The following is a 109191-nucleotide window of genomic DNA, read 5'->3' as shown; positions in this document are numbered from 1 at the left end:
GTCCTCGTTGGCGTAGATCAGCCGGCCGCGCACCGTGCCCGCGGCGTTCAGCGGACCCGCGACGTCGGCCTCCAGGCGATAGTCCTCCCACGAGCCGTATTGCAGGGCCCCGGCGGCCTGGAAGCCGTCGGTCGGGCGCTTGCGCACGTAGTTGACCGTGGCCGAGGGATTGCCGGCGCCGGTCATCATGCTGTTGGCGCCGCGCACCACCTCGACGCGGTCGAACAGCACGGTGTCCAGGTCGCCGAACTGGATGCCCCAGATCAGCGGCAGGCCGATCCCGTCGACCTGGAAGTTGGTGATGTCGAAGCCGCGCGAGTTGTAATAGGTGCGGTCGGTCTCGACCTTCTCGACATTGACGCCGGTCACCTGGGCCAGCAGGTCGTGGACGCTGGTCAGGCCGAAGTCGCGGATGCGCGCCTGGTCGAGGATCGTCACCGATTGCGGCGTCTCGCGCAGGCTCATGTCCAGGCCGGTCACGGCCGAGGTGCGGGTGCGCGCGCCCGTGACGACCAAGCCGTCCACCTGGTTTTCCAAGATGTCGGCGTCGGCGGAGGCGGTGTCGTCGGCCAGGGCGGAGCCGCCCCATGACACGGCCGCGACGGAAGCGCCGGCCAGAAGCAGGGCGCGCAGGATCGTGGTCATGAAGTCCCCTCTTGCAATCGATAATGATTCGCAAGAGCAAGTAACGACGGCGGCGAGCGGTGTCAAATCCGGAGCGCGGTCTGGCGGCTCCGGATCGCGTGTCGCGCGGTCGAGACTGAAAGGTTTGCTAGCCGCCCGCCTTCACGGCGGTCCACGAGCGTGTCGTGCTTTCCTGGCCGATGGCGGCGCGCAGCCAGGCCAGGTTGTTGTCGACCGACTCCGGCGGCAGGTCCTGACGGGCCAGCTTCTCGGCCTCGTCCAGGCGGCCTTGCAGGCCGACCACCAGGGCCAGGTTCTGGCGCACCTGGATGGTGGCGGTGGGCAGGGCGGCGGCCTGGCGCAGGGCGGCCTCGGCCCCCTTCAGGTCGCCGGCCGAGGCCAGGTGCATGGCCAGGTTGGTCAGGGGGACCGCCTCGCTCGGGGCCAGGGCCACGGCCTGCCGGTGGGCGGCCAGGGCCTCGTCGTCGCGCTTGGCCTGCTCGTAGGCCACGCCCAGCAGCGACAGCGGCCGCCAGTCGCGCGGCTGCAGGGCCGCGGCCTTGCGGCCCGGCTCGATGGCGTAGAAGCCCTGGCCGCGCGCCACGTTGGCCCGCGCCGATTCCATCAGGGCGTCATAGTTGTCGGGAACGACGATCAGCAGGCGGGCCGCCGCGTCGGCGGCCTCGTCATAGCGGCCCAGGGCGCGCAGGGCCTGGGCCAGGCCCACGCCCGCCTCGACGTCGCGGCCGTCGCGCTCGGCTTCGGTCGACCAGAAGGCCATGCGGGTCAGGGGATCGGCGCGGCGCATCTCGGCCCGTTCGGCCGGGCTGGCCTTGCGCGGCGCCCCAGCCGCGGCGAAGGCGGGCGCGGCGACGGACGCGGCCTCGGGCGCGGGCTTGGCCCGTTTGTCGGCGGCGTGAGCCGACACGCCGATCAGCAAGATCGGGGCGAGAACGGTTGCGAGGAGCGCGCGCTTGCGACACATGAAGAGGGATCTCCCGACGGTCCCGCATCCTCGCGCGCGGCCCTCAAGGAATCGTTAAGCATAATTTCCACCCCCCTGCAGGGCGCGTCCATGTCGGAACCGATCATCGCCTCCTCGTCCCGCGCTTCGGAGGACGGCGCGCCGACGCCCATCCACTGCCTGTACGAGTCCGAGCTGGCCGCCTTCGTCGAGGCGCGGCCCAGCTTCGTGAAGGGCTTCGTGGCCCTGGAGGACTTCAAGGCCAAGGCCGGCCAGGTGCTGGTTCTGCCGACGCCGCAAGGGGCCGTGGATCGCGTGCTGCTGGGCCTGGGGACCCGCGACAAGGCCGAGGCCATGCTGTTCCGGGCACTGCCGAGCCGGCTGCCGGCCGGCGACTACCGCCTGGCGGCGGTCCCCGACGGCTTCGACGCCGGCCAGATCGCCCTGGCCTTCGCGCTGGGGGCCTACAAGTTCGACCGCTATCGGCCCCGGACCGGAGATGAGCCGCGACGACTGGTCGCGGACGAGAATGTCGATCTGCACGAGGTCCACGCCGTCGCCCACGCCTGCGCCCTGGCCCGCGACATGGTCAACACCCCGGCCAACGACATGGGCCCGCTGCAGATCGAGACCATCGCCCGCGAGATCGCCGAGCGCCACGGCGCGACCCTGGAGGTGATCACGGGCGACGACCTGCTGGACCAGAACTATCCCGCCGTCCACGCCGTCGGCCGCGCCGCCGTCCCGGCCCGCGCCCCGCGCATGCTGGAGCTGACCTGGGGCGATGGAGCCCACCCTCGCGTAGCGATCATCGGAAAAGGCGTGGTGTTCGACACCGGCGGCCTGGACATCAAGCCGTCCGGCGGCATGCGGCTGATGAAGAAGGACATGGGCGGCGCCGCCCACGCCCTGGCCCTGGGGCGGATGGTGATGGCCGCCGGCCTGCCCGTGGCCCTGACCGTGCTGGTCCCGGCCGTCGAAAACGCCATCGCCGGCGACGCCATGCGGCCCGGCGACGTGCTGGCCACCCGCTCGGGCCTGACGGTCGAGGTCGGCAACACCGACGCCGAGGGCCGGCTGATCCTGGCCGACGCCCTGACCCGGGCGGCCGAGCTGAAGCCGGTGCTGACCCTCGACCTGGCCACCCTGACCGGCGCGGCCCGCGTGGCGCTGGGCCCGCAGGTCATCCCGTTCTACACCCCCGACGACGACCTGGCCCTGGAGATCGAGGAGGGCGCGCGCGAGGCCTGCGACCCGGTTTGGCGCATGCCCTTGTGGGATGGGTACCGGGAGGCGATCGAGGGCGACATCGCCGACCTCAAGAACGATCCCGACGGCTGGGCCCAGGCCGGCTCGGTGACCGCGGCCCTGTTCCTGCAGCGCTTCGCGCCCGCCACCGGCGTCTGGGCGCATTTCGACATCTTCGCCTGGAATCCCAAGGCCCGGCCGGGCTTCGCGTCGGGCGGCGAGGCCCAGGTGATCCGGGGGCTCTACGGCATGCTGAAGTCGCGCTTCCCGAAGGCTCAGGCATGAACGATCCGCGCCCAAGAGATCCAAGACTGACCCTGGCCCGCCCCGACCTGGCGGATCTCGATCTGCAAGGCCTGGTCGCCGCCGGACGCTACGAGGCTCCGACCCCGCGCCAGGTCGCGGTTCCGACCGCCGCCCTGCGCAAGGCCGCCGACCCGATGGCCGAGCAATGGGACCAGCTGCTGTTCGGCGAGCTGTTCCGGGTGCTGGACGTCCAGGACGGCTTCGCCTGGGGCCAGGCGGCGCGCGACGGCTATGTCGGCTTCGTCGCCGAGGCCGACCTGGCCGCCCCGGGCGCGCCGGCCACCCACCAGGTGGCGGTCCCGCGCACCTACGCCTTCGCCGAACCGAACATCAAATCGCGGCCCGTGGGCCTCTATTCGCTGAACGCCCTGACCGCGATCGAGGCGACCGAGGGCCGGTTCGCCAAGGGCGAGGGCACGGGCTGGTTCGTCGCCGCCCACCTGTCGCCGGTCGGCGTGGCCCTGACCGACCATGTGGCCGTGGCCGAGGGCTATCTCGGCGCGCCCTACCAGTGGGGCGGGCGCGAATCGCTGGGCCTGGACTGCTCGGGCCTGGTGCAGCAGGCCCTGGCGGCCTGCGGCAAGGCGGTCCCGCGCGACACCGACCTGCAGCTGGCCTTCTTCGCGCCGATCGCGGCCGAGGCGCGCCGGCGCGGCGACCTGGTGTTCTGGAAGGGCCACGTGGCGATCCTGCTGGACGCCGAGACCATCCTGCACGCCAACGCCCACCACATGGCCGTCGCGGTCGAACCCCTGGCCGAGGCGATCGCCCGCGTCGAGGCGGCGGGCGGAGGTCCGGTCACGGGGTGGCGACGGCCTTAGTCAGCAAAAACGCTTGTCATCCCGGAAACGGCGAAGCCGTTATCCGGGACCGCCGGAAACGCTGGCGCTCAGGCGTCGGTCCCGGATCTTCGCGCCGCGCGCTCGTCCGGGATGACAATCACTTCGGCCACCGGGCCAGCCAGTCGGCCAGCGACTGGGGCGTCATGTGGCGGGCGTCGGTCAGGGCGAACAGGGCGTCGGGATTGACCAGCTTGCCCTTGGTGTCGACCACCAGGAAGGTCGGCACGCCGTTCAGCCTGTCGATCCCGTAGCGGGCGGGAATCTGCATGTTGTGGTCGTAGCGGCCGACATTGACGGTCACGACCTCGTAGTGCTTGTCGACGAAGGCCTTGAGGTCGGGCTGCTCGATCATGCCGGCGAACACCCGGCAGTCGCCGCACCAATTGCCGCCCAGGTCGATCAGCACCAGCTTGTGACGGGCCTTGGCCTTCTTGATCGCGGCGGCGACGTCGGCCTCGGCGTCGGCCTTTTCGTCATAGGGATAGGGCAGGGGCGTCGGCAGTTCGGCCAGCGACTTCAGGGCCACGGTCGGCGCCTTGGCGGCGAACGCCGAGACGGGAGCGGCGATCAGCAGCGCGGCGAGGACGCCAAGACGTCCAAGTTGGGCCAGCGGGCGAGACGTCATGATCGAACGGTTCCGGTGAAGCGGTGCGGTTCGATACCCTACTCACGGAATGGGAAAAGGCGGCAAGCCAGCTTTGCTGCGGGCGGTTTCACAAGGCCTGGGGCGCCTGGAAAGACGGCAAAGAAAAAGGCCGCGAAGCGAACTTCGCGGCCTATTGATCTTGGTCGGACCTGAAGGCGATCAGGACTTGGCGGCGGCCGGGGCCGGCGTGGTCGGCTGGCCGGCGGCCGGAGCCCCAGCGCCGGCCGGAGCCGGAGCGGTCGCGCCCGCCGGGGTGGAGCCCGTGGCGGCGGCGGCCGGCGTCGCGCCGGCCGGCTTCGGCGCCGGGATCGGCAGGGTCGAGCCCAGGCTGTGCAGGTAGGCGATCATGGCGATCCGGTCTTCCTGCTTCTTCAGGCCGACGAACGTCATCTTGGTGCCCGAGACGTCCTTGCCCGGCGCCTTCAGGAAGGTGTCGAGGTGGTCGTAGTCCCAGACGGGGTTCTTGCCGCCGAAATCGGTCATGGCCGGCGAATAGGCGAAGCCCGGGTGGCTGCCGGGCTTGCGGCCCACCACGCCGAACAGGCCGGGGCCCGTGTGATTCTCGGCGGTGAAGTTGTGGCACGAGGCGCACTTGGCGCTGACGGCCTTGCCCAGCTCGACATTGGCCGGGGTCAGAACGCTGCCCCAGTCGGGCGCGACCTCGGCCGCGGCGCCGCCGGCGCCGGCCTCTTCGGCCACGGCGATTTCGTAGCCCGGCTTTTCCAGCTCGTGCTTGGCGAAAACGATGTCCGACGCTTCCTTGAGGCCGAAAATGATCAGGCCCGTCATTAGGACGCCGCCGAAGATCTTGTTGAACGTCAGGTCGCTCATCTAAAGCCTTACCAGCCTCTTGGGGGCCGTCTGAAGACAGGCCCGAAATCCGCGCCCGGAGGTTTCCCCCGCGCGCTCCATGTTGCGCTCGCGTCTCTTACACGCTACCGCCCGGGGCGCAACTGGGCAGCAACGGTTTTGACCCGCATCGGCCTTTCATGAACCCCATCGTCGTCATTCCGGCCCGCATGGCGGCCACTCGGCTCCCCGACAAGCCCCTGGCCGACATCGGCGGGGCGCCGATGATCGTGCGCGTGCTGCGTCAGGCCCAGGCGGCGGGAATCGGTCCGGTGGCGGTGGCGGCGGGCGACATCGCCATCGTCCACGCGGTCAAGCAGGCCGGCGGCCAGGCGGTGCTGACCGATCCGGGCCTGCCCTCGGGCTCGGACCGCATCCTGGCGGCCCTCGAGGTGCTGGATCCCGAACGCCGCCACGACGTGGTCATCAACCTGCAGGGCGACATGCCGTTCGTGCAGCCCTCGGTGCTGAGCGCCTGCGCCGACCTCCTGAGCGCCCATCCCGACTGCGACATCGCCACCGTCGTCGCGCCGGAGGCCTCGCCGGCCGACCGGTCCAATCCCGACGTGGTCAAGGCCGTGCTGGCCATGGCGCAGGACGGCCTGTCGGGCCGGGCGCTCTATTTCACCCGCTCCACCCTGTACGGCGACGCGCCGATCTGGCGGCACATCGGCATCTACGGCTATCGCCGCGCCGCCCTGGAGGCCTTCAACGCCGCCCCGCCCTCGCCGCTGGAGAAGCGCGAGAAGCTGGAGCAGCTGCGGGCCATGGAGCTGGGCCTGTCCCTGCGCGCCGCCGTGGCCGCCGAGGCCCCGATCTCCGTCGACAATCCTTCCGACCTCGAGGCGGCGCGAGCCTACGCCGCCGGGAATAGAGCATGAGCATCCTCAAGAAGATCGCCTTCCAGGGCGAACCCGGCGCCAACAGCCACGAGGCCTGCCGCACCTATTTTCCCGACTACGAGGCCGTGCCCTGCGCCACCTTCGAGGAAGCGTTCGAGGCCATCAAGACCGGCGCCTGCCAGCTGGGCATGATCCCGATCGAGAACTCGATCGCCGGTCGCGTGGCCGACGTGCACCACCTGCTGCCGGCCTCGGGCCTGAAGATCGTCGGCGAGCGCTTCAAGCCGATCCGCTTCCAGCTGATGGCCAACAAGGGCGTCAAGCTGGATCAGGTGAAGATCGCCACCTCGATGCCGATCGCGCTTAGCCAGTGCCGGCATAACCTGAAAAAGCTGGGCCTGGCCCACGAAAGCGCCGGCGACACGGCGGGCGCCGCCAAGGCCCTGGCCCTGAAGCCCGACCCGACCCGCGCCGCCGTGGCCCCGGCCCTGGCCGCCGAGATCTACGGCCTGGACATCCTGGCCCGCGACATCGAGGACGAGCGCAACAACACCACGCGGTTCTTGGTCATGACGGCTGACGCCAAGCCGGAGGCGCCGCCGTTCACCCATCGCTGCGTGACCAGCTTCGTGTTCAAGGTCCGCAACCTGCCGGCCGCCCTCTACAAGGCGCTGGGCGGCTTCGCGACCAACGGCGTCAACATGACCAAGCTGGAAAGCTACATGGAGGGCGGGGCCTTCACGGCCACCTTCTTCTACGCCGAGGTCGACGGCCGCCCCGAGGACCGCCCCCTGGCCCTGGCCTTCGACGAGCTGAAGTTCTTCTCCGAGAAGTTCGAGGTCCTGGGCGTCTATCCGGCCGATCCGTTCCGGGATCGGGTGTAGGCGCCCCGCGTCCTTCGAGGCCCGCTTCGCGGGCGCCTCAGGATGAGGAATGCCGTTGCTGATTTCCTCATCCTGAGGTGCGAGGCGCAGCCGAGCCTCGAGGGACGCAAGGCCTTCCCGAACGGCAAGCTTCGCTAATTTCGCGTTCGGCGCCTAACCTCCCCGCCAAGGTCCCAGCAAGGGGCCGGGGAGGGAATGACGATGAACACGATGATCGCGCCGGTGATGGCGCTGGTGGCCTGGTCGCTGGTGATCTGGCTGTGGATGTACGTCCGCCGCATTCCGGCGATGAGCAAGGCCGGGATCAAGCCGCAGGACGCGGCCTTTCCGGGCAGCCTGAACGTCCTGCCCGCCGGGGTTCGCGCCGCGGCCGACAACTACAACCACCTGATGGAGCAGCCGACCATCTTCTACGCCGCCGCCCTGGCCATCCAGGTGGCCGGCCACGCGGACGGCTGGGCGCTGCACCTGGCCTGGCTCTATGTGGCGCTGCGGGTGGTCCACAGCCTGGTGCAGGTCAGCGTCAACGCCGTGACCCTGCGGTTCCTGGTGTTCGCGCTGTCGACGATCGCCCTGGCGGTGATGGTCGCGCGGGAGCTGATGGTGCTGTTCGGGTAGGCGAAGCCGGAACCCAGGTCCTCCCCCCGTGGGGGAGGTGTCGGCGAAGCCGACGGAGGGGGGAGTGTTCGGCGACTGGCCGGTTCCAGGATCCGACGCCCTGAAACTCCCCCCACCGGTCGCTTCGCGACCGCCTCCCCCACAGGGGGAGGGCCGTTATTCCCCCTCCGCCCAGGCCTTGATCAGCTGATGGGCGATGGCCAGGGGCGGGGGGGCGAAGAAGCCTTCCAGCTCGCCCTTGATCAGCAGTTTGGCCTCGTCCTTGGTGAACCACTTCACCGCTTCCAGTTCGGTCTGGTCCGGGGCGGCGGCGTCGCTGTCGACATCGGCCATAAGGCCCATCATCAGCGACGATGGCCACGGCCAGGGCTGGCTGGAGTGGTAGCGGACGGCGGTGGCGGTCAGGCCCGCCTCTTCCTTCAGCTCGCGGGCGCAGGCCTCCTCGATGGTCTCGCCGGGCTCCAGGAAGCCGGCCAGCGCCGAGTACATCCCCGGCGGCCAGCCGGCCTGGCGGCCCAGCAGGCATTTGCCGTCGTGCAGGGCCAGCATGATCGCCACCGGGTCGGTGCGCGGGAAGTGCTCGGCCTGGCAGGCCGGACAGTGCCGCTTCCAGCCGCCGTCGCTGACCGCCGTCTCCTGGCCGCAGTTGCTGCACCACTTGTGCTTGCGCCGCCATTCGAACATCGACTTGGCGGTGGCCAGGATGCCGGCGTCGGGCGGCGGCAGGGTCAGGGCGACGCCGCGCAGCTCCTCGAACCGGCCCAGGCCCTGCAACGGCCCCTCGGCCGGATCGGCCCCGCCCTCCAGGTCGACGGCGAACACCGCGATGTCCTTCCATAGGCCCAGGAACAGCAGCCGCTCGGGCGTGGCGGCCAGGTCCTTGGCCATGTCGGCCCGCAGATAGGCGATCTGGGCGCCGGTCACCTTGCCCTCGTCCCCGACGACGTCCTCGACCAGGGCCTTGCCGTTCCAGATGGCGACCGCCAGCGAGTGCGGGTCGTCGGCCTTCTCGGCCAGCCAGGCTTCGTCGCCCCGGCGCTCGCTGGCGCGGTCGAGCGGATTGCCGGCGAAGATGTTGGTGATGATCGAAAGGGCCATGGGGATTCTGTAGCATCCGCGACGAAGAGTCGTCACGAGCCCGCGCATCGTGTCTTGCATCCGTCACGATGAGTCGCGATATAGGCCTTGGAGATCGGCGACGGGCGGAGTCCTCGCCAACCTGGTCAGGGCCGAGAGGCAGCAGCCACAACGAGTTTCGCTCCGGGTCGTCTGCCGGTCTCCACCTTTCCCTAAAATCTGTCAGCTTCTGCGCGCCAACCGTGGCGTCAGCCTTTTGCTGCGCCCTTCCGCACACTACACTCCCGCCATGGCCGACCACGACGACCTCACCACCGATTCCGCGCCGCCGTGGGATGAAGACGCTCCCGAGCGCGACGAGAACACCGCCGACATCTTCGGCGCGCCGCCGGCCCCTGAAGGGTCCGAGGCGTCGCCGCCCGTCGTCGCGGCTCCGGCCGCGCCCGTCGTCGTCGCCGAACCGTCGGCCGGCGCGTCCCAGGAAGAGTCCGGCGCCGCCTACACCGTGCTGGCGCGCAAGTACCGGCCGCGCACCTTCGAGGACCTGATCGGCCAGGAGGCCATGGTCCGCACCCTGGCCAACGCCTTCTCCACGGGCCGGATCGCCCACGCCTTCATGCTGACCGGCGTGCGGGGCGTCGGCAAGACCACGACCGCCCGCCTGCTGGCCCGGGCGCTGAACTACGAGACCGACACCGTCCACCAGCCGTCGGTCGACCTGACCGTCGACGGCCGCCACTGCAAGGCCATCGTCGAGGGCCGGCACATGGACGTGCTGGAGCTGGACGCCGCCAGCCGCACCAAGGTCGACGAGATGCGCGAGCTGCTGGACGGGGTGCGCTACGCCCCGGTCGAGGCGCGCTACAAGGTCTACATCATCGACGAAGTGCACATGCTGTCGACGGCGGCGTTCAACGCCCTGCTGAAGACGCTGGAAGAGCCGCCGCCGCACGCCAAGTTCATCTTCGCCACCACCGAGATCCGCAAGGTTCCGGTGACGATCCTGTCGCGCACCCAGCGCTTCGACCTGCGCCGGGTCGAGCCCGACGTGCTGGTCAAGCACTTCGCCAAGATCGCCGCCAAGGAAGGGGCCAAGGTCGAGGAAGACGGCCTGGCCCTGATCGCCCGCGCCGCCGAGGGCTCGGTGCGCGACGGCCTGTCCCTGCTGGACCAGGCCATCGTCCAGGGCGAGCGCGGTTCGGCCGTCACCGCCGCCGTGATCCGCGACATGCTGGGCCTGGCCGACCGCGGCCAGACGATCGCCCTGTTCGAGAACGTCATGAGCGGCAAGCCGGGCGAGTCGCTGAAGGGCTTCCGCGCCCTGTGGGGCTTCGGGGCCGACCCGGCGGTGATCATGCTCGACCTGCTGGACCACTGCCACGCCGCCTCGGTGGCCAAGGCCCTGGGGCCGGACGTCCTGTCGATGCCCAAGGAGCAGGCCGCGCGCCTGACCGCGATCGGGGCCCAGACCTCGGCCGGCACCCTGTCGCGCCTGTGGCAGATGCTGCTGAAGGCCCATGAGGAGGTGCGCCGCGCGCCCGACGCCATGGCCGCGGCCGAGATGGCGATCATCCGCCTGTGCTACGCCGCCGACCTGCCCGGTCCCGAGGAAGCCCTGAAGGCCCTGCGCGACGGCCAACCGGTGGGTGGTGGTCCCAGCGGCGGTGGCGGCGGTTCGTTCAGCGGCGGCGCTCAGGGCGGGGCCGTCAACGCCCAGGCCCGGGTGATGGCCGCCCCGGCCGCCCAGGCCGCGCCGACCCTGGCGTCGTTCGAAGACGTCGTGAAGCTGATCGCCGAGAAGCGCGACATCGGCCTGCGCCTGGACGTCGAGCAATATGTCCGCCCGATCAGCTTCCGGCCCGGGGCGATCACCTTCGAACCGGCCCCCGGCGCGCCCGGCAACCTGGCCGGCCGGCTGGTCCGCGCGCTGAAGGAATGGACCGGCCAGCCCTGGCTGGTGGCGGCCGAGGGCGGCGGCGGGGCCGAGAGCCTGTTGGAACGCCAGAAGCGCGAGGACCGCGAGGAGATGGCCTCGATCAAGGCCGACCCGTTCGTCGCCTCGGTGCTGGACGCCTTCCCAGGCGCGGAAATCATCGAGGTCCGCAAGATCATGACGCCCGAGGCGCCGCCGATCGAGCCGGACGAGTTGGAAGAGACTTAAACGGTGTCATCCCGGACAAGGCCCGCAGGGCCGCCGATCCGGGACCGACGCGTGAACGCCGGCGCTTCCGGCGGTCCCGGATAACGGCTTCGCCGTTTCCGGGATGACAGGGAAAATGGAGCTAGTCAGATGAAAGACCTCAGCGGCCTGATGAAGCAGGCCCAGGCCATGCAGCAGAAGCTGGCCGAAGCCCAGGCCAGGACCCTGGAACTGACGGCCGAGGGAACCGCCGGCGGCGGCATGGTCACCGTCACGCTCAAGGGCTCGGGCGAGCTGGTGAAGGTGGTGCTGGACGAGAGCCTGGTCGAGCCGGGCGAGGGCGAGGTGATCGCCGACCTGGTCGTCGCCGCCCACGCCGTCGCCAAGTCCAAGCTCGACGCCCAGCGCGACCAACTTCTGCAGGAAGCCGCCGGTCCGATGGCCGGCATGATGGGCGGCCTGCCCGGCATGAAGTTCTAGGCTCGCGCCCAGTCCGCACGGAGACCCCGATGCTCCACCTTCGCACCGCCCTGTTCGCCCTCGCGCTGACTGCTCCGGGGGCTGGGTTCGCCGCGCCCCTGCCGGCCGACCTGGCCGCCGCCGCCCATGCCTATGACGCGGCCCAGGTGAACGGCGACCGCGCGGGGCTGGAGCGGCTGGTCGCCGACGACTACGTGCTGGTCAACGGCGCGGGCCAGGTCCAGGACAAGGCGCGGCTGATCGCCGACTATGTGGCTCCGGGGTTCAAGCTGGACCCGTTCACGATCGAAGAGCCGGTCGAGAAGGTGTTCGGCGACACCGCCCTGCTGGGCGGCCGGGTCAACATGACGGGCGCGGACGGCGGCCAGCGCTTCGCCCTGGTCGTGCGCTTCGTCGACACCTGGGCCAAACGCGATGGTCAGTGGCGGGTGGTCTATTCGCAGGTCACCCGGGTCGCGAAGCCCTGATGGCCGCCTCCGCCGGACCCGAGATCGAGCGCCTGATCGCTCTGCTATCCAAGCTGCCGGGCCTGGGTCCGCGCTCGGGCCGGCGGGCGGCCCTGGCCCTGCTGAAGAAGCGCGACACCTTGCTGGCCCCGCTGACGGCGGCCCTGGTCGACGCCCAGGCCAAGGTGCGCACCTGCTCGGTGTGCGGCTCGCTCGACACCTCCGACCCGTGCGCCATCTGCGCCGACGGCTCGCGCGACCCGCGCCTGATCTGCGTGGTCGAGGAGGTCGGCTCGCTGTGGGCCATGGAGCGCGGCCAGTCGTTCAAGGGCCGCTACCACGTGCTGGGCGGGCTGCTGTCGGCCCTGGACGGCGTGGGCCCCGAGGCGCTGCGGGTGAGCGAGCTGCTGGCCCGCGCCGGCGGCGGCGAGATCGCCGAGGTGATCCTGGCCCTGCCGGCCACGGTCGACGGCCAGACCACGGCCCACTACCTGGCCGACCGCCTGGCGCCGACCGGCGTCTCGGTGACCATGCTGGCGCGCGGCGTGCCGGTCGGCGGAGACCTGGACTGGCTGGACGACGGGACCATCGCCCAGGCGTTGCGGGCGCGTAGGCCGGCTTAGTGGCTCACCCACTTGCCCCCACCTGACCGCTTCGCGGTCTGTCCGCCCCCATAGGGGGCGGAGGACGCGCGTTTCGCCACGGCTCCTCTTCCCCCTAATGGGGGAAGACGGTCGCGAAGCGACCCGTAGGGGGCAAGTGCGCGGCTTCCTTGCGAACGCGACTCCGGCTAAGAACGGAGCATGAACTTCTCCGATCCGTTCCTGATCCTCGCCCTGGTCCTGCTGGTCGTGGCCATCGCCGCCGCCGCGGTCGCCGTTTGGGCCATGCGCCGCGCCGGCGCCGCCGAGGCCAGGGCCTGGGAGCTGAACGCCAAGCTGGTCCAGGCCGACGAGCGGGCCCGGCTGCTGGAGGACCAGACGGCCACCCAGGGCGAGCTGATCCGCGCCCAGGCCGCCCAGCAGGCGACCATGACCGCCAACACCGTGGCCGAGGCGCTGATCAAGCGCACCGAGGAGAACTTCAAGAGCCGCGAACTGCTGAGCCAGCAGCGGCTGGAAGCCCAGCTCAAGCCCGTGGCCGAGACCCTGGCCAAGTTCGAGGCCCAGGTCACCGCCGTCGAGAAGGCCCGCGCCGAGGAGACCGGCGGGCTCAAGGCCCAGATCGCCGCCCTGATGGAGGCCTCGACCGCCACCCAGTTCGAGGCCCGCAAGCTGTCGGCCGCCCTGCGCCGCGGGGCCGGCGTCCAGGGCCGGTGGGGCGAGCAGACTTTGCGTAATGTCCTGGAGGCCGCCGGCCTCAACAACCGCTTCGATTTCGAGGAGCAGTTCAGCGTCGAGAGCGACGAGGGCCGTCGTCGCCCCGACGTGAAGGTGAAAATGCCCGGCGGCGGGGTGTTCGTGATCGACGCCAAGTGCTCGCTGAACGCCTTCCTCGAGGCCCAGGAGGCCACCGAGGAGCCTCTGCGCGAAGCCGCCATGGTTCGCCACGCCGCGAGCGTCCGCGCCCACATGCAGGGGCTTTCCGCGAAAGCCTATTGGGACCAGTTCGCCGGCGAGGGCTCGCCCGACTTCGTGGCCATGTTCGTGCCCGGCGACGGTTTCCTGGCCGCGGCCCTGGACCGCCTGCCCGACCTGATGACCGAGGCCATGGACCGCCGCGTCCTGCTGGTCACCCCGACCACCCTGTTCGCCCTCTGCAAAGCTGTTGCGTACGGCTGGCGGGCCGAGGACCAGGCCAAGAACGCCGCCGCCATCGTCGCGGTGGGCCGCGAGCTCTACAAGCGCATCGCCGTGATGGGGGCCCACGCCGGCTCGGTGGGCAAGGCGCTGGAGGCGGCGGTCGGCCGCTACAACCAGTTCGTCGGCTCGCTGGAAAGCCAGGTCCTGACCCAGGCCCGCCGCTTCGAGGACCTGTCGGTCGATCACGAGGGCAAGGATATCGACGAGTTGACGCCGGTCGAGGGGTCGGTGCGGCCGCTGATCAAGCTGGCGGTCAGCGAGGCGCCGGAAGCCTCACCCGAAGCCTTGGGCGAACCCGCGGTTGCGCGGCTGCAAGCTAAGCCGTAGCCTGACGGCATGATCTTCCTCGCCTGCGCCGGCGCCATCATCGCGTCGCTCTACATGCTGCTGACCCAGGGCCTGACCGTGCTGAACGCGCGGCGCACGGGCGTGCTGGTCAGTAAGTCCTACGGCAAGGCCAAGATCGAGCGGGCCGTCGAGACCGAGCGGTTCGAAAAGCTGCTCCAGGGCCGGGTGAAGGCCCTGGGCATGCCGGCCTTGATCCTGGTCAGCGCCATCTGCGTGCTGGCTTGGCAGATCTTCGCGATGATGATCGCGCTCAGAGCTCCGTAGTCCCGCGCCCTTCCGTCGCCTTGACGCTGAACCGCGCGGACCTTACCTGACTGTCGTCATGGCCATCCGTCGCATCCTCACCGTCGATAACGCCGCCGATCTGGCGATCCTGAAGCAAGTCTCCAAGGACGTGCCCGCCGTCGATGACGCCCTGCGCGCGCTGATGGACGACATGCTGGAGACCATGTACGACGCCCCCGGCATCGGCCTGGCGGCCGTGCAGGTCGGCGAGCTGGTCAATGTGATCGTCATGGACCTGGCCCGCGAGGGCGAGGAACCGGCCCCCCGCTACTTCGTCAATCCCAAGATCACCTGGGCGTCCGAAGAGCTGTTCGAATACGAGGAAGGCTGCCTGTCGGTGCCCGAGGTCTACGACGCCGTCGAGCGGCCGGCCAAGGTCAAGATCAGCTACCTGAACTACAAGGGCGAAGCCGTCGAGGAAGAGGCCGAGGAACTGTTCGCGGTCTGCATCCAGCACGAGATGGACCACCTCAAGGGCGTGCTGTTCATCGACCACCTGTCGCGCCTGAAGCGCGACCGGGCGATTTCCAAGGTCAAGAAGGCGCGCCGGGCGGCCTAAGGCTCAGCGGACGACGCGGGGGACACACACTCACCCCACGTTCGAGGACGTATGGTCACGGTCCTTGCCGTGAGTGTGCGTCCCCATCTCCACCCCGAGACCTACTTCGTCGCCTCGTGGACGTCCTTCTTGACGTTCGAGCCGGCCTTCTTGGCGTCGGCGTTGATGTCGGCCGCCGCTTCCTTGGTTTCCTGACCGGCCTTGGCGCCGGCTTCCTTGGCCTTGTCGACCGCCTCGCCGGCCGCGACCTTGGCGTCGGCGGCGGCTTCCTCGGTGCTTTCCTTCAGGGCCGTGCCGGCTTCCTTGACGTCGGGATCGTTCTTGATGTCGGTGGCGGCCTGCTTGATCTCGCTGCCGGCGGCCTTGGCGCCTTCCTTGATCTGGGTGGCGTGCTCGTCCGAGCAGGCGGCCAGCGACAGGGCGGCCAAGCCGGCGACGGCGAAGAGGGTGATGGAGCGCATGGCGTTTCCTCCTTGGAAAGGTCGCTCATAGAACGGCGGTCCATGGTGAAGGTTCCGACTCTCAAGCTTTCCCCAGGAGGGCTGGGCGGCTAAACGACGCTCATGCGCCTCGCCTTTCTCGGAACCCCCGAATTCTCCGTCGCCTGCCTGGCCGAGCTCGTCGCCGCCGGCCACGAGATCGCCTGCGTCTATTCCCAGCCGCCCGCCCCGCGCGGCCGCGGCCAGGACCTGAAGCCCTCGCCGGTCCACGCTTTCGCGCAAATCCTGGGCCTGCCGGTGCGCACCCCGGCGTCGATGAAGACCCCGGAGGAGATCGAGGCCTTCCGCGCGCTCGACCTCGACGCCGCCGTGGTCGTGGCCTTCGGCCAGATCCTGGTCCGCGACGTGCTGGAGGCCCCGCGCCTGGGCTGCTTCAACCTGCACGCCAGCCTGCTGCCCCGCTGGCGCGGCGCGGCGCCGATCCAGCGCGCGATCATGGCCGGCGACGCGGTGACCGGCGTCCAGGTGATGCGGATGAGCGAGGGCCTGGACGAAGGCCCGGTGCTGATGGGCGAACAGGTGCGGATCGACGCCCTGGAGACCGCCGGAACCCTGCACGACAAGCTGGCCGCCGTCGGCTCGCGCCTGCTGCCGATCGCCCTGGCCGCCATCGAACGCGGCGGGGCCCGCGAGGTCGCGCAGGCGGAAGAGGGCGTGACCTACGCCAAGAAGATCAAGGCCGCCGAGGCCCGCATCGACTGGACCCGCCCGGCCGCCGAGGTCGACCGCCACATCCGCGGCCTGTCGCCGTTCCCCGGCGCCTGGTTCGAGGCGCCGTCGGACAAGGGCCCGGTCCGCGTGAAGGCCTTGCTGTCGCGGGTCGAGGACGGCGCCGATATCGAAGAGGGGGGCGTTCCCGGCCACGCCCTCGACGACGCCCTGCTGATCGCCTGCGGCGACGGCGCGGTGCGCCTGCTCAAGGCCCAGCGCGAGGGCAAGGGGGCCCAGGACGCCGAGGTCTTCGTGCGCGGCTTCCCGCTGACGGCCGGAACGGTCCTGGCCTGATGCCCCGCTACCGCCTGACGATCGAATATGACGGCCGGCCCTATAACGGCTTCCAGGCCCAGGCCTCGCAGCCGTCGGTGCAGGGCGCGATCGAGGCGGCGGTGAAGGCCTTCAGCGGTCAGGCGATCCGCATCGCCGCCGCCGGCCGCACCGACACCGGCGTCCATGCGACGGGCCAGGTGGTGCAGGTCGATCTGGAGCGCGACTGGCCGGCCGAGACGGTGATGAACGCGCTGAACGCCCACCTGGTGCGCGAGGCGGTCAGCGTGCTGGACTGCGCCGTCGCGCCCGAGGGCTGGCACGCCCGGTTCTCGGCCAATGAGCGACGCTACCTGTACCGCATCCTCAACCGCCGCGCCCCGCCGGCCCTGGACAAGGGCAAGGTCTGGCACGTCAAGAAGCCCATCGACGCCGACGCCATGCACGCCGCCGCCCAGGCCCTGGTGGGCCCGCACGACTTCACGACGTTCCGCGACATGGCCTGCCAGTCGAAGTCGCCGCTGAAGACCCTGGACGTAGCCCGGGTGTTCCGCGTCGGCGACGAGGTCCATTTGGTGTTCGAGGCCCGCTCGTTCCTGCACCGCCAGGTGCGGTCGATGACCGGCACCCTGGTCGAGGTCGGGGTCGGGCGGTGGAGCGCCGACGACGTGCGCGCGGCGCTGGAGGCCAGGGACCGCACGGCCTGCGGACCGGTGGCGCCGTCCGACGGGCTGTACCTGACGGGCGTCGGGTACGAGGGCGAGGGCTAGGAAGCCTTCAGCACGAGACCTCGTCCTTCGACAGGCTCGGGATGAGATTTTTCTACAGCCCGGACTTGTGAAGGGTCCTCATCCTGAGCCTGTCGAAGGACGAGGACCACGCACCGCACCGGACGTGAATGTCGATATGCCCTAGCGCTTCCTGGCCCGCTCGGCCCGCGCCGTCTGGATCTGGCCGACGGCCAGGGCCAGCATGAAGGCGCCGAAGGCGGCGAGCACGAGGGCGAGAAAAGGTGTCATGGAAGCTCTCCGTTGCATGAACGGTGAAGCTTCGCGCGGTCGACGGCGGTTGGCCTTGATCTGACTCAATGACCCCAGTGCCACCCGATCTAGCCGCCCAGCTTGCCCAGGCGCCGCATCTTGGCCAGCCAGCGCAGTCGCGCCTTGGGACCGATCGCCTCGACCCCGCCGATCACCGATTTCCGGACGGGCGACAGGCCGGCCAGCCTCAGCACGCCCGTGTCCAGCGCCAGCAGGCCGTGCGACCCGAACACCAGCCGGAAGACGAAGGCGGGCATGCCCATGGTGACGACCAGGCGCGCCGACCGTCCCTTCAGCTTGGAGCTCCAGCCCTTGGGACCGACCGTGAAGCCGAAGCCGGCGCGGAACACCTGCTCGAGCAGGGCCTTCAGCCTGGCCGGGGTCGCGCCGAGCCACAGCGGAAACAGCAGCACGATGTGTTCGGCCCACAGGATGTCTTCCTGCACGGCGACGATGTGCGGCGGCGGCGGGCTCTCGAACTCCCACTGCCCCTCGACAAAGGGCGTATCGACATCGGCCAGGTTGATGCGCCGGACCATGTGGCCGGCGGCCGTCGCGGCCTCGGCGTAGGCGGTCGCCAGGGCGTTGCCGAACCGTTCGGGGCGGCCGTCCGGATGGCCCAGAAGAACGAGGATGCGTTTGGTCATGCGGAGCTCCTGCGCCGCCTATGACAGACCCTGGCCGCCGGGCCCTTGATCCGTCGCAACTCGGGAAGCTTCGCCCCTACAGCACCGAGCAGTTGGTCAGCTGGCTGAACCGCTCCAGCGCCGCCGTGCCCACCACCGAGGTGCCAAAGCGGTCCAGCTCCGGCGACCACACCGCGATCGCCGCCTTGCCGGGCGCGATGGCCACGATGCCGCCGCCGACCCCGCTCTTGGCCGGCAGGCCGACGCGGTAGGCGAAGCTGCCGACGCTGTCATAGATGCCGCAGGTCAGCAGCAGGGCGTTCAGGCGACGCGACAGGCGCTCGGGGAAGATCGTCTCCTCGACGATCGGCGAGAAGCCGCCGGCCGCCAGGGGCAGCATGGCGCGGGCCAGCTGTCGGCAGCTCATGGTCAGGGCGCACTGGCGGCAATAGGCGGCGACCACGGCCTCGGGATCGTGGGTGATCGTGCCCTTGCCGCGCATCAGGTTGGCGATGGCCCGGTTCTGGTGGGCGTTGGCCAGCTCGGAGGCCGCCACGGTCTCGTCGATCTCGACCTTCTCGCCGGCCAGGAAGCCCGCGAAGCCGCGCACCAGGGCGGCCGGATCCGGGACCACGTCCATCAGCTGGTCGCAGATCGCCAGGGCCCCGGCGTTGATGAACGGGTTGCGCGGCACGCCCGCCTCGGCCTCCAGCTGGGAGAGGTGGTTGAACGGCGTGCCCGACGGCTCCTTGCCGACCCGGGTCCAGACCTCGTCGCCGAAGCGGTTCAGGGCCAGCCCGAGCGAGAACACCTTGGTGATGCTCTGGACCGAGAAGCCCTCGTCGGCGTCGCCGATCACCGCCTCCTCGCCCGAGACCAGCCGCACGGCCATGCCGAACTTGCCGGGCGGCACGCAGGCCAGCTCCGGAATGTAGTCGGCGGGCCGGCCCCGGCCGAAGTACGGCTTCACCAGCACGGCCACCTCGGCCAGGACGTCGGCGATCGAAAGCTCGTCCATGCCTAGATCCGCCCCCTCAAAATCTTAGGGCCACCAGCACCGCCCCGGCCGCGATCAGGGCCACGCCCAGCCAGTTCAGGGCCGACAGCTTCTCGCCCAGGAACACGGCGGCGATGATCGCCACGAACACGACGGAAAGCTTGTCGACCGGCGCGACCTTGGCCGCCTCGCCCAGCTTCAGGGCCCGGAAATAGCAGAGCCACGAGGCCCCGGTGGCCAGGCCCGACAGCACCAGGAACAGCCACGAGCGCGGCGCGATCGAGCCCGGCGCGCGCCATTCGCCGGCGACCGTCAGGATCAGGGCCGCGAAGGCCAGGATCACCACGGTGCGGATGAAGGTGGCCAGGTTGGAGCCGACGCCGTCGATCCCGACCTTGGCTAGGATGGCGGTCAGGGCCGCGAACACCGCCGAGGCGAGCGCCCAGAAGGGCCAGCTCGTCAGGGCGGCGCGGCCCATCAGGCGAAGGCCGCGAAATAGCGGCCGATCAGGGCTTGGTAGATGTTGGCCAGGTCCTGGACCTCCTGAACCGGAACGCGCTCGTCGACCGCGTGCATGGTAGCCCCGACCAGGCCGAACTCGACCACGGGGCACAGGCTGCGGATGAACCGCGCGTCGCTGGTGCCGCCCGTGGTCGACAGCTCGGGCGCCCGGCCCGTGGCGTCGCCGACGGCGGCGACGATCACGTCGGTGAAGGCGCCCGGCTCGGTCAGGAAGGCCTCGCCGCTGATCTTGCACAGCGCCTCGACCCGGCCCGAGAAGCCCTCGGCGGCCTCGCGGCACTCGTGCTCGATCCAGGCCTGCAGGTCCTTGCCCTTGTGGGCCGGGTTGAAGCGGATGTTGATCCGGGCCTTGGCCGAGGCGGGAATGACGTTGGTGGCGGTGTTGCCGACATCGACCGTGGTGACTTCCAGGTTCGACGGCTGGAAGCCCGCATAGCCGTCGTCCAGCGCCCGGCTCTGCAGGCGCGAGAGGATGTCGACCATCACCGGGATCGGGTTGGCGGCGCGGTGTGGATAGGCCACGTGGCCCTGCCGGCCGTCCACGGCGATCCAGGCGTTGATGCTGCCGCGCCGGCCGATCTTGACCATGTCGCCCAGCAGGTTGGCGCTGGTCGGCTCGCCGACGATGCAGTGGTCGATGACCTCGCCCTCGGCGGCCAGGGCCTGGACGACGCGGACGGTGCCGTCCTCGGCCACGCCCTCCTCGTCGCCGGTGATCAGGAAGCTCAGCGAGCCCGGCAGGTCCTGGGGCAGGCGTGACACGGCGGCGACGAAGGCGGCGATGGCGCTCTTCATGTCCACCGCCCCGCGGCCGTAGAGCACGCCGTCCTTGATCTCGGCCTCGAAGGGCCCCGCGGTCCAGGCCGCGCTGTCGCCGACCGGCACCACGTCGGTGTGGCCCGCGAAGCAGAGGTTGGGCCGCGCCGTTCCGCGCCGGGCGTAGAGGTTCTCGATCTCGCCGAACTTCATGCGCCGGCAATTGAAGCCCATGGCCTCCAGCTGCCGCTGCAGCACGTCCATCGCCCCTTCGTCGGCCGGGGTCACGGACGGGCGGCGGATCAGGGCCTGGGCCAAGGCCACTGGATCAAGCGCGACGGGGTCGAGGGAGAGGCTGTTGTCAGTCATTGTCCTGGCTTTAGGCTCCCCTGGCGCCCGACGCAAACACGAGAACGCCGCCATGCCCAAGATCGACATCCCCGCCGCCCCCACGCGCGTTGGGACCGACTATCCGCCGCCCCACGACGCGAAGTGCCGGGACCGGCAGCGCTGGGCCCTTGGCGACCTCGCGGGCCTCGACCAGTTCGGCGTCAACCTGATGCGCCTGCCGCCGGGCCAATGGAGCAGCCAGCGCCACTGGCATTCGGCCGAGGACGAGTTCGTCTGGGTGGTCGAAGGCGAGGTCGTGCTGGTCGAGGATGGCGGCGAGACGGTGCTGCGGCCGGGCGACTGCGCGGGCTTCAAGGCCGGGATCGAGAGCGGCCACCACCTGGAGAATCGCTCGGACCGCGAGGCGGTGCTGCTGGAGATGGGTTCGCGGCGACCCGATCAGGACACCTGCACCTACAGCGACATCGACATGGTCGCGCGGGCGGGGGAGGACTTCTACCGGCGCAAGGACGGGACGCCGTACTAGAGCGAGGACACGCCGCGAGGGCATGTCCCCGGCCGCTGTTCCTAGTCCCGCAGCAGGTCGTTGATGCTGGTCTTCGACCGCGTCTTGGCGTCGACGGTCTTGACGATCACGGCGCAGGACAGGCTGGGGCCGCCCTTGGGGTCGGGCAGGCTGCCGGGCACGACGACGCTGTAGGGCGGCACCTTGCCCATGTGGATCTGGCCGGTGGCGCGGTCGACGATCTTGGTCGAGGCCGAGATGAACACGCCCATCGACAGGACCGAGCCCTCGCCGACCACGACGCCCTCGACCACTTCCGAACGGGCGCCGATGAAGCAGTCGTCCTCGATGATGGTCGGGTTGGCCTGCAGGGGCTCCAGCACGCCGCCGATGCCGACGCCGCCCGACAGGTGGACGCGCTTGCCGATCTGGGCGCACGAGCCGACCGTCACCCAGGTGTCGACCATGGTGCTGTCGTCGACATAGGCGCCGATGTTCACGAACGACGGCATCAGGATGACGTTCTTGCCGACATAGGCGCCGCGGCGGACGATCGAGCCGGGCACGGCGCGGAAGCCGGCGGCCTCGAACCGCGGGGCGTCCCAGCCGTCGAACTTGTTGGGGACCTTGTCCCACCACGGACCGACCGCGCCGCCCATGGTCCCGGCGTGCATCACCTTGTTGGGGTTCAGGCGGAACGACAGCAGCACGGCCTTCTTCAGCCACTGGTGGGTGGTCCATTCGCCGTCGATCTTCTCGGACACCCGCGCCTTGCCGGCGTCGATCAGCAGCAGGGTCTCCTCGACCGCCGTGCGCACCGGGCCGGTGGTGGCGGTGGAGACGCCGTCGCGGGCCTCCCAGGCGGCTTCGACTTCGGCTTGCAGGTCGGCAAGGGTCAATCCAGAGGGATTCTGGGCGGTCATGTCAGGCTTCCTTCAGGCGCGCCGAGGTCAGGAACCCGGCGAGGTCGTGCGTGCGGTGATGGACGAAGTCGGCGGTCGAGGCGGCCGCGTGGGCGCCGACCAGGACGGTGGTCATGCCCAGCAGGGCGGCGGGGGCGAGGTTCTTCTCGCTGTCCTCGAAGAAGGCCGTGGCCTTGGGGCCGAACGCGTGGCGGGCCACCACCTTCTCGAACGTCGCCATGGCCGGCTTGGGCAGGTAGTCGGCCGTCTCGATCGCGAAGACGTCCTCGAACAGGTGGTCCAGGCCCAGATGGCTCAGCACCCGGTCGGCATGGCCCAGCGAGCCGTTGGTGAAGATCAGGCGGCGGCCGGGCAGGGCGTCGATCGCCGCCCGCAGCGCCGGATCGGGCGTCAGGCGGTCCATCGACACGTCGTGCACCTCGTCCAGGAACGTCTTGGGCTCGACGCCATGGTGGGCCATCAGCCCGGCCAGGGTGGTGCCGTGCTCGTGGTAGTAGCGCTTCTGGATGGCCCGGGCCTCGTCACGGGGCAGGCCGGTGGCCTTCTCCATGAAGTCGGTCATCTTGCCCTCGATCAGGGCCATGAATTCGCATTCGGCCGGATAGAGGGTGTTGTCCAGGTCGAACAGCCAGGTCTCGACGTGGGTGAGATCAGCGGTCATCAGCTCCTCCCTCGCGAAGCGGGGGAGGTGGCGCGATGCGAATACGCATCGTGACGGAGGGGGCGTCGGGTGGTGGCGGTGGACGCCCCCTCCGTCGGCTTCGCCGCCACCTCCCCCGTTGCACGGGGGAGGAGAAGAGCGGTCATGCTCATTTCGAAATCAGCGTACCCGCGCCGTGCTCGCTGAACAGTTCGACCAGCATGGCGTGGGGACGGCGTCCGTCCAGGATGACCACGGCCTCGACGCCGTTTTCCACCGCGTGGATGGCGTTCTCCAGCTTGGGGATCATGCCGCCGCTGGCCACGCCGCTGGCGATCAGGCCGCGGGCCTCGGCGACGGTCATCTGGCGGATCAGCTGGCCGTCGGCGTCCAGCACGCCGGCGATGTCGGTCAGCATCAGCATCCGCTTGGCCTTCAGCGCCCCCGCCAGCGCGCCGGCCACGGTGTCGGCGTTGATGTTGAAGGTCTGGCCGGCCTCGGAGACGCCGATCGGGGCGATCACCGGGATGTAGTCGGTTTCCGAGGTCAGCAGGGCCTGGATGATGTGCGGGTCGATCTTGGTCGGCTCGCCCACGAAGCCCAGGTCGACGGCCTGTTCGATGTTGCTGTCCGGGTCCTTGCGGGTGCGGGTCACCTTCTCGGCGGTGATCATCCGGGCGTCCTTGCCCGACAGGCCCACGCCGCGCACGTCGGCTTCCGCCCCGGCCAGGGTGATCCAGTTGGCGATTTCCTTGTTGATGGCGCCCGACAGCACCATCTCGGCCACTTCCATCGTCGCCTCGTCGGTGACGCGCAGCCCGTCGACGAAGGTCGACTTGACGCCGGCCTTGTCGAGCATGCGGCTGATCTGCGGGCCGCCGCCGTGCACCACGACGGGGTGGACGCCCAGCAGCTTGAGCAGCACGGCGTCGGCCGCGAACAGCTTGGCCACCTGCTCCTGGCCCATGGCGTGGCCGCCATATTTGATCACCACCGTCTCGCGGTCGTAGATCTGGATGTAGGGCAGGGCTTCGGCCAGGGTCTTGGCGGTGGCCCAGCCCGCTTCCTCGGCGGCGTCGGTCAAGGCGGCGGTCCTGTAAGGCGAAAGGCGCGCCTCGATAGCGGACCCCGGGACCCCTGTCACGCGTCGCCTGAAGTTTTGAGGGGGGCTCGGACAGGCCCTAGGGTTTCGCGTCTCTAACCAGCGTTGTCATCCCGGAAGCCTCGCAGAGGCTGTCCGGGACCCAGAGGACTGGGCCGATGCGGCGCTGTTCACCTGGGTCTCGGGTCTACGCTTCGCTTCGCCCGGGATGACAACATCAGAAGGCTCAATGGCCCTCCCGGCCGAACCGCCACTTGAGCGCCAGCACCGCGCCCGACATCAGCAGGCAGGCGGTGTTGGAGGCGATCACCGGCCAGGCCTTGATCATCACCCCATAGGCGATCCAGCAGGAAAAGCCGGTGACGGTGACCACATAGGTGCGCAGCGACACCGACGAGGCGTCCTTCTCGCGCCAGATCTTGATGATCTGCGGGGCGAAGCTGGTGATCGACAGCAGGGCGGCGGCCGTGCCCACGACCGAGGCGGCGAGGTTGGCGCTCACACCCTAGACAGCGTGCGGGACAGCGCGGAGCAGGGCGGTCACGCCCCAGCGCTCGGCATAGGCCGGCGACAGCTCCAGGCCGATCGGCGGCGGGCTCGGGGCCCGGCCTTCGCGCAGGCAGATGGTCAGATAGGCCAGGGCGGTCTTCACGCCGTGCTCGGAATAGGGCTTGCCGATCACCCCGCAGGCGCCGGCGAAGTCGTCGGGCAGGCGTTTGACGTTGGCGGTCATGAACAGGGCCACGCCGCCGCAATCGTCATGAATCTTGCGCACCACCTCGACGCCGGTCGGGCCGTCGCGCAGGTGGACGTCGACCAGGGCCAGGTCGGGACGCAGGTCGTTGGCCATGGCCACCGCCTCGTCCGAGCTCATGGCCAGGCCGACGGCGTTGCAGCCGACTTCCCCGACCAGGAACTCCAGCTCGGTGGCCAGCAGAACCTCGTCCTCCACGATCAAGACATCGAGCGGGCGCTCGTCCATCACAAAATCCAACCTATCTCAGTGATGAACGCCATTGACCGGCAGATACACCACGACGCGGGTTCCAGGATCGGCGGGCGTGGTCTGGGGACGCGCCTTCAGCTGCTGGCAGAGCAGCTGGACGATGGTCAGACCGAATCCGCCCGACGATGCGGAATTCTCCACCCCAACGCCGTTATCGGTGATTTCGATCCGGAAATCCGCATCTTGCCGCGTGATTCCGACAAACACCTCGCCGGTCCGCCCCGCCATCGCTTCCGGCGGGAAGGCGTGGCGAAGGGCGTTGGAGAACAGTTCGCTGATCACCAGGGCCAGGGGCGCGGCCTTGGAGGCGGCGATGTCGACGCGCTCCAGGTCCAGGCGGACCTTGATGTCGTCGCGCCGCGCCCCGCCCATCATGTCGCTGACCAGATCGCGCACGAAGGCCGCGACGTCGAAGCGCTCGACGTCCTCGCTCTGGAACAGGCGGCGGTGCACCGTGGCGATGGCGCTGACCCGCTCCAGCATGCCGCGCAGGTGGCTCTTGACCGCCGGGTCGGTGACGCGGCGGTTCTGCAGCAGCAGCAGGGAGGAGATGAGCTGGAGGTTGTTCTTGACCCGGTGATCGACCTCGTGGAGCAGGGCGGTCTTCTGCTGCAGCGCCTGGGTCAGGTCGGCGGTGCGGGCCTCGACGGCCGCCTCCAGCCGCTCGCGGGTGTCGCCCAGCTCCAATTCGGCGCGCTTCCTGTCGCTGATGTTCAATTGCGAGCCGAAGAAATAGACGATCTCGCCGGCCTTGCTGCGCACGGGCGACAGATAGAGGGCGTTCCAGAAGGTGGTGCCGTCCTTGCGGTAGTTGAGGATGTCGATCGCCATGTCCTGGCCGTCGGCGACGGCGCGCCGCATCGCCTCGATGCTGGCCGGGTCGGTGTCGGGTCCCTGCAGGAAGCGGCAGTTGCGGCCGATCACCTCGTCGCGGCGGTAGCCGGTCAGGGCCAGGAAGGCGTCGTTGGCGAAGATGATCGGATTGTCGGCCTGGCTCGCGTCGGTGACGACCATCGCCATGCGGGTGGCGCGGATCGCCGCCGCGAACGGATCGCCGACCCCATGCTCGGCGGCCAATTCCTCGGCCGCGCGTTCCGACCGCAATGTGTCCGTCATTCGTTGGACGCCCGACTTGTTGACATGCCCCGTGGTTCCCCGAAACGCCGACGTCGGAGTCGGGTTCCAGACATTGGCCTAAAATGCGTGACGGCGGAAACTCTCGGAGTTTCCGCCGTCACGGCCCTTGGGGTCCGAAGGACCTGAAGGCGCGTCCTATTTCGGCCGGTAGATCTTGTCGAACAGGCCGCCGTCGGCGAAGTGGGCGGCCTGGGCCTTCTTCCACCCGCCGAAGGTGTCGTCGATGGTGACCAGCGGAAGGGACTTGAACTTGCCGGCGTACTTGGCCGCCGCCTGGGCGTTGCGCGGGCGGTAGTGGTTCTTGCCGATCAGGTCCTGGGCGATGGGGCTGTAGAGGAAGTTCAGATAGCCCTCGGCCGCCAGCCGGGTCTTGTGGCGGTCGACGTTCTTGTCGATCAGAGCCACTGGCGGCTCGGCCAGGATCGAGATCGACGGATAGACGATGTCGAACTTGCCCGGCAGCTCCTCCTGGGCGAGGTAGGCCTCGTTCTCCCACGACAGCAGCACGTCGCCCAGGCCGCGCTGGGTGAAGCTGGTCGTCGCGCCGCGCGCCCCGGTGTCGAGAACCGGCACGTGGCGGAACAGCTCGCCGACGAAGGCCTCGGCCTTGGCGGGGTTGCCGCCCGGCTGCTTCAGGGCCCAGGCCCAGGCGGCCAGGTAGTTCCAGCGCGCCCCGCCCGAGGTCTTGGGGTTGGGGGTGATCACGTCGATGCCCGGCTTGATCAGGTCGCCCCAGTCCTTGATCCTCCAGGGATTGCCCTTGCGGACCAGGAACACGATCGTCGAGGTGTAGGGGGTGGAGTTGTTGGGCAGGCGCGACTGCCAGTTGGCCGGCAGAAGCCTGGCCCTGGCGGCGATCTCGTCGATGTCGTAGGCCAGCGCCAGGGTGACGACGTCGGCCTGCAGGCCGTCGATCACCGACCGGGCCTGCTTGCCCGAACCGCCATGGCTCTGGTTGATGGTCAGGTCCTGGCCGACCTTTTGCTTCCAGTACTTGGCGTAGGCGGCGTTGACGTCCTTGTAGAGCTCGCGGGTCGGGTCGTAGCTGACATTGAGCAGGGTCAGCGGCTTGACGCCCTGGGCGCGGGCCGGACCGGCCAGGGCGGCGGGGACCGCCAGGGCCGCGGCCCTGGCCGTGGCCGAACCCAGAAGACCGCGTCGCGTGGGGGTCTTGAGATCTTTGATCATGGCGATGTCGCTCGCTTGAGAAGGTGGATCTTGTACGCTTGCGACCAACCCGGCCCTGGCTGGCGGCGCCGCCGCGGCGCCGATCCACGTCCCCGCCGGGCGGGAACGTGGCTCCGTTCATGCCTAGAACGCGTATTGGCTGCGCAGGTTGACGGCCTTGTAGCTCTGCCCGATCTGAACGCCCGCCGCGTCGCGACGGTCGATGTCGACGTCCAGATAGTCCAGCGAGAACTTGGTCACCGAGTTGGGGAACCAGTTCAGGCCGACGGTGGCGATCTCCTGCAGGCCGCCGCGCACCCGGTCGGCCGCCACGGTCGCGTATTCGTGGTGGTTCAGGTCGAGCACCGAATAGCGGGCCGCCAGCTCCCAGGCGCCCCACTGGCCGGTCTTGGGATCGAACGGATTGGCGACGGGCGGGGCGTCGAAGGCGAAGTTGGCGGGGTTGTACTTGCGCTGCTCGCCGGTCAGCACCCAGCCGCCCTCGACGTACCAGCCCGAGAACTTCGGGTCGGTGAGGTTGGCGGGCTTGTTGCGGCGGTCCAGGGCGATGTCGAAATACTCGCCCTGGATCAGGAAGTTCTTCTTCTGGGCGGCCAGTTCGAAGCCGTAGTGGCGGGCGCCCGACGAGTCGATCGCGCCGGAGCTGACCAGGCGCGTGCCGTCGGTGCGCAGCTCGGGGCGGTCTTCCACGGTGATCGGATAGGCGCCGGCCGCGGCGATCTGGGCGGGCTGGACGATCCGGCTGGTGTTGACGCCGACATGGGTCAGCCAGTCATGGCCCTTGAACGGGATGAAGGCGACGCGGCCGACATAGCCCAGCTGCTCGTCGAAGGTGGCGCCGTCGCCGGTCTTGGCGCCGGTCACCGCGCCCGAGACGATCCAGCGCTCGCCGACGGCCTGGCCCTGCAGGGCGATGCGGCGGTCGGCGCCGGCCAGGCCGCGGGCCGCTTCCGCGCCCGAAGCCCGCTCGGGGAACAGCGAGCCGTTGGTCGAGGCCGCGTCCTCCAGGCCCAGGTTCGGCGCGAAGGCCCCGACCCGAACCTTGAAGGGGGCGTAGTTGTACTGCAGGTAGATCTCCTGCAGCGCGCCGGGGCCGTCGACGCCCGAGCCGCCGAAGTCCAGCAGGACCCCGTATTCGAAGTTCTTGAACGCCTTGCCGTCGACGCCCAGGCGGGCCCGGCGGAAGTTCGTGCCGCTGTTCAGGTCGCGGCCGACCGTCGAGGCGGGCAGGCCGCTGTCCTGATTGTACCAGGTGGCGTCCAGCTGCATCACCGCGTGAATGTTGGCGCTGAAGGCGCCGTCGCCCGAGGCGATGGTCGGCTTGCCGTTGGCGACGCTGACGGTGGTGGCCGCCTGGGCGGTGCGCACGTCCTTCAGGCTGGCGGCGGTGGCGGCCTTCAGGTCGGCGATCTGGCTGGACAGCGCCTCGAGCTGGGCCTCCAGGGCTTCGATGCGGGCCTGTTGCTGCTCGGGGGTCTGGACGGCCGCCCCCCCCTGGCCGGCTTGGGCGTGCGCCGCGCCGGCGAGGGCCAGAAGCGAGGCTCCGGCGATCAGGGCCGTGCGGAGGACGGTCTGGGTCTTGGTCATGCTGTTCCCCTCTCGACGCCTTGGCCGGCGCCGGGTTCGATTGGACAAAAGACGATTATTCCTACGTGTTAAATAGAGATAAGCCCGCGAGGCTTTGAGTTTTCCTTCAGGCCCTTGCTCGGCGCATGGTCAAGCTACTGGAATCCAGAACGAAAAAGGGCCCGCGCCGAAGCGCGGGCCCTGTTCATCAGTGTTCGTCATATTCGCCCCCGAAGTCCAGGGGGAGCGGCGAGGCCTAGAACATCGCCCGGCCGGTGAGCTTGAGATTGTAGCGCTTCTGCTTCTTGGCCGCCTCGGCGTTGGCCTCGAGCGCCAGATAGGACATCGGCGTGCCGGCCCGCAGGGCGAAGCCCAGGGTCACCGCGCCGTCCTTGTCGGTGCCGGAGGCCAGGGTGAAGGGCGCGCCGCCGTTGGTGTACTGGGCCACGGTGTTGCCGATCTCGCCGGCCAGCAGCTGGCGATAGCCGATCCGCACTTCCGGGCGCCACCACAGGTCGCGGCCATAGTCGGCGCCGAACACGATCCCCGCGTCGGCGATCAGGCTGTCGGAGTTGCGCTTGTGGACGATCTGGTCGAAGCCGTCGCCGCCGCCGGATTCCTTGCGCTCGCCTTCGCTCAGATAGAGGTAGTCGAGCGAGGCTTCGGGACGGGTGAAGTAGCGTCCGAACTTGGCCTCGTAGGCCATGCCGGCGAAGGCGTTGAACGTGGAGCCGTTCCACTTGGCGCTGTTGTGGCGCTGGACGTCGGCGGCGCCGTCGCCGTTCAGGTCGCCGGTGTTGAACGTCCGGTCGCCGTCGTACCAGCCGTAGCCGCCGCCGCCGCCGAGATTGAAGCGCCAGCCGCCGACCGCCCGGCGCCAGTAGGCGCCCAGCTCGACGAAGTTGCCGGTGGTCTGCTCGCCGACCTTGGCGGCGATGTCGTGCTCTTCGATGCTGACATAGGCCAGGGTCAGGCCCAGGGCCCCGCCGGCGTCGCCCATGGCTTCGTAGCCGCCGACGAAGCCGAAGGCCTGGGTGTCCGAACCCATGGTCTCGTCGGTGTCGCGCCGCACCAGGGTGTTGATCTCCTGGATCCACAGGCTGTCGGGCCCGTAGCGATCGCCCGGATCGGGGCGGAAGCGCGTGGCGACCGAGATCGCGTGGCTGACGTCCTGCATGGCGGCGAAGAAGCCTTCGCCCTGGTCGGGCATCATCTGGTCGTAGAGACCCAGGAGCCCGTCCTTGGTCGTTTGGGCCAGATAGGCCTTGGCGATGTCCGCGTCCTTGCTCAGCGCCGCGAAGGTGGCGTCGTAGGCCGAGGCCTGGGACTGGTTCATGCCGATCTCGGTCGCGGTGCGGCGACGCACGTCGAGATAGACGTTGTTGGTGTCGACTCGGCTGCCGGCCACGTACAGGTACGGCGTGTCGCCCAGCAGGTCCTGGTTGATCGCGCCGGCCGTCAGCGTGCCGCCGGTGATGACCGTGTAGCTGGTCGGGGTCGTCAGCAGGCTGGTCAGCCGCAGGCCCAGCTGGGCGCCTGCGGCGATGTTGACCGGGCCGGAGACCACCAGCTGGGTGTGCGTGCCGGCCGCCGGATCGGCGGTGAACGCCATCTTGGCGTCCGCGCCCAGGGTCAGGCTGGTGGCGTTGATGGTCTCGGCGTTGGTCAGGCCCAGCGAGCCCTTGCCGATATTGATCGCCAGCTGGCCGTCCGAGTCGCGCACGGCCCCGAGCATGGCGGCGCCGCCGCTGATGTTCAGCGCGTCGGCGCCGGCCCCGAAGGCGACATCGCTGACCACCAGGCCGTTCTGGAGGTTGAAGGTGTCGGCGCCCGAGCCGAAGTTGATCGCGCCGATCAGGGTCGGCTCGTCCGCGTTGTCCACGCCGTCGCCGTCGGCGTCCGCGTCGGCGATGCCGTCCTTCAGGTCGTCGCCGTCATTGACGCCGAACTGGGTCAGGGTGACGCCGGTGGTGTTCTTGCTGACGTCGATGGCGATCGCCTTGCCGGTGACCACTTCGTTGCTGGCCAGCAGATCGGCGTCGTCGGTGTCGTCCTTGTCGTCGGTCGGCACGATCGTGGCCGAGATCCGGCCGGTGTTCTCGATGGTGGTCAGGGCGCCCGAGTTGTCGATCACGCCATAGGCGTTGCCCTTTTCGCCGCCCAGGGTGGACGAGATCGAACCGGCGTTGCGCAGGGTGGTGACGCTGGCGCCGGCGTCGATGGCGACGGCGCGGGAGTCGAACTGGCCTTCGGAGACGCTGAAGGCGGTGATCCCGCCCCGGTTCCACAGGGTGGGCGCGGTCGCGCCGGCCTTGACCAGGACGCCGGTCGAGTTGGCTTCATAGGCGGTGGCGGTGATCGCGCTGTCGAGCCGCGCGCCGCCGGCGATGGTCGTGGTCTGGCCGGCGTTTCCGCCGATCTGGATCCCGGTGGCGGTGACGCCGTCGTACACGCCGTTGGCGGTGACGCCGCCCCGGGCGATCAGGCCGTAGGCGTTGTCGCCCGTGCCGACCGCGCCGATGGCGACCGACTGGGTGTCCGAGCCGATCAACAGGGCCGGGGCCGCGCCGTAGGTGGTCAGCGACGCGGTGCCTTCGCTGGCGTCGGCGACGCCGTCGCCGTCCTCGTCGGTGTTGGCCGTGTCGGTGTCGAGAGGCGGCGCGTCGAGCAAAATCCCGCCCCCGACATTGGCGGTCACCCGCACCGCCGAACCGCCTTGCAGCAGGTCGTCGGCGTCGAGAATCGCGCGCAATTCCTTGGTCGCCGGACGCGTGGTGTAGCGATAGCCGGTGGTGGTGACGCCGCCCTGGACGATGACGGCGCCGCTGACGGCGCCGTCGATCGCCACGCCGGTGGCGTTCAGGCCGGTCACGGTCGTGCCGCCGTTGATCGAAACCCTGCCGGTCACCGGGGCGGCGACGCGGACGCCGTAGGTGTTGTCGCCGATGACGTTGATCGTGCCGCCGGTGGTCAGGTTGCCGACCTGGCCGGTCTCAAGCCAGATGCCGGCCGAATTGTTTCCCTCGATCGTGATCGAGCCGCCCGCGCTCTGGGTGATGTCGCCGGTGAAGACGCCGGGCCCGACCAGATGGATGCCGTAGCGGTTGGAGCCCTTGGCGAACGGACCGTCGAGATCGCCGTCCGGCTTGGCCGCGCCGGACGCGTCCTTGTCGTCGTCGGTCGGGGTGTAGTCCTCGGTCAGGCTGATGGCCGCGTTGTTGATCACCGAGCCCGTCATGCCGCCCTGGATCAGGACGCCGGTGGAGTCGTTCACGCCGACGCTCGTCAGGCCGTTGCCGCCGATCGAGACCTTGTTGTTGCTGTTCAGGGTGATCAGCGGCCCGGCCGTGGTCAGGGTGATGCCCCCGCCGGTGTCGACCTTCACGTCGTCGGGCCCGGCGGCGGCCGTCGCCGTCGCCGTGGCGATCGGCGTCGTACGGGCCGTGTTGATGACGGTCTCAGCATAAGCGCCGAACGCCATGGCCAGGAGAGGAGCGGTTGCGACTGTCGCGACCAGGACCTTGCGCTGCATTACGAACGACACCTCGGAGATAAACCCAGACCCCAGATTGCGGCACGTTGCGGCGAAATTGCGGTGCTTTCCGCCGCTGTCGTGCTTCTAGGCGTTTGACGGTCTATCGCAAGCGTTCCCGGGGCGCCATATCTGGTTCACCGAATCCTCCCTTCGTGAAAAATCGAGACTGCCGCATGCCGATGGCCTCGCCGTCCTCGTCAGCCCGTTCCGATGGGTCCATCAGCACGCCGCTGGGCGTCTGGGGGGCCGTGCTGGCCGGACCCGCGGCCCTTCTGGCGCTGGCGGCGGCGGGCGGGGCCAACACCACGGCGGCGGTTCCCCTGGCCCTGATCAGCGGCGTGACCGGCTATGTCCTGGCCCGCCGGGTGTTGACCCGGTCCGTCGACTCGGTCGCCCCGGCGCCCGCCCCGGCCCTGGTCGACCAGCCGCCGCCCTTCGGCCTGATTCTCGAAACCCTGCCCGATCCGCTGATGGTCATCGCCGCCGAGGAGGCCGACGACCTGACCGGCCGGCGATTCGTGTTCGCCAACGCCGCGGCGCGGGACCTGTTCAAGCTGCAGCCGCGCGGCGGGCTGCTGGTCTCGGCCCTGCGCAGCCCTCAGGTGCTGGAGGCGGTGGACGAAAGCCTGTTCGGCGGCGTGCGGCGTTCGGTCGACTATGTCGGCGGCGGGGCCCAGGGGCGCGAGTGGGCGGCGCACTGCGCGCCGCTGGGCGTCGACGAGCGCGGTTCGCGCCTGGCCCTGCTGATCCTCAGCGACGAGACCGACGCCCGCCGCAGCGAGCGCACCCGCGCCGACTTCCTGGCCAACGCCAGCCACGAGCTGCGCACGCCCCTGGCCTCGCTGTCGGGCTTCATCGAGACCCTGCGCGGCCACGCCAAGGACGACGTCGGCGCGCGCGACAAGTTCCTGGGCATCATGCAGGCCCAGGCCGAGCGGATGGCGCGGCTGATCGACGATCTGATGAGCCTGTCGCGAATCGAGCTGAACGAGCACATCGCGCCGCTGGGCCAGGTCGACCTGGCGATGGCGACGATCGACGTGCTGGACGCCCTGACGCCCCAGGCCAAGGACAAGGCCGTGACCTTCGATCCCGTCCTGCCGCCGCGCGGCGCGGCCGTGGTCGAGGGCGATCGCGACCAGATCGTCCAGGTCATCCAGAACCTGGTCGACAACGCCATCAAATACACGCCGCGCGACGGCGTCGTGCGGGTGGAGATCTTCTCGGGGCTGACCGCCGACATGGCCGCCGCGCCGCGCGACCCCGCCGCGGCGCGCATGTCGCTGCTGACCCCCGACCACGCCGTCGAGGAGCGCTACGCGTCGCTCTGGGTCAGCGACCGGGGCCCGGGCCTGGCCCGCGAGCACCTGCCGCGCCTGACCGAGCGATTCTATCGGGTCGAGGGCCAGAAGAGCGGCGAGCGTTCGGGCACGGGCCTTGGCCTGGCCATCGTCAAGCACATCATGAACCGCCACCGGGGCGGCATGACGGTGGAGAGCGTGCAGGGCGAGGGGGCGACGTTCGGGGTGTATTTCCCGATGGCGAAGGGGACGGAGAGCCAGGGTCAGGTCGCGGACAGCGTAGCCTTGTAGAGGCGACCGTCCTTCATGATGATCCGGAAATTCTTCGCCGCATCCGCCACCAGGTTGATGTCTCGCGTCGGGTCACCCTCGACCAGCAGCAGGTCCGCATAGGCCCCGGCCTCGACCACGCCGATCGCCGCCGGATAGGGGTTGCGCGGCCCGGACATCGCCAGCAGTTGGGCGTTGACGCCCGTGGCGGTGTGAAGGACCTCGCCCGGCGTATACCAGCGGATCATCTTGGCCAGTTGCGCGCCCTGGCGGGTCGCCAGCTTGGCGTCGAACAGGGTGTCGGTGCCCCAGGCGGTCTTGAGCTTGTACTTTTTGGCCAGGCCGTAGGCGGTGTCGGTGCCGGCGGTCATCTGGATCTGCTTGGCGCGGTTGGGCGAATTGGCCGGGAACGGCGTGACGTCCTCGTCGTCGAGGAACGGCTGCAGGCTGGCCCAGACGCCCTGCTCCGCCATGATCTTCGCCGTCGCCTCGTCCATCAGCTGGCCGTGCTCGATACAGCGCACGCCGCCCCGGATCGCCGTCTGGATGGCGCGCGGCGTGTAGGCGTGAACGGCGACATAGGTGCCCCAGTTCTCGGCCGCATCGACGGCGGCCCGAAACTCGGCCTCGGTATATTGCGCCACGTCGATCGGGTCATAGTTGGAGGAGACGCCGCCGCCCGCCGCCAGCTTGATCTGGCTGGCTCCCAGCATCAGTTGCTCCCGCGTCCGCTTGAGCAACTCGCTCGGGCCGTCGGCGATCGCGCCGCCGCCGATCGCGTCGCCCCGGCTGAGCGGCGCGCCCGGCGCGGCGGGAATCTCGTAGGGAAAGCGATAGTCGCCATGGCCGGAGGTCTGCGAGATCATCGCCCCTGACGGCCAGATGCGTGGTCCGGCCACGGTCCCCTCGTCGATGGCCCGCTTGAGGCTGAAGCTGGGCCCGGCCATGTCGCGGATGCTGGTGAAGCCCCGCATCAAGGTCCGCTCGGCCTCGCCGGCCGCCAACAGGTTCAGATAGCCGACATCCGCCGTCAGCAGGGCGGTGATCGGCACGGTGGCCATGATGATGTGATAGTGGGCGTCGATCAGGCCGGGCATCAGGGTGCGTCCGCCGCCGTCGATCACCCGCGCGCCGGTCGGCGGCGGCGCGTTGTCCGGCTCCACCGCCGCGATCTTCCCGCCCTCGACGATCACCCGTTGTCCCGTGCGGGTCGTTTCAGATTTGCCATCGAACAGGCGAATGTTGGTGAAGGCGATCGGCGCCTTGGGCGCCTCGGGAACGGCGGCGCGGGCCTGCCCAAACGACAGTGCTCCGGCTGTCGCGGTGACGCCGGCCAGGAAAGCCCGACGTGAGAACCGCGCGTCCAGTTGCTGGTTGAACCTCGCGAAGGCTGATGTGTGGCAGAGACAGGACGCGCGCTCGTCTTCAACGGCATTGCACTTAAACATCGCCAGCCCCTCAAATGCCTTTTCAGAACAGAGCTCGGCCTCATAGCGTTGCACAAATTCCTACCTTGCAGTTCGCAAGGCGGCCTTGAGCGGCCAAGTTGAGGGTGACGAAGACTTCCATGCGGAAGCCAGATTCCGAAGGCCGCCCCGCCCCCTTCCGACGCTGTCGCAAAACTGTCGTCAAAACGTCGCATAAGGTCGGCGCCCGCCCGGCATAGATCGGCTGGGCGGTACGGCGCGCTGTGCGCCGTCATCGCATCCCTTCGCGCAAGACCCCGCCGCACGCATGCTGACCTGGCTCTCGCTCCTGTTTCTCGCCCTGTTCTCCGGCGCGGCTTTCATGGCCGGCCGAGGCCGCGCGCTGAAGGCCTCCGGCGGCTCCGCGGCCAAGCTCCACTCGCTGCCGAACTATTACGGTCTGTACGCGGCCCTGTGGGCCGGCGCCCCGGCGGCGCTGCTGCTGCTACTGGGCGCCATGTTCGGCGGCCGGGTCGAGGACGCCATGCTGCAGGCCCAGCGCCCGGCCGTGGTGCAGGCCCTGACGGCGGATCGCCAGGACGTGTTCTTCAGCGACGTCAACGCCGTCGCCACCGGCCAGGCCGCCAGCGAGGTGGCCTATGACGGCGCCCTGAAGACCGCGTTCGACGCCAAGGTCGTCGAGGCCAAGCGCATCGACGGCATCGTCAGCTATTCGGTCCTGGGCCTGGCCGGCCTGCTGGCCCTGGCCGGCTTCATGCTGGCCACCCCGCGCATCAACACCGAATTCCGGGCCCGCAACCGGGTCGAGGGCTGGATCGCCGGCGTGCTGATCGCCTGCTCGGTCGCCGCCGTGCTGACCACGCTCGGCATCGTCATGTCGCTGATCTACGAAAGCTGGCGCTTCTTCGAGACCGTGCCGATCCTCGGTTTCCTGTTCGGCACCGAATGGGCGCCGCAGATCGCCATGCGCGCCGACCAGGTGGCCTCGGCGGGCGCATTCGGCGCGGTGCCGCTGTTCGCCGGCACCTTCCTGGTGATGATGATCGCCATGCTGGTGGCCGCCCCGATCGGCCTCTACTCGGCGATCTACCTGTCGGAATACGCCGGTCGCGGCCTGCGCTCGACGATCAAGCCGCTGCTCGAGATCCTGGCCGGCGTGCCGACCGTGGTCTACGGCTTCTTCGCCGCCCTGACCGTGGGGCCCTTGTTTAGAGCCTTCTTCAACGGCGTCGGCGAGCAGCTGGTCGGCGGGCCGCTGGACGGGATCGGCCAGTACCTGATGCAGGTCCAGAACCAGATGGCCCTGGTGGCCGGGGTGGTGATGGGGATCATGCTGATCCCGTTCGTCTCCTCGCTGTCGGACGACATCATCAACGCCGTGCCCCAGAGCCTGCGCGACGGCAGCTACGCCATGGGCGCGACCAAGTCCGAGACCGTCAAGAAGGTGGTCCTGCCCGCCGCCCTGCCGGGGATCATGGCCGCCATGCTGCTGGCCGTGTCCCGCGCGGTGGGCGAGACCATGATCGTCACCATGGCCGCCGGCCTGCAGGCCAAGCTGACCGCCAACCCGCTGGACACCGTCACCACGGTGACCGTCCAGATCGTCACCCTGCTGACCGGCGACCAGGAATTCGACAGCCCCAAGACCCTGTCGGCCTTCGGCCTGGGCCTGACCCTGTTCGTGGTCACCCTGGGCCTCAACATCATCGCCCTGCGCATCGTCCAGAAGTACCGGGAACAATATGACTGACGCCGCCCTAAAACCCGGCGCGCCGGCCGCCCGCCCGACCCTGTCGGCCCGCGAGGCCCTGCTCAGGAAGCGCCACCGCTCCGAGAAGCTGTTCCGCGCCCAGGGCATGGCGGCGATCATCGTCGCCATGATCTTCCTGGTGGTGCTGGTCGGCCGCATCGTCGCCCAGGGCTATTCGACCTTCGAGACCCACACCCTGACGGTGCCGGTCTATCTGAACCCCGAGCGCATCGACACCAACGCGCTGGAAGGGGTCAATTACGACTACATCGTCGCCGAGGCGATGATGAAGAAGCTGGGCGTCCAGGACGACGACCTGGGCACGGTGTCGAGCAAGGTCCAGGATCTGGTCTCGCGCGACTTCGGCAACCAGCTGCTGCAGATGATCAAGAAGGACCGGTCGCTGATCGGCAAGACCGTCGACGTCACCGGCTCGGTCAAGGCCGACGCCGACCTCTACTACAAGGGCGAGATCCAGCGGGCGACCGCCGAGGAAGACCGCAAGCTCGACAACCAGCAGCTGGACTGGCTGGACCGCCTGAAGAAGGAAGGCACGGTCAAGGCCGGCTTCAACACCAAGTTCTTCACCAACTCCGACTCCACCGAACCCGAACAGGCCGGCGTCTGGGGCGCGGTGATCGGGTCGGCCATGATGCTGATCATCACCGCCATGATCGCCATTCCGGTGGGCGTGATGGCCGCGGTCTATCTGGAGGAGTTCGCCCCGAAGAACCGCTGGACCGACGTCATCGAGGTCAACATCAACAACCTGGCCGCCGTGCCGTCGATCGTCTACGGCCTGCTGGGCCTGGCCCTGTTCATCAACTGGCTGCACGTGCCGCGCGGTTCGCCGCTGGTCGGCGGGCTGGTGCTGGCCCTGATGGCCCTGCCGACCGTGATCATCGCCACCCGCAGCTCGCTGAAGGCGGTGCCGCCCTCGATCCGCGAAGCCGCCCTGGGCGTCGGCGCCTCCAAGGCCCAGACGGTGTTCCACCACGTGCTGCCGCTGGCCATGCCCGGCGTGATGACCGGCGCCATCCTGTCGCTGGCCCACGCCCTGGGCGAGACCGCGCCGCTGCTGATGATCGGCATGGTCGCCTTCGTGCCCGGCGCGCCGGAGACCTTCACCAGCTCGGCCACCGTGCTGCCGGTCCAGGTGTTCATCTGGGAGAACGCCTCGGAGCGCGCCTTCCACGAACGCACCGCCGCGGCCATCATCGTGCTGCTGGTCTTCATGATCGTCATGAACGCCGCCGCCGTGATCCTGCGCCGCCGCTTCGAACGCCGGTGGTAGACCAATGACCGTCCTCAATCCCCTCGCTTCTCCGCTTTCGCTGGGACACGCCATGCCGACCGAAAACCGCGACGACACGATCGCCGCCTCCCAACGCCAGAGCGGGGCTCCGACCCTGGCGTCGGCCATCCCCGCCGGCCACGGCCACGTGACCACCAGCGAGTTCAAGATCCGGGCCCGCGACGTCAACGTCTTCTACGGCGAGAAACAGGCGCTGTTCGACGTCAGCCTGGACGTGCCGGCCAAGTCGGTCACCGCCTTCATCGGCCCGTCGGGCTGCGGCAAGTCGACCTTCCTGCGCTGCATCAACCGGATGAACGACACCATCCCCTCGGCCAAGGTCACCGGCTCGATCGAGATCGACGGCGCCGACGTCAACGCCAAGAGCGTCGACCCGGTGGTGCTGCGCTCGCGGGTCGGCATGGTGTTCCAGAAGCCCAACCCCTTCCCCAAGACGATCTTCGAGAACGTCGCCTACGGCCCCAAGATCCACGGCCTGGCGACCGGCAAGGCCGAGCTCGAGGCCATCGTCGAGGCCAGCCTGAAGAAGGCCGGCCTGTGGAACGAGGTCGCCGACCGTCTGCACCAGGCCGGCACCGGCCTGTCGGGCGGTCAGCAGCAGCGCCTGGTCATCGCCCGCGCCATCGCCGTCAGCCCCGAGGTGATCCTGATGGACGAGCCCTGCTCGGCCCTCGACCCGATCGCCACCGCCAAGATCGAGGAGCTGATCGACGAGCTGCGCAACCAGTACTGCATCGTCATCGTCACCCACTCGATGGCCCAGGCCGCCCGGGTTTCGCAGAAGACCGCCTTCTTCCACCTGGGCAAGCTGGTCGAGAGCGGTCCTACCGAGGAGATGTTCACCAATCCTCGCGACACCCGCACGCAAGATTACATCACCGGCCGCTTCGGCTGACCGGCAGGACGCACAAGAGATGACCGAACACACCGTCAAGTCCTACGGCGAAGAGCTGAACCACCTCACGGCCGAGGTCACCCGCATGGGCGGCCTGGCCGAGGCCCAGGTCGCCGACGCCATCGACTGCATCGCCCGCCGCGACGCGCCCCTGGCCCAGCAGGTCGTGGCCCGCGACGAGCGGCTCGACACCCTGCAGGCCGAGATCGAGCGCAAGGCGTTCCGCCTGATCGCCCTGCGCCAGCCGATGGCCGTGGATCTGCGCCACGCCGTGGCCGCCCTGAAGATCTCGATGAGCCTGGAACGCTGCGGCGACATGGCCAAGAACATCGGCAAGCGGGCCCTGATCCTGACCGAGGCCGATCCGATGAGCGCCCTGACCCGCTCGATCGAACGCATGGGCCGCCTGGTCCAGGGCCGGCTGAAGGACGTGCTGGACGCCTACACCGCCTCGGACCTGCAGCGCGCCATCGGCGTGTGGGGCCGCGACGAGGAGGTGGACGAGCACTACAACGCCATCTTCCGCGAACTGCTGACCTACATGATGGGCGATCCCCGGACGATCAATCCGTGCGCCCATCTGCTGTTCGTCGCCAAGAACCTCGAGCGGATCGGCGACCACGCCACCAACATCGCCGAGATCATCCATTTCGAGCTGACCGGCGAGGAGATCATCTCCCAGCGGCCCAAGCTCGACACCCTGTCGAACTAAGCAAGAGGGCCGGCGCAAGTGACTCCGTACGTTCTGGTGGTCGAAGACGAAGACGCCCTGGCCACGCTGCTGCACTACAATCTCGACAAGGAAGGCTATGTCGTCGGCGTGGCCGGCGACGGCGAGGAAGCCCTGACCATGGCCTCCGAGCGCGCGCCCGACCTGGTGATCCTCGACTGGATGCTGCCCAAGGTCTCGGGCATCGAGGTCTGCCGCCGCCTGCGCGGCCGCTCCGAAACCCGTAACGTGCCGATCATCATGCTGACGGCGCGCGGCGAGGAGAGCGACCGGATCCGCGGCCTCGACACCGGGGCCGACGACTATGTGGTCAAGCCGTTCTCGATGATCGAGCTGACCGCCCGCGTCCGCGCCGTGCTGCGCCGCATCCGCCCGGGCCTGGCCGACGACCGCATCACGGTCGGCGACATCGTCATCGACCGCGTCGCCCACCGCGTGAAGCGCCAGGGCAAGGAAGTCCACCTGGGCCCGACCGAGTTCCGCCTGCTGGACTACCTGATGCAGCACCCGGGCCGGGTGTTCAGCCGCGAACAGCTGCTGGACGCGGTCTGGGGCTCGGACGTCTATGTCGAGGCGCGGACGGTCGACGTGCACATCGGGCGGCTGCGCAAGGCGCTGAACGGGGACGTGGACGGGGATCCGATCCGCACGGTGAGGTCGGCGGGGTATTCGCTGGATCTGGACGCGGCGTAAGGCGCCGCGCCGACCCTACAGGATCAGGTCGCCGTTGCCGGGATTGAAGTCGAACCAGCCGTTGTTCAGCTTGACCGCCATGTCCCCCAGGCCGTTGCCGTCGACGTCCACGAAGATCTCGGTGTAGGCGCTCATGCCTTCGCCATAGTGGCGGATGATCATCTCGCCGGGGCGGCCCGTGAAATCGCCCTGGCCCAGCCAGCGGAAGGCCTGGTTGCCGTCACGGTTCCAGTTTGCGTCGATGTCGCTGAAATCGAGAATGTCGCCGATCTGGTAGACCGTGACGGTCTCCAAGGTCGAGCCCGAAGCGGGGACGTCGGTGAAGACGAAGCGGTCCGCGCCGTCGCCGCCGATATAGGTGTCGTTGCCGGGGCCGCCCTGCAGCCGGTCCGCGCCGTCGCCGCCGTGCAGAACATCATCGCCCGTTCCGCCATAGAGTTGATCCTTGCCGCCCTTGCCCCAAAGGACGTCATCGCCGCCGTTGCCGTAGATGACGTCGCCTTGCGCGCCGCCTTCGAGAGTGTCCGCCCGGTTGGTTCCATCAATGCGAGCCATGATCTGGGCTCCTGTTACGCGCCCCGGAGGCGCCGGAATTCGAACCAACGCGCCGAAGAACCTCGTGTTTCCCAAATTCGCGCCGACACCACAGCGCGAACTCACCTCCGCCGCCCGTTCTTGCCCCTCCCCCGACCGAGGCCGAAAACCGCGTGTTTCAGGTCCTCCCCCACGGCAGAAGGCCTGGATGACGCGGCCGCGCTGTTCCTGCTAATCACCGCCCATGCTTCACCCCGCCGACTCCTACGACCCCCTGACGCCCGTGCCGCCCGAGCGCCGGGCGTTCGGCGCGTTCGACGCCTTTTCGCTGTGGTTCAGCCTGGGGATCGGCCTTTTGGTGCTGCAGGCCGGCGCCTTCCTGGTGCCCGGCCTGAGCCTGGGCGCGGCGCTGGCGGCGATCGTCGCCGGCTCGGTGCTGGGCGCGCTGCTGCTGGCCGCCGCCGGCGTGGTCGGCGCCGACACCGGGCTTTCGGCCATGGGGTCGCTGCGGCTGGCCCTGGGCGCGCGCGGGGCGGCGATCCCGGCGGTGCTCAACGCCGTCCAGCTGACCGGCTGGGGCGCGTTCGAGATCATCGCCATGCGCGACTCGGCCGACGCCCTGGCCCGGCAGACCTTCGGAGTCTCCAATCCCCTGCTATGGACGCTGCTGTTCGGCGGCCTGGCCACCGGCCTGGCGGTGATGGGGCCGGTGTCGTTCGTGCGGCGGTTCCTGCGCGCCTGGGGCTTGTGGCTGCTACTGGCCGGGGCGGGCTGGCTGACCTGGCGGCTGCTGGCCGAGCACGACCTGGCGGCCCTGCTGGCCAAGGCGGGCACCGGCGAGATGAGCTTCGGGGCCGGGGTCGACCTGGTGGTGGCCATGCCGTTGTCGTGGCTGCCGCTGATCGCCGACTACACCCGCTTCGGCCGCTCGCCGCGCGGCATGTTCCAGGGCAGCGCCGTCGGATACCTGCTGGCCAATGTCTGGTTCATGGGCCTGGGCGCGGCCTACGCCCTGGCGGCCGGGGGCGGGCAGGGGATGCTGCTGTCGGCCCTGGCGGCCAGCGGCGGCGGGATCGCCTTGCTGCTGATCGTCATCGACGAGACCGACAACACCTTCGCCGACATCCATTCGGCGGCGGTCTCGACCGCGACCCTGGCGCCGATCCGCCCGACCCGCCTGGCCCTGGGCTTCGGCGTGGTCTGCACGGCCGTCGCCCTGCTGGCGCCGATGGCGCGCTACGAGACTTTCCTGCTGCTGATCGGCTCGGTGTTCGCGCCGCTGTTCGGCGTGCTGCTGGCCGACCACTTCATCGTGCGCCGCCGCCGCGTCGAGGCCGCCGACGCCCAGACCCTGGGGCTGAACCTCCCGGGCCTGGCCGCCTGGGCGATCGGCGTCGGCGCCTATCAGGCGCTCGGCAGGACAGCGCCCGAGGTGGGCGCCACCCTGCCGGCCTTCGCGGCGGCCGCGGTGGTCTATCTGGCGCTCCAGGCCGTACGGAAGCGCTCGACCTAGACCCCGACCGGGCCCGGCTCGATTGTCCAGTAGTCGCCGTCCTTCCGGGTGGTCACCCACTGGGACATCCCGATCCGGTTGTCTTGCGACAGCCGCTGATCGCGGAAGTGCAGGTTGTGGATGATGACCTTCCCGCCGTAGAGGAGCGGCTGGCCGGGATGGTCGATGTTGCTGACCACCCAGGTCTGCTTCTTGAGATTGATCCCCTCGAGATACTCGTCGTGATAGTAGCACGAGCGGGAATCGTCCCAGGCCCCCAGGACGTTGCGGGCCCCGGGCCCGGGCTCGCGCGAGACCAGCAGAACCAGGGAATGGTCGGGGATCTGGGCGGTCGGATCGGGCAGGGTCGTGACGAACGACACCGGCGCCTTGGTCTTGTCCATCTTCGGAAAATAGGCGGCGACGTCGAACGCCACCAAGAGGTCCATGATCGCCTTGGAGAACACCGAGTTGGTCACCTTCAGCGCGCAGACGGCGGGGGCCAGGTACACGCCGTGCTGGTTCTTCAGATGGAAGGTCTGGCCGTACAGCACCGGGTCGCCGTTCCGGCGCGGCATATCGACGAACGGCAGGATAGGATCGGTGCGCGGCGTGGTCAGCGTCACCGCGTGGCTGAAGCTGGGCGCGTTCTTGGCCCGCTCGCCGAACTGGGCCACCAGGTCGGGACGCCCGACCTTCTCCAGCATGGTGGTGATCACCGAGGCGTGGTCGAAGGGCGTGTCGGTCTTCGAGCGGAACACCGATCCCTTCTGGACATAGGGCGAGACCACGATGGTCGGCACCCGCGCGCCCAGGCGGTCGAACTTGAATCCGGCGCTGTTCTGATAGGGCGGCTTGCCGGCGCCCCACGGCGGCTTGACCTTGCCGGGCTTCAGGTCGGCGGTCTGGTGGTCGAACGAACCGACGAACTCGTCGAAGGTGATCAGCAGCAGGGTCTTTTCCCAGGCGGCCTTGTTGGCGATCAGGCTGGAATAGACCTCCTTCACCAACTGCTCGCCGGCCAGGACGCTGCCGGGCGGGTGGTAGTCGTTGCCCAGGGCCGAGAACAGGTTCTCGTAGCCCTTGTTGTCGACGGTGCTGTGGGAAATCGACCAGAAGGGCTCGATATAGCTGAACATCGGCAGCTTGCCCGCGCGCGCCCTGCGGTGGAACTCCTCGGTCTTGCGGAAGCGGTTTTCCGCGCCCGGAATCTTGGCCTTGATCTGTGGGAACAGCCGCCAAGTGTAGCAGGACTCCAGGGCGCCCGAGGTCAGGCCCACCAGGTAGTCGGTGTAGGGCTTCAGCGCCAGGTAGACCTCGCGGAGCAAGGGGACAAAGGGCGCGATGATCCCGATCTCCTTCAGCAGGGTCGAGATCTTCTGCGGCAGGTAGCTGGTCTCGTAGAAGACGTTCCAGTCGGCCCCCGCCGTTTCCAGGGCGTTGAAGATCGTCGGCGCGTCGACGCGGTCGTCGCCGATCGCCATGCCGACAATTCTCTGGATCTCCTTGGCGCGCGGATCGGTCTCCAGGTCGCCGTTGTTGATCATGCCGTTCGAGGTGCCGCACATCAGGAACGCGCGGTTGGGATTGGTCTGCGACGGCACCGAGGCGTGCCAGGCGTCGCTGACGGCGTAGTGGCGGGCGAGCTGGTTCAGCACCGGGGCCTGGGCCGGGGTGAAGCTCTGCATCACCATCGGTCCCAGGCGACGGATGTCGGCGTCGCTCAGCTTGCGCGCTTTGAGGACCTCGACGAAGTCGGCCAGCACCCCCTTCATCGTGACGGGGTCGTCGGGCTTGGGCGTGCGGGTGTTGTAGAACTGGGTCAGGACCTGCTGGAACGACTCCCCGGGCGCGAAGTCGGGGACCGTGAAGCCGGTCACGCCGCGCGTGGGCTTGGCGGCGAGCGTGCCGTTCAGCGCCGTGTTGAGGAAGTCGTTGGGATTGACCGCCTGCAGCCCGCGATACGGCCCGGTGGCCGGCGGGATGAAGGTCGGCGAGTCCTTTTCGTAGGTCCAGCCCAGCATGCTGTCGAACGTGCGGTTCTCCAGCATGAGCACGACGACGTGTTCGATGTTCTTGAGTGTCATGGCGCTTCCCCCCGGCCCGGCGTTCGAAGTCGCTCGGAGCATGGGTGGGAAGATGCTACTTTTGAGAGAGTTATGTCAATGTGCCGCCAATGAGGGTGCTCCCCGCGCGCCGCATTCGTCTTGACCCCGCGCGCTGGCCACGCGACACCCCGGCCTCATGGAAAAGCTGAACATCCTGCTCGTCGGGTCCGGCGGGCGCGAGCACGCCCTGGCCTGGAAGATCGCCCAGTCGCCGCTGTGCGGCCGGCTGGTGGCCGCGCCGGGCAATCCCGGTATTGCCCAGGTGGCCGAGCTGCGCGCCGTGAAGGTGACCGACGTCGCGGGCCTGGTGGCCCTGGCCCGGGAGATCGCCGCCGACCTGGTGGTCGTCGGTCCGGAATCGGCGCTGGAGGTCGGACTGGCCGACGAACTGGCCAAGGCCGGGATCCCCTGTTTCGGCGGCAGCGCCCAGGCCGCCCGGCTGGAGACCTCCAAGGCCTTCACCAAGGACTTCTGCGCCCGCCACGGCCTGCCGACGGCGGCCTATGGCGTGTTCACCGACGCGGCTGCGGCCGGAACCTTCCTCGACACCCTGACCGCGCCGTTCGTGATCAAGGCCGACGGCCTGGCGGCCGGCAAGGGCGTGGTGATCGCCGCCGATCGGGCGCAGGCCGACGCCGCCGTGCTGGACATGCTGGGCGGCCGCTTCGGCTCGGCCGGGGCGCGGGTGGTGATCGAGGAGTTCATGCACGGCGAGGAAGCCTCGCTGTTCGCGATCTGCGACGGCAAGACCGCGGTGCTGTTCGGCGCGGCGCAGGACCACAAGCGGGCCTATGACGGCGACGAGGGCCCCAACACCGGCGGCATGGGCACCTATTCGCCGCCGCCGGTCCTGACCGACGCCCTGGTCGAGCAGGCCTGGCGCGAACTGGTGGTCCCGACCGTCGAGGGCATGGCCGCCGAGGGCTGCCCCTATGTCGGCGTGCTCTATGCCGGCCTGATGCTGACGCCGCAGGGGCCCAAGCTGGTCGAGTACAACGCCCGCTTCGGCGACCCCGAATGCCAGACCCTGATGCTGCGGCTGGAAAGCGACCTGGTCCCGCTGCTGCTGGCCGCCGCGCGAGGTCAGCTGGCCTCGGCCGACAAGCCGGTCTGGCGCGACCAGGCGGCGATCTGCGTGGTGCTGGCCGCCGAGGGCTATCCCGACGCCCCCAAGACCGGCGGCCTGATCCAGGGCGCCGACAGCGAGTTCGGCGGCGAGGCGGTGATCTTCCACGCCGGCACGACCCGCGACGCCGAGGGCCGGCTGGTGGCCTCGGGCGGCCGGGTGCTCAATGTCTGCGCCCTGGGCGCGACCCTCCACGAAGCCCGCGACGTGGCCTACGCGGCCCTGGGCGCCGTGTCGCTGGAGGGCGGGTTCTATCGCTCGGACATCGGCTGGCGAGCGCTGAGCCAGCACGGCTGAGAGCGGCTCCACGGCTGGGGACAGGCGCATACGCCTGTCCCCGTTTCGCGCGGTGTTTAGGCGCGGTGCGCCACCTCCAGCAGGATGTCGCCCGGCGCGGTCAGATAGAAGCCGAACGCACCGTGCTGCATGGTCGGCGGGGCGACGTGGAGGCCGCCGGCCGCCAGGCGAGCATGGAGCGCCGACACCGCCTCCTGGCTCTCCAGGTGGAAGCCGATGTGGAACGGGATCGGCCAGGTCTGGGCCCCGTCGCGGCGCAGCCGACTGAGCACCAGCACTAGGCCGGCGTCGTCGCGCAGGATGGACAGGCCGTCCTGGCCCAGGGTGCGCTCGTGGGTGAAGCCCAGCCAGGTTTCAAAGAAGCCCCGCGTCGCGGCGACGTCGGGCACGGGCAAGTCGATGTGGTTCAGGCGCATCAGCGCACTCCTTCAGGTGAGGCGCGGCGCACGGGTGGCTCTATCGGTATCGACATCGGGACCTCGCACGCCGAGCCGGCGGCGCACGATGCGCCGTCGTCTCGTCGTGGGTCCCAGCCGTGAGGCGAGGGTACAGGTTCTCCGAAAGTCGGAGCGACCGGGCTTACCTCGTCCGGTCCATGGCCCTTTTTCGACTTGGCGATTGTAGCCGGCTTTCGAGGGACGGCTCAAGCTGCCGCGGGGCCGTCGAGAGGGTTGCGTCGGCGTCCCCACGCTCTAATGTCGCTTTCAAACAAGTGTTGGGGAGTGAAGCGCATGGCCGTGGCCGAACAGTCCGCCCAGGATCTGAATTCCGGTACCAAGCCCGTCGACCCGCGCCACGCCATCGACGAGGCCAGGCTGGCGACCTGGCTGGAGGCCCATGTCGAGGGCTATGCCGGTCCCCTGGAGGTCCGTCAGTTCAAGGGCGGCCAGTCGAACCCGACCTACCAGCTGGTCACCCCGACCAAGAAGTACGTCCTGCGCCGCAAGCCGCCGGGCAAGCTGCTGCCCAGCGCCCACGCCGTCGACCGCGAGTTCAAGGTGATCTCGGGCCTGAACAAGGCCAACTTCCCCGTCGCCAAGGCCTACGCCCTGTGCATGGACGAGGACGTGATCGGCACGATCTTCTACGTGATGGACAATGTCGAAGGCCGGATCCTGTGGGACGGCACCTTGCCCGACTACCAGCCGGCCGAGCGCCGGGCGATCTACGAGGCCGAGATCGCCACCCTGGCGGCCCTGCACAATGTCGACTACGCCGCCGTCGGCCTGGCCGACTACGGCAAGCCGGGCAACTACTTCGCCCGCCAGATCGACCGCTGGACCAAGCAGTACAAGGCGTCCGAGACGAAGGTGATCGAGGACATGGACCGGCTGATCGCGTGGTTGCCGACCACGTGCCCCGCCGACGACGTGACGTCGATCGTCCACGGCGACTACCGCTTGGACAACATGATCCTGCACGCCACCGAGCCGAAGGTGGTGGCGGTGCTGGACTGGGAGCTGTCGACCCTGGGCAACCCGCTGGCCGACTTCAGCTACTTCCTGATGAACTGGGTGATGCCGTCCGACCAGCGCGGCGGCCTGGCCGAGATCAAGGACCTGACCGCCTATGGCGTGCCGACCATTCCGGAGGCGGTGGCCCGGTACTGCAAGCTGACCGGCCGCGACGGCCTGCCGAACCTTGACTGGTACTTCAGCTACAACCTCTTCCGCCTGGCGGGGATCTGCCAGGGGATCGTGGGCCGGGTGCGCGACGGCACGGCGGCCAGCGCCCATGCCGAGATCATGGAGGCGCGGGTGCCGGTGCTGGCGCGGGGGGCGTGGGAGTTCGCGAAGAAGGCGGGCGCTTAGGCGGCTAGCACCTGCCCCCTACGGATCGCTTCGCGATCGTCTTCCCCCACAGGGGGAAGAGGAGCCGCGTCCTCCGCCCCCTATGGGGGCGGACAGGCGGCGAAGCCGCCAGGTGGGGGCAAGTGGGTGAGCTACAGCCCTGCTGACTCCAGCAGTTTCGCCAGCGCCCCTTCATCCTCGAACCGCGCCCGCACCGGCCAGGCCGTGACCTTGTCCCGCCAGGCCTGCGGCAGCCGCACCCAGTCCTTCTCGGTGGTGACCAGGCCCGCGCTGTAGGTCTGGGCCCGCTCCCAAAGGAAGTTCAGCGTCGCCTCGTCATAGTCGCCGTGGTCCGGATAGGGCGCGAAGTCGACCAGGTGGCAGCCGGCGGCCTGCAGGGCGCGCTCGACCTTCCAGGGCTTGCCGATGCCGGCGAAGCCGACCTGGCGGCCCTTGGGCGGCGGCGCGGCGGGCTCCAGGCGGGCGATCAGCACCGGGGTGTCGCCGAACAGCGCCAAGAGCGCGGGATCGGCCTGCGGCAGGTCGTCGGGCAGCAGCACGATCACCGCGTCGGTGCGGGCGAGACTCACCGCCAGCGGCTCGCGCATCGGGCCGGCCGGGAACACCTTGCCGTCGCCGAACGGCCACTCGTCGTCGCGGGTTTCGCCGTCGACCACCACCAGCGACAGGGTCTTGCGCAGGTCGGGGTTCTGGTGGCCGTCGTCCATGACCACCATCTCGGCTCCGTTGGCGGCGGCCTTGCGCGCCCCCAGCACCCGGTCGCGCGACACCCACATCGGGAAGTCCTGGGCCAGCATCAGCGGCTCGTCGCCGACGTCCTTGGCGGTGTGGCGGGCCGCGTCGACCCGCACGGGACCGTGCAGCTTGCCGCCGTAGCCGCGCGACAGGCCGTGGGCCCGGCGGCCGCGCTGGGTCAGGGTCAGCAGCAGTTCGCGGACGATCGGCGTCTTGCCCACCCCGCCCACCGTGAAGTTGCCGACGCAGATCACCGCGCAGTCGGCGCCGCGCGGCTGGGTGCGGGCGATGCGCCGGGCGGTCTGGGCCGCCCAGATCCACGACAGCGGCGTCAGCAGGGCGCGGGTGACGGGGCTGGGCGCGCCCTCACGGCGATACCACCAGCGCGGGGTGGCCAGCTTCATGCCTCCGCCTCCGCGTCCAGCAGCGCGAGGATGCGGTCCAGGCCCGCCCGGGCCTCGGCGTCGCGCCGGGCGACGAAGGCCTGGGCGCGGGCCGCCTGCAGCTTCAGGATTTCCGGCCCAGCCAGCAGATCGGCCAGCCGCGCGCCCAGCACCGAGGCGTCGGCGAAGGCCACGCCGTCGGCGGCCCGCAGATCGGCATAGGCGGTCAGCCAGTTCTCGACATGCGGGCCCGAGACGATCGGGCAGTCCAGACGCGCCGGCTCCAGCGGATTGTGGCCGCCGATCCCCGTCACCAGGCTGCCGGCCACCAGGGCCAGATCCGCCAGCCGGTACCACAGGCCGAGCTCCCCCAGGGTGTCGGCGACGATGATCTCGGCCGAGCTGTCGGGCTCCCGGCTGCGCAGGCTGACCGTGGCGCCGGTCGCCAGGGCCAGGTCCGCGACGGCCGGGCCGCGTTCGGGATGGCGCGGGACGATCACCAGACGCGGCCGCCCGTAGTCTTTGTTGGCGGCCAGGGCGCGCCAGGCGTCCAGCACGATCTCGTCCTCGTCCGGATGGGTGCTGGCGGCCAGCAGCATCGGCCGCTCGCCCAGCCGCGCGCGCAGGCCGGCCAGGGCCGCCTCGTCGACGGGCAGCGGGGCCGAGCCGAACTTCAGGTCGGCCTCGCCAGCCACCATTCCGCCCAGGGCGGTGAGCCGGTCGGCGGCGCGGCCGTCCTGGGCCAGGATCAGGTCGAAGCCGCTGAACAGCTCATGGGCCGCGAACGGACGGGCCTGCCAGCCGGCATAGCTCTTGTCCGACAGCTTGGCCGAGACCAGGGCCAGCTTCACCCCGCGCGCCTTGGCGGTCAGCAGCAGGTTGGGCCACAGCTCGCTCTCGACGAACACCGCCAGGTCCGGTCGCCAGTGATCGAGGAACCGCCGGGCGCCGCCGGGGGTGTCGACCGGCAGGAACTGGTGGATCGCCCCGGCCGGCAGGCGGCGGGCCAGCAGTTCGGCGGAGGTGACCGTGCCGGAGCTCACCAACACCGCGGCGTCCGGCCGCTCGGCTCGGAGGCGTTCAACCAAGGGCAGGATCGACAGGCTCTCGCCGACGCTGGCGCCGTGCAGCCAGACCAGCCGACCGTCGGGGCGCGGGATGGTCGGCCGGGCCAGGCGCTCGTGCAGCCGCGCGCGGTCCTCCTTGCCGGCCTTGGCGCGGCGTTCCAGCAGCAGGGGCGCGAACGGCTCCAGCGCGGTGGTCGCCGCGCGATAGAGCGCCAGGGACAGGGGAAGGCTCACACCACGTCCGCGGGGGCCAGTCGGCAGGACGCCGCGCCGCCGTGCTCGACCTGCAGCGTGACGTGACCGATGTTGAACCGGCTGTTCAGTTCGGCGCAGGCGTCGTGCAGGAAGGCGTCGAGGTCCTCGCCGACCATGCCGGCCCCGAGGGGGCGCACCAGGTGGGCGGTCATGGCGGTCTCGGTGGTGCTCATCGCCCAGATGTGCAGGTCATGCACCTCGGTGACGCCGGGGCGGGCGGTCAGCCAGTCCTTGACCGCCTTGGGGTCGATGCCGCGCGGGGCGGCGTCCAGGGCCAGGTCCAGCGAGTCGCGCAGCAGACTCCAAGTGCCCAGCACGATCACCGCCACGATGCCCAGGCTGACCACCGGGTCCAGCCACAGCCAGCCGGTGAACCACATCACGGCGGCGGCCACCACCACCCCGGCCGAGATGGCCGCGTCGGCGGCCATGTGCAGGAAGGCCCCGCGGATGTTCAGGTCGTCCTTGGAGCCCCTCATGAACATCAGCGCCGTGGCGGTGTTGATGACGATGCCGATCCCCGCGACGATCATCACCGGCCCGGCCTGGATCGGTTGCGGATCGGCGAAGCGGCGCACGGCCTCCCAGGCGATGGCCCCGATCGCCACCAGCAGCACCACGGCGTTGGTCAGCGAGGCCAGGATCGTGCCCTTGCGCAGGCCGTAGGTGTGGCGTCCGCCCGGAGCCCTCTTGGCCAGGATCACCGCGCCCCAGGCCATGAACAGGCCCAGCACGTCGGACAGATTGTGGCCGGCGTCGGCCAGCAGGGCCAGCGAATGGGTCATCAGGCCGGCGGCGGTCTCGGCCATGACGAAGCCGATGTTCAGCGCCGCGCCGATCGCGAAGGCCCGGCCGAAATCCTTGGGCGCATGGCTGTGGCCGCCGGGGCCGTGGTGGTGGTGGCCGTGGTCGTGACCGTGGGAATGGTCGTGACCATGATCGTGATCATGGTGGTCGTGAGCGTGGTCGGCGTGGTCGTGCGGCATGGGGTCTACATCCCACCAAGCCCTCACCCTTTCAACCGTCATCCCTGGAGGTTCACACGCTTGCCCCCTACGGACCGCTTCGCGGTCGTCTTCCCCCATAGGGGAAAAGAGGCTTCGTGCGCGCGTCCTCCGCCCCCCATGGGGGCGGACAGACCGCGAAGCGGTCAGGTGGGGGCAAGGGAGTGAGCCTCGGTCCTCGGACCTAGTCCCTGACCGCCGTCTCCCCCACCAGCGCCTCCGCCCGCCGGTTCACGGCCGACAGCCGCGCCGCCCAGGTTCCCACCAGTACGTCGGGGTCGTCGTCGCGGCCCATGGTCACCGGTCCGTCCCAGACCATGGCGGCCTTGGCGAAGGGCAGGGGGATGATGGTGCGGTCCCAGGTGTCGAGGCGGATGCACGGCTTCATGGCCAGGCCGACGAACAGCACCGGCGCGCCGGTCATCCTGGCCAGGGCCAGGGCGCCCTTCTGCATCTCCTCGACCGGACCGCGCGGGCCGTCCGGCGTGATGGCCATGGCCCCGCCGTCGCGCACCCATTTGACCATGTCGCGGAAAGCCTGCTCGCCGCCTTTGTTTTTTGCGGTGTCGGTCTTCTTGACCGACGAGCCGCGGATCGAGGGGAAGCCCAGCTTGCTGATCGTGCGGGCGATGAACTCGCCGTCGCGCGATTGCGAGACCAGCACGCGGATCCGCGGCTTGTCGGCCCCCTGCGGCCAGGTCGACGGCCCCACCGGCACGCGCGAATGCCACAGGGCCAGGATCGCCCCGCTCTTGTCGCGCAGGCTTTGCGCCCACACCGCCTGGGCGTGCTCCTGGCCTTCGCGGGTCCAGCGCAGGGTGGCGTAGACCAGCCGCAGATAGCCGGCCATCAGGTTGGCCAGCAGGATCATCACCCAGGGCGAACGCAGCGGCCTCAAGCGGAAGTCTCCGGCAGTTGATCCAGGTCCTGGGCCTTGGCCAGGCGGGCGTAGAGGCCATTGTGACGGACCAGCGAGCCGTGGGTTCCGGTTTCCACGACCCGACCCTTGTCGATCACATAGATGCGGTCGGCGTCCTTCACGGTCGACAGGCGGTGGGCGATCACGATGGTGGTGCGGCCGGCCATCAACCGCTCCAGCGCCGCCTGGACCTGGGCCTCGCTCTCGGTGTCCAGGGCGCTGGTCGCCTCGTCCAGCAGCAGGATCGGGGCGTCCTTCAGGAAGGCGCGGGCGATGGCGATGCGCTGTCGCTGGCCGCCCGACAGCCGCGCGCCCGCCTCGCCGACGATGGTGTCGTAGCCCAGCGGCAGCTCGCTGACGAAGTCATGGGCCGCCGCCTGGCGGGCCGCGGCCTCGATCTCGTCCTCGGCGGCGCTGGGCCGGGCGTAGGCGATGTTGGCGCGGATCGTGTCGTCGAACAGGAACGGCTCCTGGGTGACCAGGGCGATCCGGTCGCGCAGGGACGCCAGGGTCACGCCGCGCACGTCGTGGCCGTCGATGGTCACCGCCCCGGCGGTGACGTCGTAGAAGCGCGGGATCAGGTTGAGGATCGAACTCTTGCCGCCGCCCGAGGGGCCGACCAGGGCGACGGTCTCGCCCCGGCTGGCGGTCAGGCTGACGTCGGACAGGGCCGGGGCGTTGTCGCCATAGGCGAAGCTGACATGGTCGAAGGCGATGGCCGCCTCGCCGGCCGGCAGCGCCTTGGCGTTGGCGGGATCGACGATGGCGGCCTCGACGTCCAGCGCCTCGAACAGGCGGCGAGCGCCGGTGAAGCCCTCGCTGAACACCGTCTGCAGGTTGGCGACCTGCCGCAGCGATTGCAGGGACGCCCCCAGCGCGAACAGGAAGCCGGTGAACGCGCCGGCCGTCATGCCGCCGGTGCTGGCCCGCCAGCCGGCATAGACGAAGACGGCGGCGGTGATCAGGGCTCCGAAGGTCTCGGTGGCCGGCGCGGCCATCGCCTTGGCGTTGGAGCCCTTGATCAGATGGCGCTGGCGGCGCTCGATCACCGCGGCCACGCGGCCTTCCTCATAGGCCTCGCGGTTCTCCATCTTGACGATCTTCACCCCGTCCAGGCTCTCCATGATCGCGGTCGACAGGTTGGAGGTCTCGCCCATGGCCCCCTTGGCGGCCTTGGTCGTCTTCTTGGAGAACCGCCGGATGAACAGGCTGGCGACGGGGGCGACGACGAGCACGCCGGTCGCCAGGATCCAGTCCAGCTGGAACATCACCACCAGCATGCCGCCCACGGTCAGGATCTCGCGGGTGTAATTGACCACGCCGCTGGTCGCCGCCTCGCGGATCAGGGTGGCGTCGTAGAGCATCGACGAGACGTACGAGCCCGAATGGGCGCCGCGCAGGCGGGCCAGGTCCGAGCGCACCAGCTTGCCGAACAATCGCACCTGCATGTCGCCGACCACGCCGTTGCCGATCTGGTTGATCGACCGGGTCTGCAGCACCTGGAACAGGCCGCGCGAGATGGCGATCACGGCGATCAGCAGCGGGATGCGCCACAGGGCGCCGGGCTGCGGATGCGTGATCAGCTGGTCCACCGCCGGCTCCAGCACCTTGGCCAGGCCCGCGCTCAGGGCGGCGACGATCGCGGCGCTGATCATCGCGATCGCGAGGGTTCCGCGGCGCGGCCGGAGGTAGTCGCGCCAGATCCGCGCGGCGAGGGCGCGGTTGGTCGTCTGCGGCGCGGCGGGTTCGGTCATGGGGCCAGGGGTCGGATTTCGGGGCCGTACTGTCAAGCTGGGCAATGGCCAATCATTGCGGCGGGGGTGCGGCGCTGTGGCTTTTGCATTACAGGGCTGTGGCGCCTATTTAGCCCGCATTCACGAAGGATCGCCCGTTTGCCCAGCTACGACACCACAACCCGCTGGGGGCGCTTTCGCACCTATCTCTCCTATCTGTGGAACGACCACGCCTATCTGCGCCTGGGTTTCAAGAACGACCACTGGATCAGCCCGGAGCTGGTCCGGACCAACCAGCCGTGGCCGCACCAGCTGGCCGAGTGGAAGAAGAAGGGCGTCAAGACCGTCATCAACCTGCGCGGCGGGTTCGACGGCAGCTTCTACGCGCTGGAGAAATACGCCTGCGAGAAGGTCGGCCTGAAGATGGTCGACTTCGTGATCACCTCGCGCGAGGTCCCGATCAAGGAGCGGGTGCTGGGCGCCCGCGACCTGTTCGAGTCGATCGAATATCCGGCCCTGATGCACTGCAAGTCCGGCGCGGACCGGGCCGGCATCATGAGCGTGCTCTACGCCCACTACCGCCTGGGCCTGCCGATCGAGGAAGCCATCGAGCAGCTGTCGCTGAAGTACCTGCACATCAAGCAGGGCAAGACCGGGGTGCTGGACTACACCTTCGAGCGCTACCTGAAGGACGCCGCCCCCAAGGGCCTGACCTTCACCCAGTGGGTGGAGAGCCCCGACTACGATCCGGTGAAGATCAAGGCCGACTTCCGGGCCGGGATGATCGGCGGGATCGTGACGGAAGGGCTTTTGCGGCGGGAGTAGCTTTAGGTCCTCCCCCTGTGGGGGAGGCGATCGCGCAGCGATCGGTGGGGGGAGTTTTAGGATCGAGCGTCGAGACGCAACCGCCTGCCGAATATTCCCCCCTCCGTCGGCTGCGCCGACACCTCCCCCACAGGGGGAGGACCTTTCAGGTAGATCCTAATCCAGGCTCGGATCCAGCAGCTTGTGCGCGTGGATGATGAAGTACCGGGCGTGGGCGTTGTCGACCGTGGCCTGGGCCTTGGCCTTCCAGGCCTTGTGGGCCTCGGCGTAGTTGGCGTAGGCGCCGACGAACTCGACCTGGCTCAGGTCGCGAAACTCGATATCGGAAACGTTCTTCAGTTCACCGCCGATCACGAGGTGAAGAAGCTGCTTGTCGCTCATGGCGTGGAATTTCCTGCGCGGAAGTTATCGTTGCGGCAGGTCGATATGCCCGACGCGTGACAGGATCAACGGGTGAAGCGCCCGATTGGCGCAAACCACGCTCGGAAGCAGCGGATTCGCCCGATTATAGCGGAAGGCGGCGCCCTTGTGGTCGGTCAGCACCGCCCCGGCCTCGGCGCAGATCAGGTCGGCGGCGGCCAGGTCCCACTCGTTCTTGGGCGACAGGGCGACCGCCGCGTCGAAGGCCCCGCCGGCCACCAGGCACAGGCGATAGGCGATCGAGTTGCGGCTCTCGACCCGCATCGGCGGCCAGGGGTTGGCCCAGGCCGGATGGATGAACATCTTGGCGTCGCCCAGCATGGCGGCGTCCTCGAGGTCTTCGGTGTCGCTGGGGCTGATCGCCGCGCCGTTCAGCGACACGCCGCCGCCCAGGGTGGCGACATAGGTCTCGTCCAGGGCCGGAGCGTGGACCACGCCGGCCACAGGGCGGCCGTTCTCGACCACGGCGATCGACACCGCGAACCAGGGCTTGCCCTTCATGAAGGCCTGGGTGCCGTCGATCGGATCGACGACGAACTGGCGCGCGGTGACCAGCCGGGCCGGATCGTCGACCGTCTCCTCCGACAGCCAGCCATAGGCCGGCCGGGCCGCGCCCAGGCGGTCCTTCAGCAGCGCGTCCACCGCCAGGTCGGCGTCGGTGACCGGCGAGCCGCCGTCCTTGGACCAGATCTTCAGCCCAGCCTCGCGGGCCGAGAGCGCCAGGGCTCCGGCTTCGCGCGCCGCGGCGAGGATCAGGTCCAGGTCGGTCATTTTCCGGCGATCGCCAGGGCGTCGACCAGCAGGGACGGGCTGTTGCTGGCCCCCCGGATCTCCAGGTCCGAGCCGGGGACCAGACGGGCGTAGATGTCGATCAGGTTGCCGGCCACGGTGATCTCGGTGACCGGACCGGTCGAGACGCCGTTCTCGAACCAGAAGCCCGAGCAGCCCACCGACCAGTCGCCGGTGTTGCCGTTCAACGAGGGGCCGAACATCGAGGTCACCAGCAGGCCGGTCCCCGCGTCGGCCATCAGGCCCGCCAGATCCTTGTCGCCGGGCTGCAGCGTCAGATTATGGGTCGAGACGCCGGACGGGCCGGCCAGGCCGCGCGAGGCGTGGCCGGTGCTTTCCAGGCCCAGCTGCTTGGCCGAGCTGATGTTCATCAGCCAGGTGGTCAGCACGCCGTCGTCGATCAGGGCGCGGGCCTCGCAGGCCACGCCCTCGTCGTCGAACGGCGCCGAGCCCAGGCCGCGCGGCCGGAACGGGTCGTCCAGCAGGTTCACGCCCTTGGCGAAGATCTGCTGGCCCAGCCTGTCCTTCAGGAACGAGGTGCCGCGGGCGATCGACGGGCCCGAGATCGCGCCGATCAGCGGGCTGAGCAGCGAGATGGCCAGGCGGTTCTCGAAGATTACCGGGGCGGTGGTCGAGTCCAGCTTGCGGGGGTTCAGCTTGGCGACGGCCAGTTCGCCGGCCTTGGCGCCGATGCTTCGCGGGCTGGGCAGGTCGCTGGCGTGGCGGGCCGAGCGGCCCTCGCCGCCGCGCTCCATGCCCGCCCCTTCGCCGGCGATGGCCGAGGCCGAGACGCCGAAGCCGCTGGCCTGGTGCAGGCCGGAAAAGCCTTCGCTGGTGACCAGCCGCCAGGTCGAGGCGCTCCACGACGACGAGCCGCCGTCGGAATTGGTCACGCCCGGGGTGGCGCGGGCGGCGGCTTCGGCCTCGCGAGCCTGGGCCTCCAGGGCCTCGGCCGAAGGCTCGGTCGGGTCATAGAGGTCCAGCTCCCGGAACGGCGCGCGCGCCAGACGCTCGGCCGGGGCCAGGGCGGCGTAGGGGTCCTCGGGGGCCAGGCGGGCCATGGCCACGGCCCGGTCGATCAGCTTGGCGCGGCCCTCGGCCGAGATGTCCGAGCCCGACACCGTGGCGCTCTGCTTGCCGACGAACACTCGCAGGCCGATGTCGCGGGACTCCTCGCGCTCGACCTCCTCCAGCTCGCCCAGGCGAACGCTGACGGAGAGGGATTGGCGTTGCGCGAACACGGCTTCGGCGGCGTCGGCGCCAGCGGTTCGCGCGGCGGCGAGCACGTCGTTCAACAGGTTTTCGTCCATGCGGTCTTATGGACGAGGACGAGCGCGCAGCGCGAAGATCCGGGACCGACGCGTGAACGCAGGCGCTTCCGGCGGTCCCGGATCGGCGGCCCTTCGGGCCTTGTCCGGGATGACAGCGGTTGGAAGTGCGAAAGACCTAGCCGGCCCGCCGGGTGAAGCCATCCGCGCTCCACCTTTCGCTGCCGACGCCGTGGTGGACCACGAACAGGCCGTCGGGGTCGTGGCGCTGCTTGATCGCCGCCAGCCGCGTCCAGTGGCCGCCCCAGCTGGACGCTTGCCAGTCGCGGGTGAAGAAGTCGCATTCCGACAGGTAGCCGCCGGCGTCCGGGGCGGCGGTCTTCAGGGCGTCCATGGCCTTGTGGACGCGGACGGCGTGGTCGCGGGCCTCGGCCAGATCGGGACCGGGCATGCCGGGATAGGCCGGGTCGCCGGACCCGGCGATGATCGCCAGGGCGAAGGCGTCCAGCACCTGCGGGTTCATCGCCGTGTCGCGCGAGGCGGCCAGGGTCGCGGGCGAGGCGCCGGCCAAGCCCTTGTTGAAATGGAACGACACCGTCCAGTGGCGGCTGGCGGCGAACCAGGCGTCGACCAGCTTGCCCTGATCCTGAGGTTTCAGCAGCGAGGCCGGCAGCCAGGCCGAGGTGTAGGCGTGCCAGAAGGCTCCGACCTGCTCGCCGTCGCCGGCCCACCAGTAGTCGCCCGGCCGCGCGCCGGGACGATCGCTGACCTTGATCGCCTCGGGGGCGTACTTGCCCAGGACGGCCGGGTTCCAGAAGTGGCGGGCGGGCAGGGCCAGCACCACGGGATCGGGGGCCTGATAGGCCTTCGGGCGCGCCTTCACGAACTCGGCCAAGTCTTTCCAGGCGGCTCGGGCGGTCTCGACGTCCAGGCCCTGGAAGACCATCTGGACCTCCAGCCTGTTGTCGGTGTGGGTGCGGACCTGCTCGCCCCAGTGCGGGTTCAGCAGGTGATCGGCGTAGTGGGCGATGAAGGCGGCGATCAGGTCGCGGAACGCGGTGTCGGACGAGGCCTTGATCGTCCAGCTCACGACGCCGAAGCTCTCGGGCAGGTCGTGGGTCTTCAGGGTCAGGCGGGTGACGACCCCGAACGTGCCGCCGCCGCCGCCCTTCAGGGCCCAGAACAGGTCGGGCTCCTGGCTGGCGTTGACGACGCGGACCGCGCCGTCGGCGGTGACGATCTCGGCCTCCAGCAGGCTGGCGGCGGCCAGGCCGAAACCCTTGGAGAAGCTGCCGAAGCCGCCGCCCTGGACCAGGCCGGCGACGCCCACGGTGGTGCAGCCCCCGCCCTGGACGTAGCGGCCGGCCTTGGTGGTCACCGCGTCGTAGACGTCGACCCACAGGCAGCCGGCGCCGACCGAGACGGCGGGCGTTGGCGCGGCGCTCGAGCCCTGGGGCGTGAAGGCCTCGTGCAGGGCGATGTCGCGCAGGCCCTGGGTCCAGACCAGCAGGGAGTCGGGGGCGTTGGAGCCGCCCATGTAGCTGTGGGCCCCGCCGCGCACGACCAGGCGCAGCTGGTGCTCGGCGGCGAAGCGCACGGCCTGGGCGACGTCCGAGGCCTGCTCGGCGCGGACGACACAGGCGCTGGGCGACGAGGTCCAGCCGTCCAGCCAGCCCGAGCTCTGGGTCAGGCCCGGCTGGTCGCTGACATAGAAGGGATCGGCCAGCCATTTGGCGGCCTCGGGGCCGTCGAGCCGGGGCGGTACCACCGGCTTCAGCCGCCCGCCGACCGCGGCGTTCAGCGACGCCCACTGCTGGTCCGTCGGCCAGGCGGCCGTTCCGGGACGGGCCCGGCGCATCACGGCGGCCACGGCGCGGTCGATCTTCAGGGTCGCCGCCGCCGGCAGGGCCAGCAGGGCCGCCAGCAGGGTTCTGCGTGTCGTGTTCGAACCGATGGTCATGACGTCTTTCCTCGCTGGTCGGTGAGGAAGACATCGGCCAGGGCCTGGCCGCGATCCAGGGGCGTGGGACGAGCGGCGGCCCTTTCGGGACGGCCGGAAACGCCCTGGTCCGGGCGGCTTGGAAAGCGGGATCAGCCGATCGCGTAGAACAGCAGGGCGACCGCGCCGAAGATGTAGGCCAGCCAGGTGCAGATCATGCCGACGGCGCGCGGGATCGAGGCGCCGCCGCTGTTGGACAGGCCCACGGCGTGGATCAGCCGGCCGGCGAACAGCACCAGACCCACCACGTGAATGGCCAGCGGCGGAGCGCCGACCAGGGCCAGGACGATGACCGCCGCCAGACCCACGGGGATGTACTCGCTGGCGTTGCCGAAGGCGCGGATGGCGCGGGCCAGTTCGGGAATGCCTTCATCGCCCAGGGCGACCTTGTGTTTCTGCCGCAGGCGCACGACCAGCAGCGACAGGGTCAGCAGGAGCAGGACGTGCAGCCCCACCCACAGGGCGGCGGCGTGTCCGGAGGCGATGGTGTCCATCGATCGTCACTCATGAAACTAGTCGAACGTGAGCGGCATAAGGTTCAGCGTTCGCGGAAGCTGGCAAGCCGGATCGTCGGGGAGGCGACTAAGGCCGGTCACGATCGGGGACATGCCCTTGCGGCGTGTCCCCTTCGCGCGCGGGGGTCCTGGTTGGGGACACGCCGCGAGGGCATGTCCCCGCCCCTACAGCTCGCGCCCGACCGGATAGAGCTTGTAATGGTCGTCGTAATACGGCGTCCGCGCGTAGAACCACCCCAGCCGCGCATCGGGATCGGCGGCGAACTTCGGGTCCGCCGCCAGCTTGGCCTCGAACTCGGCTTTCAGCTTGGGATCGGCGGCCAGCATCTTCTCGGCCAGCGGGGCGATCGCGTAGCCCTCGATATATTCGACGCGCTGCAACACCTCGGGGAACATGCCCCAGGCGAAGAAGCTCTCGTCGCTTTCCGGCTCCAGCAGCAGGGTCACCATCTCGCCCAGCGGCTGGTCGGTCGAGATCCGCACCGAGCCGGCGGGGAAGGTGACGGTGCGCGTCTCGTGGGTGACCGGGCCGGCGTCGATCTCGACATGGCCTTCGCTGGCGCGTGTCGCGAGCTTGGGCGCGGTGAGGCGGATCATGTCGACCGACACCGCCCTGGGCGCGGCCAGGGTCTCCATCTGGACGCCGTGGATGCGCAGACGTTCGATGATGTCGGGCTTGGCCGACGAGACCCAGTAGGCCTTGGCCGGAGTCAGGTCGAGCGACGGCTCGCTGGTGTAGAGCGGCAGCGACCAGGGCTTGGGATCGGGCTTGCCCAGCCAGCGCACCTCCTTGCCGCCCGAGGCGGGGGAGTCGTAGGTCTCGTACAGCACGCCCAGGAAGCTCACGGTGTGCAGCGGCTTGCCGGCGCCTCCGAAGCTGGTCCCGAAATTGGCCTTGATCACGGCGGGCCGCTGGGCGCGGTCCTGCCGCTCGGCGGCCCGCAGGGCGGCGCCGTCCTTGGCCAGGACCTTCAGGGTCTCCTCCAGCAGGACGTAGGTCCCGAGCACCCGCTGCCGGTAGGGCTTCAGCGAATGGTTCTCGACCAGCACCGTGGCGATCCGCGCGGCGTCGCCGTAGCCGTTGGAATAGCGCAAGGACGCCGGCGAGGCGCCCAGGCCCTTCTTGGGGTCGCGGTTGTCCAGGCCGAAGACCAGCTGGCCGGGGATGTGGCCCGCCGCCTTCAGGCCCGCCTCGGTGGCCGGCAGGAAGGCCTTGTCCAGCCAGGCGCTGGTGGCCTTGGAGCGCGCGAAGTCGCCCTGGTAGCCGGCCCAGCCATAGGTGACGTCGTACTGGTAGTCCTCGCCGTCGGTGACGTGGATGTCCATGTAGAGGTCGGGCTTCACCCGATCGATCAGCGTGATCATCGCCCGCATCTCCGGCGCGTCGAGCTTGCCGTAGTCGCGGTTCAGATTGAGGTTCTGGGCCGTGTGCCGCCAGCCCTGAATGAGCGGGCCGCGCTGGTTGGGACGGCTGTAGGGGCTGGCGCGCTCGTGACCGTCGACGCTGAGGATCGGCACGAAGACCAGGTTCACGCTGTTCAGCGGATTGTCCTTGCCGTGGAAGGCCCCCCTTTCGAAAGCAATGTCGCGCAGCAGCATCATGCCGGCGTCCTTGCCGTCGATCTCGCCCGGATGGATGCCGGCCTGGGCCAGCAGCACGGGCTTGTTTGGATCGAACTTTTCGCCGTCCTTGGAGACGTAGAGCACCAGCAGGTCGCGGCCCTCGGGCGACTTGCCGAACACCTCCATGCGGATCAGCGGCGAGGCGGCGTCCAGCTTTTCCAGCCAGGCGCGGGTCTCGGCATAGTTCGGCGAGCCGGTCAGGCCCGTCAGCTCCGACGGCGTGATCCAGGGATCGGACGGTTTGGCGATCAGCGTCTCGCTGGCGCCATGCCAGGCCAGGGCCGGGGGAAGGATTTCCGATTCCCAGGGAGCTTTCGGGGTCTGCGCCATGGTCATGCCCGCCGTCATCGCGACGGCCAGAGCCGCCAGCCACGTCTTCAACATCTTACGCCCCCACGGAAACGCCGTGCGTCCTTCGAGGCTCGCCTTATGGCTCGCTCCTCAGGATGAGGAAAGCAGTACAGACTTCCTCATCCTGAGGCGCCGCGAAGCGGCCTCGAAGGACGCAGGGACTTTCAACCTACTTCCGCGTCACCAGGTCCATGAAGCGCTGCTGCAGGACCTTGTCGGTCTTGAACGCGCCGCGGAACTGGGTGGTGATCGTCGAGACGTCGTGGTGATGCACGCCGCGGGTCGACATGCACTGGTGCTCGGCGTCGATCAGCACGGCCACGCCGGCGGCGCTGAGGTGGTCCTCGATGGCGTCGGCGATCTGCATGGTCATGGTCTCCTGGGTCTGGAGACGCTTGGCGAAGATCTCGACCAGGCGCGCCAGCTTGGACAGGCCCACGACCTTGCCGGTCGGCATGTAGGCCACCCAGGCCTTGCCCAGGAACGGCGCCATGTGGTGCTCGCAATGGCTCTGCACGTCGATGCCGCGCAGCATGACCATGTCGTCATAGCCCTGCACGTCCTCGAAGGTGCGACTGAGCTCCTGCGCGGGATCGCCGCGATAGCCGGCGAACCACTCGCCATAGGCGTCGACCACGCGCTGCGGCGTATCGAGCAGGCCTTCGCGGTCGGGGTTGTCGCCGGCCCAGGCCAGCAGGGTCCGGACGGCGGCCATGGCCTCGTCTCGGGTGGGGCGCTGGGCGGGTTCAAGATCAAGACCGATGTCGTTCTCGAGATCGGTCAGGGTTCGCTCGCAGGTCCGTGCGTCCATGTGTGGGGAAGGTCTTTCCACGGGCTGAGTTGCGCCAGGACGCCTTTCGTCCTGGAATTACGCGTGCCACCCGTCGCGCATTGGGACCAATAAGCATGGTCGTGCGCGCGTGCTCTCGTTATATGGGGCCAATCCGTATCCCCGCAACACTCCCGCGACGTCAGGCCGCTCCCTTCCCATGACCATCAAGCTCTACGACACCATGGCGCGCGAGAAGCGCGACTTCGTTCCCGCCGATCCGAGCCGGGTGACGATGTATGTCTGCGGGCCGACGGTCTACAACCACGCCCACATCGGCAACTTCCGGCCGGTGGTGGTGTTCGACGTCCTGTTCCGCCTGCTGCGCCACGTCTATGGCGAGGACGCGGTGGTCTATGCCCGCAACGTCACCGACGTGGACGACAAGATCAACGCCAAGGCCGCGACCGAGGGCGTGGCGATCAAGGTCATCACCGACCGCTACCTGGCCGCCTACCATCAGGACGCCGCGGCCCTGCTGACCCTGTCGCCCAGCCTGGAGCCCAAGGCCACCGAGCACATGGGCCCGATCGTCGAGATGATCGCCGCCCTGATCGCCAACGGCAGCGCCTACGCCGCCGAGGGCCACGTGCTGTTCGACACCCAGGCCTTCCCCGACTACGGCGCGCTGTCGGGCCGCGACCTGGACGACATGATCGCCGGCGCCCGGGTCGAGGTCGCGCCCTACAAGCGCCACCCCGCCGACTTCGTGCTGTGGAAGCCGTCCAAGGAGAACGAGCCCGAGTGGGACAGCCCCTGGGGCGCGGGCCGTCCGGGCTGGCACATCGAGTGCTCGGCCATGATCGACAAGGCGCTGGGCCAGACGATCGACATCCACGGTGGCGGCATCGACCTGGCCTTCCCGCACCATGAGAACGAACTGGCCCAGAGCCGCTGCGCCCACGGCGCGCCGGTGCTGGCGAACTATTGGCTGCACAACGGCTTCCTCGACATGTCCGGCGAGAAGATGTCCAAGAGCCTGGGCAATGTGATCATCCCGCACGAGCTGCTGAAGACCACGCCGGGCGAGGTGATCCGCTGGGCGCTGCTGTCGGGCCACTACCGCCAGCCGCTAGACTGGACGCCTGAGCTGGTCGAGCAGAGCCGGAAGGCGCTGGACCGCCTGTACGGCGCCCTGCGCCGCGCCAAGAGCATCGAGGCCGCGACCGACGTCGACGGCCCGGTCGACGTGCTGGCCGCCCTGTCGGACGACCTCAACACGCCGCTGGCGGTGTCGGGCTTCTTCGAGATCTCCAGCGCCATCGAGCGGGCCGTGACGGCCGGCGACGAGGCCGCGATCGCCGCCAACAAGGCCCGCCTGCTGTCGGCCGGCGCCCTGCTGGGCCTGCTGCAGGCCGATCCGGACGCCTGGTTCGAGGGCGACGCCGACGACGACCTGAAGGCCAAGGTGGAAGATCTGCTCAAGCGCCGGGTCGAGGCCCGCGCCGCCAAGGACTGGACCGCCGCCGACGCCATCCGCGCCGAGCTGGACGGCCTGGGCGTGGTGGTCATGGACGGTCCCGCCGGCGCCACGTGGCGAATGAAGGACTAAATACACACCCGAGGAACCCAGGAGCCCGAGATGCGCGCCTATTTCCAGATGTTCGCCGGATACAACGCCTGGGCCAATCATCGCCTCCACGCGGCCTGCGCCATGCTGGACGAGGCGGACTACAAGGCCGAGCGCGGGGCGTTCTTCGGCTCGATCCACGGGACGTTGAACCACCTGCTGGTCACCGACCGGATGTGGCTGGCGCGGCTGCGGGGCGAAACCTTGCCGCCGCACGGACTGGACGCGGTGATCTTCCACGACCTGGCGACCCTGCGCGAGGCGCGGAGCCACGAGGACGCGGCGCTGTCGAGCCACGTCGCCGCCCTGACCGACGAGCAGCTGGCCGGCGTGTTCCGCTGGACGCGGATCGCCGACGGATCGGTGGTGACCCAGCCGATGTGGGCCACCCTGACCCACCTCTTCAACCACCAGACCCACCATCGTGGTCAGGTTCACGGCCTGCTCAGCCAGGCCGGGATCGACCCGCCGTCCCTCGACCTACCGGTCTTCCAGAAGGCCAGCGGCTTGGGTTTCATCGCTTGAGAGTGCTAGACGGACGACCATGCAACGCGCTGTAGAACACCGTACCGGGGTGCTGGCCCCCGCCGAGATCGTCTGGGAAGTGATCTCCGACTTCGCGACCTGGAAGGACTGGAATCCGGTCCATCCCCGCATGGAGGGCGAGATGCGCATCGGCACTTCGCTGCGCTTCGATCTGGTGGTCGACGACGGCCAGGCCCGGCTGGTCGAGGCCGTGGTCCAGGACTGGGTGCCCTACGAACAGCTGCATTGGCGCACCAAGCGGCTGAACGGCTTCGTGACGGCGATCCGCTATCTGGAGATCGAGAAGATGAGCGACGTCGGCTCCACCTTCTCGAACGGCGAGCTGTTCATGGGCCCGCTGGTCCGTTTCGTCAGCCGCGACGAACGCCGCCAGCTGAAGGCCGCCTTCACCCGGATGGGCGAGGCGGTGAAGGCGCGGGCCGAACACCTCTGGTCGCAGCGCCAGAACAGCCCCACATAAGCGGCATGATCGACGACCTTTATTCGGCCCGGATCCTGAGCCTGGTGGCCAACATGCCCCGGGCCGGACGCCTGGCCGCGCCCGACGCCAGCGCCGAGAAGACGGCCAAGCTGTGCGGCAGCCGGATCGTGGTCGACGTCACGGTCCGGGACGGCAAGGTCGCCGACTTCGCTCAGGACGTGGCCGCCTGCGCCCTGGGCCAGGCCTCGGCCGCGATCCTCGGCGCCCAGGTGGTCGGAGCGGATCTTTCCGAGATCGAGTTGGCCCGGGACGCCTTGCAGGCTATGCTGAAATCAGGCGGCCCACCTCCCCAGGGCCGATTTTCGGAGCTCGCCGTGCTGGAGCCGGTCAAGGACTATCCCGCCCGTCATGCCTCGACGCTGTTGGCGTTCGAGGCCGCGGTGGAGGCTGTCCGCAAGGCCACAGGCGAGACCCAAACCCGAACTAGCCGCGTCGGCGCCGCTTGATCGAGACTTTTCGCTAGTCGATAAGTCCTCGACTCCGTTCGCGAAAGCGCCGGCATGACACTCTACGAACGCACCGTCGACCTGGGCCTGAAGGCCTACAAGACGACGCTTTCGCCCTTCATCGGGCGTCAGTGCCGGTATCTGCCGACCTGCTCGGAATACGCGGCCCAGGCGCTCAAGGATCATGGACCCCTGAAAGGGTCCTGGCTCGCGGTGGGACGGATCTGCCGATGCAATCCGTTAGGCGGTTCAGGGTACGACCCGCCGCCTCCGCCCCGCGCGCCGCGCAAGTGGAAATGTGAAGAATGATCGACCTGATTTTCCCCGACGGCTCGGCCCGCCAGTACCCTGACGGTGCGACGGGCCGCGACGTGGCCGCCTCGATCTCCAAGTCGTTGGAGAAGAAGGCCCTGCTGATCAAGCTGGACGGCCAGCTGCTGGACCTGGACCGTCCGTTGACGGCCGATCTGCTGGGCCGCGGCAACCGCTTCGAGATCATCACGCGCGAGGCCCCCGAGGCCTTGGAGGTGATCCGCCACGACACCGCCCACATCCTGGCCGAGGCCGTACAGGAGCTGTTCCCCGGCACCCAGGTGACGATCGGTCCGAACGTCGAGGACGGTTTCTATTACGACTTCGCCCGCGACGAGCCGTTCAGCCTCGACGACCTGCCGAAGATCGAGGAGCGCATGCGCCAGATCGTCGATCGCGACGAGAAGATCCGCCGCGAGGAAGTCGAGCGCGACGCCGCCATCGCCGACTTCGAGGCCATGGGCGAAAGCTACAAGGCCCAGATCATCCGTGACCTGCCGGTCAGCGACACGATCACGGTCTATCACCAGGGCGAGAAGTGGAAGGATCTGTGCCGCGGTCCCCACCTTCCGTCGACCAAGGCGGTGGGCAAGGCCTTCAAGCTGACCAAGCTGGCCGGCGCCTATTGGCGCGGCGACCAGAACAACGCCCAGCTGCAGCGCATCTACGGCACGTCGTGGGCCAGCGAGGCCGATCTCGAGGCGCACCTGAAGCGTATCGAGGAGGCCGAGCGGCGCGATCACCGCAAGCTGGGCCGGACCATGGACCTCTTCCACATCCAGGAAGAGGGCAAGGGCATGGTGTTCTGGCACCCCAAGGGCTGGACGCTGTACCTGGCGCTGGAGGCCTATATGCGCCGCCGTCTGGACGCGGCCGGCTATCGCGAGGTCAAGACGCCCCAGATCCTCGACAAGAGCCTGTGGGAGAAGTCGGGCCACGCCGAGAAGTTCGGCCACGCCATGTTCATGTGCGAGAGCGCCGAGGGCGAGGTTCTGGCGGTCAAGCCGATGAACTGCCCCGGCCATATCCAGATCTTCAATGTCGGCCAGAAGAGCTATCGCGAGCTGCCGCTGCGCATGGCCGAGTTCGGCGCCTGCCACCGCTACGAGCCGTCGGGCGCCATGCACGGCATCATGCGCGTGCGGGCCTTCACCCAGGACGACGCCCACATCTTCTGCCGCGAAGAGCAGGTCACGGAGGAAAGCGCGCGCTTCATCGAACTGTTGCGCAGCGTCTATAACGACCTGGGCATGGAGCTGGCGGACGTGAAGTTCTCGACGCGTCCGGACTTGCGCGCCGGCACGGACGAGACCTGGGACAAGGCGGAGCACGCCCTGGCCACGGCCGCCGAGGCGGCGGGCGAGCGTCTGGTCGACCAGCCCGGCGAAGGCGCCTTCTATGGTCCCAAGCTGGAGTTCTCGCTGAAGGACGCCATCGGCCGGGTCTGGCAGTGCGGCACGCTGCAGCTGGACTTCGTCCTGCCCGAGCGCCTCGACGCCGAATACGTGGCCGAGGACGGCTCCAAGAAGCGGCCGGTCATGCTGCACCGGGCGATCCTGGGTTCGTTCGAGCGATTCATCGGCATTCTGCTGGAGAACTACGCCGGCCACCTGCCTTTGTGGCTGGCCCCGGTCCAGGTCGTGGTGGCCACGATCACGTCCGACGCCGACGATTACGCACAACGTGTGGCTGAGCGATTGACTTCCATGGGCATTCGCGCAGAGGTCGATTTCAGGAATGAAAAGATCAACTACAAGATTCGCGAACACAGTCTCGCGAAGGTGCCGGTGATTGCAGTGGTCGGGCGTAAGGAAGCTGAAAACGGAGAAGTCGCCCTGCGTCGCCTCGGCGGCGAAGGACAGAAGGTGTTGTCGCTGGAGGACGCCGTGCGCGCGTTGACCACGGAAGCGACCCCGCCGGACCTCGCCCGTGATCGCGCCGTGGCGGCGCCCGCGGAGTTGGCGCAGGCCTGATGAACAGCATTCTTCCTTCTCATTCGACCTTCGTCTCGGGTGTGCGGCCGGTTCGGCCGCGCGTCTCCGTCGTCATGGTCGTCTATCAGACGGGAGACGCGCTGATCGAAAGCATCCAGCACGTGCTGGCCGAGCCGCTGGTCGACGAGTTCGTCATCATCGACAACGGTTCGCCGGCGGACTGGGCCGAACGGCTGCGGGCCCTGAGCCAGGCCGAGCCGCGCGTCGTGCTGCGGCAGGGCCACGGCAATGTCGGCTTCGCGCGCGGCGCCAACATGGGCGCCGAGACCGCGCGCGGCGAATACATCGTCTTCCTCAATCCGGACGCCAACCTGCAGGCCAATTGCGTCGAGGCCCTGGTCGCGGCTTTCGAGAACCAGCCGGTCCCCACAGTGGTCGGGGCGCGGGTGATGAACACCGACGGCACCGAACAGCGCGGCGGCCGGCGCGGCGAGGTCACGCCGGTCACCACCCTGCTCAGCTTCGGCCATCTGACCGCCCGGTTCAAAGGCCTGTCGAAATTCGAGATCCACCGCGAGCGCGAACCGACGCCGGACGCGGCCGTGCCGATGCCGACCATCTCCGGCGCGTGCTTCGCCCTGCGCCGCGAGGACTTCGACCTGCTGAGCGGCTTCGACGAAGGCTATTTCCTGCACGTCGAGGACATCGACCTGTGCTGGCGCGCCCGCCAGGCCGGCGGTCAGGTGCTGTTCCAGCCCAAGGCCGAGGTCATCCATCTGGGCCACACCAGCCTGGAGCATCCGCTGAAGGTCGAGTTCCACAAGGGCGTGGGCCTGTCGCGCTACTTCATCAAGCGGGCCGACTCGGTCCAGCGCTACATCCTCGCCGTCCTGCTGGCCCCGCTCATCCTGCTGATGAGCGTCTCCCGGCCGCTGATCTGGAAGATCACCGGGCGGCCGATCTGACGTCGCTCCCCGGCCTCGACCGGGGAGAGCGCCGTCGCCTAGTCGGCGAACACGAAGTTGTCGAACGCCACGAAGCCCAGCACGATCGTCAGCGAGGCCAGGCCGCCGAACCCGGCGGGGGCGAACGTCTGAGGCGAGGTGTTGTTGGGCGGCGTCGAGAAGACGGCGCTGATCGTGGAGCCGTCCGGCCGCGTTCCCGTGAACTCGATGGCCTGGGCGGTGATGGCGGGATTGGGGTTGCACATCTGCAGCGAGCGGAAGTCGAACTTATGGCCCGCGGCCGGCTTGACGGTCATCGTGGACGGCGAGCCGAAGGTGCCGACGAAGCCGTTGATGAAGCCGCTGCACCACTTGTTGCCGACGGAATTGGTGAAGGTCAGGCCTTGGGAGGTGTAGGCGGTGGCTATCGACGGGCAGCCGGGCGGGAAGTCCTGATTGAACGTCACCGTCTTGGCCGCCACCCCCTCGAACACGAAGTTGTCGAAGGCCACGAAGCCCAGACTGACCACCAGGCTGGTCAGGTCGTCGAAACCGGCGGGGGCGAAGGTCTGCGGCGCGGTGCTGGCGTTGGGGGTGCTGAACTGGGCGCTGACCGAAGTGCCGTCGGCGCGGGTCCCGGTGAAGGTCGTGGTCTGGGGCGGGATCGCCGTGTTGGGATTGCACACCTGCAGCGACCCGAAGTCGAACACGCCGCCGTCGTCGCGGCTCACGAACAGCTGGCTGGGCGAGCCATAGGTGCCGACGAAGCCGTTGATGAACGGGCTGCACCAGGCGTTGCCGACCGAGTTGGTGAACACCAGGCCCCCGCTGCGGTAAGGTCCCGGCGCCGACGGGCAGCCGGACGGAATGTCTTGGAACGTGATCGTGTTCGCCATCGCTGTCCCCCTGTCTGACGCCTGAGCGCGTCGGCCGCGCGGCCGTGGAACCGGGCGACGAGATCTATCTTGAGTCGCGCAGACTAAAGATGCTCGTTATGGGGTAGTCAAGGACGGCTAGGCGGGGAATGTCCCCGCCCGCGCCAGCGAAGACGCCGGTGACGCCTTGCCCAGGCGTTCGCTGATGTCGCGGCCGATCTCGATCAGGGCGCCCAGGTCGTAGCCGGTTTCGAAGCCGGCCCGTTCCAGCATGTAGACCAGGTCCTCGGTGCCGATGTTGCCGGTGGCGTTCGGCGCGAACGGGCAGCCGCCCAGGCCGCCGACCGAGGCGTCCAGCACGTCGATCCCGGCCTCGACGCTGGCATAGGCGTTGGCCAGGCCGGTGTTGCGGGTGTCGTGGAAGTGCATGCGCAGGCGGACGTCCGGTGCGGCCACGCGCACGGCTTCGATCCGTCGGCGGACGGTCCAGGGATCGGCGACCCCGATGGTGTCGGCGATGGCGAGCTCGGTCACGCCCATGGACGCGGCGTCGCGGGCGATGGCCGCCACCTGGTCCTCGGAGACCTCGCCGTCGAACGGACAGCCGAAGGCCACCGAGATCGTGGCGGTGATCGGAGGGCCGCCCTCGACCGCCTGGCGCTCGACGATGGCGGCCAGGGCGTCGACCTGCTGGGCGGCCGTGGCGCCCTGGTTGGCCAGGCCGAAGCCGTCGGTGGCGCAGACCACGACATTGGCCTCGTCGCACTGGGCGGCCACGCAGCGCTCCCAGCCGCGCATGTTCAGCACCAGGCCGATTCGCGAATGCTCCAGATCGGGCGTCAGCGCCGCCTGGATTTCCTCGGCCCCGGCCATCTGGGGCACGCGGTTGGGATTGACGAACGAGACGGTCTCGATGCGCTTGGCGCCGGCGGCCTCCAGCCGGCGGATCAGCTCCAGCTTCTCGCCGACCGGCAGGGACAGTTTCTCGTTCTGCAGGCCGTCGCGCGGACCGACCTCGACGATCTGGATGAAGCGGCTCATGGGCGGGCCTCCGCTTGGGTTTCCGCGGTCTCGTCGCCGGTCTCGTCCTCAGGGCGGATCGGCGCGCCGCGATAGAGCGTCAGGCGCTCTTCGTCGCCGTCGGAATAGTCGAAGCCCGCGACCACGCCGGCCGGACGGGCGGTCTGGCCCAGGGCGGCGAGGGCGGCCTGGAAGGCCTTTTCCTGGCGGCCCTCGACCACGGCGGGACGGCCCTGGGCGACGGCCTTGGCCGCGCCGACCGGGTCGGTCAGTTCGGTGGTGGTGCCCAGCAGGAAGATCATGCTGGGCTCGGCGTAGCCGGTGACGGCCACGGGGCCCGGCGCGCCGCCCCGGGGCGCCAGGTCGGCCTGTTCCAGGGCCTTTTCCAGGCGCGGCGCCAGCAGCAGCGGCTCCAGGCGGGGAACGAGAAGGCCGACCAGGGCGGCGTGGGCGGCGATGCCGATCGCCCCGGCCGCGACCAGGGCCGTGGCGGCGGTCTTGCGCATGATCAGCACGGCCCCGACGCCGCCCGAGGCCAGGAACAGCAGGGCGGTCAGCGCCGTCCAGGGAATGTCGCCGGAATCGCCGTGCTCGCGCTGCAGATAGATCGCCACGACCGCGAACAGCAGGCCCGCCAGGGCCGACAAGACCGCGCCGATCACCCGCGAGATCGGGCCGAGCGGGGCGCGCAGGGCGGCGGCCATCAGCATGCACAGGGCCGGCACGGCGGGCAGGGTGTAGTGCACCAGCTTGGTCGGCAGGATCTCGAACACCAGCCAGGTCGGGATCAGCCAGCACAGGGCGAAGCGGATCCCGGCCTCCTTGCGCCCGGTCCAGCCCTGGACCAGGCCGGCGGGCAGCAACAGCGTGGTCGGGAACACCAGCAGGAACGCCGCCAGGGCGTAGCTGCCGAACGGCGCGCCGTGGCTTTCCTGGCCGCCGGCCAGCTTGGGGGCCAGGTCGCCGGCCACGGCCGTCGACCAGAAGGCGCCGTCGGTGGCCACGGTGATCATCATCGCCCAGGGCAGGACGATGGCCGCCAGCACGGTCACGCCCCAGCCCCAGCCCAGGTCCTTGATCCAGACCGCCTTGCGGTCCCAGATCCACAGGGCGATCACGCTGAGCGCCACGACCATCAGCCCGACCGGGCCCTTGATCAGCACGCCCATGGCCAGGCCGACCCAGAAGGCCAGCTTGGTCCAACGATGAACCTTCTCGCCCGCGAGATGCGCGGCGTAGATCCGCATCAGGGCGGCCATGGCCAGGGTGGTGAAGCCGCACAGGGCCGCGTCGGTCTTGGCGATGAAGGCCTCGGTCGACAGCAGGATGGTCGCCCCCAATATGCCGCCGGCCAGCAGGCCGGTCTTGGGTCCCAGCAGCGCCGCCGCGCCCCAGGCGCAGGCCGCCGCCGCCAGCATGGCGCCCAGCAGCGAGGGGAGGCGATAGGCCCAGATGCCGCGGTCCTCGGCGGCCGAGAACGCGGTGACGCTGGCCGCCTGCAGCCAGTGGATGCCGACCGGCTTCTTGAAGCGCGGCTGGTCCTGGAACTTGATGACGACCATGTCGTCGGTTTCCAGCATCTGGGCGGTCGCCTGGGCGAAGCGGGATTCGTCGCGGTCGAGCGGCGGCATGGCGAACAGGCCGGGCAGGCCGGCGATCAGCGCCACCAGCGCGGCGAACAGCGGACCGCGCCAGCCGCGGCTCCAATCATCCAGGCGTGATTCAAGCGTCATTGTAGTGGAATAGCACGATCCTTCTTTCTGGCTATTTTTGCGCTATGAGAGGGCGATGACCGCTTCCGCTTCCGCTATTCCCGACTATTCCGTCGTCGTGCCCGTCTTCGACGAGGGCGGGGCGGCGCCTGCCCTGGCGCGCGAGATCGCCGCCGCCTTCGCGGGCGAAAACCACGAGATCATCTTCATCGACGACGCCAGCCGCGACGACACCAAGGCCCTGCTGGTGGCCCTGAAGGCCGAGATCCCGCAGCTGCGGGTGCTGAGCCATCGCAAGAATTCGGGCCAGAGCCGCGCCGTGCGCAGCGGCGTGCTGGCCGCCCGCGCCCCGATCGTCATCACCCTGGACGGCGACGGCCAGAACGACCCGGCCGACGCGCCTCGTCTCGCGAAGGCTTTGAAGGCTGCGCCGCCCGAGCTGGCCCTGGTCGGCGGCGAGCGGGTCAAGCGCCAGGACAGCTCGGCCAAGCGCTTCGCCTCCAAGTTCGGCAACGGCGTGCGCAAGCGCATGCTGAAGGACACGGCCAACGACACCGGCTGCGGGCTCAAGGCCTTCCGCCGCGAGGCCTTCCTGCGGCTGCCCTATTTCGATCACATCCACCGCTACATCCCGGCCCTGATGCTGCGGGAGGGCTACCAGGTCGAGTTCCAGCCGGTGAACCACCGTCACCGCGAGAGCGGGGTGTCGAAATACACCAATTTCGGCCGGCTCAAGGCCTCGGTGTCCGACCTGCTGGGCGTGATGTGGCTGCAGACCCGGGCCCGCAATCCGCAAGGCGTGGACGAGGTTTGAGGGGTTAGCCCTTCTTTGCCTCCACCATCCCCCTCCGTCATCCTCGGACTTGTTCCGAGGACCCCTAGGTCCGCCGCGTTGTCGCTTGCAGCAAGGCCGCGACCTCACCGCCCCATGGATCATCCTTCTTCGCGGTTGAAGCAGGGGTCCTCGGAACAAGTCCGAGGATGACGGGCATTTGAGCGGAGCTCGCCCGCTGGGCGGCGCCGCCTTTCCGGAATCCGCAAAACCGGTTAACCCTGTCGTCCGTCGTCGCGCGCCTATGGGGCGCGCCTCTCGGGGGAGAGCCGGAACATGTTCGCCGCGTTTCCGCTGCTGGCCCTGCCAGTGCTGGTCTACAACCTGATCGTCCTGACCCTGGCGGGCGGCTTCCACGCCAACGGCGCCCAGGCCCGGCTGGCCGAGCAGCTGTTCACGATCCACATGACCTCCAAGGCGGACTGGACCGTCAGCCTGGGCGACCTGTTGCTGGCCGCCTCGCTGGTGGTGCTGTTCGTCGAGCTCTTGAAGTCGACGACCAGCCGCAAGATCGCGATCATCAACCACTCGCTGTCGATGGTGCTGTTCATCCTCTGCCTGGTCGAGTTCCTGCTGGCCCCGGCCTTCGGCACCTCGGTGTTCTTCCTGCTGACCGTGATGGTGCTGCTGGACGTGCTGGCCGGCTTCATCGTGACCATCGTCTCGGCCCGCCGCGACGTGGACTTCGGCGACGCGCACTAGTTTACGGCCGGGGACATGCCCTCGCGGCGTGTCCCCAGTCGAGATCGGTGCGTCGGAAGGGGACACGCCGCAACGGCATGTCCCCGGTTAGCGCCGATTTAGACAAGACCCTTGCGGCGAAGCCGGGCCATGCTGACATCCTGTCTTTCGCGGGATCACGATCATGGCGTCCAAACCCGACATCTGGCTGGCGGCCGGCCTGCGCACTCCCTTCGCCAAGGTCGACGGGCCGCTGAAGACCCATGACGCCATCGCCCTGTCGGTCCCCGTGGTCCAGGCCATGCTCGCACAGGGGGCGCGGCCGGACTTCGCGATCTGGGGCACGGTGATCCCCAACCTGACCTGGAGCAACATCGCCCGCGAGGTGCTGCTGGACGCCGGGGCCGATCCGACCATCCCGGCCTTCTCGACGATCATGGCCTGCTCGACCAGCATGATCGGGGTTATCGAGGCCGCCGGCATGATCGACGGGCGCGGCCGCGACCTGGCCCTGGTCGGCGGGGTCGAGAGCATGAGCAAGGTCCAGATCGGGGCCAGCATCGCCTTCTCCGACTGGCTCAAGGGCTTCCAGGCCGCCAAGACTCCCGGCCAGAAGCTGGCGCACCTGACCAGGCTGAAGGCCGGCGACCTGAAGCTGTGGATTCCCAAGGTGGCCAATCGCACCACCGGCCTGTCGATGGGCGAGCACACCGAGATCACCGCCAAGGCGTGGAAGCTGGCCCGGGCCGACCAGGACCAGATCGCCTTCGAAAGCCACCAGCACGCGGTCGCGGCCTGGGAGGCCGGCTTCTTCGACGACCTGGTGATTCCGATCGGCGAGCTGAAGCGCGACACCATCCCGCGCAAGGATTCGACGCTGGAGAAGCTGGCCAAGCTGGCGCCGGCTTTCGACCGGACCAGCGGCCAGGGCACGCTGACGGCCGGCAATTCCTCGCCCCTGACCGATGGGGCCGCCGCGATCTGGGTGGCGTCCGAGGCGGGCCTGGCGCGCCTGCCGGCCAGGACGCCGCGGGTGAAGGTGGTCGACTACGAGGTCACCTCGATCGACCTGCGAAACGAGGGCCTGCTGATGGCCCCCGCCTACGGCGTGCCGCGCCTGCTGGCCCGCAACGGTCTGAACTACGCCGATGTCGGCCTGTGGGAGATCCACGAGGCCTTCGCCGCCCAGGTGCTGTCGCACATCGCCGCCTGGGAGGACGAGGCGTTCCGCAGGACCAAGGCGGGCGTCGATGTCGATCTGGGCAAGTTCCCGCGCGAGCGGATGAACCCGACGGGCGGCAGCCTGGCGGTCGGCCATCCGTTCGGGGCGACCGGGGCGCGGATCCTCAGCCAGGCTGTCAAGGAACTGGCCACCCGGCCCAAGGGCGAGAAGGCCATCGTCAGCATCTGCGCCGACGGCGGCCAGGGCACGATGATGCTGCTGGAAAGCGCCTAGGTCAGGGCCGTGAAGATCAGGGTCACCACGGCGATGTCGAAGAAGCGGGTCACGGCGGTGAGCAGCATGATGGATCTCGTCGGCTGAATTCACCGACAACCAAGCAAGACTGGCGCCAACGCCGCCTCCTGCGTTAGCCTCGCGTCATGGCGTTGTTCTTCGACCAGCTCTGGTACGACGCGCGGCTCGCCGAGCGGGGGCTGACGCGGGCGGTGCTGGCCGCCGTGGCCGGCATGACCGGCGAGGAGCTGGTCCTGGCCTACAAGGACCAGCGAGAGCTGACCGCCGCCCAGATCGCCGCTTTCGCCGAGCTCCTGGGCGTTCCGCTGGCCGAGGCCGCGCGCCGGGCGGGCGTGGGCGCGCACGCCGCGGCCCTGCCGGGCGAGGCGCTGACGCTGGAGCAGAAGGTGGCGATGCTGGAGGCCAGGGTCGCCGCGCTCGAAGCGGAACTGGCCCGCCTGAAGGGCTAGATTTCGGTCTTCTTGATCAGGCCCGCCCTGGGACGGCGGTCGGCCGGGCCGGAATATTCCGTGCCGAGATAGGTCGAACGCGCCGCGTCGAGCACTTCCTGCCCACCGCGCAGACCGCGCTTCTGGCCGCTCTGACCCATCAGATGGGCGGCGAAGGCGGCGAAGGCGCCCCCCCGGCGCGTGTTGGGTCGCGGATCGCGCGGCGGCGGGGCCGGCTGCTCGTCGCGCACGAAGGTCACGTCCTCTTCGCCGTCCGCCTCGGGACGGTCGGCGTCGCGCGGCGCGGGCAGCGCGCGGCGGGCGGGCTGGGCGCGCCGGATGGGGTCGATCGGACCGTTCATGGTGAAGAGTTGTGATCCATGACGGTTAAGGACCGGTCAGCCGGCGTGGTTAAGGGGTCGTGGAAGCGCGGTGCGTCCTTCGAGGCCCGCTACGCGGGCGCCTCAGGATGAGGAGCTTTGTTGCTCCGCATTCCTCATCCTGAGGTGTGAGGCGCAGCCGAGCCTCGAAGGACGCACGGCCCTAAGGCTTGGTCGCCAGCTTCTCGATCTGCTGCTGCATGGCCTCCAGCTGGCGCTTGAGGTCGGCCAGGGAGTCCTCGCTGGGCGCGGACGGCGCCGCCGCGGCGGGCGGCGGTGGTTCGGCCGGAGCGGCGGGCGCGTCCTCGGGCCGGGCGTAGGCGAACGGCGAGAACATCTTCATGGCCCGGTCGAACAGCGCCATGTTCTGGCGGATCTGCTCTTCGTAGACGCCCATGCCCGGCATGCCCTTGGCGCCGCCGATTCCCGGGGTCAGGCCCGCGAACTGGGTGCGCATGCGCTCCTGCTGCTTGGTGAAGCTCTCCAGCGACATTTCCAGATAGCTGGGCAGGAACGCCTGCATCGAATTGCCGTAGAACCCGATCAGCTGGCGCAGGAACTGGATCGGCAGCAGGTTCTGGCCGCCGCCCCGGTTTTCCTCTTCGAAGATGATCTGGGTCAGGACCGACCGGGTGATGTCGTCGTTGGTCTTGGCGTCGTACACCACGAAGTCGACTCCCTCCTTCACCATGTCCGACAGGTGCTCGAGGGTGACGTAAGAGGAAGAGGCTGTGTTGTAGAGGCGACGGTTGGCGTATTTCTTGATGACGACCTTCTGGCCGCCGTTCTTTTCGCCGGGGGCGCGGGCCGAACCCGTTTCGCCGTTTTCGTTGTTCTCGGACATTTCGTTCCCTAGGACAGCGTTGTCTCCGCCTTTTCGCATCGCACTATCGCGGAAGCAAAGGCATGGCGCCAGTACCGGCGGCGCTTGGAGTTCGCAACATCCCGTGAAAATGTGCGCGTGACGAACCCCGCAGGTTTATGCAAGGTGATGGTGCACCGCAAAATCATGGGCGCCGCAACTGCGAGAAGCGCCTGGAAACACGTCACGGGAGTTCCTTCGCCATGAGCGACATCGTCATCGTCTCCGCCGCCCGCACGCCGGTCGGATCGTTCCTCGGCGCCCTCTCCAGCCTGCCGGCTCACGAGCTGGGCAAGCTGGCCATCCAGGCCGCCGTCGAGCGGGCGGGCATCACGCCGGCCGACGTCGACGAGGTGATCCTGGGCCAGGTGCTGCAGGCCGCCGCCGGCCAGGGTCCGGCCCGCCAAGCCTCGGTCAACGCCGGCATCCCGGTCGAAAGCCCGGCCTGGAGTCTGAACCAGCTGTGCGGCTCGGGCCTGCGCGCGGTGGCCCTGGGCGCCCAGCAGATCGCCGCCGGCGACGCCGACATCGTGGTGGTGGGCGGCCAGGAGAGCATGAGCCAGGCCCCGCACGCCCAGGCCCTGCGCAACGGCCAGAAGATGGGCGACCTTTCCTTCGTCGACACCATGATCAAGGACGGCCTGTGGGACGCCTTCCACGGTTATCACATGGGCCAGACCGCCGAGAACATCGCCTCGCGCTGGCAGATCACCCGCGAGGCCCAGGATAAGTTCGCCGTCGCCAGCCAGAACAAGGCCGAAGCCGCCCAGAAGGCCGGCAGGTTCGACGCCGAGATCGCGCCGGTCACCATCAAGGGCCGCAAGGGCGACACGGTCGTCGACAAGGACGAATTCATCCGTCACGGCGTCACCCTGGACGGCATTTCGGGCCTCAAGCCGGCCTTCACCAAGGACGGCACGGTCACCGCCGCCAACGCCTCGGGCCTCAATGACGGGGCCGCCGCCCTGGTGCTGATGACCGCCGAGAACGCCAAGGCGCGCGGCCTGACGCCCCTGGCCCGCATCGCCTCGTGGGCCAATGCCGGCGTCGATCCCGAGATCATGGGCACCGGCCCGATCCCGGCCTCGAAGAAGGCGCTGGAAAAGGCTGGCTGGAAGGTCTCGGACCTGGACCTGGTCGAAAGCAACGAGGCCTTCGCCGCCCAGTCCCTGTGCGTGGTCAGCGAGCTGGGCCTCGACCCGGCCAAGGTCAATGTCAACGGCGGCGCCATCGCCATCGGCCACCCCATCGGCGCCTCGGGCGCGCGCATCCTGACCACCCTGGTCCACGAGATGAAGCGCTCGGGAGCCAAGAAGGGCCTGGCCACGTTGTGCATCGGCGGCGGCATGGGCGTGGCCATGTGCGTCGAGGCGGTCTGACCCCCAAGGCCTCGACGGGCGCTGTGATCAGACGCCTGTTTTGATTGGGTGTTTTGATTGGGCGTTTCGGCAAATTTTTCATGACGGGCGGCGTGGGGGCTTGTTCCCCCGCGCCACCCACGTGCAACCATAAGAAACTGGCGGGAGAAGATCATGGCGAGAGTTGCATTCGTGACCGGCGGCACCCGGGGCATCGGTCGGGCGATCTGCGAGCGGCTCGTGGCCGACGGAATGAAGGTAGCGGCCGGCTATTCCGGCAACGAGGAGGCCGCCGCGGCCTGCGCCAAGCAATTGGGCGTGATGGTGGTCAAGGGCAATGTCGGCGCGTTCGACGACTGCGCCGCCGCCGTCAAGAAGGTCGAGGCCGAGCTGGGCCCGATCGAGGTGCTGGTCAACAACGCCGGCATCACCCGCGACGGCATGCTGCACAAGATGACCTACGAGCAGTGGTCCGAAGTCATCCGGGTGAACTTGGACTCGGCCTTCAACATGACCCGTCCGGTCATCGAGGGCATGCGCGAGCGCGGCTGGGGCCGGATCATCAACATCAGCTCGATCAATGGCCAGAAGGGCCAGATGGGCCAGACCAACTATTCGGCCGCCAAGGCCGGGCTGATCGGCTTCACCAAGGCCCTGGCCCTGGAGAACGCCAAGAAGGGCGTGACCGCCAACGTCATCTGTCCGGGCTATATCGACACCGAGATGGTCGCGGCCGTGCCCGAGAACGTCCTGGCCGGCATCATCGCCGGCATCCCGGTCGGCCGCCTGGGCAAGGGCGAGGAGATCGCCGACATGGTCGCGTTCCTGGCCGGCGAGCGGGCCGGCTTCGTGACCGGCGCCACCCTGACGATCAACGGCGGCCAGTACATGGCCGCTTAACCGGGCCGCAAGGCGCGGCCTAAAGGCCACAGGGTGCGGCAAAAAGACATGACGGCTTGACGAAGACTCCCCGCCGGTTCGAAGATTCCGGCCGGCGGGGAAATTCTTCCAAGCATTTCATAGCGTCCTCCGGAAAATTGCGTGGCGGCAACAAGGTCTTCGGCGTCCAAGATTCGCCCCAGTCGCGGGGCATGACCCTGGGTATGAAGAGTCAATCGGCGGTGACGACGGGGCCAGGGCGCTGGGCGATCCTGCTGGCGGTCGCCCTCGCGGCCAACGCCGGCGCGGCGAACGCGCGGCAATCGTCCGTGAGCCTGCGCGACGTATTCTCCGGCAACCGCGGCGAAGTGCGCAAGACGCCGGCCCCGCCGATCGCCCGCTACGTGTCCGAAACCGGCGACGCCTTCATCCTGGACCGGGCCGCGCCCCAGCCGCTGATGAAGTTCGAGAACAGTTCCGAGGTCTGGGTGCTGTCGTCCCAGCCGGCGCCGCGCGGCGACACCATCTACAAGAACGAGATGGGCGAGCCGGTGCTGCGGGCCAGCAAGCTGGGCGGCATGACTCTGTTCACCCGCGAACGGCCGGGCGGCGACGCCGCCGCCCTGATGGGCAAGGCCAATTCGATCCAGCCGCCGCTGTACATCTCGGTCAACGTCCTGTTCCAGCGCCTGGTCCAGGCCAGCGCCCGCGCCAGCCGCGCGGCCCAGCACCGGGTGGCGTTCGAGACGATCGACGACGCCACGCCGGGCACCTCGGTCCTGGTCGCCGACACCGCCACCGTCACCGCCGAGGCCTTCGAGCGCATGGCCCGTGACGGCGACCGAAGCCTGCTGGCCCGCGTGACCCGTGTCCTGCTGGCCGAGGGCCACAAGCCCGGCGCCAGCCTGAAGGGCGGCGACCTGACGGTCACCTACGCTTCCGGCAAGGGCCTGTCGGGCCGGCCCTCGTCCAAGCGGATCATCAAGATCGTCAGCAAGTAGGGGCCGCCCCCACGCGCTAGCCCAGCCGCTTGCGGACCTGGATGAACAGGTAGGGCTCGAACGGCAGCGAGCGGTACTCGATCTTGTCGACCACGTTGTCGGCGCGCGAGCCCTTGTAGATCGTCCGCTCGCGGGTGACGTTGCGCGAGCTCCAGTTCGACAGGGTGGTGCGCACCGTCAGGTCCGAGCTGGGCTTCCATTCGACGAAGCCCTCGAAATATTGCTCCTGGCGGTTGGTGCGAACCTCGTTGAAGCGGAAGCGGCTGTTCTCGGTCGGACAGAAGGTGACGACGCCCCAGCTCCACTTGCCGCCGGGCATGTCGCGGGTGAAACGCAGGTCGCAGACGAACGGCGTCGCGCCGGTGATGCGGCGCTTCTCGAGGGTGACCGGGTCGGTGACCTCGCTGTCGAACCAGCTGAGGCGGCCTTTGATCTGGCCGCCGGAGATCCCCAGCTTCTGGGTCGGCACGGTCATGGCGATCACGAACTGGTCGGACCGGCCGTCGCCGATGTTGCTGGGCGCGTCGCCGCCGGTCGGCAGCGGCTTATAGTCGACGACGTCGGAAATCTCCGAGTGGGTCAGGGTGGCCGAGATCGAGCCCGCCCCCCAGAACCGCCGCTCCCACGCGACTTCGCCGACCCAGGAGCGCTGGGGCTCCAGATTGGCGTCGGCGCTGTCCTGGCTGCCGGCGGTCAGGTCGGCCGAGGCGATGAAGTCGCCGAAGTCCAGCTGCCCGACCTCGCGTTCGACCCGCACCCGCAGTTGGTCGGCGCCGGTGGGGTTCCAGGTCACCAGCACCCGGGGCTTGGGGTAGAAGAAGCTGCGCTCCAGGTCCACGCCGCCGCTCTGGGTGATGCGCGAGACCTCCATCCGCGCGCCGGCCTCGACGGTCAGTTTCGGATTGGCCCGCCAGACCGCCTTGCCGGCCGCCTCTCCCCGCAGCTCCTCGACCTTCACGTGCGGCGGGCCGATGTCGACCGGCGCGCCGTTGACGGTGTAGCCGATATTGCCGTCCAGGAAGTTGTAGGCGCCCTCGAGGCTGCCCTCCAGCGACAGGGTCTGCGAGCGGCGCTGCTTCAGCTCGCCCCGCAGGATGCTCTCGCCGGTCTTGTCGCGCTCGCGATAGACCTCGGCGCGCCCGGCGGCGGAGAAGGTCGAGCCGTAGGTCTCGTCGCCCAGGTTTTGCAGGAACACCAGCTGCAGGTCGGTGCGCGGGCCGATCTTGCGGTCGTAGCGGGCGCCGAACTCGCCGGTCCAGTTTTCGTCGGTCTCGCCGCTGTCCTGGCGGCCGGGGCCGGGCTCGTACTGGGTGTAGGTCACGTCGCGGTCGAACGAGAAGTACTCGATCTTGCCGTTGACCCGGATCTTGCCGCCCGGCGCGGCGCGCTGGACGGCGCCGCGGGCCACGTAGTTCTGGATCTGGTCGTAGCCCTTGAGGGCTTCCTTGATCGTCGGACGCCCGTCGGGAAAGCTGGTCACCCGCGACCCGCCGTCGAAGGTCTGGTCGGTGCGGTCGATCGTGCCCTTCACCGAGCCCTCGATCTCGTTGACCCCGTCCCGGCGCGAGGCCTGGAACTCCAGCAGCGGTCCGAACAGGCCGTCCGGATAGAGATAGGTCTGGAGATTGGCGACCTTCTCGACCTGGACGGTCGACTTGATCACCACGTTGGCCAGGATCGTCTGGCCTTGCATGTCGATGCCCGGAGCGCCGCCGCGGATCAACTCGACGCGCTCGACGGCCGAGGCCGAGATGCGCTTGAGGATGTCCTCGAGGTTCTCGCTCTTGGTGGTCGGGCGCTCGCCGTTGACCAGCACGTTGCCGGCCGTGCCGGCGAAGCCGCGGGCGCTGTCGCCGCCGTCCAGCCGGAAGCCGGGCAGACGGGCGATCATGTCCAGGGCGGTGCTGGGGCGCTGTTCGGCGAAGAAGCTGGGCGGATAGCTGATCACCCCGCGCTGGGCCTCGGCGGCCGGCGCGGCCGCCTCGGGGGTGGCGTCTTGCGGGGTCGCGGCCTGGGACTCCGGCGAGGCAAGTCCCAGAGCGAAGATGACGGAAGCCAGACTCATTACGCGATCCCCCAAAGCGCCCCCGCTTTGTGGCCGCGAACCTGTCGGTCCAGCTGCGCCAGAACCAGTTACAAAACCGAAAGGTAGGTTACATTTGTGAAATGTTTCCGCCGATCACCTTGACCGTGAGTGGAAACATCAGGTTTCACAAAGGGTTGTGGCTAGACCGCCGTGCCGCCGACGGTCAGGCCGGTGATCTTCAGCGAGGGCTGGCCCACGCCGACCGGCACGCCCTGGCCCGACTTGCCGCAGACGCCGATGCCGGGATCGAAGTCGAAGTCGTGGCCGATCATCGTCACCTTGGTCAGGGCGCTGGGGCCGTCGCCGATCAGGGTCGCGCCCTTGACCGGGGCGGTGATCTTGCCGTCCTCGACCAGATAGGCCTCGGTGCACTGGAAGACGAACTTGCCGTTGGTGATGTCGACCTGGCCGCCGCCGAAATTGGCGCAGTAGAGGCCGCGCTTCATCGAGGCGATCATCTCGGCCGGGTCGTCCTTGCCCGCCAGCATGCCGGTGTTGGTCATGCGCGGCATGGGCATGTGGGCGTAGGACTGGCGGCGGCCGTTGCCGGTCGGGGCCATGCCCATCAGCCGGGCGCTCATCCGGTCGTGCATGTAGCCGACCAGGACGCCGTCCTCGATCAGCACGGTGCGCTCGGTGGGGGTGCCCTCGTCGTCGATGGTCAGCGAACCGCGGCGGCCGAGGATCGCCCCGTCGTCGAACACGGTCACGCCCTTGGCGGCCACCCGCTCGCCGATGCGGCCCGAGAAGGCGCTGATGCCCTTGCGGTTGAAGTCGCCCTCCAGGCCGTGGCCGACGGCTTCGTGCAGCAGCACGCCGTTCCAGCCCGGGCCCAGCACCACGTCCATCTCGCCGGCCGGACAGGCCACGGCGTCCAGATTGACCAGCGCCATGCGCAGGGCCTCGTCGACCTGGGCCTGCCACTTGTCGGGGCTGATCCAGGCCGAGAACCCGGCGCGGCCGCCGGCCCCCGATGATCCGGCCTCGCGCTTGCCGTCCTTCTCGACCGTGACCTGGACATTGATCCGCACCAGCGGCCGCACGTCGCGCAGCAGCCGGCCGTCGGCGCGCAGGATCTCGACCACGCGGCGCTCGCCGGCCATCGAGGCCATCACCTGGACGACGCGCGGATCGCGGGCCCGGGCGAAGGCGTCGATCTCCTGGAGCAGGCTGACCTTGTCGGAGAAGGCGGGGGACGAGACGGGGTCGTCCTCGCCGTAGTGCTTTTCGTTGGTGGCGCGCGGGGCCTCGGCGCTGACGCCGGCGTAGCCGCGGCGGGCCAGCTTGGCCGAATCGGCGGCGCGGCCGATGGCGGCTTCCGAGATCTCGGCGGAATGGGCGTAGCCGGCCGTCTCGCCGGCCACCACGCGCAGGCCGAAGCCCTCGCCCGAATCATAGGAGGCGCTCTTGAGGCGGCCGTCGTCGAACACGAAGGCCTCGCTCTCGGAGCGTTCGACGAACAGCTCCCCGTCGTCGGCTCCGGCCAGGGCCTCGCCCAGGATGGCGCGGGCGCGCTCGGGATCGACATTGGCCGAGGCGAGCAGGGAAGGGGCGTTCATGAGAGCGGTCATGGGCTCACAGGTAAGCGTTTCATCCGCCTTCGTCATCACCCCGGCGACGATTCGGCGCGGTATCCAGCTTTCCCTCCCCTTTATGGGGAGGGTGGACGCGAAGCGGACGGGTGGGGCCTGCTGACTCATCAAACCCCACCCGACCCTGGCTCCGCCAGGGCCACCCTCCCCACAAGGGGGAGGGACGGGCGAAGGATCACCAGTCCTGGTGCACCTCGCCGGAGCCGGCGACGTTCGAGCTGAGGACGGTCGGCTTGCTGGTCAGATAGACGTCGCCGCTGCCGGCCACGTCGACCTCGGTCGCGCCGCGCGGGGCGACGTGCGCCTCGCCGCTGCCGGCCAGGGCGATCTTGGCGTCGCCGGTGTCCAGGCCCCGCAGGTCGGCCTCGCCCGAGCCGGAGACCCGCAGGTCGACCTTCCCGGCCTTGCCCTGGGCGTCGACGCCGCCGCTGCCGTTGATCTCCAGGACGAGGTCCGGCTGGTCATAGGCCTTCAGATAGAGGTCGCCGCTGCCGTTCAGGGTGAAGGACCGCACGCTGGGGGCGACGATCTCGATCGACAGTTCGTCGCTGTCGTTGCGGACGCGGATCCCGTGGCCGTAGACGGTGGCCGAGCCCTGGCCGTCGCGCAGGGCGATGCGGCCGTTCTCCAGGGTCACCCGGTCGACCAGCTCCTTGGGCCCGGTCACCTTGACGCTGGCCCCGGCCCCGGCGGCGGCCTGGGTGAAGATCACCTCGGCCGGCACGTCGATCTGCAGGGCGTCCGAGCCGCTCCAGGCGATCTGCCGGGTCGTGGTCTCGTCGTCCTGGTCATGGTGGAAGCCGGGCCCGATATGGACGTGGTCGTTGTCGTCGTTGACCTCGATGTTCCAGTCGGCCGGGAAGTTCCAGCCGTGCTGGGCGATGTCGCGACCGCCGATCATGAAGGCCGCGGTGAAGCAGCCGACGCAGAGCACGAAACTGGCGACGGCGACGATGGTCAGGTTGCGGATCATGACGGTCCCCTCAGACCTGGGTTTCGATGGCCGGCTTCAACAGCCGGTAGTGAAGGCGCCCGAACCAGACCAGGCCGTTGACCAGCCAGATGGTCAGCAGGGTGGTGACGGCGGCCATGGCGGTGGCGCCGGCCATCAGGCCGATGCCCGTCAGGAAGGCCACGACCGGACCGCCGGGCAATCCGGCGAACGGCCCCGCGGTCGTCACCGCGCCGCCGGCCACGAACATGACGATGGCGGCCATGAACAGGGCGAACAGCGTTCCCAGCACGCCCATCAGCAGGGGCAGCAGGAAGATGATGTCGATCGCCCCCAGGCCGACGATGGCGAAGATCGCGCCGGCGGCGGCCGAGGGGTTCTTGGTCTCCTCCCAGCGCTTGACCCCCTGCTCGGCGCGCTGTTCGCGGGCCAGGCGTTCGGGGTCGCCCAGGGCGGCGGCCACTTCACTCTCGCTGCGCCCGGCCTCCTGGGCGTCGTTGAAGTGGGCCTCGTAGTCGGCGACGATGTCGGCGATCTGGGCGGCGGGCATGCCGGCCAGGCCGCGCTTGAGGCGGATGAGGAATTCGGCGCGCGTCATGCGGCGGCTCCCAGGATGTTTTCGACGGCCGAGCTGAAGGCCGCCCATTCGGCCTTCTGGGCCGTGAAGCTGGCCCGACCGGCCTCGGTCAGGCGGTAATATTTACGCGGCGGGCCGCTCTGGGACTCCACCAGATAGGTTTCGACCTGGCCGTCCGACTGCATGCGGCGCATGAGCGGGTAGATCGTCCCTTCCCCCATATCGATATCCTTGGCGAGCTTGCTGGCGATTTCGTAGGCGTAGCTGTCGGCCTTCGACAGCAGGGCCAGCACGCACAGCGCCAGCACGCCTTTCTTCAGTTGAACTTCAATGGCTTCTGTCACGGCGTTGCGTTCTCCGAGCTGGGCCCGTTGCTGAGCACCCTTGTGACGCAAGGTAGTGCCCAATGCAAGGTAGCTGTCATTACATGTTAGTAATGGTACGTAGGCCGCGATAAGTGCTCAGTTAAGAGTGGTTCGCAGTTAGCCGAGGCAGGGCGTCGCGGGGGTGTTTCCCACAAGGTTTCTGGTGCTTGGCAACTTGGATCGGAGCGCGTATGCACGCCAGCGACCGGCCAGAGACGCCGGGATTGGTCGTTCGATTCCACGTCCCATGACGAAGTCGATTGCCAGGTCCCGTTTCGCTGGTCGTATTGTGCAATTCGGCGCGGCGTGGCGTTGACCTACGTCAACATCGCCGCCGAAACGGGCCGTGAGGGATATGAAGGCGCAAATTCAGGGGATGCGGCGGAAGTTGACGGGCGTAGCCGCCGTCGCCGCCACGACGATGGCCCTTTCGGGCGTGTTCGCGGGGCAAGCCCTCGCCAAGGGCGCCGAACTGCTGGGTCAGCCGACCCCCGGCGCCTACGACCTTCAGCGCGCGGCCTCGCCGCTGAAGTACGAGGCGATCGCCTTCCACGACCACATCCTGATGCCGATCATCACGGCCATCACCCTGCTGGTGCTGGGCCTGCTGATCTGGATCGTCATCCGCTACAACGCCAAGGCCAACCCGGTCCCGGCCAAGTTCAGCCATAACACCACCGTCGAGATCATCTGGACGATCGGCCCGGTGCTGATCCTGATGGTCATCGCCATCTTCTCGTTCCGGCTGCTGTTCGCCTACAACGACATGCCCAAGCCGTACCTGACGGTGAAGGCCACCGGCTACCAGTGGTACTGGGGCTACGAGTATCCCGACCAGAAGATCAGCGAGATCACCTCGGTGCCGCTGAAGCAGGAAGAGGCCGTCGCCAAGGGCGTGCCGTACCTGCTGGCCGCCGACAAGCCGATGGTTGTTCCGGTAAACCAGGTGATCCGCGTGCAGGTCACCGGCGCCGACGTGATCCACGCCTTCGCCCTGCCGGCCTTCGGCCTGAAGACCGACGCGATTCCCGGCCGTCTGAACGAAACCTGGTTCAAGGCCGACAAGATCGGCGTCTATTACGGCCAGTGCTCGGAACTCTGCGGCGTCGACCACTCGAACATGCCGATCGAGATTCACGTCGTCAGCCAGGCCGACTTCGACGCCTGGGTGAAGTCCAAGACCGCGCCCGCCGCGCCGGCCGCGACGCCCGCCGCTGCTCCCGCAGCCGCCGGCGCCCCGGCCACGGTGACCCCGGCCGCGACCGCCCCCGCTTCCGCTCCGGCCGCGGCTCCCGCCGCGCCGGCGGCCTAAGATACGATTGCAGGATTAAGTCCGATGGCTCACGCCGCTGACATCGATCATCACGACGCTTCGCACGACGACGCCGACCACAAGCCGCCGTTCTTCGCGCGCTGGTTCGGCTCCACCAACCACAAGGACATCGGCACGCTCTACATCCTGTTCGCCATCATGGCGGGCCTGGTGGGCGGCGTGCTGTCGGGCCTGATCCGCTGGGAACTGGCCGAGCCGGGCATCCAGATCTTCGGTCCCAACTCGTCGATCAGCCTGATGGGCCTGATCGAACAGTCCAAGCACGGCTATAACGCCGTCGTCACCGCCCACGCCCTGATCATGATCTTCTTCATGGTCATGCCGGCGATGATCGGCGGCTTCGGCAACTGGTTCGTGCCGATCATGATCGGCGCGCCGGACATGGCCTTCCCGCGGATGAACAACATCTCGTTCTGGCTGCTGGTCGCCGCCTGGGTGCTGCTGCTGACCTCGATGTTCGTCGACGGCGGCCCGGGCAAGGGCTTCGGCGGCGGCTGGACGATCTATCCGCCCCTGTCGACCACCGGCCACACCGGCCCGTCGATGGACCTGGCGATCCTGGCCCTCCACCTGGCCGGCGCCTCGTCGATCCTCGGCGCGATCAACTTCATCACCACGATCTTCAACATGCGCGCGCCGGGCATGACCCTGCACCGCATGCCGCTGTTCGCCTGGTCGGTGCTGGTCACCGCCTTCCTGCTGCTGCTGTCGCTGCCCGTCCTGGCCGGCGCCATCACCATGCTGCTGACCGACCGCAACTTCGGCACCCACTTCTTCGACCCGGCCGCCGGCGGCGACCCCGTCATGTTCCAGCACCTGTTCTGGTTCTTCGGTCACCCGGAAGTCTACATTCTGATCCTGCCGGGCTTCGGCATCGTCAGCCACATCGTCTCGACCTTCTCCAAGAAGCCGATCTTCGGCTACCTGGCGATGGCCTACGCCATGGTCGCCATCGGCTTCGTCGGCTTCATCGTGTGGGCCCACCACATGTACACCGTCGGCATGAGCATCAACCTGCGCGCCTATTTCGTGGCCGCCACGATGGTCATCGCGGTTCCCACCGGCGTGAAGATCTTCTCGTGGATCGCCACGATGTGGGGCGGGTCGATCAGCTTCAAGACGCCCATGCTGTGGGCGATCGGCTTCATCTTCCTGTTCACCGTCGGCGGCGTGACCGGCGTGGTCCTGTCGAACGCCGGCATCGACTACAGCCTGCACGACACCTACTACGTCGTCGCCCACTTCCACTACGTGCTCAGCCTGGGCGCGGTGTTCGCCATCTTCGCCGGCTTCTTCTACTGGTTCGAGAAGATGTGGGGCGTGAAGTACAACGAGTTCCTGGGCTGCCTGCAGTTCTGGATCATGTTCGTCGGCGTGAACCTGGTGTTCTTCCCGCAGCACTTCCTGGGCCTGCAGGGCATGCCGCGCCGCTACGTGGATTATCCGGCCGCCTTCGCGCACTGGAACTACATCTCGTCGGTCGGCTACGCGATCACGGCCGTGGGCGTGGTGGTGTTCCTGGTGATCCTGCTGGAAGCCGCCATCCGTCGCCGCAAGGCCGAGGCCAATCCGTGGGGCGAAGGCGCCACCACCCTGGAATGGACCCTGTCCTCGCCGCCGCCGTTCCACCAGTTCAGCGACCCGCCGGTCATCAAGGCCGACAGCCACTGATCCTGGTAAGCTAGACACCCAAAGCGCGGGGGCGCGGGCCGGATGAGAATCCAGCCCGCGCCCTTCGCCCATCAAGACCGCAAGACCCTTAAGTAAAATGGCCCGTTCCCCCGTCCTGACTGGACATGTCCTGACACCCGAAGCCGAGGCGGCCCCAGCGGTCCGCCACGCCCGTTGGCAGGACTATTTCCAGCTGATGAAGCCGCGGGTGATGTCGCTGGTGGTGTTCACCGCCCTGACGGGGCTGCTGGCCGCCCGCGCGCCGATCCACCCGCTGCTGGGCGCGGTGGCGGTATTCTGCATCGCGGTCGGGGCCGGGGCCTCGGGCGCGCTGAACATGTGGTACGACGCCGACATCGACGCCAAGATGCGCCGCACGCGCGGCCGTCCGGTGCCCGCCGGCCTGGTCAAGGGCGAGGAAGCCGCCACCCTGGGCGTGGTGCTGAGCCTGCTGTCGGTGCTGCTGATGGGCATGGCGATCAACTGGCTGGCCGCCGGCCTGCTGGCCTTCACCATCGTGTTCTACGCGGTGGTCTACACCATGTGGCTCAAGCGCTGGACCGCCCAGAACATCGTCATCGGCGGCCTGGCCGGCGCCCTGCCTCCGGCCATCGGCTGGGCCGCGGCCACCGGCCACGCGCCGCTGAACGCCTGGCTGATGGTGCTGGTGATCTTCCTGTGGACCCCGCCGCACTTCTGGGCCCTGTCGCTGTACATCAGCACCGACTACGCCAAGGCCGGCGTGCCGATGCTGCCGGTGGTCAAGGGCGCCAAGGAGACCCGCAGGCAGATCCTGCTCTACAGCCTGGTCCTGATCCCGGTCTGCATCGCGCCGGTGTTCACTGGCCTGGGCGGCTGGCTCTATCTGGCGGTCTCGGGCCTGGGCGGCCTGGTGTTCCTGACCCTGGCCTGGCGGGTGTTCGCCAGCACGGCCGGCGACGCCGCCGACCCGCGTCCCGCCGACCGCGACCTCTACGAGGTGGGCGAAACGGAGGCCAAGCGCGGCAAGCCCGTCGGTGATGCGCGCCACGCCCGCAACCTGTTCGCCTTCTCGATCCTCTATCTGTTCGCCCTGTTCGCCGCCCTGCTGGCCGAGGCGGTGCTGGGCCTGCCCGTCCTGGGCCTGAAAGTGCTGGAGTTGCCGCTATGACCTCGCGCAAGGATCTGGATCCCGCCGCCAAGGCGCGCAGCGGCCGCAACATCGCCCTGGGCCTGGGCCTGGCGGCGTTCGTCATCCTGGTGTTCGTGGTCACCGTCGTGAAGCTGGGAGGCAATGTTGGCCCCCACTTCTAAGGACGACCTGTCGCCGGAAGATCTGCGCAAGATCGAGGCCGACAACCTGGTCGGCGTCGGGCCCCGGCCGAAGGGGCGCGGTCACCTGAAGGTCGCGGCGATCTGCGGGGTGGCCTTCTTCGGCATGGTCGGCGCGGCCTATGCGGCGGTGCCGCTGTACAAGCTGTTCTGCCAGGCCACCGGCTTCGACGGCACGGTGCGCAAGGCCGTGGCCAAGCCGACCCAGGTGCTGGACCGCAAGATCGAGATCCGATTCGACGCCAATGTCCGCAACCTGCCCTGGGACTTCCAGGCCATGCAGGTCAGCCAGGACATCCGCATCGGCGAAACGGGCCTGGCCTTCTTCAAGGTGACCAACACCAGCGACAAGCCGCTGACCGGACGGGCGATGTACAACGTCGTCCCCGAGCAGGCCGGACCCTATTTCCAGAAGCTGGAATGCTTCTGCTTCTCCAGCCAGACGATCGAGCCCGGCCAGACGGTCGAGTTCCCGGTCGTCTATTTCGTCGACCCCGGCTTCGTGACGGATCCGGACACCAAGGGGAAGTCGGAGATCACGCTCTCCTACACCTTCTTCCCGGCGGTTCCGGACGCGGCCGGGACGAAACAGGCGGCGACGACGCCGCGCATCGTCGAACCCCTTGGCGGCAAGCCGCCGAGGGCGCTATAGCGTTTCAAACATGGCGTGTCGGCGGGGGGACCGGTCGATGCGCTTAGAGGGATTAAAGGGTTAGCACGCACATGGCCCACGGCGCCGTCAAACACGACTATCACATCCTGCCCCCCAGCCCGTGGCCGTTCGTCGGCTCGGCCTCGGCCACGCTTATGGCCCTCGGCCTGATCGCCTGGATCAAGGGCGGGGTCTTCGGCATCGAGAAGGGCCAGTGGTGGCTGTTCGCGACCGGCCTGGCCGGCGTGCTCTACACGATGTTCGGCTGGTGGCGCGACGTGGTGAAGGAAGCCAACGCCGGCGACCACACCCCCGTCGTCTCGATCGGCCTGCGCTACGGCATGGTGCTGTTCATCGCCTCGGAAGTGATGTTCTTCGTGGCGTGGTTCTGGATCTTCTTCGAGATGGCCCTGTTCCATCATCACCGCACCCTGTCGGGCATCGAGGAAGTCCGCGCCGCCTGGGCCACCTGGCCGCCGGCCGGCGTCGAGGCCGTCTCGCCCTGGCACCTGCCGCTGGTCAACACCCTGACCCTGCTGCTGTCGGGCACGACCATCACCTGGTCGCACCACGCCCTGCAGCAAGGCGACCGCAACGGCGCCAAGTGGGGCCTGATCCTGACCATCCTGCTCGGCGCGCTGTTCACGACCATCCAGGTCTACGAGTACAGCCACATCAACCACGAGCACCTGTTCTACTCGGAAGCGGCCGCCAATTCGGGCCTCTACGGCTCGACCTTCTTCCTGGCCACCGGCTTCCACGGCTTCCACGTGTTCGTCGGCACCCTGTTCCTGATCGTCTGCCTGATCCGGCTGATGAACGGCGCCTTCACCCCCAAGCAGCACTTCGGCTTCGAGGCCGCCGCCTGGTACTGGCACTTCGTGGACGTGGTCTGGCTGTTCCTGTTCGCCTTCGTCTACGTGATCTTCGGCGCTTCGCCGCACTAGATCATCCGCTTCGAGAGGGCCCGGAACGCCACGCGGTGTTCCGGGCCTTTTTGCTTTCTGGTTCTGTATTGGGGACAGGCACATGCGCCTGTCCCCGTCCGCTATTCCGGGACTCCGTCCATGGCCCACGTGAACCCCTACCTCGCCGGCGCGACCGGCCATTGCCCGCGCTGCGGCGAGGGGATGCTGTTCGACGGATTCCTGAAGGTCAGCCGAACCTGCGAGGCCTGCGGCTTCGACCTGGGGGCCCACGAGACCGGCGACGGGGCCGCCACCTTCGTGATCCTGATCGCCGGCTTCCTGTGCGCCTTCGGGGCGCTGTTTTCGATGTTCGCCTTCAACTGGCCGGTGTGGCTGCTGCTGGTGGTCTGGCTGCCGGTGACCCTGGTCCTGTGCCTGGGGATGATGCGGCCGGCCAAGGGCCTGATGGTCGCCGCCCACATCGCCAACAACGCCTCCGAGGCCGGCCGCGACGATGTCTGACGCTTCCTTACGGCAGGACGGGGGCCCGAAGGACCGCCGCTTCCCCATCGGCCTGACCATCGCCACCCTGATCGCCCTTGGCATCCTGTGCGGCCTGGGCGTCTGGCAGGTGAAGCGCCTGGCCTGGAAGGAAGACCTGCTGGCCAGGATCGAGGTGCTGAAGACGGCTCCCGCCCAACCGCTGGCCGCCGTCATGGCTCGCGCCGAGAAGGGCGAGGACGTGGCTTGGACCCGCGTCGCCGTCGATTGCGCGCCCGACAAGGCCGAGACCCTGCCGCTGGTCTATGGCGTGCGCGACGGCGACATCGTCTGGCGCGCCACGGCGATCTGCCGAACCTCGGCCGCGGGCTATGGCGCGATCCTGCTGGACCTGGGCGTGGTCAAGGCCCTGACCGGCCAGTCGACCCCGGCGCCCGTCAGCCTGGCCGTGCCCGCCCAGGCCGTCGGCGTGCTGATGGCCCCCAAGCAATTGGGCGGTGACCGCGCCGCGACGGTGGCCCGCTTCGCCGCCGACAAGCCCGCGCCCTACATCCTGATGGTCGAGACCGCGACGCCCATCCCGCCCGGCGTCACCCCCGCGCCGCTTCCGGCAGAAATTTCCAATCGGCACCTGGAATACGCTCTGACGTGGTTCGGTCTTGCCGTAACCCTGCTGTTTATCTATGCCGCCATGCTCTGGCGGAAGATGAGATCCTGATGCGTTACGTCTCGACCCGGGGCGAGTCCCCCTCGATCGGTTTCCTGGACGCGGTCCTGGCCGGCCTCGCGCCCGACGGCGGCCTCTACGTGCCCGAGCGCTGGCCGACCTTCAGCCCCGAAGAGATCGCCGCCTTCGCCGGCCAGCCCTACGCCCAGGTCGCCGCCACGGTGATCGGCAAGTTCGTCGGCGACGACCTGCCCGCCGAGGACCTGGCCGAGATGTGCGAGGAGGCCTACGCCTCCTTCGCCCACGCCGCCGTCGCGCCGCTGAAGCAGCTGGCTCCCGGCCGCCACCTGCTGGAGCTGTTCCACGGCCCGACCCTGGCGTTCAAGGACGTGGCGATGCAGCTGCTGGGGCGGCTGTACGACTACGTGCTGTCGCGCCAGTCGCGGACCATGACCATCATCTGCGCCACCTCGGGCGACACCGGCGGCGCGGCCGTCGAGGCCTTCCGAGGCCGCTCGCACGCCCGTATCGTCGCGCTGTTCCCGGAAGGCCGGATCAGCGAGGTCCAGCGCCGGTTCATGACCACGGCGACCGACAAGAACGTCGCCTGCGTCTCGATCCAGGGCTCGTTCGACGACTGCCAGGCCATCGTCAAGCAGGCCTTCTCGGACGACCAGTTCCGCCACGCCGTCGACCTGTCGGGCGTCAACTCGATCAACTGGGCGCGGATCGCCGCCCAGACCGTCTATTTCTTCACCGCCGCCGTCGCCCTGGGCGCGCCGGCCCGCAAGGTCGCCTTCGTGGTGCCCACCGGCAATTTCGGCGACGCCTACGCCGCCTATGTCGCCACCCGCATGGGCCTGCCGATCGCCAGGATCGTGGCCGCCACCAACTCCAACGACATCCTGGCCCGCGCCTTCGAGGACGGCCGCTACGCGCGCGGCGCCGTGGCCGCCACCCAGAGCCCGGCCATGGACATCCAGGTCGCTTCCAACTTCGAGCGGCTGTATTTCGAGGCCGTCGGCCGCGACGGGGTCGAGACCGGCCGCGCCTTCCGGGCCTTCGCCGGGACCGGCATGCTCGACATCCCCCCCAGCGCCCACGCCAAGATGCGCGAGCTGTTCCAGGGCGCGTCGGTCAGCGAGGCCGACACCGCCAAGACCATCCTGTCGACCCTGAACGAGACCGGCGAGGTCATCGACCCGCACACCGCCGTCGGCGTCGCCGCCGCCAATGTGCTGCGCCTGGCCGATCCGTCGACCCCGGTCGTGGTGCTGTCCACCGCCCACCCGGCCAAGTTCCCCGAGGCCGTCGCGGCCGCCGCCGGCGTCACCCCGACCACCCCGCGCGCCACGCCGGACCTCTCGAAGAAGCCCGAAAAGTTCGACCGCCTGCCGGCCGACGCCGAGACCGTGAAGGCCTTCGTGCGGGTGTTCGCCTCAGCGGGTTCGTGATACGGGGCGTGTCTGCTCCTCACCCGCGCAGCGGGGGAGGTGGCGCGATGCGCAGCATCGTGACGGAGGGGGCGTCCTGCCCCGTCCCGCGCCCCCTCCGTCCGCTTCGCGGCCACCTCCCCCGTTTCACGGGGGAGGAGAAAGACTGAATGACCACCATCCTCCACACCCTCGAAAACGGCGTCCGCGTCGTCCATGACCCGATGCCGGGCCTGGAGACCATCGCCCTGTCCGTCGTCGCCGGCCGCGGCGCGGCTTACGAGGACCCGGCGCGGTCGGGCTGGTCGCACCTGCTCGAGCACATGGTGTTCAAGGGCGCCGGCCAGCGCAGCTCGCGCGACATCGTCGAGGTGATCGAGGCGCAGGGCGGCCAGATCAACGCCGCCACCGGCTATGAGCGCACCAGCTTCCAGGTCCGCGCCCTGAAGGGCGGGTTGGACCTGGGCATGAGCGTGCTCGGCGACCTGGTCCTGCGCCCCACCCTCGACGAGGGCGACCTGACCCGCGAGAAGCAGGTGGTGGCCCAGGAGATCGCCGAGGCCGCCGACGCCCCCGACGACTACGTGTTCGACCTGGTCCAGGCCGCCGCCTGGGGCGACCATCCGCTGGCCCGGCCGATCCTGGGCACGGTCGACACCGTCAACGCCGCGACGCCCGAGGGGCTGTCGCACTGGCGCGGCCAGCTCTATGCCGCCGACCGGCTGATCGTCAGCGCCAGCGGCGCGGTCGAGCTGGACGAGGTTCTGGACCTGGCCCGCCGGGAGTTCGGCGCGATGCCCGCCGCCGGCGGGGCCGCCAATTTCGCGGCCCCTGAGTTCATCGGCGGCCGCAAGAGCCAGGCCCGCAAGCTGGAGCAGGCGCAGCTGGTGTTCATGCTGCCGGCCGTCAGCGCCCGCCAGGACGACTATTTCGCCCTGCGGATCTTCGCCGAGGCTCTGGGCGGGGGGATGTCGTCGCGGCTGTTCCAGGAGGCCCGCGAGAAGCGGGGGCTGGCCTACAATATCGACGCCTATGCCGACACCTACGCCGACGCCGGGGCCCTGGGGGTCTATGCCGGCTGCGCGGCCGGCGACGCGGCCGAGACCGCCAAGGTCTGCGCCGAGCAGATCGCCCTGCTGGCCGCCCGCATCGAGGACGCCGAGCTGGCCCGCGCCAAGGCCCAGCTGAAGGCCCACATGTTCATGGCCCGCGAGCAGCCCCTGTCGCGCGCCGAGCAGGCGGCCGGCCAGGCCCTGATGTTCGACCGCCTCTACACGCCCGCCGAGCTGGCCCAGGCGGTCGACGCGGTGTCGGTGGAAGACCTGCAGCGGCTGGGCCGCATGATCCTGGGTCCCGGCAAGGCCGCCAGCGCGATCCTCGGCGCCAAGGCGGCGTTGAAGGCGGGCGAGGTGTTCGAGAAGGCGCTGGGGTAGCGGCAGGGGCTGACTGCTGATGTCCGGTCAGACCCTTAGCTGACAAAACGCCGCCAAACCCAAAGCGCTAGCAGGAATAGCGGCACGACAACGAGCGCTTGGTTCAGCCGGATATCCCAGCGCACACTCTGCAGTCTGTGGGTCGGGTATTGCAGCGGCCACTGCTTCGTTCGTATGGCTTCAGCCAAGATGTCGGGCGTGATCGCGATGCGCTCCACCCTCTGGTCGGGTGATCGGAAGAACAAGCTGCCGGTATTCACTCGCTCCTCGGCGTGGTGGAAGTACCAACGGTAACCGCTCATATCGACGGAAAATCGATTGGCGAACGCCTCGATGAATTCGAAGGCATCGTCACCCTCGATACCAAGCTGGCCAAACACATCAGCGTCGTCTGGTGGGCAGCGATCTTCATTCCAGAAGGCTTGGAAGAAGGCGTCGAGTTCTGAACGGGTGGGGCTCACGCGGCGAAGCTATCGCAAATCCACCGAGCTGCAACGTCTGCTCACCACCCATCCCGGACATCTGAAACGTCCGCTTGGCGCAGGTCTGCATCCGCCCCGGATGCGGCCACGCCTTAAAGCCTTGGTGGATCGGAGCTCTGTCGTCTGGCCGTGTCAATGACGACGCGGAGCGTCGCCGCGTCGCGGCCGCCAGAGGCGGTCATTGACACGGCCAGACGACAGAGCAGGCTCGCCATCAAGGTTTCAAGGCGCGGCCTCGCCGCTGCGGGCGGACATTTGACGCCTACTCAGCCCGTCATCCTGGGAACAAGTCCGAGGGAGGTCGGCGGCCGACCACGGCCAAGCTCTCGCAAAAAGTGCAACATGCAATCTTTACTTGTGCTTCAGTAACATCGGGACTTGAATGCCGCTCACGGGCGGGGCGCGCGGCCCCCGGGGAGCGATGACATGACTGGACGCTGGATCACGGTGAGCCTCGTCGCGCTGGCGCTGGCCGGCTGCCACAAGAAGGAGGCGGCCAAGCCGCCGCCCCCGAAGGTCGAAACCCCGGCGCCGCCGACGGCTCCCGCGGTGGTCCCCGCGACGCCGCCCGCCGAGTCAACGACGACCACATCGACGACACCTCCGCCGACGCCCGAGCCCGTCGTCGAAACCCCCGTGGCCCCCACCCCCGCGACCGAGCCGACTCCGCCGAAGCCCGCCGGGGTTCGGCCGCCGATCCGGATCGTTCCGTCGGCCGGCCTCGGCAAGACGCCGATGGTCATCAAGAAGACCCAGCTCCAGCTCGCGGCGGAGACCAATGTCCTGGGCGCCTGGGTGCAGCAAGACAAGAAGACCTCGATCCTGCGGTTCACGCCCAGCGGCTGGGTCTCGCTGGAGAAAGGCAACCAGGTCATCAACGGCAAGTGGACGGCCAACAGCGCCGGCGCGATCAACTTCACCCTGCCGGTTCCCGGGGGCGAGGCCAAGCTCGTCGCCCACTACGCCGACACCAAGGCCACCGGCCGTTACATCGTGGTCATTCCCAATCAGGACGGCCCGCAGATCTGGCCGGGCTACGGCCAGCTGATCTTCAGCCCGCAAAAGTAGGTCGTGACGCCCTGACGGCCTTTCCGTCCGACGTCGGGCGGAAAGCCCCCTTGCCTAGAGGCGCGCCACGCTCAAAGGTGCGGCCTCTCGCAGGGTTCTCGCTTGACCGTCTTCCTACGCCTCTTCCAGACCGATCCCGGCCCGCGCATCGAGCGCGAGAAGGTCTTCCTGCGTCTGCCCAGGCTGCACGACTACAAGCCGTGGGCCGAGCTGCGCGCCCAGTCGGCGGCGTTCCTCAAGCCCTGGGAGCCGACCTGGCCCGAGGACGACCTGACGCGCGCCGCCTTCCGCGCCCGGCTCAACGCCTACGCCCGCGAACTGGAGACGGGGGAGGCGTTTCCGTTCTTCATGTTCCGCCGCGACGACGGGGCGCTGATCGGCGGGGTGCGGCTGTTCCACATCCGGCGCGGGGTCGCCCAGTGCGGGGTGATGGGCTACTGGATCGGCCAGCCCTACGCCCGCCAGGGCTACATGCAGGACGGGGTCCGGGCGGCGATCGACTTCGCGTTCGGCGAACTGGCGCTGCACCGGCTGGAAGCGGCCTGCATGCCGGAAAACGAGCCTTCGGCCGCCGTTTTGCTGAAATCGGGGTTCAGCGAAGAGGGATATGCCCCCGCTTATCTGAAAATTAACGGCGAGTGGCGAGATCATCGCCTGTTCGGGATGGTCGCGCCAGAATAGCGCGGACCCGGACACAGCGCCTTCGGGCGCGGGATCAGGGCATGTCGTTCAAGATCAGTCAGCGACGCGTATGGGACGCCACGGCCACGCTGGAGGCCTTGGGCGCCGCCGAAGTCGTCTTGTGGCTCTGGGAGCCCGAGTCCGACCGACTGCGCGTCAACGGCGCGGCGCGCGCCTTGGGCCTGGGACCGCTGGCCCCCGACTGCTCCTCCGCCGCCTTCCGCGCCCTGACCCTGCCGCAGGACCGCGCCCAGGCCGAAGACATCCTCAAGGTTCGCCCGCCGGGCAGCGAGATCGTCGCCCGCCTGCGCATGCGCAACGGCGAAATCTGCATCTGGCGCGGGACCTGGCTTGAAGACGGGGTGCGCGCCGCCGGCGTCATCGCCCCCGAGGTCAAGTTCGCCGCCTCCGAGCGCGACACCCTGACCGGCCTGCTGGACCGCAAGAGCTTCATCGCCCAGGCCCGCGAGCGGCTGGGCAAGAGCGGCGTGCATGAGCTGGTGGTCGCCGACGTCGACCGCCTGCGCCGCCTGAACGAGGCCCTGGGCCACGAGCGCGCCGACCTGGTGCTGGCCGCCCTGGGCTCGCGCCTGGCCGCCGCCTTCCCATCAGAGGCCCTGCTGGGCCGGATCGGCGAGGACGAGTTCGCGGTGCTGTGCGATCCGTCCGGCTTCGAGCCCGCCGAACTGCTGCGCAACGCCTTGGAGCAGCCCCTGCGGGTGGCCGGCTTCGACATCCACCCGACCCTGTCGATCGGCGCCGTATCGGCCGAGGGCGGCGAGGACGCCCCCGAGGCGGCCGAACTGCTGCGCCGCGCCGAACTGGCCGTCGAGGCGGCCGGTTCCGTGGGCCGCGGCGGCGCCGCCGCCTATGGCCGCTCGATGGAGACCGACGGCCTGTCGCGCCTGGCCCTGGAGGCCGACCTGCGCGGGGCCATCGGCCGGGGCGAGATCACCCCCTTCTTCCAGCCCGTGGTGCGGCTGTCGACCGGCGCCCTGTCGGGCTTCGAGGCTCTGGCCCGCTGGATCCACCCCCGTCGCGGCATGCTGCCGCCCGACGAGTTCCTCCCGCTGGTGGAGGAGATGGGCCTGATGAGCGAGCTGGGCGAGCACATGATGCGCACCTCGGCCCGGCAGCTGGCCGCCTGGCGCGCCTCGCACCCGGCCGTCGGCGCTCTGACCGTCAGCGTCAACCTGTCGACCGGCGAGATCGATCGTCCGGGCCTGGTCCACGACGTGCGTCAGGTGCTCAAGGAGCACGACCTGCCGCGCGGCGCCCTGAAGCTGGAAGTCACCGAAAGCGACATCATGCGCGATCCCGAGCGGGCCGCGATGATCCTCAAGACGCTGCGCGAAGCCGGCGCCGGCCTGGCGCTGGACGACTTCGGCACCGGCTTCTCGTCGCTGTCCTACCTGACGCGCCTGCCGTTCGACACGCTGAAGATCGACCGCTACTTCGTGCGGACCATGGGCAGCAACGCCGGCTCGGCCAAGATCGTCCGCTCGGTGGTCAAGCTGGGCCAGGACCTGGACCTGGAAGTCGTCGCCGAGGGCGTCGAGAACGCCGAAATGGCCCGCGCCCTGCAATCGCTGGGTTGCGACTACGGCCAGGGCTTCGGCTATGCGCCGGCCCTGTCGCCGCAGGAGGCCGAGGTCTATCTGAACGAGGCCTATGTCGACGGCGCCGCGCCGGTGAAGGCCCGGGGCTAGGGCGCCAACCCACCGCCCGTCATCCTCGAACTTGTTCCGAGGACCCCTCGCGCCGCCGCGCGGATGAATCCGGCTAGGTCGCGGCCTCTCCGTCTGACGCCTTCCCAGCTGATGCAGGGGTCCTCGGAACAAGTCCGAGGATGACGGGCTTGGAGGGCGGGGTTTGAGTCTGACCCACGGATCCAGCCCGCAGCTCCAGCGCGACCGCGAAGCTGCGCAGCTGGCTTTCGCGCTGCTGGTAGGCGACCAGCAGGTCCTCGGGCGACGACTGGGCCATCACGTCCCGCGTGGCCAGCCAGCGGGCCTGGGAGCGCCCCAGAGCCGCCGGCGAGACCCCGGCCGCCAGCACCGCCTCATAGGCCGCCCCCATCCGCTGCTCGGCTTCGCGCAGGGCCGGGTCGATGCAGGTCATCTGGGCCGCCAGGGTCGGGGCGTCGCGGCAGCCGGCCGCGTCCTCCGGCGGCGAGGCGTCGGCCAGGGGCGTGGCGACCACGGGCGCGCCGACGGCGGTCGGCAGGGCCCCCCAAGTCTCCGGATGGGCCACGGGGCGGGAGTCCGTGGACAGGACGATCTTCAGGCCGCGCCGGGCGTCGGCCGCGGCGACCGCCAGGGGCGTTTCGGGAGGCGGCACCTGGAACACCAGCGGCCGAGGCGCGGGCTCGACGGGTTCGCTTCCCATCAGCAGCCACAGGCCCCAGACGCCCAGCGGCATGGCGATCATCCCCAGCAGTATGTTTCCGCCGAGCGGTCGCCTGGGAGGCGGCATCACGCCGTAGCGGCGCTGGCCCCAGGTTTCGGGCGGCGGGTTGTCGTTGTCCCGGGCCGCCCAGTTGTCGTTCGTTGGCGATGTGAGACGCAGGTAAGCCATGCCACTGTCCTGACCACACGTCACGCATGTATGCGCGAGCCGGGTCCCCCGTGACGGCTTGAAAAAGCAACAGCGTGACTATGGCGGAATATAACCGCTACAAGCGCGCAGTATAATACAGGTTAACCCCAGGTTTTCACCGGGTGATTGCGGGGTCGTCTACTCAAGCTCTACCGGCTTGGGACGACAGATGATCAGCGGTGATTCCGATCTTGGCCAAGGCCATGGTCCATTTGTTGTCGTAGTCATCGCCGAATAGCAAGGCTTCGTCGGCGTCGCAGATCAGCCAGACGTTGTCCCGCAGTTCCTGCTCCAACTGGCCGGGACCCCAGCCGGAATAGCCCAGGGCCAGGATGGCGTGGCGCGGCCGGCGGATCTTGCTGCCCAAGGCGTCCAGCGCGTCGCGTGTCACGGTCAGGGCCAGGCCGTCGGCCACCGGCACCGTGGAGTCGGGCGAGACATAGTCGTCGGTGTGCAGCACGAAGCCGCGTTCGCGCTCGACGGGACCGCCCAGCATCACCAGGTCGCCGCCGGCTTCGATCTCCGGCGCGACGCCCAGATTGTTGAGCAGTTCGAACAGGGTCAGGCCCTCGACCGGCCGGTTGACCGCCAGGCCCATGGCCTGCTCGGCGTCGTGGGCGCACACATACAGCACGGCGCGCTCGAAGCGCGGATCCTCGATGCCGGGCATGGCCACCAGCATCTGTCCGGCGAGGAAGGCTCCCTGATCCGTGCGATGTGAGTCCATCTTATGAGGATCGGATCGGAACGCGTCGGTTTCAAGTCTAACCTTCCCTTGGCGATCCGCTCCGGGGCCTTTATCTCCGTTGCGCGCTTTCAACGAACACGCAGAGCAGGAACACCGCACATGGCGATCAAGGTTGGCGACAAGCTTCCTTCGGCGACTTTCATGACCAGCACGGCCGAGGGCCCGGCCCCGGTCACGACCGACGATCTGTTCAAGGGCAAGACGGTCGCCCTGTTCGCCGTCCCGGGCGCCTTCACCCCCACCTGCTCGGCCAAGCACCTGCCGGGCTTCAAGGAAAAGGCCGCCGACCTGAAGGCCAAGGGCGTCGACACGATCGCCTGCGTCTCGGTCAACGACCTGTTCGTGATGAAGGCCTGGGGCGCCGACCAGGGCATCACCGACGAAGTGCTGCTGCTGGCCGACGGCAACGGCGAGTTCACCCGGGCCATCGGCCTGGAGTTCGATGGCAGCAAGTTCGGCATGGGCCTGCGCTCGCAGCGCTATTCGCTGATCGCCAAGGACGGGGTGGTCGAGACCCTGAACGTCGAAGAGGGCGGGGAATTCAAGGTCTCGTCGGCCGACTACATGCTGGGTCAGCTGTAGGGGCCTTCGAGCTTCCGACATGGGAAGGGCGGCTTCGCGAGGAGCCGCCCTTTTTCGTCGCGGCGAACACTTGCCCCCTACGGGTCGCTTCGCGACCGTCTTCCCCCAGAAGGGGAAGAGGAAGACGCGTCTCCTCCGCCCCCTCGCCGCGACAGGCCGGCGAAGCGGTCAGTTGGGGGCAAGTCAGTGTGCGCCAAGCATCTCCGGCGTCACGCTCTCCAGATCCGCCGAGCCGCCCGTCACCGCCGCGACCTGCCCGGGCACGGTCGCCAGCACGTTCTCGCCATAGACCCGGGCCAGGGCCAAGCGCAGGCCCGCGGGCTCGGCCAGCGCCCCCTTGGCCAGCATCCAGCCGCCGACCGTGTCACCCAGCAGCTTCAGATAGGCCGTGGCCCCCGACAGGGCGTCGGGCATGGCGCGGGCCCGGCGTTCGATCAGCCAGGCGGTGGCCGAGCCGACCGCGTCCAACGCCGCCTTGAAGCGCAGGGCCACGCCGCCCAGCGCGCCGCCGGCCGTCTCCAGGGCCTCCTGGGTGTCGCGCATGTCGTCCATCAGGTCGCCGATCGCCTGGCCTTCCGCTAGACCCAGCTTGCGGCCGATCAGGTCGATGGCCTGGATGCCGTTGGCGCCCTCGTAGATCGGGGCGATGCGGGCGTCGCGATAGTGCTGGGCCGCGCCGGTCTCCTCGATGAAGCCCATGCCGCCGTGCACCTGCACGCCCTGCGAGGCGACCTCGACGCCGATATCCGTGGACCAGGCCTTGGCGATCGGGGTCAGCAACTCCTCGCGCAGCTTGGCGGCGCCGCGCTCTTCCTCGGTCGCCGCGTGGGTGGAGAGGTCGGCGGCCACGGCGGTCGACAGGCAGATCCCCCGGGCCGCCTCGATCTTGGCCTTCATCAGCACCAGGGTCTTGCGGATGTCCGGATGGTCGTAGAGGCGCGAGGGCTGGGCGCCGGTCCAGGCCGAACGGCCCTGGGCGCGCTCCAGCGAGAAGTCCAGCGCCTGCTGGTAGGCCCGCTCGGCGATGGCCACGCCCTGGGCGCCGACCTGCAGGCGCGCGGCGTTCATCATCGTGAACATGTGGGCCAGGCCCTGGCCCAGCCCGCCGACCAGCTCGGCCCTGGCGCCCTCGTACAGCATCACGCAGGTGGGCGAGCCGTGGATGCCCAGCTTGTGCTCCAGCCCGCCGACCCGCAGGGCGTTGGCCGCGCCCAGGCCGCCGCTCTCTTCGACCATGAGCTTGGGGGCCAGGAACAGCGAGATGCCCTTCACGCCGGGCGGGGCGTCGGGCGTGCGGGCCAGCACCAGGTGCAGGATGTTGTCGGCGGCGTCGTGGTCGCCCCAGGTGATGAAGATCTTCTGGCCCGACAGGGTGTAGCCGCCGTCGCCGTCCGGCGTGGCCATCGTGGTCAGGGCGCCCAGGTCCGAGCCGGCCTGGGGCTCGGTCAGGTTCATGGTGCCGGTCCACTCGCCCGACACCAGCTTGGGCAGGTAGAGGGCCTTCTGGCGCTCGGTCCCGTGGTGGTCCAGGGCCTCGATGGCCCCCAGGCTCAGCATCGGACACAGGCCGAAGGCCATGTTGGCGGCCTGGACCATCTCCATCACCGCCACCTCCAGGGTCTTGGGCAGGCCCTGGCCGCCGTGCTCGGGAGCGGCCGCCAGGCTGGTCCAGCCGCCTTCCGCGAACTGGCGATAGGCCTCGGCGAAGCCGGGCGCGGCGCGGACCACGCCGTTTTCCAGTTTGGCGCCGACCAGGTCGCCGGCCCGGTTGAGCGGAGCCAGGACCTCGCTGGCGAACACCCCGGCGGCCTGCAGCACGGCCTCCACGGTGTCGGCGTCGGCCTCCGGGAACGCGGCGGCCAGGCGGTCGAAGCCGGCCACGTGTTTCAGGGCGAAGGCGAGATCGCGGACGGGGGCGCGGTAGGTCATGGGACAGGTCCGATCGGGCGGCGGGCTCAGGTGAACTTCGTTTAGATGCTGCGGCGCGGGGTGCAAAGCCGAACCGATCACGGCTTCGTGAAGGGCGGTCCCTTCATCGCGGGGCCAAGCTTCCTAAGTTGGGGGTTCAGCAACTGCTGCTATTACAGTTTGGAGCCTCCTCATGAACCGCCGCCTTGCCTCCGCCCTCCTGGTTGGGGCCCTTCTGGCCGCGCCCGTCGCCGTCCTGCCGGCCGTGGCGTCCGCCCAGGCCGTCACCGATCCGGCCGCGGCTCCGGCCGGGACCTGGACGATCGACAAGCGCCACACCAGCGTGACCATGAAGGTCCGCCACTTCGGCGCCTCGAAATACACCTTCCGCTTCGCGCAGGGCGCGGTCGACGCCGCCTACGACTACAATCCGGCCAAGCCGCTGGACACCAAGATCTCGGTGACCATCGACGCCACGGCCGTCGATACGGGCCTGCCCGACTTCAACAAGGAAATCGGCACGGATCCGAAGTTCTTCAACGGCGCCCAGTATCCGAAGATCACCTTCGTCTCGACCAAGGTCGAGCCGGGCAAGCTGACCGGCGATCTGACCTTCCGCGGCGTGACCAAGCCGGTGACCCTGGACGTGGTCTATGACGGCTACGCCAAGACCCCGTTCGGCTCGCAGATCATGGGCTTCTCGGCCACCGGCAAGATCAAGCGCTCGGACTTCGGCCTCACCCACCTGGTGCCGATGGTGGGCGACGATGTCGACCTGCTGATCGAGATCGAGTTCAATCCGAAGAAGTAAGATCGTCCGCCTTAGGACGAACGAGACCCTAGTTTGAGACGAGGACGACCATGACCGCCGAGACGCCTATCGAAACCGCCTCGGCGGCGGGTCCTTCGCACCAACGCAAGAGACCCTCTGCTCGCTACACCGGGGTGGCGATCGCCCTGCACTGGCTGATCGCCGCCGCCATCCTGTTCCAGGTCATCCTGGGCTGGCGGATGGGCGACGAGCCCAAGGGGCCGGCCACCTACGCCATCTTCCAACTACACAAATCGATCGGCATCACGATCCTGCTGCTCAGCCTGACGCGTCTGGCCTGGCGGCTGTTCCACAAGCCGCCGCCGCATCCGGTGGGCCAGCCGCGCTGGGAGGTCATCGCCTCGCAAGTGGTCCATGTTGCGTTCTATGTGATCATGATCGGCCTGCCGATCACCGGCTGGATCATGGTGTCGGCCAGCAAGCTGAACATCCCGACCCTGCTGTACGGGACCATCCCGTGGCCGCACCTGCCGTTCCTGCCCGAGCTGGCCCCCGGGCCGAAGCACCTGTGGCACGAGATCGGCGAGACCGGCCACGGCCTGCTGGTCAAGCTGACCTACGGCCTGCTGGCCCTGCACCTGGGCGCGGTGGCCAAGCACCAGATCCTCGATCGCGACGAGGTCTTGAACCACATGGCCCCGGGCGCCCGGCCGGGCTGGCTGGAGCCGCGCGCCTGGCTGGCCGCCGTCGGCCTGATCGCCATGGTCGCCGCCGGCTACGCCTACCGGCCGACGGTCAAGCACGCCGCTCCGGCGCCCGCCGCCCCCGCCGACCTCGCCGACGCCCAGGCCGGAACGCCCAGCGCCGAGCCCGCCGCTCCGGCCGAGGCCGCCAGCGGCGCGCCCGCGCCGATCGCGGCTCCGGCCGCCGCCGCCCCTCCGGCGCAACCGGACAATCCTCTGAAGGACCCCGTCGCCTGGACCGTGGCCAAGAGCTCGACCCTGGGCTTCTCGGCCACCTGGGCCGGCGACGCGATCGACGGCCAGTTCAAGCGCTGGACCGCCGACATCCTGTTCTCGCCCGACGCCCTGGACCGCTCCAAGCTGACCGTCGGCATCGACATGACCTCGGCCGCCACCGGCGACGACCAGCGCGACGCCAGCCTGCCCAGCGACGATTTCTTCGCCGCCGCCGCCCATCCCAAGGCCACCTTCACCGCCAGCAAGTTCCGCAAGACCGGCGAGGGCAGGTTCGTCGCCGACGGGACGCTGGACCTGCGCGGCGTCAAGAAGCCGGTCAGCCTGCCCTTCAGCCTGAAGATCGACGGCGACACGGCCACGGCGCGCGGTGTAACCACCCTGGACCGGACGGCGTTCGGGGTTGGACAGGGCGAATGGGCGTCTACGGATCAGATCGGCGGCAAGGTGAAGGTCAGCTTCGCCATCACGGCCAAGCGGAAGTAGCCGCCGCCGCGAAGGCGCTCGCCGACGGCGGCCTGGTGCTGCTGCCCACCGAGACCGTCTACGGCCTGGGCGCCGACGCCTCGAACCCCGCGGCCGTGGCCGCCATCTTCGAGGCCAAGGGCCGCCCGCGCTTCAATCCGCTGATCGCCCACGTCCATGACGCCGAGACGGCGGCGCGCATCGCCGCCCTCGACGATCGCGCCCTGGCCCTGGCCGCCGCCTTCTGGCCGGGCCCGCTGACCATCGTCGCGCCGGTTCGTGACACCGCCGCCGTCTGCGACCTGGCCCGGGCCGGGCTGGACACCGTGGCCATCCGCGTGCCCGGCCATCCGCTGTCGCGCGCCGTGCTGGCGGCGTTCGGCGGGCCGGTGGTCGCGCCCTCGGCCAACCGCTCGGGCCGGCCCAGCCCCACCACCTTCGACGACGCCGTGGCCGAGACCGGCGACAAGGCCGCCGTCGCCCTGGACGGCGGGCCCTGCGCGGTCGGGTTGGAGAGCACCGTCGTCGCCGTGCTCGACGGTCCCGTCCGCCTGCTGCGCCCCGGCGCGGTGACCCGCGCCCAGCTGGAAGCCGTGGTCGGTCCGTTGGCCGAAGCCGACAACGACGCCAGGCGCTCGCCTGGCCGCCTGGCCCTGCACTACGCGCCCGACGCGCCCGTGCGCATCGAGGCGGCGGCGCCCGAACCCGGCGAGGCGTTTCTGGCGTTTGGGGATTGGCCGGCGGGGGAGGGCGTGTTCAACCTCAGCCCCTCGGGCGATCTGGCCGAGGCGGCGGCCAACCTGTTCGCGTTCCTGCGCGCCGCCGACCGCGCCAAGCCCGCCGGCATCGCCGTCGCGCCGATCCCCGACGAAGGTTTGGGCGAGGCGATCAATGACCGGCTGCGGCGCGCGGCCGGGTTCATAGGATAGAGCCGATGAAATTCCGCATCATGTATCTCGAGGACAAGTCCAAGGGGCTGAACGGTCCGGCGCGGATCGGACGCGTCAGGTTCTCCAAGACCGGCGAAACCCTCTACTACGGCGGCCGTACGTTCGAGGCGCTGCGGAATTCGGGGCTGAAAGCCAACTTCAGCGATACCGAAACCGGTCAGCCTTTCTGGATCGCCAAGGCGCGCAAGGCCGGCGACGACCGCCTCTACAAGGGCGCGGGCGAACCCCCGGTGATCGACGACGACGTGCGCGAGGAATACTGGCGCGACGTTCGGGGCATGCCGGACCCGGCTGCGGGGTAGGCTCTGTAGACGGCAAGGAGGCGAGCGCCTGCGGGCCGCCCTCGTCCTTCGACAAGCTCAGGATGAGGGCTGCTGCTGCGGCGTCGGCGTTCGAATTCCTCATCCTGAGCTTGTCGAAGGACGGGGAATTCGCGCCGTGACGCCGAGCGGCCCACAGCGTCTAATCGAGCGCCGAGCGCACGTCCGTCAGCGGAAAGTCATCGCCTTTGTAAAGCAGCGGCGCGTCCAGCGACTTGGCCAGGGCGTAGGCGAAGCAGTCGGCGAGGTTCAGCTTCGCGGGGTGCCGCCCCTTGCCAAATTTCAGATAGGCGTCGAGGGCGGCGGCCTCGATCGCCGGCTCCCGCGCGATCTGGACACGATAGTCCGCGAGCCAGGCGTCGATCGCGTCGCGCGAGGTGAATAGGCCGTGCGTGGTCAGCACCACGCCCGCCTCGACGTAGTTCATGGGCGAGATCAGGTTTTCGTCGGCGGCTTCCAACTGCTCGATGAACGAGTCGCATTCCGGTTCCTCGGTCGCGATCGCTACGAGGGCCGAGGTGTCGACGACGAGTCTCATTCGTCGTCGACACCCGGGATGGCGTTGAGCGCGTCGAAGTCGGCCTTGGTGATGGGCGGGATGAGGCCGGCGCGCGCTTCCGGCGTCAGGTACTTCCAGGTGATGGCGCGCATCTCCGCGACGCTGCGCGGCTTGTGCTTCGGCGGCGTTGCGCGCTTGGCCTCGAGCCGCTCCTTCACCGCGATTTCCACGGCGGTGGTCAGGCTCTCGCCGGTCAGTTCGGCCAGTTCGCGGACAGCGCGCTCGGCCTCCGGGTTCTTGATCAGGATGCCCATCGGCGCCTCCGTATAGCCCGCAGTATATACTGACAGCACGGTATCCAGAAGCGTATCCTCCGCGACCATGACCAAGCCCGTTCCCGCTGATGTCGTCTCCCGCCTCAAGGCCGTGCTCGGCGAGGGCGGGTGGAGCCAGGATCCCGACCGGCTGGCGCCCAAGCTGCGGGAGTGGCGCGGGCGGTGGTCCGGCCAGACCCCACTGCTGGCCCTGCCGCGCTCGACGGATCAGGTCGCCGCGGTGGTCGGCATCTGCGCGGCCGAAGGCGTGGCGATCACCCCGCAGGGCGGCAACACCGGCCTGGTCGCCGGCCAGATCCCGCAGGGCGAGATCCTTCTCTCGACCGAAAAGCTGACTGTAGTGCGGGACGTCGACGCCTTCGACGACGTCATGGTGCTGGAGGCCGGGGTCACCCTGGCCAAGGCCCACGAGGTGGCCCTGAGCGTCAATCGCCGCTTCCCGCTGAGCCTGGCCTCGGAAGGCTCGTGCACGATCGGCGGCCTGGCTTCGACCAACGCCGGCGGCACGGCGGTGCTGCGCTATGGCGTCATGCGCGAGCAGATCCTGGGGATCGAGGCGGTGCTGCCCAATGGCGAGGTCTGGAACGGTCTGAAGCGGCTGCGCAAGGACAACACCGGCTATGACCTCAAGCACCTGCTGATCGGGGCCGAGGGCACGCTGGGGATCATCACCGCCGCCAGCCTGAAGCTCTATCCGCTGCTGGCCTCGCGCTGCGTGGCCGTCGCCGCCGTCGCCACGCCGCATGACGCCATCGCCCTGCTGGCCAGGGCCAAGGACGAGACCG

General features: G+C 69.1%; 109 protein-coding genes, 1 other RNA gene and 1 pseudogene (2 of these 111 cut by a window edge). 59 read left to right on the top strand and 52 right to left on the bottom strand.

The features are described 5' to 3' along the window. Both ASD21_RS02175 and ASD21_RS02170 read right to left on the bottom strand, forming a co-directional pair. A protein-coding gene (locus tag ASD21_RS02175) for a TonB-dependent siderophore receptor (protein ID WP_056435986.1) crosses the window boundary here: on the bottom strand, nucleotides 1-645 show its 5' end (the start). It extends 1452 nt beyond the left edge of the window; 645 of the gene's 2097 nt are visible here — the first part of the coding sequence; it begins with the start codon at nucleotides 643-645; the stop codon falls past the left edge of the window. Nucleotides 646-772: 127 nt separating this feature from the next. Then, nucleotides 773-1609, bottom strand: coding sequence for a tetratricopeptide repeat protein (locus ASD21_RS02170; RefSeq protein WP_056435983.1), 837 nt, complete (start codon nucleotides 1607-1609; stop codon nucleotides 773-775). A 90-nt stretch (nucleotides 1610-1699) separates the two neighbouring features. Here ASD21_RS02170 and ASD21_RS02165 point away from each other — a divergent pair, with 90 nt between their 5' ends. Both ASD21_RS02165 and ASD21_RS02160 read left to right on the top strand, forming a co-directional pair. Beyond that, a complete protein-coding gene (locus ASD21_RS02165; RefSeq protein WP_056435980.1) occupies nucleotides 1700-3121 on the top strand; it encodes a leucyl aminopeptidase family protein in 1422 nt (473 codons plus the stop codon). Next, entirely contained in the window at nucleotides 3118-3963 is an 846-nt protein-coding gene (locus ASD21_RS02160) for a C40 family peptidase (protein WP_056435977.1), read from the top strand. The genes ASD21_RS02165 and ASD21_RS02160 overlap by 4 nt, the downstream gene beginning before the upstream one ends. Before the next feature lie 118 nt (nucleotides 3964-4081). Here ASD21_RS02160 and ASD21_RS02155 read toward each other — a convergent pair whose 3' ends face one another. Next, nucleotides 4082-4609 carry a thioredoxin family protein gene (locus ASD21_RS02155; protein ID WP_056435974.1) on the bottom strand — a complete coding sequence of 176 codons (528 nt, stop codon included), beginning with the start codon at nucleotides 4607-4609 and terminating at the stop codon, nucleotides 4082-4084. Between the two features lie 180 nt (nucleotides 4610-4789). Beyond that, nucleotides 4790-5461 (bottom strand): c-type cytochrome, encoded by a 672-nt coding sequence (locus ASD21_RS02150; protein WP_056435971.1) that lies wholly within the window; start codon nucleotides 5459-5461, stop codon nucleotides 4790-4792. A gap of 158 nt (nucleotides 5462-5619) precedes the next feature. Between ASD21_RS02150 and ASD21_RS02145 the strand changes: the two genes are divergently transcribed. The 3 genes from ASD21_RS02145 (at nucleotide 5620) to ASD21_RS02135 (ending at nucleotide 7823) form a co-directional block, all read left to right on the top strand. Further along, nucleotides 5620-6360 carry a 3-deoxy-manno-octulosonate cytidylyltransferase gene (locus tag ASD21_RS02145; RefSeq protein WP_056435968.1) on the top strand — a complete coding sequence of 247 codons (741 nt, stop codon included), beginning with the start codon at nucleotides 5620-5622 and terminating at the stop codon, nucleotides 6358-6360. Continuing rightward, entirely contained in the window at nucleotides 6357-7205 is an 849-nt protein-coding gene (locus tag ASD21_RS02140; protein ID WP_056435965.1) for a prephenate dehydratase, read from the top strand. The genes ASD21_RS02145 and ASD21_RS02140 overlap by 4 nt, the downstream gene beginning before the upstream one ends. 201 nt (nucleotides 7206-7406) lie before the next feature. Further along, nucleotides 7407-7823, top strand: coding sequence for an MAPEG family protein (locus ASD21_RS02135; RefSeq protein ID WP_056435964.1), 417 nt, complete (start codon nucleotides 7407-7409; stop codon nucleotides 7821-7823). A 156-nt stretch (nucleotides 7824-7979) separates the two neighbouring features. Here ASD21_RS02135 and nudC read toward each other — a convergent pair whose 3' ends face one another. Beyond that, nucleotides 7980-8921 (bottom strand): NAD(+) diphosphatase, encoded by a 942-nt coding sequence (nudC, locus tag ASD21_RS02130; RefSeq protein ID WP_056435963.1) that lies wholly within the window; start codon nucleotides 8919-8921, stop codon nucleotides 7980-7982. Nucleotides 8922-9012: 91 nt separating this feature from the next. Between nudC and ffs the strand changes: the two genes are divergently transcribed. From ffs to def, 8 genes are all read left to right on the top strand, one after another. Next, nucleotides 9013-9105, top strand: an RNA gene (ffs, locus tag ASD21_RS23180) — signal recognition particle sRNA small type. An 84-nt stretch (nucleotides 9106-9189) separates the two neighbouring features. Next, on the top strand, nucleotides 9190-11061 hold the full coding sequence (locus ASD21_RS02125; RefSeq protein ID WP_056435961.1) for a DNA polymerase III subunit gamma/tau: 1872 nt from the start codon (nucleotides 9190-9192) through the stop codon (nucleotides 11059-11061). A gap of 129 nt (nucleotides 11062-11190) precedes the next feature. Then, a complete protein-coding gene (locus ASD21_RS02120; RefSeq protein ID WP_056435959.1) occupies nucleotides 11191-11520 on the top strand; it encodes a YbaB/EbfC family nucleoid-associated protein in 330 nt (109 codons plus the stop codon). A 29-nt stretch (nucleotides 11521-11549) separates the two neighbouring features. Next, on the top strand, nucleotides 11550-11987 hold the full coding sequence (locus tag ASD21_RS02115; protein WP_056435956.1) for a nuclear transport factor 2 family protein: 438 nt from the start codon (nucleotides 11550-11552) through the stop codon (nucleotides 11985-11987). Beyond that, a complete protein-coding gene (recR, locus tag ASD21_RS02110; protein WP_056435953.1) occupies nucleotides 11987-12589 on the top strand; it encodes a recombination mediator RecR in 603 nt (200 codons plus the stop codon). Before ASD21_RS02115 ends, recR begins: the two co-directional genes overlap by 1 nt. 180 nt (nucleotides 12590-12769) lie before the next feature. Next, nucleotides 12770-14095, top strand: a complete 1326-nt coding sequence (locus ASD21_RS02105) for a DNA recombination protein RmuC (protein ID WP_056435950.1) — start codon at nucleotides 12770-12772, stop codon at nucleotides 14093-14095. A 9-nt stretch (nucleotides 14096-14104) separates the two neighbouring features. Beyond that, nucleotides 14105-14380: a hypothetical protein gene (locus tag ASD21_RS02100; RefSeq protein ID WP_056435948.1), complete on the top strand. Its 276-nt coding sequence runs from the start codon at nucleotides 14105-14107 to the stop codon at nucleotides 14378-14380. A 58-nt stretch (nucleotides 14381-14438) separates the two neighbouring features. Continuing rightward, nucleotides 14439-14960, top strand: a complete 522-nt coding sequence (def, locus tag ASD21_RS02095) for a peptide deformylase (RefSeq protein WP_056435946.1) — start codon at nucleotides 14439-14441, stop codon at nucleotides 14958-14960. A gap of 101 nt (nucleotides 14961-15061) precedes the next feature. Here def and ASD21_RS02090 read toward each other — a convergent pair whose 3' ends face one another. Beyond that, the gene (locus ASD21_RS02090) at nucleotides 15062-15421 is read right to left on the bottom strand and encodes a hypothetical protein (protein WP_056435944.1); all 360 of its coding nucleotides are present in this window, start codon (nucleotides 15419-15421) and stop codon (nucleotides 15062-15064) included. A gap of 102 nt (nucleotides 15422-15523) precedes the next feature. On the opposite strand from ASD21_RS02090, the gene fmt reads away from it, so the two are divergent. Beyond that, nucleotides 15524-16465, top strand: a complete 942-nt coding sequence (gene fmt, locus ASD21_RS02085; RefSeq protein WP_056435942.1) for a methionyl-tRNA formyltransferase — start codon at nucleotides 15524-15526, stop codon at nucleotides 16463-16465. Further along, the gene (gene truA, locus ASD21_RS02080; RefSeq protein WP_056435939.1) at nucleotides 16465-17214 is read left to right on the top strand and encodes a tRNA pseudouridine(38-40) synthase TruA; all 750 of its coding nucleotides are present in this window, start codon (nucleotides 16465-16467) and stop codon (nucleotides 17212-17214) included. The genes fmt and truA overlap by 1 nt, the downstream gene beginning before the upstream one ends. A gap of 338 nt (nucleotides 17215-17552) precedes the next feature. Here truA and ASD21_RS02075 read toward each other — a convergent pair whose 3' ends face one another. The 4 genes from ASD21_RS02075 to dapE all read right to left on the bottom strand — a co-directional run bounded on the left by ASD21_RS02075 (nucleotide 17553) and on the right by dapE (nucleotide 20754). Beyond that, nucleotides 17553-18131, bottom strand: a complete 579-nt coding sequence (locus ASD21_RS02075; protein WP_056435936.1) for an NAD(P)H-dependent oxidoreductase — start codon at nucleotides 18129-18131, stop codon at nucleotides 17553-17555. Nucleotides 18132-18207: 76 nt separating this feature from the next. Further along, entirely contained in the window at nucleotides 18208-19128 is a 921-nt protein-coding gene (locus ASD21_RS02070) for a glutaminase (RefSeq protein ID WP_056435933.1), read from the bottom strand. Between the two features lie 16 nt (nucleotides 19129-19144). Then, nucleotides 19145-19585: an EamA family transporter gene (locus tag ASD21_RS02065; RefSeq protein ID WP_056435930.1), complete on the bottom strand. Its 441-nt coding sequence runs from the start codon at nucleotides 19583-19585 to the stop codon at nucleotides 19145-19147. Beyond that, a complete protein-coding gene (gene dapE, locus ASD21_RS02060; RefSeq protein ID WP_056435928.1) occupies nucleotides 19585-20754 on the bottom strand; it encodes a succinyl-diaminopimelate desuccinylase in 1170 nt (389 codons plus the stop codon). Before dapE ends, ASD21_RS02065 begins: the two co-directional genes overlap by 1 nt. 52 nt (nucleotides 20755-20806) lie before the next feature. Here dapE and ASD21_RS02055 point away from each other — a divergent pair, with 52 nt between their 5' ends. Continuing rightward, nucleotides 20807-21262 (top strand): cupin domain-containing protein, encoded by a 456-nt coding sequence (locus ASD21_RS02055; protein WP_056435926.1) that lies wholly within the window; start codon nucleotides 20807-20809, stop codon nucleotides 21260-21262. 41 nt (nucleotides 21263-21303) lie between these two features. Here ASD21_RS02055 and dapD read toward each other — a convergent pair whose 3' ends face one another. The 9 genes from dapD to ASD21_RS02010 form a co-directional block, all read right to left on the bottom strand. Then, nucleotides 21304-22164, bottom strand: a complete 861-nt coding sequence (dapD, locus tag ASD21_RS02050; protein WP_056435925.1) for a 2,3,4,5-tetrahydropyridine-2,6-dicarboxylate N-succinyltransferase — start codon at nucleotides 22162-22164, stop codon at nucleotides 21304-21306. Nucleotide 22165: 1 nt separating this feature from the next. Beyond that, nucleotides 22166-22825, bottom strand: coding sequence for a pyrimidine 5'-nucleotidase (locus ASD21_RS02045; RefSeq protein ID WP_056435924.1), 660 nt, complete (start codon nucleotides 22823-22825; stop codon nucleotides 22166-22168). Nucleotides 22826-22973: 148 nt separating this feature from the next. Next, nucleotides 22974-23888 carry an acetylglutamate kinase gene (argB, locus tag ASD21_RS02040; RefSeq protein ID WP_056435921.1) on the bottom strand — a complete coding sequence of 305 codons (915 nt, stop codon included), beginning with the start codon at nucleotides 23886-23888 and terminating at the stop codon, nucleotides 22974-22976. A 244-nt stretch (nucleotides 23889-24132) separates the two neighbouring features. Next, complete coding sequence (locus ASD21_RS02035) at nucleotides 24133-24408, bottom strand: SemiSWEET family sugar transporter (RefSeq protein WP_056435919.1); 276 nt, start codon at nucleotides 24406-24408, stop codon at nucleotides 24133-24135. A gap of 3 nt (nucleotides 24409-24411) precedes the next feature. Next, nucleotides 24412-24888 carry a response regulator gene (locus ASD21_RS02030; protein ID WP_056435916.1) on the bottom strand — a complete coding sequence of 159 codons (477 nt, stop codon included), beginning with the start codon at nucleotides 24886-24888 and terminating at the stop codon, nucleotides 24412-24414. An 18-nt stretch (nucleotides 24889-24906) separates the two neighbouring features. Continuing rightward, on the bottom strand, nucleotides 24907-26028 hold the full coding sequence (gene lovK, locus ASD21_RS02025) for a photosensory histidine protein kinase LovK (RefSeq protein ID WP_056435913.1): 1122 nt from the start codon (nucleotides 26026-26028) through the stop codon (nucleotides 24907-24909). A 156-nt stretch (nucleotides 26029-26184) separates the two neighbouring features. Then, nucleotides 26185-27237, bottom strand: a complete 1053-nt coding sequence (locus ASD21_RS02020; RefSeq protein ID WP_056435911.1) for a sulfate ABC transporter substrate-binding protein — start codon at nucleotides 27235-27237, stop codon at nucleotides 26185-26187. A 123-nt stretch (nucleotides 27238-27360) separates the two neighbouring features. Then, a complete protein-coding gene (locus ASD21_RS02015; RefSeq protein ID WP_056435910.1) occupies nucleotides 27361-28824 on the bottom strand; it encodes a porin in 1464 nt (487 codons plus the stop codon). 235 nt (nucleotides 28825-29059) lie between these two features. Then, nucleotides 29060-32335, bottom strand: a complete 3276-nt coding sequence (locus ASD21_RS02010) for an autotransporter outer membrane beta-barrel domain-containing protein (RefSeq protein ID WP_056435906.1) — start codon at nucleotides 32333-32335, stop codon at nucleotides 29060-29062. 176 nt (nucleotides 32336-32511) lie between these two features. Here ASD21_RS02010 and ASD21_RS02005 point away from each other — a divergent pair, with 176 nt between their 5' ends. Next, on the top strand, nucleotides 32512-33930 hold the full coding sequence (locus tag ASD21_RS02005; protein WP_056435905.1) for a sensor histidine kinase: 1419 nt from the start codon (nucleotides 32512-32514) through the stop codon (nucleotides 33928-33930). Here the strand turns inward: ASD21_RS02005 and ASD21_RS02000 are convergent. Further along, complete coding sequence (locus ASD21_RS02000; RefSeq protein WP_082554591.1) at nucleotides 33903-35357, bottom strand: metal-dependent hydrolase family protein; 1455 nt, start codon at nucleotides 35355-35357, stop codon at nucleotides 33903-33905. The genes ASD21_RS02005 and ASD21_RS02000 overlap by 28 nt on opposite strands. A gap of 286 nt (nucleotides 35358-35643) precedes the next feature. Between ASD21_RS02000 and pstC the strand changes: the two genes are divergently transcribed. From pstC to phoB, 5 genes are read left to right on the top strand one after another with little or no spacing between them, the layout of a single operon-like run. Next, nucleotides 35644-37086 (top strand): phosphate ABC transporter permease subunit PstC, encoded by a 1443-nt coding sequence (pstC, locus tag ASD21_RS01995; protein ID WP_056435902.1) that lies wholly within the window; start codon nucleotides 35644-35646, stop codon nucleotides 37084-37086. Continuing rightward, nucleotides 37079-38380 carry a phosphate ABC transporter permease PstA gene (pstA, locus tag ASD21_RS01990; RefSeq protein WP_056435901.1) on the top strand — a complete coding sequence of 434 codons (1302 nt, stop codon included), beginning with the start codon at nucleotides 37079-37081 and terminating at the stop codon, nucleotides 38378-38380. The genes pstC and pstA overlap by 8 nt, the downstream gene beginning before the upstream one ends. Nucleotides 38381-38432: 52 nt before the next feature. Beyond that, nucleotides 38433-39296 carry a phosphate ABC transporter ATP-binding protein PstB gene (gene pstB, locus ASD21_RS01985; protein ID WP_442856936.1) on the top strand — a complete coding sequence of 288 codons (864 nt, stop codon included), beginning with the start codon at nucleotides 38433-38435 and terminating at the stop codon, nucleotides 39294-39296. 19 nt (nucleotides 39297-39315) lie between these two features. Continuing rightward, complete coding sequence (gene phoU, locus ASD21_RS01980; protein ID WP_056435899.1) at nucleotides 39316-40008, top strand: phosphate signaling complex protein PhoU; 693 nt, start codon at nucleotides 39316-39318, stop codon at nucleotides 40006-40008. Nucleotides 40009-40026: 18 nt separating this feature from the next. Further along, nucleotides 40027-40719, top strand: coding sequence for a phosphate regulon transcriptional regulator PhoB (gene phoB, locus ASD21_RS01975; protein ID WP_012288542.1), 693 nt, complete (start codon nucleotides 40027-40029; stop codon nucleotides 40717-40719). Nucleotides 40720-40734: 15 nt separating this feature from the next. Here phoB and ASD21_RS01970 read toward each other — a convergent pair whose 3' ends face one another. Further along, the gene (locus tag ASD21_RS01970; protein WP_056435896.1) at nucleotides 40735-41274 is read right to left on the bottom strand and encodes a calcium-binding protein; all 540 of its coding nucleotides are present in this window, start codon (nucleotides 41272-41274) and stop codon (nucleotides 40735-40737) included. A 223-nt stretch (nucleotides 41275-41497) separates the two neighbouring features. Between ASD21_RS01970 and cytX the strand changes: the two genes are divergently transcribed. Further along, on the top strand, nucleotides 41498-42766 hold the full coding sequence (cytX, locus tag ASD21_RS01965) for a putative hydroxymethylpyrimidine transporter CytX (RefSeq protein WP_056435893.1): 1269 nt from the start codon (nucleotides 41498-41500) through the stop codon (nucleotides 42764-42766). Here cytX and ASD21_RS01960 read toward each other — a convergent pair. Beyond that, on the bottom strand, nucleotides 42763-44832 hold the full coding sequence (locus ASD21_RS01960; protein WP_056435890.1) for an alkaline phosphatase family protein: 2070 nt from the start codon (nucleotides 44830-44832) through the stop codon (nucleotides 42763-42765). The two genes, cytX and ASD21_RS01960, sit on opposite strands and share 4 nt — an antisense overlap. Before the next feature lie 157 nt (nucleotides 44833-44989). Here ASD21_RS01960 and purD point away from each other — a divergent pair, with 157 nt between their 5' ends. Beyond that, nucleotides 44990-46276 carry a phosphoribosylamine--glycine ligase gene (gene purD / locus ASD21_RS01955; protein WP_056435887.1) on the top strand — a complete coding sequence of 429 codons (1287 nt, stop codon included), beginning with the start codon at nucleotides 44990-44992 and terminating at the stop codon, nucleotides 46274-46276. Nucleotides 46277-46332: 56 nt separating this feature from the next. Here the strand turns inward: purD and ASD21_RS24410 are convergent, their stop codons facing one another. Then, nucleotides 46333-46692, bottom strand: a complete 360-nt coding sequence (locus ASD21_RS24410) for a VOC family protein (protein ID WP_156398254.1) — start codon at nucleotides 46690-46692, stop codon at nucleotides 46333-46335. Between the two features lie 315 nt (nucleotides 46693-47007). Here ASD21_RS24410 and ASD21_RS01945 point away from each other — a divergent pair, with 315 nt between their 5' ends. Next, nucleotides 47008-48087 (top strand): phosphotransferase, encoded by a 1080-nt coding sequence (locus ASD21_RS01945; RefSeq protein ID WP_056435884.1) that lies wholly within the window; start codon nucleotides 47008-47010, stop codon nucleotides 48085-48087. Between the two features lie 131 nt (nucleotides 48088-48218). On the opposite strand, the gene lpxK is transcribed toward ASD21_RS01945, so the two are convergent. The 5 genes from lpxK to ASD21_RS01920 form a co-directional block, all read right to left on the bottom strand. Then, nucleotides 48219-49226 (bottom strand): tetraacyldisaccharide 4'-kinase, encoded by a 1008-nt coding sequence (lpxK, locus tag ASD21_RS01940; RefSeq protein ID WP_056435883.1) that lies wholly within the window; start codon nucleotides 49224-49226, stop codon nucleotides 48219-48221. Next, the gene (locus ASD21_RS01935; protein ID WP_235524818.1) at nucleotides 49223-50506 is read right to left on the bottom strand and encodes a 3-deoxy-D-manno-octulosonic acid transferase; all 1284 of its coding nucleotides are present in this window, start codon (nucleotides 50504-50506) and stop codon (nucleotides 49223-49225) included. The genes lpxK and ASD21_RS01935 overlap by 4 nt, the downstream gene beginning before the upstream one ends. Continuing rightward, nucleotides 50503-51513: a cation diffusion facilitator family transporter gene (locus ASD21_RS01930; protein ID WP_056435882.1), complete on the bottom strand. Its 1011-nt coding sequence runs from the start codon at nucleotides 51511-51513 to the stop codon at nucleotides 50503-50505. The genes ASD21_RS01935 and ASD21_RS01930 overlap by 4 nt, the downstream gene beginning before the upstream one ends. A gap of 202 nt (nucleotides 51514-51715) precedes the next feature. Further along, nucleotides 51716-52429 carry a lysophospholipid acyltransferase family protein gene (locus tag ASD21_RS01925; protein ID WP_056435881.1) on the bottom strand — a complete coding sequence of 238 codons (714 nt, stop codon included), beginning with the start codon at nucleotides 52427-52429 and terminating at the stop codon, nucleotides 51716-51718. Then, nucleotides 52426-54204: an ABC transporter ATP-binding protein gene (locus ASD21_RS01920; protein ID WP_056435879.1), complete on the bottom strand. Its 1779-nt coding sequence runs from the start codon at nucleotides 54202-54204 to the stop codon at nucleotides 52426-52428. The genes ASD21_RS01925 and ASD21_RS01920 overlap by 4 nt, the downstream gene beginning before the upstream one ends. A 138-nt stretch (nucleotides 54205-54342) precedes the next feature. Here ASD21_RS01920 and ASD21_RS01915 point away from each other — a divergent pair, with 138 nt between their 5' ends. After that, nucleotides 54343-55008: a fused DSP-PTPase phosphatase/NAD kinase-like protein gene (locus ASD21_RS01915; RefSeq protein WP_056435876.1), complete on the top strand. Its 666-nt coding sequence runs from the start codon at nucleotides 54343-54345 to the stop codon at nucleotides 55006-55008. Between the two features lie 156 nt (nucleotides 55009-55164). On the opposite strand, the gene ASD21_RS01910 is transcribed toward ASD21_RS01915, so the two are convergent. The 7 genes from ASD21_RS01910 to folE all read right to left on the bottom strand — a co-directional run bounded on the left by ASD21_RS01910 (nucleotide 55165) and on the right by folE (nucleotide 62784). Further along, a complete protein-coding gene (locus ASD21_RS01910) occupies nucleotides 55165-55389 on the bottom strand; it encodes a DUF4170 domain-containing protein (protein WP_056435874.1) in 225 nt (74 codons plus the stop codon). 24 nt (nucleotides 55390-55413) lie between these two features. After that, nucleotides 55414-56199 (bottom strand): 3'(2'),5'-bisphosphate nucleotidase CysQ, encoded by a 786-nt coding sequence (locus ASD21_RS01905; protein ID WP_056435872.1) that lies wholly within the window; start codon nucleotides 56197-56199, stop codon nucleotides 55414-55416. Then, nucleotides 56196-57527 (bottom strand): TldD/PmbA family protein, encoded by a 1332-nt coding sequence (locus ASD21_RS01900; protein WP_056435870.1) that lies wholly within the window; start codon nucleotides 57525-57527, stop codon nucleotides 56196-56198. Before ASD21_RS01900 ends, ASD21_RS01905 begins: the two co-directional genes overlap by 4 nt. A gap of 136 nt (nucleotides 57528-57663) precedes the next feature. Then, nucleotides 57664-59445 carry an FAD-binding protein gene (locus ASD21_RS01895; protein WP_056435867.1) on the bottom strand — a complete coding sequence of 594 codons (1782 nt, stop codon included), beginning with the start codon at nucleotides 59443-59445 and terminating at the stop codon, nucleotides 57664-57666. Between the two features lie 131 nt (nucleotides 59446-59576). Continuing rightward, entirely contained in the window at nucleotides 59577-59978 is a 402-nt protein-coding gene (locus ASD21_RS01890; RefSeq protein ID WP_056435863.1) for an MAPEG family protein, read from the bottom strand. A 186-nt stretch (nucleotides 59979-60164) separates the two neighbouring features. Then, nucleotides 60165-62006 carry a M14 family metallopeptidase gene (locus ASD21_RS01885; RefSeq protein WP_056435860.1) on the bottom strand — a complete coding sequence of 614 codons (1842 nt, stop codon included), beginning with the start codon at nucleotides 62004-62006 and terminating at the stop codon, nucleotides 60165-60167. A gap of 136 nt (nucleotides 62007-62142) precedes the next feature. Continuing rightward, nucleotides 62143-62784, bottom strand: coding sequence for a GTP cyclohydrolase I FolE (gene folE / locus ASD21_RS01880; protein ID WP_056435857.1), 642 nt, complete (start codon nucleotides 62782-62784; stop codon nucleotides 62143-62145). A 178-nt stretch (nucleotides 62785-62962) separates the two neighbouring features. On the opposite strand from folE, the gene cysS reads away from it, so the two are divergent. From cysS to ASD21_RS01850, 7 genes are read left to right on the top strand one after another with little or no spacing between them, the layout of a single operon-like run. Beyond that, nucleotides 62963-64354 (top strand): cysteine--tRNA ligase, encoded by a 1392-nt coding sequence (gene cysS, locus ASD21_RS01875; protein WP_056435855.1) that lies wholly within the window; start codon nucleotides 62963-62965, stop codon nucleotides 64352-64354. A 30-nt stretch (nucleotides 64355-64384) separates the two neighbouring features. Further along, nucleotides 64385-64897, top strand: a complete 513-nt coding sequence (locus ASD21_RS01870) for a DinB family protein (RefSeq protein ID WP_056435853.1) — start codon at nucleotides 64385-64387, stop codon at nucleotides 64895-64897. A gap of 19 nt (nucleotides 64898-64916) precedes the next feature. Then, complete coding sequence (locus ASD21_RS01865) at nucleotides 64917-65378, top strand: SRPBCC domain-containing protein (RefSeq protein ID WP_056435850.1); 462 nt, start codon at nucleotides 64917-64919, stop codon at nucleotides 65376-65378. A gap of 5 nt (nucleotides 65379-65383) precedes the next feature. After that, nucleotides 65384-65845: an iron-sulfur cluster assembly scaffold protein gene (locus ASD21_RS01860; RefSeq protein WP_056435848.1), complete on the top strand. Its 462-nt coding sequence runs from the start codon at nucleotides 65384-65386 to the stop codon at nucleotides 65843-65845. A gap of 54 nt (nucleotides 65846-65899) precedes the next feature. Beyond that, nucleotides 65900-66154, top strand: coding sequence for a membrane protein insertion efficiency factor YidD (gene yidD / locus ASD21_RS23175; protein ID WP_082554589.1), 255 nt, complete (start codon nucleotides 65900-65902; stop codon nucleotides 66152-66154). After that, nucleotides 66151-68130 (top strand): threonine--tRNA ligase, encoded by a 1980-nt coding sequence (thrS, locus tag ASD21_RS01855; protein WP_056435845.1) that lies wholly within the window; start codon nucleotides 66151-66153, stop codon nucleotides 68128-68130. The genes yidD and thrS overlap by 4 nt, the downstream gene beginning before the upstream one ends. Beyond that, nucleotides 68130-69056, top strand: a complete 927-nt coding sequence (locus ASD21_RS01850) for a glycosyltransferase family 2 protein (RefSeq protein WP_056435842.1) — start codon at nucleotides 68130-68132, stop codon at nucleotides 69054-69056. Before thrS ends, ASD21_RS01850 begins: the two co-directional genes overlap by 1 nt. 38 nt (nucleotides 69057-69094) lie before the next feature. Here the strand turns inward: ASD21_RS01850 and ASD21_RS01845 are convergent, their stop codons facing one another. From ASD21_RS01845 to ASD21_RS01835, 3 genes are all read right to left on the bottom strand, one after another. Continuing rightward, on the bottom strand, nucleotides 69095-69931 hold the full coding sequence (locus tag ASD21_RS01845) for a hypothetical protein (protein ID WP_056435839.1): 837 nt from the start codon (nucleotides 69929-69931) through the stop codon (nucleotides 69095-69097). Nucleotides 69932-70048: 117 nt separating this feature from the next. Further along, nucleotides 70049-70951, bottom strand: coding sequence for a hydroxymethylglutaryl-CoA lyase (locus ASD21_RS01840; protein ID WP_056435836.1), 903 nt, complete (start codon nucleotides 70949-70951; stop codon nucleotides 70049-70051). Beyond that, a complete protein-coding gene (locus ASD21_RS01835; protein ID WP_056435833.1) occupies nucleotides 70948-72663 on the bottom strand; it encodes an ArnT family glycosyltransferase in 1716 nt (571 codons plus the stop codon). Before ASD21_RS01835 ends, ASD21_RS01840 begins: the two co-directional genes overlap by 4 nt. Nucleotides 72664-72718: 55 nt before the next feature. Between ASD21_RS01835 and ASD21_RS01830 the strand changes: the two genes are divergently transcribed. The 4 genes from ASD21_RS01830 to ASD21_RS01815 all read left to right on the top strand — a co-directional run bounded on the left by ASD21_RS01830 (nucleotide 72719) and on the right by ASD21_RS01815 (nucleotide 76081). Next, nucleotides 72719-73456: a glycosyltransferase family 2 protein gene (locus tag ASD21_RS01830; protein ID WP_056435830.1), complete on the top strand. Its 738-nt coding sequence runs from the start codon at nucleotides 72719-72721 to the stop codon at nucleotides 73454-73456. 294 nt (nucleotides 73457-73750) lie between these two features. Next, the gene (locus ASD21_RS01825) at nucleotides 73751-74176 is read left to right on the top strand and encodes a hypothetical protein (protein ID WP_056435827.1); all 426 of its coding nucleotides are present in this window, start codon (nucleotides 73751-73753) and stop codon (nucleotides 74174-74176) included. Nucleotides 74177-74339: 163 nt separating this feature from the next. After that, the gene (locus ASD21_RS01820; protein WP_056435824.1) at nucleotides 74340-75611 is read left to right on the top strand and encodes an acetyl-CoA C-acyltransferase; all 1272 of its coding nucleotides are present in this window, start codon (nucleotides 74340-74342) and stop codon (nucleotides 75609-75611) included. Between the two features lie 146 nt (nucleotides 75612-75757). Next, complete coding sequence (locus ASD21_RS01815; RefSeq protein WP_056435821.1) at nucleotides 75758-76081, top strand: hypothetical protein; 324 nt, start codon at nucleotides 75758-75760, stop codon at nucleotides 76079-76081. On the opposite strand, the gene ASD21_RS01810 is transcribed toward ASD21_RS01815, so the two are convergent. The 3 genes and pseudogenes from ASD21_RS01810 to phaR form a co-directional block, all read right to left on the bottom strand. After that, a complete protein-coding gene (locus ASD21_RS01810) occupies nucleotides 76078-76422 on the bottom strand; it encodes a hypothetical protein (protein ID WP_056435818.1) in 345 nt (114 codons plus the stop codon). The genes ASD21_RS01815 and ASD21_RS01810 overlap by 4 nt on opposite strands. Nucleotides 76423-76514: 92 nt before the next feature. After that, nucleotides 76515-76579, bottom strand: a pseudogene (locus tag ASD21_RS24535) (hypothetical protein); the annotation flags it as partial. 24 nt (nucleotides 76580-76603) lie between these two features. After that, complete coding sequence (gene phaR, locus ASD21_RS01805) at nucleotides 76604-77284, bottom strand: polyhydroxyalkanoate synthesis repressor PhaR (RefSeq protein ID WP_056435815.1); 681 nt, start codon at nucleotides 77282-77284, stop codon at nucleotides 76604-76606. 221 nt (nucleotides 77285-77505) lie between these two features. Between phaR and ASD21_RS01800 the strand changes: the two genes are divergently transcribed. The 3 genes from ASD21_RS01800 (at nucleotide 77506) to ASD21_RS01790 (ending at nucleotide 80540) form a co-directional block, all read left to right on the top strand. After that, nucleotides 77506-78681 (top strand): acetyl-CoA C-acetyltransferase, encoded by a 1176-nt coding sequence (locus ASD21_RS01800; RefSeq protein ID WP_056435812.1) that lies wholly within the window; start codon nucleotides 77506-77508, stop codon nucleotides 78679-78681. Between the two features lie 153 nt (nucleotides 78682-78834). Further along, nucleotides 78835-79560, top strand: a complete 726-nt coding sequence (locus ASD21_RS01795) for a beta-ketoacyl-ACP reductase (protein ID WP_056435810.1) — start codon at nucleotides 78835-78837, stop codon at nucleotides 79558-79560. A 203-nt stretch (nucleotides 79561-79763) separates the two neighbouring features. Then, on the top strand, nucleotides 79764-80540 hold the full coding sequence (locus ASD21_RS01790; protein WP_235523747.1) for a DUF4908 domain-containing protein: 777 nt from the start codon (nucleotides 79764-79766) through the stop codon (nucleotides 80538-80540). Between the two features lie 16 nt (nucleotides 80541-80556). On the opposite strand, the gene ASD21_RS01785 is transcribed toward ASD21_RS01790, so the two are convergent. From ASD21_RS01785 to ASD21_RS01765, 5 genes are all read right to left on the bottom strand, one after another. Next, nucleotides 80557-82605: a TonB-dependent receptor plug domain-containing protein gene (locus ASD21_RS01785; RefSeq protein ID WP_056435808.1), complete on the bottom strand. Its 2049-nt coding sequence runs from the start codon at nucleotides 82603-82605 to the stop codon at nucleotides 80557-80559. Between the two features lie 161 nt (nucleotides 82606-82766). Then, a complete protein-coding gene (gene tldD, locus ASD21_RS01780) occupies nucleotides 82767-84197 on the bottom strand; it encodes a metalloprotease TldD (RefSeq protein WP_056435804.1) in 1431 nt (476 codons plus the stop codon). Nucleotides 84198-84393: 196 nt separating this feature from the next. Further along, nucleotides 84394-85191 (bottom strand): GIN domain-containing protein, encoded by a 798-nt coding sequence (locus ASD21_RS01775; RefSeq protein WP_056435801.1) that lies wholly within the window; start codon nucleotides 85189-85191, stop codon nucleotides 84394-84396. 10 nt (nucleotides 85192-85201) lie between these two features. After that, complete coding sequence (locus ASD21_RS01770) at nucleotides 85202-85768, bottom strand: DUF1700 domain-containing protein (protein ID WP_056435798.1); 567 nt, start codon at nucleotides 85766-85768, stop codon at nucleotides 85202-85204. Then, nucleotides 85765-86091, bottom strand: a complete 327-nt coding sequence (locus ASD21_RS01765) for a PadR family transcriptional regulator (RefSeq protein WP_056435795.1) — start codon at nucleotides 86089-86091, stop codon at nucleotides 85765-85767. Before ASD21_RS01765 ends, ASD21_RS01770 begins: the two co-directional genes overlap by 4 nt. A 376-nt stretch (nucleotides 86092-86467) precedes the next feature. On the opposite strand from ASD21_RS01765, the gene coxB reads away from it, so the two are divergent. The 10 genes from coxB to ASD21_RS01720 all read left to right on the top strand — a co-directional run bounded on the left by coxB (nucleotide 86468) and on the right by ASD21_RS01720 (nucleotide 96021). Next, nucleotides 86468-87424, top strand: coding sequence for a cytochrome c oxidase subunit II (coxB, locus tag ASD21_RS01760; RefSeq protein ID WP_056435792.1), 957 nt, complete (start codon nucleotides 86468-86470; stop codon nucleotides 87422-87424). Between the two features lie 24 nt (nucleotides 87425-87448). Next, a complete protein-coding gene (gene ctaD / locus ASD21_RS01755) occupies nucleotides 87449-89116 on the top strand; it encodes a cytochrome c oxidase subunit I (RefSeq protein WP_056435790.1) in 1668 nt (555 codons plus the stop codon). Nucleotides 89117-89213: 97 nt separating this feature from the next. Continuing rightward, nucleotides 89214-90266 (top strand): heme o synthase, encoded by a 1053-nt coding sequence (cyoE, locus tag ASD21_RS01750; RefSeq protein WP_056435788.1) that lies wholly within the window; start codon nucleotides 89214-89216, stop codon nucleotides 90264-90266. Next, nucleotides 90263-90409 carry a hypothetical protein gene (locus ASD21_RS24405; protein ID WP_200941383.1) on the top strand — a complete coding sequence of 49 codons (147 nt, stop codon included), beginning with the start codon at nucleotides 90263-90265 and terminating at the stop codon, nucleotides 90407-90409. The genes cyoE and ASD21_RS24405 overlap by 4 nt, the downstream gene beginning before the upstream one ends. A gap of 22 nt (nucleotides 90410-90431) precedes the next feature. Continuing rightward, a complete protein-coding gene (locus tag ASD21_RS01745; RefSeq protein WP_442856938.1) occupies nucleotides 90432-91079 on the top strand; it encodes a cytochrome c oxidase assembly protein in 648 nt (215 codons plus the stop codon). A 71-nt stretch (nucleotides 91080-91150) separates the two neighbouring features. After that, nucleotides 91151-92026 (top strand): cytochrome c oxidase subunit 3, encoded by an 876-nt coding sequence (locus tag ASD21_RS01740; RefSeq protein WP_056435785.1) that lies wholly within the window; start codon nucleotides 91151-91153, stop codon nucleotides 92024-92026. A gap of 120 nt (nucleotides 92027-92146) precedes the next feature. Beyond that, entirely contained in the window at nucleotides 92147-92509 is a 363-nt protein-coding gene (locus ASD21_RS01735) for a DUF983 domain-containing protein (protein ID WP_056435783.1), read from the top strand. After that, the gene (locus ASD21_RS01730) at nucleotides 92502-93206 is read left to right on the top strand and encodes an SURF1 family protein (RefSeq protein ID WP_056435780.1); all 705 of its coding nucleotides are present in this window, start codon (nucleotides 92502-92504) and stop codon (nucleotides 93204-93206) included. The genes ASD21_RS01735 and ASD21_RS01730 overlap by 8 nt, the downstream gene beginning before the upstream one ends. Next, nucleotides 93206-94609 (top strand): threonine synthase, encoded by a 1404-nt coding sequence (gene thrC / locus ASD21_RS01725; protein WP_056435777.1) that lies wholly within the window; start codon nucleotides 93206-93208, stop codon nucleotides 94607-94609. The genes ASD21_RS01730 and thrC overlap by 1 nt, the downstream gene beginning before the upstream one ends. 149 nt (nucleotides 94610-94758) lie before the next feature. Further along, entirely contained in the window at nucleotides 94759-96021 is a 1263-nt protein-coding gene (locus ASD21_RS01720; protein WP_056435774.1) for a M16 family metallopeptidase, read from the top strand. 35 nt (nucleotides 96022-96056) lie between these two features. Here the strand turns inward: ASD21_RS01720 and ASD21_RS01715 are convergent, their stop codons facing one another. Further along, nucleotides 96057-96482, bottom strand: coding sequence for a DUF1493 family protein (locus ASD21_RS01715; protein ID WP_082554587.1), 426 nt, complete (start codon nucleotides 96480-96482; stop codon nucleotides 96057-96059). A gap of 447 nt (nucleotides 96483-96929) precedes the next feature. Between ASD21_RS01715 and ASD21_RS01710 the strand changes: the two genes are divergently transcribed. From ASD21_RS01710 to ASD21_RS01700, 3 genes are all read left to right on the top strand, one after another. Continuing rightward, complete coding sequence (locus ASD21_RS01710; protein WP_056435768.1) at nucleotides 96930-97571, top strand: hypothetical protein; 642 nt, start codon at nucleotides 96930-96932, stop codon at nucleotides 97569-97571. A gap of 102 nt (nucleotides 97572-97673) precedes the next feature. After that, nucleotides 97674-98252, top strand: coding sequence for a GNAT family N-acetyltransferase (locus ASD21_RS01705; protein WP_056435765.1), 579 nt, complete (start codon nucleotides 97674-97676; stop codon nucleotides 98250-98252). Between the two features lie 41 nt (nucleotides 98253-98293). Further along, a complete protein-coding gene (locus ASD21_RS01700; protein ID WP_056435762.1) occupies nucleotides 98294-99961 on the top strand; it encodes a putative bifunctional diguanylate cyclase/phosphodiesterase in 1668 nt (555 codons plus the stop codon). 73 nt (nucleotides 99962-100034) lie between these two features. On the opposite strand, the gene ASD21_RS01695 is transcribed toward ASD21_RS01700, so the two are convergent. Together ASD21_RS01695 and ASD21_RS01690 are read right to left on the bottom strand one after the other, a co-directional pair. Then, complete coding sequence (locus ASD21_RS01695) at nucleotides 100035-100829, bottom strand: DUF1311 domain-containing protein (RefSeq protein ID WP_056435757.1); 795 nt, start codon at nucleotides 100827-100829, stop codon at nucleotides 100035-100037. Between the two features lie 163 nt (nucleotides 100830-100992). After that, entirely contained in the window at nucleotides 100993-101577 is a 585-nt protein-coding gene (locus tag ASD21_RS01690) for a YqgE/AlgH family protein (RefSeq protein WP_056435754.1), read from the bottom strand. A gap of 120 nt (nucleotides 101578-101697) precedes the next feature. Between ASD21_RS01690 and ASD21_RS01685 the strand changes: the two genes are divergently transcribed. Beyond that, the gene (locus ASD21_RS01685; protein ID WP_056435751.1) at nucleotides 101698-102180 is read left to right on the top strand and encodes a peroxiredoxin; all 483 of its coding nucleotides are present in this window, start codon (nucleotides 101698-101700) and stop codon (nucleotides 102178-102180) included. A 183-nt stretch (nucleotides 102181-102363) separates the two neighbouring features. Here ASD21_RS01685 and ASD21_RS01680 read toward each other — a convergent pair whose 3' ends face one another. Next, the gene (locus ASD21_RS01680; RefSeq protein ID WP_056435747.1) at nucleotides 102364-104109 is read right to left on the bottom strand and encodes an acyl-CoA dehydrogenase; all 1746 of its coding nucleotides are present in this window, start codon (nucleotides 104107-104109) and stop codon (nucleotides 102364-102366) included. A gap of 172 nt (nucleotides 104110-104281) precedes the next feature. Between ASD21_RS01680 and ASD21_RS01675 the strand changes: the two genes are divergently transcribed. Genes ASD21_RS01675 through ASD21_RS01660 form a run of 4 tightly spaced genes read left to right on the top strand, consistent with a single transcriptional unit; the run spans nucleotide 104282 to nucleotide 107554 of the window. Further along, nucleotides 104282-104899, top strand: a complete 618-nt coding sequence (locus tag ASD21_RS01675; protein ID WP_056435744.1) for a YceI family protein — start codon at nucleotides 104282-104284, stop codon at nucleotides 104897-104899. A gap of 50 nt (nucleotides 104900-104949) precedes the next feature. Beyond that, nucleotides 104950-106323: a YceI family protein gene (locus tag ASD21_RS01670; RefSeq protein WP_082554586.1), complete on the top strand. Its 1374-nt coding sequence runs from the start codon at nucleotides 104950-104952 to the stop codon at nucleotides 106321-106323. Continuing rightward, nucleotides 106254-107231: an L-threonylcarbamoyladenylate synthase gene (locus ASD21_RS01665; protein ID WP_056435741.1), complete on the top strand. Its 978-nt coding sequence runs from the start codon at nucleotides 106254-106256 to the stop codon at nucleotides 107229-107231. Before ASD21_RS01670 ends, ASD21_RS01665 begins: the two co-directional genes overlap by 70 nt. 5 nt (nucleotides 107232-107236) lie before the next feature. Further along, complete coding sequence (locus ASD21_RS01660) at nucleotides 107237-107554, top strand: hypothetical protein (RefSeq protein ID WP_056435739.1); 318 nt, start codon at nucleotides 107237-107239, stop codon at nucleotides 107552-107554. Between the two features lie 160 nt (nucleotides 107555-107714). Here the strand turns inward: ASD21_RS01660 and ASD21_RS01655 are convergent, their stop codons facing one another. Then, nucleotides 107715-108110 carry a type II toxin-antitoxin system VapC family toxin gene (locus ASD21_RS01655; protein WP_056435736.1) on the bottom strand — a complete coding sequence of 132 codons (396 nt, stop codon included), beginning with the start codon at nucleotides 108108-108110 and terminating at the stop codon, nucleotides 107715-107717. Then, a complete protein-coding gene (locus ASD21_RS01650) occupies nucleotides 108107-108385 on the bottom strand; it encodes a type II toxin-antitoxin system VapB family antitoxin (protein ID WP_235523748.1) in 279 nt (92 codons plus the stop codon). The genes ASD21_RS01655 and ASD21_RS01650 overlap by 4 nt, the downstream gene beginning before the upstream one ends. A 67-nt stretch (nucleotides 108386-108452) precedes the next feature. On the opposite strand from ASD21_RS01650, the gene ASD21_RS01645 reads away from it, so the two are divergent. After that, nucleotides 108453-109191, top strand: the 5' portion of a protein-coding gene (locus ASD21_RS01645; RefSeq protein WP_056435731.1) for an FAD-binding oxidoreductase. 671 nt of this gene lie beyond the right edge of the window; the window shows 739 of its 1410 coding nt (coding positions 1-739); its start codon is at nucleotides 108453-108455; the stop codon falls past the right edge of the window.

It is taken from the genome of Caulobacter sp. Root1455, from assembly GCF_001426905.1.
Classification (GTDB): Bacteria; Pseudomonadota; Alphaproteobacteria; order Caulobacterales; family Caulobacteraceae; genus Caulobacter.
Note: the sequence above shows the minus strand (reverse complement) of the source record. Positions and strands in the feature narration are given on the sequence as shown.

What these genes read in the sequence shown, in the direction of transcription:
- ASD21_RS02020 (WP_056435911.1), bottom strand. Translation starts at nt 27,237, where the DNA reads ATGATCAAAGATCTCAAGACCCCCACGCGACGCGGTCTTCTGGGTTCG.
- ASD21_RS24405 (WP_200941383.1), top strand. Translation starts at nt 90,263, where the DNA reads ATGACCTCGCGCAAGGATCTGGATCCCGCCGCCAAGGCGCGCAGCGGC.
- ASD21_RS02160 (WP_056435977.1), top strand. Translation starts at nt 3,118, where the DNA reads ATGAACGATCCGCGCCCAAGAGATCCAAGACTGACCCTGGCCCGCCCC.
- ASD21_RS01685 (WP_056435751.1), top strand. Translation starts at nt 101,698, where the DNA reads ATGGCGATCAAGGTTGGCGACAAGCTTCCTTCGGCGACTTTCATGACC.
- ASD21_RS02115 (WP_056435956.1), top strand. Translation starts at nt 11,550, where the DNA reads ATGCTCCACCTTCGCACCGCCCTGTTCGCCCTCGCGCTGACTGCTCCG.
- ASD21_RS02010 (WP_056435906.1), bottom strand. Translation starts at nt 32,335, where the DNA reads ATGCAGCGCAAGGTCCTGGTCGCGACAGTCGCAACCGCTCCTCTCCTG.
- ASD21_RS02055 (WP_056435926.1), top strand. Translation starts at nt 20,807, where the DNA reads ATGCCCAAGATCGACATCCCCGCCGCCCCCACGCGCGTTGGGACCGAC.
- thrC (WP_056435777.1), top strand. Translation starts at nt 93,206, where the DNA reads ATGCGTTACGTCTCGACCCGGGGCGAGTCCCCCTCGATCGGTTTCCTG.
- ASD21_RS01945 (WP_056435884.1), top strand. Translation starts at nt 47,008, where the DNA reads ATGGCCGTGGCCGAACAGTCCGCCCAGGATCTGAATTCCGGTACCAAG.
- ASD21_RS01700 (WP_056435762.1), top strand. Translation starts at nt 98,294, where the DNA reads ATGTCGTTCAAGATCAGTCAGCGACGCGTATGGGACGCCACGGCCACG.
- ASD21_RS02165 (WP_056435980.1), top strand. Translation starts at nt 1,700, where the DNA reads ATGTCGGAACCGATCATCGCCTCCTCGTCCCGCGCTTCGGAGGACGGC.
- ASD21_RS02000 (WP_082554591.1), bottom strand. Translation starts at nt 35,357, where the DNA reads ATGTTTAAGTGCAATGCCGTTGAAGACGAGCGCGCGTCCTGTCTCTGC.
- ASD21_RS01675 (WP_056435744.1), top strand. Translation starts at nt 104,282, where the DNA reads ATGAACCGCCGCCTTGCCTCCGCCCTCCTGGTTGGGGCCCTTCTGGCC.
- ASD21_RS02105 (WP_056435950.1), top strand. Translation starts at nt 12,770, where the DNA reads ATGAACTTCTCCGATCCGTTCCTGATCCTCGCCCTGGTCCTGCTGGTC.
- ASD21_RS02045 (WP_056435924.1), bottom strand. Translation starts at nt 22,825, where the DNA reads ATGACCGCTGATCTCACCCACGTCGAGACCTGGCTGTTCGACCTGGAC.
- ASD21_RS02145 (WP_056435968.1), top strand. Translation starts at nt 5,620, where the DNA reads ATGAACCCCATCGTCGTCATTCCGGCCCGCATGGCGGCCACTCGGCTC.
- ASD21_RS02120 (WP_056435959.1), top strand. Translation starts at nt 11,191, where the DNA reads ATGAAAGACCTCAGCGGCCTGATGAAGCAGGCCCAGGCCATGCAGCAG.
- ASD21_RS01840 (WP_056435836.1), bottom strand. Translation starts at nt 70,951, where the DNA reads ATGAGCCGCTTCATCCAGATCGTCGAGGTCGGTCCGCGCGACGGCCTG.
- ASD21_RS02015 (WP_056435910.1), bottom strand. Translation starts at nt 28,824, where the DNA reads ATGACCAAGACCCAGACCGTCCTCCGCACGGCCCTGATCGCCGGAGCC.
- tldD (WP_056435804.1), bottom strand. Translation starts at nt 84,197, where the DNA reads ATGACCGCTCTCATGAACGCCCCTTCCCTGCTCGCCTCGGCCAATGTC.
- dapE (WP_056435928.1), bottom strand. Translation starts at nt 20,754, where the DNA reads ATGACTGACAACAGCCTCTCCCTCGACCCCGTCGCGCTTGATCCAGTG.
- ASD21_RS02005 (WP_056435905.1), top strand. Translation starts at nt 32,512, where the DNA reads ATGCCGATGGCCTCGCCGTCCTCGTCAGCCCGTTCCGATGGGTCCATC.
- phaR (WP_056435815.1), bottom strand. Translation starts at nt 77,284, where the DNA reads ATGTCCGAGAACAACGAAAACGGCGAAACGGGTTCGGCCCGCGCCCCC.
- thrS (WP_056435845.1), top strand. Translation starts at nt 66,151, where the DNA reads ATGATCGACCTGATTTTCCCCGACGGCTCGGCCCGCCAGTACCCTGAC.
- ASD21_RS01655 (WP_056435736.1), bottom strand. Translation starts at nt 108,110, where the DNA reads ATGAGACTCGTCGTCGACACCTCGGCCCTCGTAGCGATCGCGACCGAG.
- ASD21_RS01930 (WP_056435882.1), bottom strand. Translation starts at nt 51,513, where the DNA reads ATGCCGCACGACCACGCCGACCACGCTCACGACCACCATGATCACGAT.
- ASD21_RS02135 (WP_056435964.1), top strand. Translation starts at nt 7,407, where the DNA reads ATGAACACGATGATCGCGCCGGTGATGGCGCTGGTGGCCTGGTCGCTG.
- ASD21_RS01810 (WP_056435818.1), bottom strand. Translation starts at nt 76,422, where the DNA reads ATGAACGGTCCGATCGACCCCATCCGGCGCGCCCAGCCCGCCCGCCGC.
- cytX (WP_056435893.1), top strand. Translation starts at nt 41,498, where the DNA reads ATGCTTCACCCCGCCGACTCCTACGACCCCCTGACGCCCGTGCCGCCC.
- ASD21_RS02155 (WP_056435974.1), bottom strand. Translation starts at nt 4,609, where the DNA reads ATGACGTCTCGCCCGCTGGCCCAACTTGGACGTCTTGGCGTCCTCGCC.
- ASD21_RS01770 (WP_056435798.1), bottom strand. Translation starts at nt 85,768, where the DNA reads ATGACGCGCGCCGAATTCCTCATCCGCCTCAAGCGCGGCCTGGCCGGC.
- ASD21_RS01825 (WP_056435827.1), top strand. Translation starts at nt 73,751, where the DNA reads ATGTTCGCCGCGTTTCCGCTGCTGGCCCTGCCAGTGCTGGTCTACAAC.
- ctaD (WP_056435790.1), top strand. Translation starts at nt 87,449, where the DNA reads ATGGCTCACGCCGCTGACATCGATCATCACGACGCTTCGCACGACGAC.
- ASD21_RS01850 (WP_056435842.1), top strand. Translation starts at nt 68,130, where the DNA reads ATGAACAGCATTCTTCCTTCTCATTCGACCTTCGTCTCGGGTGTGCGG.
- ASD21_RS01905 (WP_056435872.1), bottom strand. Translation starts at nt 56,199, where the DNA reads ATGACCGACCTGGACCTGATCCTCGCCGCGGCGCGCGAAGCCGGAGCC.
- ASD21_RS02090 (WP_056435944.1), bottom strand. Translation starts at nt 15,421, where the DNA reads ATGCGCTCCATCACCCTCTTCGCCGTCGCCGGCTTGGCCGCCCTGTCG.
- lovK (WP_056435913.1), bottom strand. Translation starts at nt 26,028, where the DNA reads ATGACGGACACATTGCGGTCGGAACGCGCGGCCGAGGAATTGGCCGCC.
- ASD21_RS01740 (WP_056435785.1), top strand. Translation starts at nt 91,151, where the DNA reads ATGGCCCACGGCGCCGTCAAACACGACTATCACATCCTGCCCCCCAGC.
- coxB (WP_056435792.1), top strand. Translation starts at nt 86,468, where the DNA reads ATGAAGGCGCAAATTCAGGGGATGCGGCGGAAGTTGACGGGCGTAGCC.
- ASD21_RS01710 (WP_056435768.1), top strand. Translation starts at nt 96,930, where the DNA reads ATGACTGGACGCTGGATCACGGTGAGCCTCGTCGCGCTGGCGCTGGCC.
- ASD21_RS01680 (WP_056435747.1), bottom strand. Translation starts at nt 104,109, where the DNA reads ATGACCTACCGCGCCCCCGTCCGCGATCTCGCCTTCGCCCTGAAACAC.
- dapD (WP_056435925.1), bottom strand. Translation starts at nt 22,164, where the DNA reads ATGACCGCCCAGAATCCCTCTGGATTGACCCTTGCCGACCTGCAAGCC.
- ASD21_RS01670 (WP_082554586.1), top strand. Translation starts at nt 104,950, where the DNA reads ATGACCGCCGAGACGCCTATCGAAACCGCCTCGGCGGCGGGTCCTTCG.
- ASD21_RS01960 (WP_056435890.1), bottom strand. Translation starts at nt 44,832, where the DNA reads ATGACACTCAAGAACATCGAACACGTCGTCGTGCTCATGCTGGAGAAC.
- ASD21_RS01660 (WP_056435739.1), top strand. Translation starts at nt 107,237, where the DNA reads ATGAAATTCCGCATCATGTATCTCGAGGACAAGTCCAAGGGGCTGAAC.
- ASD21_RS01865 (WP_056435850.1), top strand. Translation starts at nt 64,917, where the DNA reads ATGCAACGCGCTGTAGAACACCGTACCGGGGTGCTGGCCCCCGCCGAG.
- ASD21_RS01790 (WP_235523747.1), top strand. Translation starts at nt 79,764, where the DNA reads ATGAAGAGTCAATCGGCGGTGACGACGGGGCCAGGGCGCTGGGCGATC.
- ASD21_RS01835 (WP_056435833.1), bottom strand. Translation starts at nt 72,663, where the DNA reads ATGACGCTTGAATCACGCCTGGATGATTGGAGCCGCGGCTGGCGCGGT.
- ASD21_RS01730 (WP_056435780.1), top strand. Translation starts at nt 92,502, where the DNA reads ATGTCTGACGCTTCCTTACGGCAGGACGGGGGCCCGAAGGACCGCCGC.
- ASD21_RS01800 (WP_056435812.1), top strand. Translation starts at nt 77,506, where the DNA reads ATGAGCGACATCGTCATCGTCTCCGCCGCCCGCACGCCGGTCGGATCG.
- pstC (WP_056435902.1), top strand. Translation starts at nt 35,644, where the DNA reads ATGCTGACCTGGCTCTCGCTCCTGTTTCTCGCCCTGTTCTCCGGCGCG.
- ASD21_RS01900 (WP_056435870.1), bottom strand. Translation starts at nt 57,527, where the DNA reads ATGGACGAAAACCTGTTGAACGACGTGCTCGCCGCCGCGCGAACCGCT.
- ASD21_RS01910 (WP_056435874.1), bottom strand. Translation starts at nt 55,389, where the DNA reads ATGAGCGACAAGCAGCTTCTTCACCTCGTGATCGGCGGTGAACTGAAG.
- ASD21_RS01895 (WP_056435867.1), bottom strand. Translation starts at nt 59,445, where the DNA reads ATGACCATCGGTTCGAACACGACACGCAGAACCCTGCTGGCGGCCCTG.
- ASD21_RS02070 (WP_056435933.1), bottom strand. Translation starts at nt 19,128, where the DNA reads ATGGACGAGCTTTCGATCGCCGACGTCCTGGCCGAGGTGGCCGTGCTG.
- yidD (WP_082554589.1), top strand. Translation starts at nt 65,900, where the DNA reads ATGACACTCTACGAACGCACCGTCGACCTGGGCCTGAAGGCCTACAAG.
- folE (WP_056435857.1), bottom strand. Translation starts at nt 62,784, where the DNA reads ATGGACGCACGGACCTGCGAGCGAACCCTGACCGATCTCGAGAACGAC.
- ASD21_RS01970 (WP_056435896.1), bottom strand. Translation starts at nt 41,274, where the DNA reads ATGGCTCGCATTGATGGAACCAACCGGGCGGACACTCTCGAAGGCGGC.
- pstB (WP_442856936.1), top strand. Translation starts at nt 38,433, where the DNA reads ATGCCGACCGAAAACCGCGACGACACGATCGCCGCCTCCCAACGCCAG.
- ASD21_RS01820 (WP_056435824.1), top strand. Translation starts at nt 74,340, where the DNA reads ATGGCGTCCAAACCCGACATCTGGCTGGCGGCCGGCCTGCGCACTCCC.
- ASD21_RS01815 (WP_056435821.1), top strand. Translation starts at nt 75,758, where the DNA reads ATGGCGTTGTTCTTCGACCAGCTCTGGTACGACGCGCGGCTCGCCGAG.
- ASD21_RS01830 (WP_056435830.1), top strand. Translation starts at nt 72,719, where the DNA reads ATGACCGCTTCCGCTTCCGCTATTCCCGACTATTCCGTCGTCGTGCCC.
- ASD21_RS01690 (WP_056435754.1), bottom strand. Translation starts at nt 101,577, where the DNA reads ATGGACTCACATCGCACGGATCAGGGAGCCTTCCTCGCCGGACAGATG.
- ASD21_RS01890 (WP_056435863.1), bottom strand. Translation starts at nt 59,978, where the DNA reads ATGGACACCATCGCCTCCGGACACGCCGCCGCCCTGTGGGTGGGGCTG.
- recR (WP_056435953.1), top strand. Translation starts at nt 11,987, where the DNA reads ATGGCCGCCTCCGCCGGACCCGAGATCGAGCGCCTGATCGCTCTGCTA.
- ASD21_RS01860 (WP_056435848.1), top strand. Translation starts at nt 65,384, where the DNA reads ATGATCGACGACCTTTATTCGGCCCGGATCCTGAGCCTGGTGGCCAAC.
- ASD21_RS01735 (WP_056435783.1), top strand. Translation starts at nt 92,147, where the DNA reads ATGGCCCACGTGAACCCCTACCTCGCCGGCGCGACCGGCCATTGCCCG.
- truA (WP_056435939.1), top strand. Translation starts at nt 16,465, where the DNA reads ATGCCCCGCTACCGCCTGACGATCGAATATGACGGCCGGCCCTATAAC.
- ASD21_RS01870 (WP_056435853.1), top strand. Translation starts at nt 64,385, where the DNA reads ATGCGCGCCTATTTCCAGATGTTCGCCGGATACAACGCCTGGGCCAAT.
- ASD21_RS01795 (WP_056435810.1), top strand. Translation starts at nt 78,835, where the DNA reads ATGGCGAGAGTTGCATTCGTGACCGGCGGCACCCGGGGCATCGGTCGG.
- ASD21_RS01720 (WP_056435774.1), top strand. Translation starts at nt 94,759, where the DNA reads ATGACCACCATCCTCCACACCCTCGAAAACGGCGTCCGCGTCGTCCAT.
- phoU (WP_056435899.1), top strand. Translation starts at nt 39,316, where the DNA reads ATGACCGAACACACCGTCAAGTCCTACGGCGAAGAGCTGAACCACCTC.
- ASD21_RS01885 (WP_056435860.1), bottom strand. Translation starts at nt 62,006, where the DNA reads ATGTTGAAGACGTGGCTGGCGGCTCTGGCCGTCGCGATGACGGCGGGC.
- def (WP_056435946.1), top strand. Translation starts at nt 14,439, where the DNA reads ATGGCCATCCGTCGCATCCTCACCGTCGATAACGCCGCCGATCTGGCG.
- nudC (WP_056435963.1), bottom strand. Translation starts at nt 8,921, where the DNA reads ATGGCCCTTTCGATCATCACCAACATCTTCGCCGGCAATCCGCTCGAC.
- purD (WP_056435887.1), top strand. Translation starts at nt 44,990, where the DNA reads ATGGAAAAGCTGAACATCCTGCTCGTCGGGTCCGGCGGGCGCGAGCAC.
- pstA (WP_056435901.1), top strand. Translation starts at nt 37,079, where the DNA reads ATGACTGACGCCGCCCTAAAACCCGGCGCGCCGGCCGCCCGCCCGACC.
- ASD21_RS02100 (WP_056435948.1), top strand. Translation starts at nt 14,105, where the DNA reads ATGATCTTCCTCGCCTGCGCCGGCGCCATCATCGCGTCGCTCTACATG.
- ASD21_RS01650 (WP_235523748.1), bottom strand. Translation starts at nt 108,385, where the DNA reads ATGGGCATCCTGATCAAGAACCCGGAGGCCGAGCGCGCTGTCCGCGAA.
- fmt (WP_056435942.1), top strand. Translation starts at nt 15,524, where the DNA reads ATGCGCCTCGCCTTTCTCGGAACCCCCGAATTCTCCGTCGCCTGCCTG.
- ASD21_RS01920 (WP_056435879.1), bottom strand. Translation starts at nt 54,204, where the DNA reads ATGACCGAACCCGCCGCGCCGCAGACGACCAACCGCGCCCTCGCCGCG.
- ASD21_RS02075 (WP_056435936.1), bottom strand. Translation starts at nt 18,131, where the DNA reads ATGACCAAACGCATCCTCGTTCTTCTGGGCCATCCGGACGGCCGCCCC.
- ASD21_RS02140 (WP_056435965.1), top strand. Translation starts at nt 6,357, where the DNA reads ATGAGCATCCTCAAGAAGATCGCCTTCCAGGGCGAACCCGGCGCCAAC.
- ASD21_RS02170 (WP_056435983.1), bottom strand. Translation starts at nt 1,609, where the DNA reads ATGTGTCGCAAGCGCGCGCTCCTCGCAACCGTTCTCGCCCCGATCTTG.
- ASD21_RS02065 (WP_056435930.1), bottom strand. Translation starts at nt 19,585, where the DNA reads ATGGGCCGCGCCGCCCTGACGAGCTGGCCCTTCTGGGCGCTCGCCTCG.
- ASD21_RS02030 (WP_056435916.1), bottom strand. Translation starts at nt 24,888, where the DNA reads ATGGACGAGCGCCCGCTCGATGTCTTGATCGTGGAGGACGAGGTTCTG.
- ASD21_RS02150 (WP_056435971.1), bottom strand. Translation starts at nt 5,461, where the DNA reads ATGAGCGACCTGACGTTCAACAAGATCTTCGGCGGCGTCCTAATGACG.
- lpxK (WP_056435883.1), bottom strand. Translation starts at nt 49,226, where the DNA reads ATGAAGCTGGCCACCCCGCGCTGGTGGTATCGCCGTGAGGGCGCGCCC.
- cysS (WP_056435855.1), top strand. Translation starts at nt 62,963, where the DNA reads ATGACCATCAAGCTCTACGACACCATGGCGCGCGAGAAGCGCGACTTC.
- ASD21_RS01665 (WP_056435741.1), top strand. Translation starts at nt 106,254, where the DNA reads ATGGGCGTCTACGGATCAGATCGGCGGCAAGGTGAAGGTCAGCTTCGC.
- ASD21_RS01775 (WP_056435801.1), bottom strand. Translation starts at nt 85,191, where the DNA reads ATGATCCGCAACCTGACCATCGTCGCCGTCGCCAGTTTCGTGCTCTGC.
- ASD21_RS01845 (WP_056435839.1), bottom strand. Translation starts at nt 69,931, where the DNA reads ATGGCGAACACGATCACGTTCCAAGACATTCCGTCCGGCTGCCCGTCG.
- ASD21_RS01785 (WP_056435808.1), bottom strand. Translation starts at nt 82,605, where the DNA reads ATGAGTCTGGCTTCCGTCATCTTCGCTCTGGGACTTGCCTCGCCGGAG.
- ASD21_RS02125 (WP_056435961.1), top strand. Translation starts at nt 9,190, where the DNA reads ATGGCCGACCACGACGACCTCACCACCGATTCCGCGCCGCCGTGGGAT.
- cyoE (WP_056435788.1), top strand. Translation starts at nt 89,214, where the DNA reads ATGGCCCGTTCCCCCGTCCTGACTGGACATGTCCTGACACCCGAAGCC.
- ASD21_RS24410 (WP_156398254.1), bottom strand. Translation starts at nt 46,692, where the DNA reads ATGCGCCTGAACCACATCGACTTGCCCGTGCCCGACGTCGCCGCGACG.
- ASD21_RS01695 (WP_056435757.1), bottom strand. Translation starts at nt 100,829, where the DNA reads ATGGCTTACCTGCGTCTCACATCGCCAACGAACGACAACTGGGCGGCC.